The organism is Methylobacterium sp. J-077 (assembly GCF_022829365.1).
Lineage (GTDB): Bacteria > Pseudomonadota > Alphaproteobacteria > Rhizobiales > Beijerinckiaceae > Methylobacterium.
The window spans coordinates 57,672-169,926 of sequence record NZ_JAKSYJ010000216.1; the positions used below are offsets into that span (position 1 = coordinate 57,672).

Annotated in this window: 103 protein-coding genes, 5 tRNA genes and 1 riboswitch (1 of these 109 running past the window's edge); of the genes, 51 read left to right on the forward strand and 57 right to left on the reverse strand. The window is 69.2% G+C overall.

The features are described from left to right. Nucleotides 1-207 carry the 3' end of a flavin monoamine oxidase family protein gene (locus MKL11_RS26550; RefSeq protein WP_243948817.1) on the forward strand. Its footprint begins 1,092 nt before the window's first position, so the window shows 207 of its 1,299 coding nt (coding positions 1,093-1,299); its start codon lies beyond the left edge, outside the window; it ends in the stop codon at nt 205-207. Here MKL11_RS26550 and MKL11_RS26555 read toward each other — a convergent pair. The 3 genes from MKL11_RS26555 to egtB are packed head-to-tail and all read right to left on the reverse strand — an operon-like array spanning nt 204 to nt 3,522. Beyond that, nucleotides 204-1,220 carry an adenylate/guanylate cyclase domain-containing protein gene (locus MKL11_RS26555; protein ID WP_243948820.1) on the reverse strand — a complete coding sequence of 339 codons (1,017 nt, stop codon included), beginning with the start codon at nt 1,218-1,220 and terminating at the stop codon, nt 204-206. The genes MKL11_RS26550 and MKL11_RS26555 overlap by 4 nt on opposite strands. Before the next feature lie 40 nt (nt 1,221-1,260). Then, nucleotides 1,261-2,235 carry an L-histidine N(alpha)-methyltransferase gene (gene egtD / locus MKL11_RS26560; protein WP_243948822.1) on the reverse strand — a complete coding sequence of 325 codons (975 nt, stop codon included), beginning with the start codon at nt 2,233-2,235 and terminating at the stop codon, nt 1,261-1,263. A gap of 18 nt (nt 2,236-2,253) precedes the next feature. Then, the gene (gene egtB, locus MKL11_RS26565) at nt 2,254-3,522 is read right to left on the reverse strand and encodes an ergothioneine biosynthesis protein EgtB (protein WP_243948825.1); all 1,269 of its coding nucleotides are present in this window, start codon (nt 3,520-3,522) and stop codon (nt 2,254-2,256) included. Between the two features lie 261 nt (nt 3,523-3,783). Here egtB and murI point away from each other — a divergent pair, with 261 nt between their 5' ends. The 3 genes from murI (at nt 3,784) to MKL11_RS26580 (ending at nt 5,790) form a co-directional block, all read left to right on the forward strand. Continuing rightward, on the forward strand, nt 3,784-4,659 hold the full coding sequence (gene murI / locus MKL11_RS26570; protein WP_243948826.1) for a glutamate racemase: 876 nt from the start codon (nt 3,784-3,786) through the stop codon (nt 4,657-4,659). A gap of 168 nt (nt 4,660-4,827) precedes the next feature. Beyond that, nucleotides 4,828-5,544, forward strand: a complete 717-nt coding sequence (locus tag MKL11_RS26575) for a cache domain-containing protein (RefSeq protein WP_243948828.1) — start codon at nt 4,828-4,830, stop codon at nt 5,542-5,544. A gap of 24 nt (nt 5,545-5,568) precedes the next feature. Next, nucleotides 5,569-5,790 carry a hypothetical protein gene (locus MKL11_RS26580; protein WP_243948830.1) on the forward strand — a complete coding sequence of 74 codons (222 nt, stop codon included), beginning with the start codon at nt 5,569-5,571 and terminating at the stop codon, nt 5,788-5,790. A gap of 420 nt (nt 5,791-6,210) precedes the next feature. Here MKL11_RS26580 and glmU read toward each other — a convergent pair whose 3' ends face one another. The 3 genes from glmU to MKL11_RS26595 all read right to left on the reverse strand — a co-directional run bounded on the left by glmU (nt 6,211) and on the right by MKL11_RS26595 (nt 10,278). After that, complete coding sequence (glmU, locus tag MKL11_RS26585; RefSeq protein WP_243948839.1) at nt 6,211-7,587, reverse strand: bifunctional UDP-N-acetylglucosamine diphosphorylase/glucosamine-1-phosphate N-acetyltransferase GlmU; 1,377 nt, start codon at nt 7,585-7,587, stop codon at nt 6,211-6,213. A 78-nt stretch (nt 7,588-7,665) separates the two neighbouring features. Beyond that, on the reverse strand, nt 7,666-9,216 hold the full coding sequence (gene rpoN, locus MKL11_RS26590; protein WP_243948848.1) for an RNA polymerase factor sigma-54: 1,551 nt from the start codon (nt 9,214-9,216) through the stop codon (nt 7,666-7,668). Nucleotides 9,217-9,567: 351 nt separating this feature from the next. Further along, the gene (locus MKL11_RS26595; RefSeq protein WP_243948850.1) at nt 9,568-10,278 is read right to left on the reverse strand and encodes a Crp/Fnr family transcriptional regulator; all 711 of its coding nucleotides are present in this window, start codon (nt 10,276-10,278) and stop codon (nt 9,568-9,570) included. A gap of 462 nt (nt 10,279-10,740) precedes the next feature. On the opposite strand from MKL11_RS26595, the gene MKL11_RS26600 reads away from it, so the two are divergent. Beyond that, nucleotides 10,741-10,911 carry a hypothetical protein gene (locus tag MKL11_RS26600; protein WP_243948852.1) on the forward strand — a complete coding sequence of 57 codons (171 nt, stop codon included), beginning with the start codon at nt 10,741-10,743 and terminating at the stop codon, nt 10,909-10,911. Between the two features lie 9 nt (nt 10,912-10,920). On the opposite strand, the gene MKL11_RS26605 is transcribed toward MKL11_RS26600, so the two are convergent. The 5 genes from MKL11_RS26605 to MKL11_RS26625 all read right to left on the reverse strand — a co-directional run bounded on the left by MKL11_RS26605 (nt 10,921) and on the right by MKL11_RS26625 (nt 14,276). Further along, complete coding sequence (locus MKL11_RS26605; protein ID WP_243948854.1) at nt 10,921-11,301, reverse strand: hypothetical protein; 381 nt, start codon at nt 11,299-11,301, stop codon at nt 10,921-10,923. Between the two features lie 4 nt (nt 11,302-11,305). Beyond that, nucleotides 11,306-11,536, reverse strand: a complete 231-nt coding sequence (locus tag MKL11_RS26610) for a hypothetical protein (protein ID WP_243948855.1) — start codon at nt 11,534-11,536, stop codon at nt 11,306-11,308. A gap of 149 nt (nt 11,537-11,685) precedes the next feature. Further along, nucleotides 11,686-13,275, reverse strand: coding sequence for a glucan biosynthesis protein (locus tag MKL11_RS26615; RefSeq protein ID WP_243948857.1), 1,590 nt, complete (start codon nt 13,273-13,275; stop codon nt 11,686-11,688). A 94-nt stretch (nt 13,276-13,369) separates the two neighbouring features. Next, a complete protein-coding gene (locus tag MKL11_RS26620) occupies nt 13,370-14,035 on the reverse strand; it encodes an SCO family protein (protein WP_243948859.1) in 666 nt (221 codons plus the stop codon). Nucleotides 14,036-14,199: 164 nt separating this feature from the next. Then, nucleotides 14,200-14,276, reverse strand: a tRNA-Pro gene (locus MKL11_RS26625). A 149-nt stretch (nt 14,277-14,425) separates the two neighbouring features. Here MKL11_RS26625 and MKL11_RS26630 point away from each other — a divergent pair. From MKL11_RS26630 to MKL11_RS26670, 9 genes are all read left to right on the forward strand, one after another. Then, nucleotides 14,426-15,706, forward strand: a complete 1,281-nt coding sequence (locus MKL11_RS26630; protein ID WP_243948862.1) for a glycosyltransferase family 4 protein — start codon at nt 14,426-14,428, stop codon at nt 15,704-15,706. 110 nt (nt 15,707-15,816) lie between these two features. Next, on the forward strand, nt 15,817-16,137 hold the full coding sequence (locus MKL11_RS26635; protein WP_243949086.1) for a rhodanese-like domain-containing protein: 321 nt from the start codon (nt 15,817-15,819) through the stop codon (nt 16,135-16,137). Between the two features lie 146 nt (nt 16,138-16,283). Next, nucleotides 16,284-17,441, forward strand: a complete 1,158-nt coding sequence (locus tag MKL11_RS26640; RefSeq protein ID WP_243948864.1) for an efflux RND transporter periplasmic adaptor subunit — start codon at nt 16,284-16,286, stop codon at nt 17,439-17,441. A 107-nt stretch (nt 17,442-17,548) separates the two neighbouring features. Next, entirely contained in the window at nt 17,549-20,746 is a 3,198-nt protein-coding gene (locus MKL11_RS26645) for an efflux RND transporter permease subunit (protein WP_243948866.1), read from the forward strand. A gap of 115 nt (nt 20,747-20,861) precedes the next feature. After that, nucleotides 20,862-21,371 (forward strand): hypothetical protein, encoded by a 510-nt coding sequence (locus MKL11_RS26650; RefSeq protein WP_243948868.1) that lies wholly within the window; start codon nt 20,862-20,864, stop codon nt 21,369-21,371. Between the two features lie 84 nt (nt 21,372-21,455). After that, on the forward strand, nt 21,456-22,235 hold the full coding sequence (locus tag MKL11_RS26655; protein ID WP_243948871.1) for a lysophospholipid acyltransferase family protein: 780 nt from the start codon (nt 21,456-21,458) through the stop codon (nt 22,233-22,235). Between the two features lie 153 nt (nt 22,236-22,388). Beyond that, entirely contained in the window at nt 22,389-22,835 is a 447-nt protein-coding gene (locus MKL11_RS26660; RefSeq protein ID WP_243948872.1) for a hypothetical protein, read from the forward strand. A gap of 153 nt (nt 22,836-22,988) precedes the next feature. Next, complete coding sequence (locus MKL11_RS26665; RefSeq protein ID WP_243948874.1) at nt 22,989-24,098, forward strand: DUF2125 domain-containing protein; 1,110 nt, start codon at nt 22,989-22,991, stop codon at nt 24,096-24,098. A 17-nt stretch (nt 24,099-24,115) separates the two neighbouring features. Then, nucleotides 24,116-24,775, forward strand: coding sequence for a phosphoribosylanthranilate isomerase (locus MKL11_RS26670; RefSeq protein WP_243948876.1), 660 nt, complete (start codon nt 24,116-24,118; stop codon nt 24,773-24,775). 10 nt (nt 24,776-24,785) lie between these two features. On the opposite strand, the gene MKL11_RS26675 is transcribed toward MKL11_RS26670, so the two are convergent. From MKL11_RS26675 to MKL11_RS26705, 7 genes are all read right to left on the reverse strand, one after another. Next, nucleotides 24,786-25,157: a LapA family protein gene (locus MKL11_RS26675; RefSeq protein WP_243948883.1), complete on the reverse strand. Its 372-nt coding sequence runs from the start codon at nt 25,155-25,157 to the stop codon at nt 24,786-24,788. A 19-nt stretch (nt 25,158-25,176) separates the two neighbouring features. Beyond that, nucleotides 25,177-25,488 (reverse strand): integration host factor subunit beta, encoded by a 312-nt coding sequence (locus MKL11_RS26680; RefSeq protein WP_007559930.1) that lies wholly within the window; start codon nt 25,486-25,488, stop codon nt 25,177-25,179. A gap of 49 nt (nt 25,489-25,537) precedes the next feature. Further along, nucleotides 25,538-26,500 carry a signal peptide peptidase SppA gene (gene sppA / locus MKL11_RS26685; protein ID WP_243948885.1) on the reverse strand — a complete coding sequence of 321 codons (963 nt, stop codon included), beginning with the start codon at nt 26,498-26,500 and terminating at the stop codon, nt 25,538-25,540. Nucleotides 26,501-26,788: 288 nt separating this feature from the next. Continuing rightward, a complete protein-coding gene (locus MKL11_RS26690; RefSeq protein ID WP_243948887.1) occupies nt 26,789-27,214 on the reverse strand; it encodes a type II toxin-antitoxin system VapC family toxin in 426 nt (141 codons plus the stop codon). Next, entirely contained in the window at nt 27,211-27,465 is a 255-nt protein-coding gene (locus MKL11_RS26695) for a FitA-like ribbon-helix-helix domain-containing protein (protein WP_243948890.1), read from the reverse strand. Before MKL11_RS26695 ends, MKL11_RS26690 begins: the two co-directional genes overlap by 4 nt. 314 nt (nt 27,466-27,779) lie before the next feature. Then, nucleotides 27,780-29,492 (reverse strand): 30S ribosomal protein S1, encoded by a 1,713-nt coding sequence (gene rpsA, locus MKL11_RS26700; RefSeq protein WP_243948892.1) that lies wholly within the window; start codon nt 29,490-29,492, stop codon nt 27,780-27,782. 900 nt (nt 29,493-30,392) lie between these two features. After that, nucleotides 30,393-31,241: a transglutaminase-like domain-containing protein gene (locus MKL11_RS26705; protein ID WP_243948895.1), complete on the reverse strand. Its 849-nt coding sequence runs from the start codon at nt 31,239-31,241 to the stop codon at nt 30,393-30,395. 323 nt (nt 31,242-31,564) lie between these two features. On the opposite strand from MKL11_RS26705, the gene serA reads away from it, so the two are divergent. The 3 genes from serA (at nt 31,565) to MKL11_RS26720 (ending at nt 34,195) form a co-directional block, all read left to right on the forward strand. After that, nucleotides 31,565-32,815, forward strand: a complete 1,251-nt coding sequence (gene serA, locus MKL11_RS26710; protein ID WP_243948897.1) for a phosphoglycerate dehydrogenase — start codon at nt 31,565-31,567, stop codon at nt 32,813-32,815. 137 nt (nt 32,816-32,952) lie between these two features. Then, on the forward strand, nt 32,953-33,429 hold the full coding sequence (locus MKL11_RS26715) for a hypothetical protein (RefSeq protein WP_243948899.1): 477 nt from the start codon (nt 32,953-32,955) through the stop codon (nt 33,427-33,429). Between the two features lie 550 nt (nt 33,430-33,979). Further along, the gene (locus tag MKL11_RS26720) at nt 33,980-34,195 is read left to right on the forward strand and encodes a hypothetical protein (protein WP_243948901.1); all 216 of its coding nucleotides are present in this window, start codon (nt 33,980-33,982) and stop codon (nt 34,193-34,195) included. Between the two features lie 105 nt (nt 34,196-34,300). On the opposite strand, the gene MKL11_RS26725 is transcribed toward MKL11_RS26720, so the two are convergent. The 3 genes from MKL11_RS26725 to MKL11_RS26735 form a co-directional block, all read right to left on the reverse strand. Beyond that, on the reverse strand, nt 34,301-34,633 hold the full coding sequence (locus MKL11_RS26725; protein WP_243948906.1) for a hypothetical protein: 333 nt from the start codon (nt 34,631-34,633) through the stop codon (nt 34,301-34,303). A gap of 425 nt (nt 34,634-35,058) precedes the next feature. Beyond that, a complete protein-coding gene (locus MKL11_RS26730) occupies nt 35,059-35,637 on the reverse strand; it encodes an NADPH-dependent FMN reductase (RefSeq protein WP_243948908.1) in 579 nt (192 codons plus the stop codon). Between the two features lie 21 nt (nt 35,638-35,658). Continuing rightward, nucleotides 35,659-36,270: a cell wall anchor protein gene (locus tag MKL11_RS26735; RefSeq protein ID WP_243948910.1), complete on the reverse strand. Its 612-nt coding sequence runs from the start codon at nt 36,268-36,270 to the stop codon at nt 35,659-35,661. 385 nt (nt 36,271-36,655) lie between these two features. Between MKL11_RS26735 and MKL11_RS26740 the strand changes: the two genes are divergently transcribed. From MKL11_RS26740 to MKL11_RS26770, 7 genes are all read left to right on the forward strand, one after another. Beyond that, on the forward strand, nt 36,656-36,745 hold the full coding sequence (locus tag MKL11_RS26740) for a K(+)-transporting ATPase subunit F (protein ID WP_017484418.1): 90 nt from the start codon (nt 36,656-36,658) through the stop codon (nt 36,743-36,745). A gap of 13 nt (nt 36,746-36,758) precedes the next feature. Continuing rightward, a complete protein-coding gene (gene kdpA / locus MKL11_RS26745) occupies nt 36,759-38,474 on the forward strand; it encodes a potassium-transporting ATPase subunit KdpA (protein WP_243948912.1) in 1,716 nt (571 codons plus the stop codon). 1 nt (nt 38,475) lies between these two features. Then, a complete protein-coding gene (locus tag MKL11_RS26750; RefSeq protein WP_243948914.1) occupies nt 38,476-38,685 on the forward strand; it encodes a hypothetical protein in 210 nt (69 codons plus the stop codon). 62 nt (nt 38,686-38,747) lie between these two features. Continuing rightward, the gene (kdpB, locus tag MKL11_RS26755; RefSeq protein ID WP_243948916.1) at nt 38,748-40,838 is read left to right on the forward strand and encodes a potassium-transporting ATPase subunit KdpB; all 2,091 of its coding nucleotides are present in this window, start codon (nt 38,748-38,750) and stop codon (nt 40,836-40,838) included. A gap of 17 nt (nt 40,839-40,855) precedes the next feature. Beyond that, a complete protein-coding gene (locus MKL11_RS26760; RefSeq protein WP_243948918.1) occupies nt 40,856-41,461 on the forward strand; it encodes a K(+)-transporting ATPase subunit C in 606 nt (201 codons plus the stop codon). Between the two features lie 9 nt (nt 41,462-41,470). Further along, nucleotides 41,471-44,188 carry a sensor histidine kinase gene (locus tag MKL11_RS26765; protein WP_243948920.1) on the forward strand — a complete coding sequence of 906 codons (2,718 nt, stop codon included), beginning with the start codon at nt 41,471-41,473 and terminating at the stop codon, nt 44,186-44,188. Next, a complete protein-coding gene (locus tag MKL11_RS26770; RefSeq protein ID WP_243948922.1) occupies nt 44,185-44,907 on the forward strand; it encodes a response regulator in 723 nt (240 codons plus the stop codon). Before MKL11_RS26765 ends, MKL11_RS26770 begins: the two co-directional genes overlap by 4 nt. Nucleotides 44,908-44,925: 18 nt before the next feature. Here the strand turns inward: MKL11_RS26770 and MKL11_RS26775 are convergent, their stop codons facing one another. After that, a complete protein-coding gene (locus MKL11_RS26775; RefSeq protein ID WP_243948925.1) occupies nt 44,926-45,144 on the reverse strand; it encodes a hypothetical protein in 219 nt (72 codons plus the stop codon). Nucleotides 45,145-46,264: 1,120 nt separating this feature from the next. Then, nucleotides 46,265-46,340: transfer RNA gene (locus MKL11_RS26780), tRNA-Asn, on the reverse strand. 700 nt (nt 46,341-47,040) lie between these two features. Between MKL11_RS26780 and MKL11_RS26785 the strand changes: the two genes are divergently transcribed. Next, entirely contained in the window at nt 47,041-48,720 is a 1,680-nt protein-coding gene (locus MKL11_RS26785; protein ID WP_243948927.1) for a methyl-accepting chemotaxis protein, read from the forward strand. A 372-nt stretch (nt 48,721-49,092) separates the two neighbouring features. Here MKL11_RS26785 and MKL11_RS26790 read toward each other — a convergent pair. The 3 genes from MKL11_RS26790 to rocF all read right to left on the reverse strand — a co-directional run bounded on the left by MKL11_RS26790 (nt 49,093) and on the right by rocF (nt 51,157). Next, nucleotides 49,093-49,166 (reverse strand) — tRNA-Cys (locus MKL11_RS26790). 165 nt (nt 49,167-49,331) lie between these two features. Beyond that, nucleotides 49,332-50,189 (reverse strand): urease accessory protein UreD, encoded by an 858-nt coding sequence (locus MKL11_RS26795; protein WP_243948929.1) that lies wholly within the window; start codon nt 50,187-50,189, stop codon nt 49,332-49,334. Further along, nucleotides 50,189-51,157, reverse strand: coding sequence for an arginase (gene rocF / locus MKL11_RS26800; protein WP_243948931.1), 969 nt, complete (start codon nt 51,155-51,157; stop codon nt 50,189-50,191). Before rocF ends, MKL11_RS26795 begins: the two co-directional genes overlap by 1 nt. A 61-nt stretch (nt 51,158-51,218) precedes the next feature. Here rocF and MKL11_RS26805 point away from each other — a divergent pair, with 61 nt between their 5' ends. Next, a complete protein-coding gene (locus tag MKL11_RS26805) occupies nt 51,219-51,512 on the forward strand; it encodes a hypothetical protein (protein ID WP_243948933.1) in 294 nt (97 codons plus the stop codon). Between the two features lie 92 nt (nt 51,513-51,604). Beyond that, a complete protein-coding gene (locus MKL11_RS26810) occupies nt 51,605-53,752 on the forward strand; it encodes a methyl-accepting chemotaxis protein (protein WP_243948935.1) in 2,148 nt (715 codons plus the stop codon). Between the two features lie 31 nt (nt 53,753-53,783). On the opposite strand, the gene MKL11_RS26815 is transcribed toward MKL11_RS26810, so the two are convergent. Then, nucleotides 53,784-55,190 carry an ATP-binding protein gene (locus tag MKL11_RS26815; RefSeq protein WP_243948937.1) on the reverse strand — a complete coding sequence of 469 codons (1,407 nt, stop codon included), beginning with the start codon at nt 55,188-55,190 and terminating at the stop codon, nt 53,784-53,786. After that, the gene (locus MKL11_RS26820) at nt 55,187-55,942 is read right to left on the reverse strand and encodes a response regulator (RefSeq protein ID WP_243948939.1); all 756 of its coding nucleotides are present in this window, start codon (nt 55,940-55,942) and stop codon (nt 55,187-55,189) included. The genes MKL11_RS26815 and MKL11_RS26820 overlap by 4 nt, the downstream gene beginning before the upstream one ends. A 116-nt stretch (nt 55,943-56,058) precedes the next feature. Here MKL11_RS26820 and MKL11_RS26825 point away from each other — a divergent pair, with 116 nt between their 5' ends. After that, nucleotides 56,059-57,303 (forward strand): acyl-CoA dehydrogenase family protein, encoded by a 1,245-nt coding sequence (locus tag MKL11_RS26825; RefSeq protein WP_243948949.1) that lies wholly within the window; start codon nt 56,059-56,061, stop codon nt 57,301-57,303. 118 nt (nt 57,304-57,421) lie between these two features. Then, nucleotides 57,422-59,278, forward strand: a complete 1,857-nt coding sequence (locus MKL11_RS26830; protein ID WP_243948951.1) for a glycoside hydrolase family 15 protein — start codon at nt 57,422-57,424, stop codon at nt 59,276-59,278. A gap of 21 nt (nt 59,279-59,299) precedes the next feature. Here MKL11_RS26830 and MKL11_RS26835 read toward each other — a convergent pair whose 3' ends face one another. From MKL11_RS26835 to MKL11_RS26850, 4 genes are all read right to left on the reverse strand, one after another. After that, nucleotides 59,300-60,832, reverse strand: coding sequence for a DUF2336 domain-containing protein (locus tag MKL11_RS26835; protein ID WP_243948953.1), 1,533 nt, complete (start codon nt 60,830-60,832; stop codon nt 59,300-59,302). Then, nucleotides 60,829-61,920 (reverse strand): lytic transglycosylase domain-containing protein, encoded by a 1,092-nt coding sequence (locus tag MKL11_RS26840; protein ID WP_243949095.1) that lies wholly within the window; start codon nt 61,918-61,920, stop codon nt 60,829-60,831. Before MKL11_RS26840 ends, MKL11_RS26835 begins: the two co-directional genes overlap by 4 nt. 90 nt (nt 61,921-62,010) lie before the next feature. Continuing rightward, nucleotides 62,011-62,640 carry a flavin reductase family protein gene (locus MKL11_RS26845; protein WP_243948955.1) on the reverse strand — a complete coding sequence of 210 codons (630 nt, stop codon included), beginning with the start codon at nt 62,638-62,640 and terminating at the stop codon, nt 62,011-62,013. 27 nt (nt 62,641-62,667) lie between these two features. Continuing rightward, nucleotides 62,668-63,231, reverse strand: a complete 564-nt coding sequence (locus MKL11_RS26850) for a nitroreductase (protein ID WP_243948956.1) — start codon at nt 63,229-63,231, stop codon at nt 62,668-62,670. 135 nt (nt 63,232-63,366) lie between these two features. On the opposite strand from MKL11_RS26850, the gene MKL11_RS26855 reads away from it, so the two are divergent. Continuing rightward, entirely contained in the window at nt 63,367-64,293 is a 927-nt protein-coding gene (locus tag MKL11_RS26855) for a hypothetical protein (protein ID WP_409565919.1), read from the forward strand. Between the two features lie 9 nt (nt 64,294-64,302). Here MKL11_RS26855 and MKL11_RS26860 read toward each other — a convergent pair whose 3' ends face one another. After that, the gene (locus MKL11_RS26860; RefSeq protein WP_409565921.1) at nt 64,303-65,199 is read right to left on the reverse strand and encodes a DMT family transporter; all 897 of its coding nucleotides are present in this window, start codon (nt 65,197-65,199) and stop codon (nt 64,303-64,305) included. Nucleotides 65,200-65,488: 289 nt separating this feature from the next. Between MKL11_RS26860 and MKL11_RS26865 the strand changes: the two genes are divergently transcribed. Next, nucleotides 65,489-65,887, forward strand: a complete 399-nt coding sequence (locus MKL11_RS26865; protein WP_243948958.1) for a PRC-barrel domain-containing protein — start codon at nt 65,489-65,491, stop codon at nt 65,885-65,887. A gap of 228 nt (nt 65,888-66,115) precedes the next feature. On the opposite strand, the gene MKL11_RS26870 is transcribed toward MKL11_RS26865, so the two are convergent. Continuing rightward, a complete protein-coding gene (locus tag MKL11_RS26870) occupies nt 66,116-66,367 on the reverse strand; it encodes a hypothetical protein (protein ID WP_243948960.1) in 252 nt (83 codons plus the stop codon). A gap of 285 nt (nt 66,368-66,652) precedes the next feature. Here MKL11_RS26870 and MKL11_RS26875 point away from each other — a divergent pair, with 285 nt between their 5' ends. Together MKL11_RS26875 and MKL11_RS26880 are read left to right on the forward strand one after the other, a co-directional pair. Continuing rightward, on the forward strand, nt 66,653-67,129 hold the full coding sequence (locus MKL11_RS26875; RefSeq protein ID WP_313900786.1) for a DUF2231 domain-containing protein: 477 nt from the start codon (nt 66,653-66,655) through the stop codon (nt 67,127-67,129). Continuing rightward, nucleotides 67,126-68,466, forward strand: coding sequence for a PQQ-dependent sugar dehydrogenase (locus MKL11_RS26880; RefSeq protein ID WP_243948962.1), 1,341 nt, complete (start codon nt 67,126-67,128; stop codon nt 68,464-68,466). The genes MKL11_RS26875 and MKL11_RS26880 overlap by 4 nt, the downstream gene beginning before the upstream one ends. A 331-nt stretch (nt 68,467-68,797) precedes the next feature. Here the strand turns inward: MKL11_RS26880 and MKL11_RS26885 are convergent, their stop codons facing one another. The 5 genes from MKL11_RS26885 to MKL11_RS26905 form a co-directional block, all read right to left on the reverse strand. After that, on the reverse strand, nt 68,798-68,947 hold the full coding sequence (locus tag MKL11_RS26885; protein WP_243948964.1) for a hypothetical protein: 150 nt from the start codon (nt 68,945-68,947) through the stop codon (nt 68,798-68,800). Between the two features lie 443 nt (nt 68,948-69,390). Beyond that, the gene (locus MKL11_RS26890) at nt 69,391-70,350 is read right to left on the reverse strand and encodes a helix-turn-helix domain-containing protein (RefSeq protein WP_279600734.1); all 960 of its coding nucleotides are present in this window, start codon (nt 70,348-70,350) and stop codon (nt 69,391-69,393) included. A 411-nt stretch (nt 70,351-70,761) separates the two neighbouring features. After that, nucleotides 70,762-71,397 carry a hypothetical protein gene (locus MKL11_RS26895; protein WP_243948968.1) on the reverse strand — a complete coding sequence of 212 codons (636 nt, stop codon included), beginning with the start codon at nt 71,395-71,397 and terminating at the stop codon, nt 70,762-70,764. 262 nt (nt 71,398-71,659) lie between these two features. Then, nucleotides 71,660-71,735: transfer RNA gene (locus MKL11_RS26900), tRNA-Lys, on the reverse strand. Between the two features lie 103 nt (nt 71,736-71,838). Beyond that, nucleotides 71,839-73,404 carry a 2-isopropylmalate synthase gene (locus MKL11_RS26905; protein ID WP_243948970.1) on the reverse strand — a complete coding sequence of 522 codons (1,566 nt, stop codon included), beginning with the start codon at nt 73,402-73,404 and terminating at the stop codon, nt 71,839-71,841. Nucleotides 73,405-73,814: 410 nt separating this feature from the next. On the opposite strand from MKL11_RS26905, the gene leuB reads away from it, so the two are divergent. From leuB to ubiB, 3 genes are all read left to right on the forward strand, one after another. After that, a complete protein-coding gene (gene leuB / locus MKL11_RS26910) occupies nt 73,815-74,924 on the forward strand; it encodes a 3-isopropylmalate dehydrogenase (protein WP_243948972.1) in 1,110 nt (369 codons plus the stop codon). Between the two features lie 86 nt (nt 74,925-75,010). Continuing rightward, entirely contained in the window at nt 75,011-75,793 is a 783-nt protein-coding gene (gene ubiE, locus MKL11_RS26915) for a bifunctional demethylmenaquinone methyltransferase/2-methoxy-6-polyprenyl-1,4-benzoquinol methylase UbiE (RefSeq protein WP_243948981.1), read from the forward strand. Nucleotides 75,794-75,857: 64 nt separating this feature from the next. After that, nucleotides 75,858-77,420 (forward strand): 2-polyprenylphenol 6-hydroxylase, encoded by a 1,563-nt coding sequence (ubiB, locus tag MKL11_RS26920; protein ID WP_243948983.1) that lies wholly within the window; start codon nt 75,858-75,860, stop codon nt 77,418-77,420. A 25-nt stretch (nt 77,421-77,445) separates the two neighbouring features. Here ubiB and MKL11_RS26925 read toward each other — a convergent pair whose 3' ends face one another. Both MKL11_RS26925 and zapE read right to left on the reverse strand, forming a co-directional pair. After that, the gene (locus tag MKL11_RS26925) at nt 77,446-80,403 is read right to left on the reverse strand and encodes a response regulator (protein ID WP_243948985.1); all 2,958 of its coding nucleotides are present in this window, start codon (nt 80,401-80,403) and stop codon (nt 77,446-77,448) included. Then, entirely contained in the window at nt 80,400-81,632 is a 1,233-nt protein-coding gene (zapE, locus tag MKL11_RS26930; protein WP_243949103.1) for a cell division protein ZapE, read from the reverse strand. The genes MKL11_RS26925 and zapE overlap by 4 nt, the downstream gene beginning before the upstream one ends. 297 nt (nt 81,633-81,929) lie before the next feature. Between zapE and MKL11_RS26935 the strand changes: the two genes are divergently transcribed. Further along, the gene (locus tag MKL11_RS26935) at nt 81,930-82,523 is read left to right on the forward strand and encodes a GNAT family N-acetyltransferase (RefSeq protein ID WP_243948987.1); all 594 of its coding nucleotides are present in this window, start codon (nt 81,930-81,932) and stop codon (nt 82,521-82,523) included. 6 nt (nt 82,524-82,529) lie between these two features. On the opposite strand, the gene MKL11_RS26940 is transcribed toward MKL11_RS26935, so the two are convergent. Both MKL11_RS26940 and MKL11_RS26945 read right to left on the reverse strand, forming a co-directional pair. Beyond that, entirely contained in the window at nt 82,530-83,291 is a 762-nt protein-coding gene (locus MKL11_RS26940) for a ComF family protein (RefSeq protein WP_243948989.1), read from the reverse strand. 18 nt (nt 83,292-83,309) lie between these two features. After that, the gene (locus tag MKL11_RS26945) at nt 83,310-83,555 is read right to left on the reverse strand and encodes a hypothetical protein (RefSeq protein ID WP_243948991.1); all 246 of its coding nucleotides are present in this window, start codon (nt 83,553-83,555) and stop codon (nt 83,310-83,312) included. A 183-nt stretch (nt 83,556-83,738) separates the two neighbouring features. On the opposite strand from MKL11_RS26945, the gene MKL11_RS26950 reads away from it, so the two are divergent. Both MKL11_RS26950 and MKL11_RS26955 read left to right on the forward strand, forming a co-directional pair. Then, a complete protein-coding gene (locus MKL11_RS26950; RefSeq protein ID WP_243948993.1) occupies nt 83,739-84,629 on the forward strand; it encodes a methyltransferase domain-containing protein in 891 nt (296 codons plus the stop codon). After that, nucleotides 84,626-84,994 carry a DUF427 domain-containing protein gene (locus MKL11_RS26955; protein ID WP_243948995.1) on the forward strand — a complete coding sequence of 123 codons (369 nt, stop codon included), beginning with the start codon at nt 84,626-84,628 and terminating at the stop codon, nt 84,992-84,994. The genes MKL11_RS26950 and MKL11_RS26955 overlap by 4 nt, the downstream gene beginning before the upstream one ends. A 23-nt stretch (nt 84,995-85,017) precedes the next feature. On the opposite strand, the gene MKL11_RS26960 is transcribed toward MKL11_RS26955, so the two are convergent. Together MKL11_RS26960 and MKL11_RS26965 are read right to left on the reverse strand one after the other, a co-directional pair. Beyond that, nucleotides 85,018-86,544: a DUF6880 family protein gene (locus MKL11_RS26960; protein ID WP_243948997.1), complete on the reverse strand. Its 1,527-nt coding sequence runs from the start codon at nt 86,542-86,544 to the stop codon at nt 85,018-85,020. 29 nt (nt 86,545-86,573) lie between these two features. Then, nucleotides 86,574-86,813, reverse strand: coding sequence for a hypothetical protein (locus tag MKL11_RS26965; protein WP_243949007.1), 240 nt, complete (start codon nt 86,811-86,813; stop codon nt 86,574-86,576). A gap of 139 nt (nt 86,814-86,952) precedes the next feature. On the opposite strand from MKL11_RS26965, the gene MKL11_RS26970 reads away from it, so the two are divergent. Further along, the gene (locus MKL11_RS26970; RefSeq protein ID WP_243949009.1) at nt 86,953-87,198 is read left to right on the forward strand and encodes a hypothetical protein; all 246 of its coding nucleotides are present in this window, start codon (nt 86,953-86,955) and stop codon (nt 87,196-87,198) included. A 22-nt stretch (nt 87,199-87,220) separates the two neighbouring features. On the opposite strand, the gene MKL11_RS26975 is transcribed toward MKL11_RS26970, so the two are convergent. The 3 genes from MKL11_RS26975 to MKL11_RS26985 form a co-directional block, all read right to left on the reverse strand. After that, nucleotides 87,221-87,307: transfer RNA gene (locus MKL11_RS26975), tRNA-Leu, on the reverse strand. Nucleotides 87,308-87,341: 34 nt separating this feature from the next. Continuing rightward, nucleotides 87,342-88,538: an FAD-dependent monooxygenase gene (locus MKL11_RS26980; protein ID WP_243949011.1), complete on the reverse strand. Its 1,197-nt coding sequence runs from the start codon at nt 88,536-88,538 to the stop codon at nt 87,342-87,344. A gap of 11 nt (nt 88,539-88,549) precedes the next feature. Beyond that, complete coding sequence (locus tag MKL11_RS26985; RefSeq protein ID WP_243949013.1) at nt 88,550-88,807, reverse strand: zinc-finger domain-containing protein; 258 nt, start codon at nt 88,805-88,807, stop codon at nt 88,550-88,552. 215 nt (nt 88,808-89,022) lie between these two features. On the opposite strand from MKL11_RS26985, the gene map reads away from it, so the two are divergent. The 7 genes from map (at nt 89,023) to MKL11_RS27020 (ending at nt 96,371) form a co-directional block, all read left to right on the forward strand. After that, nucleotides 89,023-89,850, forward strand: coding sequence for a type I methionyl aminopeptidase (gene map, locus MKL11_RS26990; RefSeq protein ID WP_243949015.1), 828 nt, complete (start codon nt 89,023-89,025; stop codon nt 89,848-89,850). A gap of 6 nt (nt 89,851-89,856) precedes the next feature. Continuing rightward, nucleotides 89,857-90,591 carry a RadC family protein gene (radC, locus tag MKL11_RS26995; protein WP_243949017.1) on the forward strand — a complete coding sequence of 245 codons (735 nt, stop codon included), beginning with the start codon at nt 89,857-89,859 and terminating at the stop codon, nt 90,589-90,591. Between the two features lie 95 nt (nt 90,592-90,686). After that, entirely contained in the window at nt 90,687-92,126 is a 1,440-nt protein-coding gene (locus MKL11_RS27000) for a circularly permuted type 2 ATP-grasp protein (RefSeq protein ID WP_243949020.1), read from the forward strand. Nucleotides 92,127-92,187: 61 nt separating this feature from the next. After that, complete coding sequence (locus MKL11_RS27005; protein ID WP_243949022.1) at nt 92,188-93,135, forward strand: alpha-E domain-containing protein; 948 nt, start codon at nt 92,188-92,190, stop codon at nt 93,133-93,135. Between the two features lie 80 nt (nt 93,136-93,215). After that, the gene (locus MKL11_RS27010) at nt 93,216-94,043 is read left to right on the forward strand and encodes a transglutaminase family protein (RefSeq protein ID WP_243949024.1); all 828 of its coding nucleotides are present in this window, start codon (nt 93,216-93,218) and stop codon (nt 94,041-94,043) included. A gap of 64 nt (nt 94,044-94,107) precedes the next feature. Continuing rightward, the gene (locus MKL11_RS27015) at nt 94,108-94,863 is read left to right on the forward strand and encodes a peptidase (RefSeq protein WP_243949026.1); all 756 of its coding nucleotides are present in this window, start codon (nt 94,108-94,110) and stop codon (nt 94,861-94,863) included. Between the two features lie 152 nt (nt 94,864-95,015). Then, on the forward strand, nt 95,016-96,371 hold the full coding sequence (locus MKL11_RS27020) for an esterase-like activity of phytase family protein (protein ID WP_409565922.1): 1,356 nt from the start codon (nt 95,016-95,018) through the stop codon (nt 96,369-96,371). 7 nt (nt 96,372-96,378) lie between these two features. On the opposite strand, the gene MKL11_RS27025 is transcribed toward MKL11_RS27020, so the two are convergent. The 7 genes from MKL11_RS27025 to dnaG form a co-directional block, all read right to left on the reverse strand. Continuing rightward, nucleotides 96,379-97,005, reverse strand: a complete 627-nt coding sequence (locus tag MKL11_RS27025; protein ID WP_243949029.1) for a thiamine phosphate synthase — start codon at nt 97,003-97,005, stop codon at nt 96,379-96,381. Beyond that, nucleotides 97,002-97,805: a thiazole synthase gene (locus tag MKL11_RS27030; protein WP_243949031.1), complete on the reverse strand. Its 804-nt coding sequence runs from the start codon at nt 97,803-97,805 to the stop codon at nt 97,002-97,004. The genes MKL11_RS27025 and MKL11_RS27030 overlap by 4 nt, the downstream gene beginning before the upstream one ends. A 2-nt stretch (nt 97,806-97,807) precedes the next feature. Continuing rightward, nucleotides 97,808-98,020: a sulfur carrier protein ThiS gene (gene thiS, locus MKL11_RS27035; protein WP_243949033.1), complete on the reverse strand. Its 213-nt coding sequence runs from the start codon at nt 98,018-98,020 to the stop codon at nt 97,808-97,810. After that, complete coding sequence (gene thiO / locus MKL11_RS27040; RefSeq protein WP_243949035.1) at nt 98,017-99,240, reverse strand: glycine oxidase ThiO; 1,224 nt, start codon at nt 99,238-99,240, stop codon at nt 98,017-98,019. The genes thiS and thiO overlap by 4 nt, the downstream gene beginning before the upstream one ends. A gap of 64 nt (nt 99,241-99,304) precedes the next feature. Beyond that, nucleotides 99,305-99,433: riboswitch (TPP riboswitch) on the reverse strand. A gap of 118 nt (nt 99,434-99,551) precedes the next feature. Then, a complete protein-coding gene (locus MKL11_RS27045; RefSeq protein WP_243949037.1) occupies nt 99,552-100,811 on the reverse strand; it encodes an adenylate/guanylate cyclase domain-containing protein in 1,260 nt (419 codons plus the stop codon). A gap of 77 nt (nt 100,812-100,888) precedes the next feature. Continuing rightward, complete coding sequence (gene rpoD / locus MKL11_RS27050) at nt 100,889-102,889, reverse strand: RNA polymerase sigma factor RpoD (RefSeq protein ID WP_243949039.1); 2,001 nt, start codon at nt 102,887-102,889, stop codon at nt 100,889-100,891. Between the two features lie 201 nt (nt 102,890-103,090). Then, on the reverse strand, nt 103,091-104,983 hold the full coding sequence (gene dnaG / locus MKL11_RS27055) for a DNA primase (RefSeq protein ID WP_243949041.1): 1,893 nt from the start codon (nt 104,981-104,983) through the stop codon (nt 103,091-103,093). A 169-nt stretch (nt 104,984-105,152) separates the two neighbouring features. On the opposite strand from dnaG, the gene MKL11_RS27060 reads away from it, so the two are divergent. Continuing rightward, nucleotides 105,153-105,467 (forward strand): BrnA antitoxin family protein, encoded by a 315-nt coding sequence (locus MKL11_RS27060; RefSeq protein WP_243949043.1) that lies wholly within the window; start codon nt 105,153-105,155, stop codon nt 105,465-105,467. Nucleotides 105,468-105,470: 3 nt separating this feature from the next. Here MKL11_RS27060 and MKL11_RS27065 read toward each other — a convergent pair whose 3' ends face one another. Continuing rightward, the gene (locus MKL11_RS27065) at nt 105,471-105,932 is read right to left on the reverse strand and encodes a GatB/YqeY domain-containing protein (protein WP_243949055.1); all 462 of its coding nucleotides are present in this window, start codon (nt 105,930-105,932) and stop codon (nt 105,471-105,473) included. Nucleotides 105,933-106,124: 192 nt separating this feature from the next. On the opposite strand from MKL11_RS27065, the gene carA reads away from it, so the two are divergent. Together carA and MKL11_RS27075 are read left to right on the forward strand one after the other, a co-directional pair. Next, entirely contained in the window at nt 106,125-107,357 is a 1,233-nt protein-coding gene (carA, locus tag MKL11_RS27070) for a glutamine-hydrolyzing carbamoyl-phosphate synthase small subunit (protein WP_243949057.1), read from the forward strand. 225 nt (nt 107,358-107,582) lie between these two features. Beyond that, a complete protein-coding gene (locus tag MKL11_RS27075; RefSeq protein WP_243949064.1) occupies nt 107,583-107,960 on the forward strand; it encodes a hypothetical protein in 378 nt (125 codons plus the stop codon). A 32-nt stretch (nt 107,961-107,992) separates the two neighbouring features. Here MKL11_RS27075 and MKL11_RS27080 read toward each other — a convergent pair whose 3' ends face one another. Continuing rightward, nucleotides 107,993-108,427 (reverse strand): pseudoazurin, encoded by a 435-nt coding sequence (locus MKL11_RS27080; RefSeq protein WP_243949066.1) that lies wholly within the window; start codon nt 108,425-108,427, stop codon nt 107,993-107,995. A 305-nt stretch (nt 108,428-108,732) separates the two neighbouring features. Between MKL11_RS27080 and carB the strand changes: the two genes are divergently transcribed. After that, the gene (gene carB, locus MKL11_RS27085; RefSeq protein ID WP_243949075.1) at nt 108,733-112,206 is read left to right on the forward strand and encodes a carbamoyl-phosphate synthase large subunit; all 3,474 of its coding nucleotides are present in this window, start codon (nt 108,733-108,735) and stop codon (nt 112,204-112,206) included. The last annotated feature ends 49 nt before the right edge of the window (nt 112,207-112,255 follow it).

Below are 112,255 nucleotides of genomic sequence, written 5' to 3' on the forward strand. Positions count from 1 at the left end.
TGGTGGACCGATCCCCATGCCTGCGGCTCGTACTCCATCGTCGGCCCAGGCCACGCGGAAGCCCGCGAGCGTCTGCGCGATCCGGTGGGCGAGCGCATCTTCTTCGCCGGCGAAGCCTTGGCCGGCGGCGGCGCCATGACCGTGGGCGGCGCCACCCTCGACGGCGAGCGCGCCGCTCGCGAGGTCTTGAAGATTCTCGGCGCTTAGGCCTGCTGGCGGATCGCCGCCACGGCCAGCGGCGCCTCGCGGCCTCGCAGGGCATGAGCGCCGAGATTCTCGGCCGTGAGGTCGAGCGGCAGCGGGCCGATCTGGTCTAGAAGGTCGGCCGACACCAGCACGTGGACGCCGAGGCTCTTGTACAGGCTCTCCAGCCGGGCGGTGGTGTTCACAACGTCGCCGAAATACGCGATCTTGTGCCGTTCGAGCCCGACCTCGGCCGTCACCACCGGGCCGCAATGCAGGGCCGCGCGGAATTCCGGGACCTGCCCGAACCGCTGCGTCCAGGCTTCGGACTCCTCCGCGAGCCGCGCGGCGAAATCGAAGACGCAGCGCAGGCAGGCCGCGTCCCGGGTCCCCCGCTCGATGGTCCAAGTGACCAGGGCCATGTCGCCGATATAGTCGTCGATCGAGCCCCGCGCGCGCGAGACCGGCAGCGCCAGGGCGTTGAACACCTGCCCGAGATAGGCCTGTGCGGCGCGGTCGCCGTACCGGTCGGCGAAGCGGGTCGAGCCGGTCACGTCGAGGAACAGGAAGATCCGCTCCTCGCTGATCGGGCGATGGTAGCGGCCGATCAGCAGGTTGGCGAATACGCCCGGGCCGATCAGGTCCCGCACCCGGAACACGAACACCGTGAGCGCCGAGATCCCGAGGGCGTAGAGCAGGCCGGATTCGGTCATCAGCATCGCGTTCCGCTCGCTGTACATGAAGCGGAACAGGCGGTTCAGCACCGTGCTGGCGAGCGCGTTGCCCGCGACGATTGTGAAACTGTAGAGCGCCACGGTGGCGAGCAGGAACAGCGGCGTCGCCATCTGGCGCACCCGCTCGCGCATCCGCGGCAGCAGGAGCCGGCGCTCGTAGAGCAGGATCGGCGTGCCGATGATCGCGCCGCGGATCGCCGAGCCGAGCAGCGGACCGACCGCGAACAGCGATCCGTAGAGCAGGCCGGCCAGGGCGCCGAGCCCGGGGGCAACAAGGTAGAACCAGCGGGGGCTGAAACGCATCCGGGCGCCCTCACCCCCGCGCCGGTCCGCGGCGCCGCGCTCAGTCCTGCCGGAGGGCGTGGACGGAGAACAGGTCTTCCGGATCGGTCCAGACCTGGATCCAGGTCCAGCCAGCTCGTTCCACCAGAGCCCGGAAGGTCTCGACCGTGTACTTGTAGCTGCTCTCGGTGTGGATCGTCTCACCATCCGCGAAGGCGACGGTGTCAGAGCCGATGCCGACGTCCTGCGCGCCCTCCGAGACGAGATGCATCTCGATCCGCGAGGCTTGCGGGTTGAACACGGCCCGATGAGAGAAAGCGCCGAGGTCGAAGCGGCCGGCGAGCTCCCGGTTGATCCGGGTCAGCAGGTTGAGATTGAACGCCGCCGTGACGCCGGCGGCGTCGTCGTAGGCCCGCTCCAGGGTGGCGGCATCCTTCACGAGGTCGACGCCCACGATCATGTGGGCGCCCGCCCCCAGGATCCGCCCGAACCGCCGAAGCAGGTCCTCGGCCTCGCTCGGCTCGAAATTGCCGATGGTCGAGCCCGGAAAGAAGCCGGCCCGGGGCATGCCGGAGAGGCTCTCGGGTAGGTCGAAATCGCGGGTGAAGTCGGCGACCACCGGCTCGACCCGCAGATGCGGGAAGTCGCCGCTCAGCGCCTCCGCCTGCGCGCGCAGGAATTCGCCGGACACATCGACCGGCACGTAGGCGGCGAGCTTGTCGAGGTGGCGCAGCAGGCGGCGCAGCTTGTTGGTCGAGCCGCTGCCGAATTCGACCAGCGCGGCCCGGGCCGGCAACAGCGTGGCCATCTCCGGCCCGCTGCGGTCGAGGATGCCAACCTCCGTGCGGGTCGGGTAATATTCCGGCAGACGCGTGATCGCCTCGAACAGGTCGGAGCCGGCAGAATCGTAAAAATATTTCGGCGAGAGCGCCTTCTGCGGCCGGGACAGGCCATCCCGCACGTCAGCCAGGAAGGCCAGTTCGGGAGTGTCGAGGGCGACCGGGGTCGCGTCGGGGAAGGTGGGCTTGACGGTCAAGGGAGGCTCCGGGGCGCGTCAGGCGGCGTCGGCGAGGCGCAGGCCGGTGAATTGCCAGCGCTGGTGCGGATAGAAGAAGTTGCGGTACGGCAGCCGGGCATGGCCCTCGGGCGTGGCGACGGACGAGCCGCGCAGCACGAACTGGCTCACCATGAACTTGCCGTTGTACTCGCCCAGGGCCCCCGGCAACGGCCGGTAGCCGGGATAGGCGACGTAGGCGCTGCGGGTCCATTGCCAGACGAGGCCGAACGCGTCCGGCAGGGCGCCGTCCCGGGCCGCGACCTCCCACTCGAACTCGGTCGGCAGGCTGCGGCCGGCCCAGCGGGCATAGGCGTCGGCCTCGTAGTAGCTGATATGGGTGACGGGCGCGTCGAGTTCGACCGGGCGGACGCCGCCGAGCGTCATCGTCGCCCAGCCCTCCCCGTCCCGGCGCCAGTAGCCCGGCGCCTCCCAACTCTCGGCCTGACCGGTATACCAGCCGTCCGAGAGCCACAGCTCGGGCTTGGCGTAGCCCCCCGCCTCCATGAAGCCGAGCCAGTCGCGGTTGGTGACCAGCGCCTTGTCGATCCGGCCCGGCAGGATCAGCGCCTCGTGGCGGGGCGACTCGTTGTCGAACGAGAAGCCGGCGCCCTCGTGCCCGATCCATGCGATGCCGCGGGCGAGCTGGGCCTGGCCACCCTGCCCTGAGGCCGCCGGAAAGCGCCAGCTGGAATCGTAGACCGGCCCCAGCGGGTTCTGCGCGAAGGCATGCAGGATGTCGGTGAGCAGCAGCTCCTGGTGCTGCTGCTCATGATAGAGCCCGATCTCCAGGATCGGCAGCACGGCCTCCAGGGCACTCTCTGAGGCTTGGCCGAGGAGGGCCTCCACCGCCCGGTCGATATGCGCCCGGTAGGCCGTCACCTCGTCCATGGTCGGGCGGGTGATCATGCCGCGCTGGATGCGCGGCTGCCGCGGGCCGGCGGCGACGTAATACGAATTGAACAGGTAGTGCAGGCGCTCGTCGTGGATGGCGTAGCCCGGCAGGTGCTCACGCAGCAGGAACTGCTCGAAGAACCACGTCACATGCGCCCGGTGCCACTTGGTCGGACTGGCATCGGCCATTGACTGGACCTGCTGGTCCTCAGCGGAGAGCGGCGCCGCCCGGCGCTCGGTCTCGCTGCGGACGAAGCGGAAGGCCGCGATCCAGGCGGCGCGGTCGATTGGCCGGGCCGACACCGGCGGCGGCGGGAAAGCCGCCGCCAACTGCGCGCGCGTGTCGCCGGAGCGGAGTGCCGCCGTGGCTGCCATGCGGATCGTCCCTTATTCGCATCTCTCCTGGGATCGTCTTGTCGACGCCCAGCTTGGTCGCAGAAGATATGTCCCCGTCTTGGTCAGACAACCTCCGCTAGTGATTCTGCCGCCACCCAGTCCGATCCGCTCATACGCCGGTGCGGCCGACGTGGTTAATGGGGAGAACTGAAATTGGCGGGGCTTTCTTGCGGCGCAGTGAGGAGGCTTTAACCCTCGGCAACGAAGTTCGAGGCGCGAGATGCGGAGTCCAGAATTTCAATGCGGATCGATCTGATGGCCGGGGCCAGCTTGTCCGCCCCGACCTTCCGTGTGTCGCCTGAGCCGACCATCCTGGTGTTCGATTCCGGCCTGGGCGGACTCACTGTCCTCGACGCGGTTCGCCGGGCGCGCCCCGATGGGCGCTACGTGTATGCCGGCGACGATGCAGCCTTTCCGTATGGCCGGCTCGGCGAAGCAGCCCTCGTCGCCCGGGTGCTCGCGGTGATGGAGCAACTCATCGCGACGCACCGGCCCGATCTGGTCGTCATCGCCTGCAACACCGCCTCGACCCTCGTCCTCCCGGCCCTGCGCCAGCGCTTCGCGACTCCGTTCGTCGGCGTGGTCCCGCCGATCAAGCCGGCCGCTGCGGCGACGCGCTCGGGCCGGATTACTCTGCTGGCGACTCCCGGAACGGTGGCTCGCTCCTACACGCATGACCTGATCGCGACCTATGCCGGGTCCTGCGCGGTGACACTGGTCGGCTCGCCGAACCTTGCCGGCTTCGCCGAGGTCGAACTCGCCGGCACACCCATCGACGATGCGGCCCTGGCCGCCGAGATCGCGCCCTGCTTCGTCACCGATCCAGACGGACGGCGCACCGACGTGGTCTGCCTCGCCTGCACCCATTACCCGCTGCTGCTGCCGCGCCTCGAAGCGCTCGCGCCCTGGCCAGTGGCCTGGATCGATCCGGCCCCGGCCATCGCCCGGCGCGTGATCCAGCTGATCGGCCCGGCCCGCCGGGATGCGGACCATGACGGCACTGTTCACGGCGCCTTCACGGCCGGGACGTGCCTGACCGCGCCGCTGCGCGCCTCGCTCGCCGCCCGCGGGATCGGCGAGATCGCCATCGAGGCGATGCCGCTCACGATGCAGTAAGCGGCCCGGACCCAGTCGCGAGTCCGATGCTCCATTCGACGCGCCTCTTCCAGCGCTGCATCGTGTCCTGGACGACAGGCGCCAACAATCATGCGCGCTTGCATAATCAATCGATCCGGTTTTCAATCCCCCTTATCGAAGTGACTATATTGATTTCGGGGGCATCGCATGGCTCTGCGAGCAGCGCTGCTGGCAGCATCACTGATGTGCGCCGTGCAGCCGGGTACGGTCGCCCTGGCCTGCGGCGACGGTGAGGCGCCCACCTCCTGCGACGATCCGAGCCCGAATGGTTTCGCCTCCTGGATGCTCGGGCGCGTCGGCCGGGCTCTTCAGGCCGATCCCGCTAAGGCGCTGACCGAATTTACCGCGGGGACGAACGGCTTCCGCACCGCCGACACCTACGTGTTCTGCGTCGGACCGGACGGCGTCATGAGCGCCCATCCCAACCCGATCCTGAAGGGGCACGATGTCCGCGACCTGCATGACAAGACCGGCAACCACTTCATCCAGACGATGCTGGAGACGGCCAAACCCGGGCAGATCGCGGTGATCCACTACCTGTTCCCCAAGCCCGGCAGCACGACCGAGGAACCCAAGACCACCTACTACACGAGGGCCGGCGACCAGATGTGCGCGGTGGGCGTCTACGATACCGATGCCTCGGCTCCAGCCGCCGCGACGCCGGACGGACGGGTCGCTCAGCTTCGCCAGAAGCTCGACGGGGTGATCCCGAGCCAGGCGCGGGAGGACTGGATCGCATTCCTGGAAGCGCTCAACGCACAGGGCGACGCGAAGGCGGCGGCCATCGCGCAGGCCCGCCACGACGTGCAGGCGGCTGCGGCCGCTCTGGATACGGCCGGATCGAGATCGGCGGGAGCCGAGTAGGGGGCGCCCTCCGGGCTGCCCGGCATGGGACTGGTGCAGATCCTTCCGCTCACGGAGGCAGCGACGTTCACCGCCGGATGTGCCGTGCTGCGATCGGTACGGATCGATCCTGAGCGCGTCGCGATCGTCCTGATAATCGGCGTTGCCGTTCTGGCCGCCGCCCTGCTGATCGCGCTGACGCCGCCGGACATCGGCGGCGATTCCTTGTCCCTGGACCCGACGAGCCTTTGGCCTCGACTTCCCTGACTGGCCCGGCAGGGCCGGGCTACCGGATCGTCGCGACGGCACAGGTGGGCTCACCGGAGGCTTCGGCCTCGGTCGGCACGGTCTGGTGGACGAATAGCATCCCGGCGGCGACAAACGGCGCGAGGGCCAAGTGGGATTGCCCGGTTTCTTTGGACGGCTGCACAGCTCGACTCTCGCCTGAAGCGGCAGAGCACCGCACCCAGGCTCGCCGCCGGGGCACGATCACGGCGCATCCTGACGCCGCAGCGTCTCGCCCCGGGACAAAGCGGTCTCCAGATGCCCGCGTCCGCCGTGGAGGACCGTCCAACTCACAGCCCGTCAGGATGCAGTACAAGACACGAGGAGGTTTAGGTCAGAGGGGCGTCGATCAGGATCGCACGAATCCTGTCGTGTACGGTGGTGTCGAAGGCTGCAGCGCATTCACGTCTTGCCGCGCCGGGCCTTCTCGGCCAGCAAAGCCGCCCGCTTCTCTGCTGCCCAGCCGGGCTTCACTGCCTGCCGGCCCCGTGCGATCGCCATGGCGCCGTCGGGCACCGCGTCTGTGATCACCGAGCCCGAAGCCACGTAGGCGCCCTCCCCGATCGTGACCGGGGCAACGAGCGCCGAGTTCGAGCCGATGAAGGCGCCGGCACCGATCGTGGTCCGGTGCTTGAGCACGCCGTCGTAATTGCAGGTGATCGTGCCGGCCCCGATATTGGCCCTCGCGCCGATCTCGGCATCGCCGAGATAGGTGAGGTGCGCGGCCTTGGCGCCGGCGCCCATCCGGGCGTTCTTCAGTTCGACGAAGTTGCCGAGTTCCGCACCCGTCTCCAGCACGGCATGGCCGCGCAGGCGCACGAACGGCCCGATGCGCACACTGGCCTCCAGACTGGTCTCGGTGAGGTGGGCGAAGGCCCGCACCGTGCAGCCGTCCGCGACCCGTACGCCGGGCCCGAACACAACGTGCGGTTCCACCACCACATCGCGCCCGAGGATCGTGTCGTGGCTCAGGAACACGGTCTCAGGGGCGATCAGCGTGGCACCACCCAGCATGGCGCTGCGGCGCAGCCGAGCCTGGATCGCGGCCTCGGCGATGCTGAGCTGCACCCGGTCGTTGACGCCCTGCGCCTCCGCTTCGTCCACGGGCACGACCGTGACCGAGAGCCCCTCGGCGACGGCGAGGGCCACCGCGTCGGGCAGGTAATATTCGCCGGCGGCGTTGTCGTTGCCGATGCGCGTCAGCAGCGCCAGGGCGTGCCGCCCCGAGAGCGCCATCAACCCGGCATTGCACAGGGTGACGGCCCGCTCGGCCGGGCTCGCATCCTTCTCCTCGCGGATCGCCAGCACGCAGTCGCCCTCGGTAAGCACCCGGCCGTAGCCGGCCGGGGCCGGGCTTTCGAACGCGAGCACGGCGACCGTCGCGCCCTCAGCGAGAGGCGCGCGAAGTCGTAAAAAAGTCTCGGCGCTGATCAACGGCGTATCGCCGAAGGCGATGACCACGTCGTCGTCGGGCGCGTCGAGCACGGCCCGGGCGGCCAGCACCGCGTGGGCGGTGCCCAGGCGCTCGGCCTGCGGAAACACCTGTGCGCCGGGCGCCTGCCGGGCGATCTCGGCGGCGACATCCTCGCGGCCGGGCTCGGCCACCACGGCGATCCGGCCGGCGCCCGCGGCCTGAACGGCCGCGAGCACGTGGCCCAGCATGGTCCGGCCGGCGATTCGGTGGAGCACCTTCGGCAGGTCCGAGCGCATCCGCGTGCCCTTCCCGGCCGCGAGCACGATGGCGGTGAGGCTGCGTGGGGGCTTGGCGGAGGGAGTCATCGCGGGTCCGGGCGTCGTGATTCGGCGCGCCCCGGATGGGCCGGACGCAGGCGCGACGCAAGACCGGCCCGGCGGATCTCAGCGCAGGGCCAGCGCCCCGTGATGGGCCGAGCCGTGCGCATAATGCTCCCGGCGGCGCTCGATCGAGCTCGGGATCCGCAGGGATTCCCGGTACTTCGCCACGGTCCGGCGGGCGATGTCGACGCCCTCGCTGCGCAGCTTCTGCACCAGCGCGTCATCCGACAGCACGTCGTCCGGGGTCTCGCCGTCGACCAGTTGCTTGATGCGGTGGCGCACGGCTTCCGAGGAATGGGCTGCCATGCCAGCCGCCCCGGGGATCGCCGCGGTGAAGAAGTACTTCATCTCCAGGGTGCCGCGACTGGTGCCGATCGCCTTGTTGGAGGTGACCCGGGACACGGTCGATTCGTGCATACCGATCGCCTCGGCGACGGTCTTGAGATTCAGCGGGCGCAGATGCGTGACGCCATGGACGAAGAAGCCGTCCTGCTGGCGCACGATCTCGGTGGCGACCTTCAGGATCGTGCGGGCGCGCTGCTCCAGGGAACGGGTCAGCCAGTTGGCGTTCTGCAGCGCCTCCGACAGGAACGCCTTGTCGCCCTCGGCGGAGGCGCCGCGGACCACGCGGGCATAGTAGCTCTGGTTGACCAGCACCCGCGGCAGGGCCTCGCCGTTGAGTTCCACCAGCCACGACCCGTCCGGGGCGGCGCGCACGAACACGTCGGGGATCAGCACCTCGACGCCGCTCGACCCGAACGCGCGGCCGGGCTTCGGGTCGAGGCGGCGAATCTCGCCCAGCATCTCGACGAGATCCTCGTCGTCCACGCCGCAAAGGCGGCGCAGGGCGCTGAAATCCCGCTTGGCCACCAAGTCGAGGCGCGAGACCAGGGCCTGCATGGCCGGGTCGAACCGGTCGCGCTCGCGCAGCTGGATTGCCAGGCACTCGGCGAGGTCGCGGGCAGCAATGCCGGGCGGGTCGAAGCTCTGGACCAGCGTCAGCACCCGGGCCACCGTGGCGGCATCGGCGCCGAGGCGCTCGGCCACGCCCTCGACCGTCTCGCGCAGGTATCCGGCCTCGTCGACCGCGTCGATCAAGAAGCCGCCAATCAGCCGATCAGTCGGATTGCGGGTCGCCAGGTCGAGCTGGCCCGCGAGGTGATCGCGCAGGGAAATCTCGGCCGTCAGGGCGGTCTCGAAATCGGGGGCGTCGGAATCGAAGCTGCCGCCGCTGCTGCCGTAGGGCGGCGGCGTCAGCGAGAGCATGTCGCCCCCGGACGCCTCCTGTACTTGCGTGGGTGCATCGTCCGGAAAGACGTTGTCGAGCCGCGTGTCGAAATCGGTCTCGATTTCACCGCGACTTGGATTGAGCTCGGCGGGCTGCCACGAATCGGGGTCGGACACCTCGTTCAACGGGCCGGCCGCCTCGGCTTCGCCGGTCGCGGGGCCCTCAGGCTCGGCGCGTTCCAGCAGCGGATTGCGCTCCAGCTCGGCCTCGACATAGGCAGCGAGATCGAGGTGCGACAATTGCAGGAGTTTGATCGCTTGCAGAAGCTGCGGCGTCATCACCAGGGACTGGCCCTGACGCACTTCCAGCCGTTGCACCAAACTCATAAGAGGCCCCGATGCCCTTTCAGCGTGATTGACCAGCCGGGCCACGTTGCTTTCGGCATGGTTATTGCTTGTCGCGCCTGATCACCTGTAAACCGATCTCTAGCTCGCGTCAAAGATCGCCGGTGCGGATCGATGTTGGCAGGTGTCCGAACGGCACCGGGCCGTGGCGCATGGGCCACATGCCATCTGGCCTTCATAGTCGCGAAGAGGCTTTAACGAAGCTCTGCAGCCGCGCCGCCGGAAGCTTGCGAAGCGAAGCGCGGCGATGCATCGCGAAACCGGCGATCCCGCACGGTTCGAGCACTTCAGGCAGCCGTTCCGCGATGGCGGTGTGGCCCGCCGACCGGCGCGTCAGCCGCGCGCGAGCAGCCGCTCGTACTCCGCCTCGGCCGGACCGTAAGCGTCCCCGGCGAGGTCCTCCAGCTTGTCGCGATCGACCACGATGATTCGCCCCCGCCGGGCCCGGATCATGCCCGAGCCCTCCAGGACATGGGTCGCCGTCGTGACGCCGGGTCGGCGAACGCCGAGCATCATCGCCAGGAACTCGTGCGTCAGGATCAGCTCGTCCTTCTGCAGCCGGTCGTGAGTCATCAAGATCCAGCGGGCGAGCCGTGCCTCGATAGTGAGATCCGTATTGGCGTAGACCGTGTGGCCGACCTGGACGATCAGGCTCTGCACGTAGCGCCCGAGCAGACTGCGCAGTGTCGGGCTCCTATCCAGAGCCGCGACGAGGACCGCGGCCGGAACCCGCAGGGCCGTGAGATCGGACTGGACGAGGGCGGTGTGGGGGGTGCGGTCCGTCCCCAGCACGAGCGGCGCGCCGCACATCCCCTCGTAGCCGACGACCCCGATCTCGATCCGGCCCTCGACCGTGTCGGCGACCAGGGAGACGACGCCCTCCTCGATGAAATGGGCGTGCAGGATCGGCGCGAGCGGCTGGATCAGCAACTCACGCAACGGCACCGAGACGACCTCCAGTACGGGAGCAAAATAGGCGAAATCATCGGGGGTCATGAGACGGAGCAGACGATTGCGGACGCCATCCTGCTTCGGTCGATCCAAGGCTCCGCTCCAAATTGAGGGCTAGAGCGCGGATGATCTTTTGGTCAACGGCGCTCAAGCTCGTCTGCTCGCGATGGCAACGAGGTAAACGGCCGCCGCTCGACCACAAGCGGAATTAAGTTGTCCTGCGCTCTACGTACGCTTTCAGACGATCGCGATGCGACGCTCTGGGTCAGTTTCAGTTAACCGTCATAAACATATTTGGTTTCAGCGCGGAACGCTGCCCCGCCGCGCTTCCGGCGTCCGGGACATTTTAGAGTCCTACGCGGCGATGGCGTAACACGCCGTCACGCAGGGTAACGACAGCACCGATCGGACACCGATAGCAACGCGTTTGCCCGCAGAGACGGTGTGCCGTACGCAATTTCACCACCGTCGGTGACGGCGCAATGCTGTCGCTGGACGACGCGGGGCTCGACGTCGGTGGTCGGCAGGAAGCGCCGAACCTCGGAGTCAGCGCTGGTGGACATCGCCACCGACACGGTTCAGGCCAAGGCGAAGTCGCTTTCGTCGCTGAATTTTGCCGATTTGAGCCTGGCGGTGCGGGTTCGAAACGAGGTGGGTGCGGTCGCTTTCCGGGCGCACCTCACTCTCGCATTGGACTGGCCGGACGGTTCGGTCAGTCGGGGCTGATCCGGCGGATCACCAGCCGCAATTGGGTAAGGGCGGTTGCGGCTGGGCCAGGGCCGCCTTCTCGATCGCCACCACCGGTCCCCAGGCGTATTTCTGCGCGTGCGGCGTGACGTTGGCGAACAGGCAACCGAGCTGGAAATGGCTGGCGCCCATCTCGCCCGAGAAACCCATGCAGTCCAGGAAAGTCCAGGTCTTGGGGGCCGGAATCATCGAGCGCCAGCGCGGCATCGCCACCGGCGCGCAGACCTTGACCGCTCCGGTACCGTCATCCGCGTTCAGGGCGTTCTCGGGTGCTTGCGCCCAGGCCGGTGCGACAGCGAGGCCGAGGAGGAGCAGGGCGGTCGGGACCGCGCCACGGATGGCGGACAGCGTCGGCTCGGGTGCGTTCATCGGGTCAGTGCATCGTCCGCCACAGGGTCGCGAGGATCGCGAAGCCGATCAGGTTGTACAGGATCGCCCAGATCCAGACACCGATCACGGCCCGACTCGGCTGGCTGGGCCGCTGGCGGCCAAGGCGCAGGCGGTTGCGGTCCTCCGGCGTTGGCCAGATCGCGGTCCTGGGCGCTTTCAGCAGCCGGGTCAGGGCCTCGGGGAGATCGAGGCCGGGCGGTCGTTCGCCGGTCATGACAGCCTCGGATGCGGCGGGGCGGCGAAGCGCGGCCCCGAGGTAACCTTGTAAGGATGGTCGCCCCGCGCCGGCAATGCGCCGGGCCGGCATTTTGCCGAGAGGATCAGGATGAGATCGAGACGGGGAAGGACCTGTCAAACGGCCGGCTAAAGCACCGTCCCGGCGGCCTCCGGATAATATTGGTAGGCCCAGGTCTCGGAGAGCGGCCGGTCGCCGTTCCTGAGTTGCAGGCGCATCTCGATCGGCTCGGGGCCGTCCGCAAAGACTTTCAGGAAGACCCGCCAGGGGCTCGGCTTGCCGTAGGGCGCCCAGGTCGCCCCGACCTCCTCGGCGCTGCCGCGCGACAGCGTCAGCGCCACCTGGGCCTTCTCGGGATCGAGGCCCGTCAGGGCCGCGCCCTCGAATTCCAGAACGAACTGGCGCACGAGGTTCGCCCGGCCCGGACGCCTGTCCGCGTCGGACAGCCAGGATGCTTTGGTCGCCCGGGTCGCGACGCAGCGGGCGAGATCGGTGGCGACCGGCTCGGCCACCGGCCAATGCAGGCGATAGGCGAAGCTGCGCTCGGCCCCGGCGGCCGGCGGATCGGCCGGCACCCACATCGCGCCGATGTTGTCGTCGGTCTCCTGATGCGTCGGAATCTCGATGAGCTGCACGCTGCCCGCCCCCCAATCGCCCAGCGGCTCGACCCAGATATCGGGGCGGTTCTCCTCGAAGCCGTCATCGATGTAGGTGGCGAAGGCCCGGTCGCGCTGGAGCAGGCCGAACCCCTTGGGCGAGCGGTCCGCGAAGGCGCTGACGCTGAGGCGCGGCGGGTTGTTGAGCGGGCGCCAGATCAGCTCGCCGGTGCCGGTCTGCATCAGCAACCCGTCGGAATCATGCACCTCCGGCCGCCAGTCGCTGGCGAGGAACCGGCTCATCCCCTCCGAGTACCAGAGCATCGAGGTCAGCGGCGCCACGCCGAACCGCTCGACGGCGTGGCGCATGTACAGCGTGCAGGCGACGTCGATCACCACGTGGGGCTCCTTCCGGGCGGTGAACCGGTAGGCGCCGGTGAGGCTTTTGCCCTCGAGCAGCGCCAGCACGGACACTGCGCCGTTCGATGCCGGCGACACGTAGAAGCGGGTGAAGACCGGGAATTCCTCGATCTTGCCCGGTCCCGGCGCGGTGTCGATGGCGATGCCCCGGGCCGAGGCGCCGTATTGCGCTCCGTCCCCGGCGGCGCGGAAATACGAGGCGCCCAGGAAGGCCAGCCAATCGCCATCGTCGCCGGGCAGGCCGGCCGGGACCTTCTGGAAGCGGACACCGGCAAAGCCTGAGCCGTCTGGCAGGTCCATGCCGGGATTGCCGGGCGGGTAGGCGAAGAGGTCGCGGGAATACAGCACCTCGCGCGCCTGACCGCCTTCGAGCGAAAAGATCTTCACCGGATGCCGGAAGAAGTTGCCGAGATGGAAGAAGGTGACCGGGTACGGGCTCTCCGGGAACAGCGCGTGCGCGGGCGGGTAGCGGATCTCCTGGAGGGGCCCGTAGGTCAGGGCGTCGAGCGCGGGAGAGGCCGACGCCTCGGGGGGCGGTGCGTAGGGCCGGTCGCGGAGCGTGCGGGCTAGGTCCTTAAGACGGTCGAAATCCATCGGCTCCGGCGGCGCCAGACGCGGCCCGCCCGATGCGGCCTGGGCGGGTCGCGCGAGAGGCGACAGAGCCAGCAGGCCTAAGGCAGTCAGGGCGCGTCGCGTGATCAAGCTAAAACCTCCGGGAATCGCCGGTCCGACGACCCGCTCCGCCCTCTAGTCACGCTGGCATGACCGCGCAATTGACCGCCGCGTCGGCAGAGGTTCAGCTTCGTGGGCCGCAGGCATTGGTGGGGCCGTCGGTCTCCCAAAGGGCGGCCCCGCCCCCGGGGGCGCATTGGCCCGGGAGTGCCAGGGTGATCAGCTTGGACAGGGTGCGGTCCTCGTCCTCGCCGTAGCCGATCTCGCCGACCATCCGGCCGGTCTTGTCGAACAGCCCGACGGTGGCAGAATGCTCCATCGTGTAATCGCCGCCGGGGACCGGCACACGCTTGTAGGCGACGTGGTAGGCGTCTGCCATGCTGGCGACCTGCTCGGGTGTGCCGACGAAGCCGCGGATCCGCGGATCGAAGGCGGTCAGGTAGTCGCGAAGGCTCTCGGGCGTGTCCCGCTCCGGGTCCAGGGTGACGAAGACCACGTTGATGCGGTCGGCGTCGCGACCCATCCGGCCGAGCGCTCCGGACAGCGTCGTGAGCGTCGTCGGGCAGACCTCCGGGCAATGGGTAAAGCCGAAGAACAGGGCCGACGGCTTGCCGAGCAGGTCGTCTTGGCTGACCGGGCGCCCATCGAGATCCGCCATGGCGAAGCTGCCGCCAACCCGGCGCGGATGGCTGAAGTGCGAGCCCTGCTGTAGGACGATCGCCCCCGTTCCGGTGGCGACCAGGGTGACGATCGCGGCGGACGCGATGAGGGCGAGCGGGCTCGGTGCCATGCTGGGACCTGCGACGGGAGCGTCGATGGATGCCATATGGGGTCGGGATTGCCTCGCGCGATCCCGCTGCGGCGAGCCGCACCAGACCAAGGTCGGGAGACGGAGCCTTTCGGTCTGCGTCGATCTGCCTTCTGGAGGCGAATACGCGCTGCTAGGCCAAAAAATGGTCGGAGTGGCCGGACTTGAACCGACGACCCCCTGTCCCCCAGACAGGTGCGCTACCGGGCTGCGCTACACTCCGATGCCACAAGGGCTCGGGGCTCTTAGCCGTCGCGCCCCGCCCGCGCAAGCCCTTCGTACCGGATCGGCGGCCCTGGCCCTCTCCGGCCGGGGCGGTTACGGGGAGCATCTGCATCGCGCCGCAACGATCGCGCCACGCCATTGAGGACCATGACGGACCGACCGATCGCCTTCGATCTCACGCGCCTGGTCACGCGGCTGCGTCACGCGAGCCCGTCGGGGATCGACCGGGTCGATCTTGCCTATGCACGCCGCTTTCTGGGGCGGCCCGGGCCGGGCGTCGGTGTGGTGTCCACGGCCTACGGGCCGCGGGTGCTCGACTGCGCGCATGCGCTGGCCATCGTCGAGGCGGTGGCGGCGGGCTGGGTCGAGGATCGGGACGCGCTCTCCGATCCAGTCTATCGCGCGCTGTCGGCGCGGCTCGGCGCCCCGGTGACAGCCGCCCCGTCCGCGCTGGCCTCCCGAGCGGGGAGTACGCAGCGCCGCCGAATCCAGGCGCGGACGGCGGCCGACATCGCCCTGCGCGGCAGCCCGCTCTCAGCCCTTCCCCGGGATGCGCTCTACCTGCACACCTCGCACCTCCGCCTCGACAATCCCAGCCGGTTCGATTGGCTCTACGACCGGCGCGACGTGCGCGCAGCGTTTTTCGTCCACGACCTCATCCCGATCACGCATCCCGAATACGGGCGCGCCGGTGAGGCCGACCGCCACTGGGTCCGGATGCGCACGATCGGGCGCCACGCCGCCGCGATCCTGGTCAATTCCGCCGATACCGCCGCGCGCACCCTGGATCATCTGGCCGCCGAGGGTTTCGGCCGGCCGCCGGTGGCGGTGGGCCATCTCGGGGTCGAGCCGGCCTTCGGGCGGGCCGGGCCGCGCTTCCAGCCGGACCGCCCGACCTTCCTGGTCTGCGGCACGATCGAATCGCGCAAGAATCACCTGCTGCTGTTCCAGCTCTGGCGCGTCCTGGCCGAGCGGCACGGAGCGGCGACGCCGCGCCTGGTGGTGGTCGGGCGCCGGGGCTGGGAGGCCGAGAGCGCTATCGATATGCTCGAGCGCTGCCCGGGCGTGCGCGCCCACACGGTCGAGGTCACGGGTCTCTCGACGCACGGTCTAGCGGCGCTGACCCGCAGTTGCACCGCCCTGCTGATGCCCTCGTTCACCGAAGGCTACGGCATCCCGATCGTCGAGGCCGCGGCCTCCGGCCTGCCTGTGGTGGCGTCCGACATCCCGGTTCACCGGGAGATCGCCGGCGGCTTCGCCCTGTTCCGCGATCCGCTGGACGGCCCGGGCTGGTTGGACGCGATCGAGACGCTCGCCCGGCCGGACGCTCCGCTTCGGGCCGAGCTCGCCGCGCGTCTCGACGGCTACGAGCCGCCGGGCTGGGACGCCCATTTCGCGAAGGTGGAGCCGACGCTCGCAGCGCTCTGACCGGGCCGGCCGTCATGCCGCGAGTTGCGCCACCTCGGCCTGATGAATAAGGGAAAGCGTCAGCCTTTATAGGGCCGGGCCCTGAACGGGGCGGAACGGAGATGCTGTCGATGCAGGTGGTCGACCTCGATCGTGAAACGGTCAAGCGCGGGTTGAGCGATGGCACGATGCTGATCATCGACGTGCGCGAGGACCACGAATACGAGGCCGGGCACATCCCCGGTGCCGTTTCGCATCCGCTCTCCACGTTCGACCCGCAGGCCGTGGCCGCGCTGATTACGGCGGATGGGCGCCGCCCGGTCCTGTCCTGCGGGTCGGGGGTCCGCTCGGTCCATGCCCTGGTGGCGGTTCAGAAGGCCGGCCTCGACATCGCCGAGCACTACAAGGGCGGCTTCAAGGATTGGTACGCCGCAGGCGAAGCAATCGAGTAGCGATCCGAAACAATCCGGCCTTTAGCGGCCGTCATGTGCGCTCTCGCACAATGGGTTATAGGGCGCGCGGGTTACGGCGCGTCTGCCCAGGACTCATCGTCAAGCTCGGTTCGACCGACGGGTCGGCCAACGGACAGCAGGACCCGATGCGCAGCCGGCTTTCCAGCCTCCTCCCCGTGCTCTCCGGTCTCGCCGCCGGCCTCCTCGTTGCGGGTCCGCTCGCCTCGATCGCTCACGCACAGGCACCCGGCGGCCCGCCGCCGAAGGTGACCGTGGCCAAGCCGGTGGTCCGCGAGATCGTCGAGCAGGACCAGTATACCGGCCGATTCGAGGCGATCGAATACGTCGAGGTCCGGGCCCGGGTCACCGGCTACCTGGAAAAAATCAACTTTACCGACGGCCAGACCGTGAAGAAGGGCGATCTGCTGTTCGTGATCGACCGGCGCCCCTACAAGGCGGCTCTGGAGCAGGCCCAGGCGGCCCTGGCCTCCGCCAAGGCGCGCCAATCCTTCTCGCAGACCGATCTCGAGCGCGCCCAGACCCTGTCGCGGAGCGGCAACATCTCCGAGCAGGTCACCGACCAGCGCCGGCAGGCCTCGCTGACCGCCCAGGCCGATGTCGACAGCGCCCAGGCGGCGCTGAACAACGCCCAGCTCAACTATGACTTCAGCGAGGTGAAGGCGCCGATCAACGGTCGGATCAGCCGGCGTCTGGTCACCGAGGGCAACATCGTCAGCGCCGACCAGACGATGCTGACCACGATCGTGTCCCTGGACCCGATCTATTTCAGCTTCACCGTCGACGAGAAGTCGTTCCTCAAGTACCAGAGCAGCCTCGGCATCGGCATGGGCCAGACCCAGCAGGGCAAGGGCGTGCCGATCCTGATCGCCCTCTCCGGCGAGGCGAAGCCGACCCGCAAGGGCACCCTCGACTTCGTCGACAACCGCGTCGACAACGCCACCGGCACGATCCTGCTGCGCGCCACGGTCCCGAATGCCGACCTGTTCATCAAGCCCGGCCTGTTCGGCATCGTCGCGATGCCGGCCACCAAGCCGTTCCAGGGCGTGATGATCCCCGACGAGGCGGTCGCCGCCAACCAGGACAAGCACATCGTCTACGTGCTCGGGCCGGACAACGTGATCCAGCAGAAGGACGTGGTGCTCGGCCCGAAGGTCGACGGCTACCGGGTGATCCGCAGCGGCCTGAAGGGCGACGAGAGCCTAGTGGTCAACGGCATCTCGCGCGTCCGTCCGGGGGCCAAGGTCACCCCGGAGACGGTCGAGCTGCCCCCGAGCAAGACGTGAGCCTGACCGGCTCAACACGACGGCATGCGCGTGCGCCGCGCCGCATGCGCCGCACCGACGACGCAGGGCCCCGACCGGGTGACCGGCGGGCCTCAGAGGTTTGACCGATGCGTTTCGCCCACTTCTTCGTCGACAGGCCGATCTTCGCGTCGGTCACGTCGATCGTCTTCCTGATCCTCGGCTTCGTGGCCTACGAGACCCTGCCGGTCTCGCAGTACCCGGAGATCGTGCCGCCGACCGTGACCGTGCGCGCCTCGTATCCGGGCGCCAACGCCGAGACCGTGGCCGCGACGATCGCGACGCCGATCGAGCAGGAGGTCAACGGCGTCGACAACATGCTGTACATGACGTCGTTGTCGACCAACGACGGCAACATGCTGCTGACCGTGACCTTCAAGGTCGGCACCAACCTCGATATCGCCAACGTACTGGTGCAGAACCGGCTCTCGGTGGCGCAGCCCCGCCTGCCGCCGGACGTGCGCAACCTCGGCGTCACGGTGCGCAAGGCCTCGCCCGACCTGATGCTGGTCGTGCACCTGCTGTCGCCGAACAAGACCTACGACCAGAATTACCTCGCCAACTACATCTACCTGAACATCCGCGACGAGCTGCTGCGCCTCGACGGCGTCGGCGACATCACGATCTTCGGCGGTAACGAATATGCCGAGCGGATCTGGGTCGATCCCAACAAGCTCGCGGCCTACGGCCTCTCGGTCACCGACGTCACCACGGCCCTGCAGGAGCAGAACGTCCAGGTCGCGGCCGGCCAGCTCAACGGGCCGCCGGCGGCACCGAGCGAGGCGTTCCAGCTCGTCGTGCAGTCGCAAGCGCGGTTCAAGACGCCGGAACAGTTCGCCGAGGTGATCATCAAGGCCCAGGACGGGCGCCTCGTCCGGGTCAAGGACATCGCCCGCGTCGAGATGGGCCAGAAGGACTACACGACCAACTCCTACCTCAACGACACGCCTGCGGTGGGCATCGGCGCGTTCCAGCGGCCCGGCACCAACGCCCTTGAGGCGGCGACCTCCGTCAAGAACGTGATGGAGACCGTCAAGAAGAACTTCCCCCCGGACGTCGAGTACCGCATCGCCTACAACCCGACCGAGTTCATCGAGGAATCGATCCAGGAGGTCTACAAGACCCTGTTCGAGGCGGTCGGCCTCGTCGTCATCGTGGTGCTGGTGTTCCTGCAAAGCTGGCGAACGGCGCTGATCCCGGTGATTGCGATCCCCGTCTCGCTGATCGGCACATTCGCGGCGATGGCGGCCTTCGGCTTTTCGCTCAACAACCTGACGCTGTTCGGTCTGGTGCTCGCCATCGGCATCGTGGTCGACGACGCCATCGTCGTGGTGGAGAACGTCGAGCGCAACATGGCCGAGGGACTCTCGGCGGGCGATGCCGCGCACAAGACCATGGACGAGGTCGGCGGCGCGGTCATCGCCATCGCCCTGGTGCTCGCCGCGGTGTTCGTGCCGACCGCGTTCATCCCGGGCATCTCGGGTCAGTTCTACAAGCAGTTCGCGCTCACGATCGCGGCCTCGACCCTGATTTCGGCGTTCAACTCGCTGACCCTGTCCCCGGCCCTGTGTAAGCTGCTGCTCGTGCCGCATCACGCGCGCAAGGAGCCGAAATTCTTTCTGGCCCGGTTCCTGAACTGGCTCGCCAACGGCTTCAACCGCGCCTTCGATGCCACCTCGAACGCCTATGGCCGGGCCATTCGCGTCCTCACGGGCGGGATCATCGGCATCGGCGTGATGCTGCTGGTCTACGCCGCGGTGATCGCCGGCACCCTGCACCTCGCGCAGACCACGCCGACGGGCTTCATCCCTGACCAGGATCAGGGATACCTGATCGGCGTCGTGCAGCTCCCCTCCGGCGCCTCCCTCGACCGCACCACGGACGTGATCCTGCGGGCCGCCAAGCAAGCCAGGACGGTGCCCGGCGTCGCCAACGCGGTGATCATCGCGGGCTTCGACGGGGCGACCTTCACCAACACGACCAATGCCGGCGTGATGTTCCTCACCCTTACGGGGGCGAAGGAACGCGCTGGTCAGGGGCGCAGCGCCGCGGTGATCACTGGCGAGGTGCTCAAGGCCACCTCGGACATCCAGGAAGCGCGGGTGATCGTGATCCCGCCCCCGCCGGTGCGCGGCCTCGGCAACGGCGGCGGCTTCAAGATGCAGATCGAGAGCCGTCAATCTTCGGAGATCGGTCCGCTGATGGCTGCGGCCGGCGAGGTGATCGCCCAGGCGAACCAGAGCGCCGACGTGCAGCGCGTGTTCACGACCTTCGACAACGCGACGCCGCAGCTCTTCCTCGACATCGACCGCACCATCGCGCGGATGCTGAACGTGCCGCTCGCCAACGTGTTCTCGTCGGTCCAGGCGGATCTCGGCGGCACCTACGTCAACGACTTCAACACGCTGGGCCGCATCTATCAGGTGCGCCTGCAGGGCGATGCCGCCTTCCGCACGTCGATCCAGGACATCTCGCAGATCAAGGTGCGCTCCTCGACCGGCGCGCTGGTTCCGATGGGCACGCTGGCCTCCGTGCGCGACGTGACCGGCCCGCAGATCGTGCAGCGGTTCAACCTGTACTACTCGGTCCCGGTACAAGGCGTGGCCAAGCCCGGCGTTTCCACCGGACAAGCCCTCGACGCCATGGAGGCGATCGCCAAGAAGGCTCTGCCCGATGGCTTCGCCTACGACTGGACCGAGATCGCCTTCCAGCAGAAGGCCGCGAGCGGCACCGCCGGCGCCGTCTTCGCCCTGGGCGTGCTGCTTGTCTTCCTTGTGCTGGCCGCGCAGTACGAATCCTGGGCTCTGCCGCTGGCGATCCTGCTGGTGGTTCCGACCGGCGTGCTCGCCGCGTTAGCCGGGGTGCAGTTCCGGGGGCAGGACAACAACATCCTGACCCAGATCGGCCTGATCGTGCTGATCGGCCTCGCGGCTAAGAACGCGATCCTGATCGTCGAGTTCGCGCACGACATCGAGCAGCGCGAGCATCGGGGCCCGGTCGAGGCGGCCGTGGAGGCCTGCCGCCTGCGCCTGCGCCCGATCCTGATGACCGCCTTCGCGTTCATCCTCGGCACCCTGCCGCTGGTGATCGCCACCGGCCCGGGCGCCGAGATGCGCCAGGCGCTCGGCACGGCGGTATTCTTCGGGATGATCGGCGCGACCTTCTTCGGCCTGTTCCTGACCCCGGTCTTCTACGTGGTGATCCGCCACTTCTCGCTCTGGCTCGGTCGCCTGCGCGGCAAGTCCTCTCACGGCGACCACGGCGGGACGGCCCCCGCCCACGGCTGAGGCGGGCTGCCCGCAAATCGAAAGACTCGCGCATGCCGGGAGCCGCCCCCGACCCTCACCGGTCGGGGGCGGCTCCTTTTGCAATGGCTTGCCTTCTCCGGTGTAAGAGCGTGCCATGCATCTCGTCGGTCGCCTGTTCCTCGGAGCCTTCGCCCTGCTGCTGGCCGTCCCGGCCGGCGGCTCGATCCTCATGCTGGCGCTTCTGGTCGATCCGACCGCCAATGCGTGGCTGACCAATGGCGCACTCGCAGGTGTCGACATGGCCCTATCCGATCTCTCGGCGGGGCTTCCGCCGGAGGGGCTGACGCTCCTGATCGCGGGCCTCGCCCAGGCGCTGTTCGTCTTGCTGTTCGTACCGCCGGCCCTGGTCGGCTTCACCGGCGAGATGTTTTCGCGCCGCGGCTTGCTCTGGTACGGTGTCGGTAGCGGTCTTCTGACCGCAGCCCTGCCCTGGCTTGCCCGCGGCGTCGCGCGTCCGGAAGCAGGCCCAGGGCTTCGCACCGCCGAGGCGCGGCTGACGCTGATCCTGTTCGTCGTCGGCGCCAGCGCCGGCCTCGTCTACTGGCTGGTCGCGGGACGCAGCGCCGGGTTCTCCCGGCCCGAGCGGCATGCCGGAGGCGCATGATCGTTTGGTCCGGTGTCGGACCGTCCGCGCTTGGCCGCGGGCGCCTCCGCGCGGTAGAGGAAAGCCGTCACGAAGCGGATCCCGATGCTCGTCCTGCGCTCCCTCGCCTTCAACGTCTGCTTCTACGCGGTGACGACGCTGCTGGCGCTCGGCGGCCTGCCCACGCTGGTCTCCCGCCGCGCGGTGCTGAGGCTGGCCCGGCTCTGGGGCCGGATCACCCTCTGGCTGCTGCGCGCGGTCGCCGGCATGCGGGTCGAGTTCCGCGGTCTCGAGAACATCCCGAAGGGGCCGCTTCTGGTGGCGGCCAAGCACCAATCGGCCCTGGAGACCCTCGCGCTCTGCACGGTGTTCCCGCAATTTGCCTACATCCTGAAGCGTGAGCTGCTGCTGATCCCGCTGATCGGTTGGTATCTGTCCCGCAGCGGCATGGTGGCGATCGACCGCTCCAAGGGCGCCCGGGCGATGAGCCTGATGAACGCAGCCGCGGCCGACGCCATCCGGGAGGGCCGCCAGCTCATCATCTTTCCCGAAGGAACCCGCCGGGCGGTTGGGGCTCCGCCGGCCTACAAACAGGGTCTGTCGCACCTCTACACGGCCTTGAAGGTGCCCTGCCTGCCCGTGGCACTGAACACCGGGCAATTCTGGGCGCGTAACAGCCTCATCCGCCGGCCTGGCACGGCCATAATCCAGTTTCTCGCACCGATCCCGCCGGGTATGGGGCGCCAGGAATTCCAGGCGCTGGCGCAAGATCGGCTGGAGGCGGCCACGAACGCCCTGCTGGAGGGCGGCCAGAAGGGTTTTGCGTCCGCGAGCGCTTCGTCATCGGCCGCGGATGCGCCTGCCGGCGCCGCACCGCGCCGCTGAATTCCATCGGGGCCGCATTGACAGATGTCCACCGGCTGTCGCATCGCCCAGCAGCCATGGCTGCTGGTTGTGGATAACCCGCGCCATCACCACATCTCTGCCTAGGAACGTTGTGCTTGACGCCTGTGGATATCGCGCAGTAGATTGGAACAAATGGCGAACAGAAGAGCCCTGTCCTGGTCGGCCGCGCTTCGCGACCTAAAGGACGATCGCACGCGGAGGCAGGATGTGCGTGAAGAACGCCTCAAGACCACGGCCGGCCTGCGCGGCACGCCGGCCTTGCCGCTCTCGGCCTGGCGCGGGCATTCGGGCCGGCGCTACGTGGTCGGGGTCCATCCGGCCGGGGCCTTCGACCTCGACGAGATGGCGGAGGCCGTGGTGATCGCCGTGCGGCGCGACGAGACCGGCATCGCCGAGATGGTCTCGGTGGCGACCTCGAAGGAGAGCCCGCGCGACCATCTCCGGCGAACCTGGCTCGACCGGGTGCGGAGCAGCGGCGCCACCGAGCTGCATGTGCATCGCCTCGCCGAGAGCGACGCCGAGCGGGCGGCGATCGCCAGCGACCTGCAGTTCGATACGATCGAGCCGGCCCAGGTCTGATCCTGGACCTGACCCGGCTGTCGGGTCTCAGGAGGCTAATCGCTCGCCGCGCGGTCGACCGATCCCGACGTTGCCCCAGTTTTGCCCCGTGCATGGCCTCAAGGCGGGGCCTGCAAGCCCCTGGATCGGGGCGGATGGTGGGGAGCGAGACGCATGACGCAGGATCGGACGCGCACAGACGGCGATGCGCAGGCTTCGCTGGCGCGGACCGCGCGGCGTCTCCGGCTCGGGCTGTTCCTGCCCTACATCGTGCTCGCGCTGATCGTGGTCGCCTGGTCGGCCGGCTGGTTCTGGATCCGGGGACGGGCGGCGACCGAGATCGACGGCTGGATGGCCCGGGAGGCGGCGGCCGGCCGCACTTGGACCTGCGCCGATCGATCACTGACCGGTTACCCGTTCCGGATCGAGCTGCGCTGCAGTGGCGTCACACTGGATCGGTCCGACGGCCGGTTCCGCCTCGGCCCGTCGACCGCGGTGGCGCAGGTCTATCAGCCGCGACTCGTCCTGTTCGAGAGCGCAGGCCCCTTCCATGTCGAGCAGGGCGCGCTGACTGGCGACGCCACGTGGAGCAAGCTCCAGGGCAGCGTCCACGGCGCTTCGGAGGGCTTCACCCGCGCCTCCCTGGTTGTGGACGGCCCGAATGTCATAGTCACCGGGGCCGATCCGGGTCCGATCGCCGTGTCGGGCCAGCATCTGGAGTTGCATGCGCGGCCGACCCCCGGCCGCTTCGAGTCCGAGGGCGCGGTCGACGTGAGCCTGCGGCTCGCGCAGGCCTCGGTACCGCAGCTCGATGCGCTCACCGGCAACCCCGCCCCCGCCGACATGTCCCTCGATGCCACCGTGACCCAGGCGACCGTCCTGCGTACCGGGCCGGTGCCGCGGGAACTCGAACGCTGGCGCCGGGCCGGCGGCAGCCTCGACCTAACGGCCTTGTCGCTGGCCAAGGGCGCCCAGCGCGTCCAGGCGAAGGGCGCGCTCGCCCTCGACGAGGCGCACCGCCCGGTCGGGCAGCTCGATCTGCGGGCAGCCGGGGTCGATGCCCTGGTCGGCAGTGTGGTCGGCCAGCGCTTCGGATCCGAGAAGGGTGCCCTGGTCGGACAGCTCGTCGGTGGCCTCCTCGGCCTGGGCCGGCGGCCCGAGCCGGAGGATGGGCCGGCGGATGCGGCACCGCTCAAACCCCTGCCGCCGTTGAAGCTCGTGAACGGGCGTGTGGTCTTTAGCGGCTTCCCGATCCCGAACGTCTACCTGCCGACCCTGTACTAGATCGGCTATAACGCCCCATGTCCGCTCCGATTCCTCCGGTCCGCGTCAAGATCTGCGGGCTCAGCACGCCGGAAACTCTCGACGCCGCGCTGAATGCCGGCACGGATTGGGTCGGGTTCGTGCACTTCCCCCGCAGTCCCCGTCACGTGGACTTCGCGGGCGCGTCGCGTTTATCGGCGCAAGCCCGCGGCCGGGCCGAACGGGTCATCCTGCTCGTTGATCCCGACGATGCGGTGGTTCGTGCGGCGGTCGAGGCGGTGGACCCGGACCTGATCCAGCTGCACGGGCGCGAGAACCCGGAGCGGGTGGCGGCGATCCGGGCGCTGGCCGGACGGCCGGTGATGAAGGCGATCGGGGTGGCGGCCCGGGCCGACCTGGAGCCGATCGCCGCCTATGCGGCGGTGGCCGACCGGATCCTGTTGGATGCCAAGCCGCCGCCCGGCGCCGCGCTCCCCGGGGGCAACGGCCATCGGTTCGACTGGGCCCTCCTGGCCGAGGCCGATCTGCCGGCAGGGACCATGCTGTCCGGCGGGCTGGATGCCGGCAATGTCCAAGAGGCGCTGACCCGCACAGGGCTCCGCGCCGTGGACGTGTCGTCTGGCGTCGAATCGGCGCCCGGACTCAAGGACCCGGACAGGATCGCGGCCTTCGTGGCCGCGGTGCGGGCGGCCCGCTGAACCTGTCCGCTCAGCGCGGTGCCGGCAACGCGGTCCGGTTGGTGTTGGGCACCGTGTAGGCGGTGCCTTGCGTCTCGCTCTCGGGCGCGTAGGCGCGCAGCCGGGTTGCCTCGCGCTCGTATCGGGTTGCCTCGCGGCGATGGTAGCGCACGTTCGCCCGGGTCTTGCCCTGGCCGAGCCAGGTGAAGATGCCGCCGACGACGATGCCAAGAGCTACGGCGCCAAACAGGATCGCGTAGAGCGGCAGGTCGACGCTGAACACCGGCGCGTCCGCGTTGAACGGATCGAAGGAGAGCGGCACCGGCGCCCGGTTGGCGACCGCCAGCAGGATCACCAGGGCGGCGATCGGCAGCAGCACGAGGCTCTTCAGGAAACGGATCATCGCGCTCTCAAACCTCTTCCTACTCGGCGGCCGACGCACTCTCGCCGATGCCGGCGGCGTTGAGGCGCTGGCGCATCTCCTTCCCGGTCTTGAACACGGGAATGGCCTTCTCGGAAACGGCAACGGCCGCGCCGGTGCGTGGGTTGCGTCCCTTCCGCGCTTCTCTGCGCTTCACCGAGAAGGCACCGAAACCGCGCAGTTCCACCCGGTCGCCCCGGGCCAGCGCGTCCGAGATGGTGTCGAGGATCGCGTTGACCAGGATCTCGACGTCACGCTGGTAGAGATGCGGGTTCTGCTCGGCGATCTTGAGGACGAGCTCCGATTTGATCATGGCGTCCGGTCTTCTCGGGGGATCGGGGCGGGCTTCGGGAGCGGGGCGCTCAGGGCTCCGGGCGCCACAGGACGAGCAGGCCGCCGCCGGCGGTCTCGGCCTGGGCACCGACGGCCCGCAGACGCCCGGCGAGCCCGTCGAGGCCCAGGAGGTCCGCGCCGATGCCGGCGGCCGACCAGAGCGAGAAATCGCTGTCCTTGCTGGGCTTCCAGTCCTTGATCGGCAGGTCCTTCGGCACGCCGCGGTTCGCCTCCAGCCAGGCCACGGCCTGGCGCTCGCCGCCGAGCTCGTCCACCAGCTTCAGGGGCACGCTCTGACGGCCGCTGAACACCCGCCCGTCCGAGACGGCGGTGAGCTGGCCGGCATCCATGCCCCGGCGCTCGGCCACGAGACCCTTGAACCAGGCATAGGTGTCGCCGACCACGGCGGCCAGGGCAGCGCGCGCCTCCGGGGTGGTGGGGGTGAAGCCCGAGGGCTCGGCCTTGAGCGGGGAGGATTTCACCGACTCGACCTTGACCCCGACCTTGTCAAGGAGGCCCGACAGGTCCGGGTACTGGAACAGCACGCCGATCGACCCGACCAGACTGGTCTCCCGGGCGACGATGTGGTCGGCCGCGATGGCGGTGATGTAGGCGCCCGATGCGGCGGTACCGTCCACGAAGGCCACGATCGGCTTCTTGGCGGCAAGCGCCCGCAGGTTGCGGAAGATCTCTTCGGACCCCGTGGTGGTGCCGCCCGGCGAGTTGATCGAGACGACCACGCCCTTCACGGCGTCAGAGTCGCCGACCCGCTGCATCAGCTTGGCGGTCGACTCGCTGCCGGCGATGAAGCCCGAGACGGAGATGCGGGCGATCTGCGGGCGCACCGCGAAGGCGCCGTCGGCGCCGGCCCGGACGCGGTAGCCCAGGGCCCCCACTGCCACGATCAGGCCGCCGATCCCGAGCACCCGCCACAGGGACAGCCTGCGGCGCAGGCGCCGCCGGTCGATCAGCAGTTCGGCGTCGGCTGCCATGCGGTCGCTTCCCTTCGCCTCCCCGGATCGGCCCCGTGACGGGGTGCGGGGGCGAGACCCCGCGCCGGGCAAGTCCTTGGTTTCCTTTGCCTCGCGCGGCCGGAGCCGCCCGAGGCCGGTGTTCTAGAGCATTTTCCGCGGGCCTGGATATGGGCCGCGCGAAGAAAATGCGGGGCCCTCGCGCAGACCATCAAGTCGGGCTGCCGTCAGGCAGGCCGCGCGCTCACAGTCGAGGCCGGTGATCCGTAGGACGCGTCGCGTTCCGGCCAGGATCCCGGGCAGCGCGCCTCACGAAGACGGATCCCAGGGGTCGATGACAGTGAGGCCGGCCGCCGCGAACGGGGCGGTATCGCGGGTGGCGACGGTCAGTCCGTTAGCGAGGGCGACCGCTGCGATGCAGGCATCGGCGGTCTCGATCCCGCTCCCTGCCTTGCGAACCCTCGCCAGCAGTTCGGCATAGGCGGTCGTGCAAGCCAAGTCGAACGGCAGGACACGCCCGACAAACATGGGTAGCACGCCCCCCTCCAGGTCCTCATGCAGTGTCGCTCGGCGTTTGCCAACCGGTAGCAAGGTTACGCCGGCGCGCAGTTCGGCGACGGTCATGGCAGACAGATAGAGTGTTTCCAGAGGTTGCCTGTCGATCCATTCGATGACGCGGGCCTCGGGCGCATGCCGGAGCGGCTCCGAAACCACGTTCGTATCGAGGAGGATCATTCAAAGCACGCCGCACGGGCCGGGGTTTTGTCGCGCACGCTCTCGAGGATGGCGAGTTCCTCGTCCGTCAGTCTGATCTTGCTGCCGATCTCGGCCAGCAGCGAACCCAGTTTGATCCGGCCTTCCGGCCTCACCGCAGATTCCAGGATATGGCGCATTTCGGCCTCGACGCTGCGACCGTGTTGAGCGGCCCTTACGCGGATCGCGCGATGCACCTCATCGGGCACATTCCGAACGGTCATGGATCGCATATGTCAAAACCTCTGCATGATGGCGACGATTGCATTTTATCAATTTGCAATCAACTTCGCCCACGGTACCGCGCGTGGCGAGATCCATCCTTCAAGACGATTTTCCCGGCTGAAGCCGCGGCCTCCACGCGGTCGAAGCCTTCGAGCGGCGTGCCGGTACCGGCGCCAGAGGTGGTTGCAGGACTCGGCGGATCCCGGCGCTTCGAAAACCCACCGCACAACGAAAAGCCCGCGCGGGACGAGTGTCCCGCGCGGGCTTCTGGATCGTTCCGTGTCCGCCGCCCGGCTTAACCAGACGGCGAAACCGTCTGGTCTCAATCGTCGTCGGAGCGCTTCTTGTTGAAGGCCGCGCCGAGGATGTCGCCGAGCGAGGCGCCGGAATCGGCGGAGCCGAACTGGGCCATCGCCTCCTTCTCCTCGGCCACTTCCAGGGCCTTGATCGAGACCTGGACGCGGTGGGCCTTGCGGTCGAACTGCACGACCCGGGCATCGAACTTCTCGCCGGCGGCGAAACGCTCGGGGCGCTGGTCGCCGCGGTCGCGGGCGAGTTCGGCGCGGCGGACGAAGGTGGTCATGTCGGTGTCGACGATCTTCACCTCGACGCCCGAATCCTTCACCTCGACGACTTCGCAGGTGACGATCTGACCCTTCTTGATCTCGCCGGCCTCGGCGAAGGGGTCACCGCCGAGCTGCTTCACGCCCAGCGAGATCCGCTCCTTCTCGACGTCGACGTCGAGAACCTGAGCGCGGACCATGTCGCCCTTCTTGAACTCCTCGATGACCTGCTCGCCGGGACGGTTCCAGTCGAGATCCGACAGGTGGACCATGCCGTCGACATCGCCCTCGAGGCCGATGAACAGGCCGAACTCGGTCTTGTTCTTGACCTCGCCCTCGACCTCGGAACCGACCGGGTGCTTCTCGGAGAAGGCCTCCCAGGGGTTCTGCAGGGTCTGCTTGAGGCCGAGCGAGATGCGGCGCTTGACCGGATCGACTTCCAGGATCTGAACCTCGACCTCCTGAGAGGTGGAGACGATCTTGCCGGGATGGACGTTCTTCTTGGTCCAGCTCATCTCGGAGACGTGGATCAGGCCCTCGATCCCCGGCTCCAGCTCCACGAAGGCGCCGTAATCGGTGATGTTGGTCACGCGGCCCTTGAGCTTGGCGCCCTCCGGGTAGCGCGCGGCGATGCCCTCCCACGGATCGGCCAGCAACTGCTTGATGCCGAGCGAGATGCGGTGCGTCTCGTGGTTGATCTTGATGATCTTGACCTTGACCGTCTGGCCGATGGTCACGACCTCGGACGGATGGTTCACGCGGCGCCACGCCATGTCGGTGACGTGCAGCAGGCCGTCGATGCCGCCGAGATCCACGAAGGCGCCGTACTCGGTGATGTTCTTGACGACGCCGTCAATGACCTGACCTTCCTCAAGGTTGGCCACCAGCTCCGAGCGTTGCTCGGCGCGGCTCTCTTCGAGCACGGTCCGGCGCGACACGACGATGTTGCCGCGGCGGCGATCCATCTTGAGGATCTGGAACGGCTGCGGGGTGCCGAGCAGCGGGGTGACGTCGCGGACCGGGCGGATATCAACCTGCGAGCGCGGCAGGAACGCCACGGCGCCGTCGAGGTCGACGGTGTAGCCGCCCTTGACCTGGTTGAAGATCGTTCCGGTGACGCGGTCGTTGTTCTCGAACGACTTCTCGAGCTTGACCCAGCTCTCCTCGCGACGGGCCTTGTCGCGCGAGATGACGGCTTCACCGAGCGCGTTCTCGATACGGTCGACGTAGACCTCGACTTCGTCGCCGACCTTCAGCTCGCCTTCGCGGCCTGGGCCGGTGAATTCCTTGAGCGCGACACGACCTTCCGTCTTGGCGCCGATGTCGATGACGGCCACGTCCTTCTCGATCGCGACGACGCGACCCTTGACGACGGAACCTTCGGTGATCTCGTGTTCGAGGAAGCTCTCCTCGAGGAGGGCGGCGAAATCGTCGCGGCTCGGGCTGCGCCCCAGAGCGGTACCAGCGGTCATTCTCTCTCCTGAACGGCCTCCGGCGGAGGCCCGTTGCGTCGGCGGCTCGCGTTGCACGCACCCCCGGTTCGCCGCGGCCGCTCCCGTAAAACTTGAGGGAGAGGCGGCCGGTCCCGCGGGATCCGGCTTGCCGACGCGTCGATACGGATGACGAGGGCGGTCCAGCCGACGACGCGGCGGCACCCCAATGAGCGCGCGCGAGCGGAATCCGGAAGGACGCGCGCTGCATACAGCATCAGCTTAACGACTTCAACCGAGGGAATTTCTCGGCGTGGGGCGTGGCTCGGAGGGGACTATTGTTGGGGCGAGCTGATTTGGCGGGCTGCCGATATGGCTTTCGCCCAGTCACCCCGTGTTGCCTTCGCCTTCTTGCAGACAGGTAGACGGATTTGCCCCTTGCCGGATGTGGCGCGGGTCCCCTCTCCCGTGCGGGCGAGCGGATTCACACATCGCTGCGGGATGGGGCTCGAGGCCAACCCAGGCGCATCTCCCTCCCTCCCCTGCGGGGGAGGGTGGCCCCTGCGTCAGCAGGGGTCGGGAGAGGGAAACTCGGGTTCAGGAAGGGCGCGACCGGCATGACGGGCTAAGCCCGATCCTGCACCGCCGCTCCCCTCTCCTGACCGCCCTCGGGGGCCACCCTCCCCCGCAGAGGGGGGCGGGAGAGCCGCTGTGTCTCCCGTGTCTACTGCCGACCCCAATGAGTGAATCTGCAAGCCCGTGCGGGAGAGGGACAGGGTGATGGCACAGGGTCTTCCGGATAGAGCGGGTCCCTCACCCGCACGGCAGAGGGCGCAGGTCTCGCCGTGCCTCAGGACGGTGCAGATTGGTAGCGCCAAGCCCCACAGGAGCACATTTGCCCGTACAAACCGAACGGCTACAAGGCCTCATTTGACTGCCCGATCAGGCGGCCCGGGCCAGGACGGCCTGCGCGCCATCGACCTCGTCGGTATGGACGTCGAACTGCACCAAGTAGGCGGTCCCGAAACTGGTGGTCAGCGCGCAATCCGTGGCGTCGCGCCCGCGGGCCATCACGATGCGGGCGATCCGTGGCCGGTTGTGCCGGGCGTCGAACGTGTACCAGCGCCCGCCCTCGGGGCCTTCCAGATAGACCTCGAACCACGCCGAAAAGTCCATCGGCGCCGGATCCTTCGGCACGCCGATATCGCCGAGATAGCCGGTTGCATAGCGGGCCGGGATGTTCATGCAGCGGCACAGGGTGATCGCCAGATGCGCGAAATCCCGGCAGACACCGACCTGCTGCGTATAGCCGTCGAAGGCCGTCCGGGTGGCGTCGGCCTGCTGGTAGTCGAACCGCAGGCGATTGTGGGCGAAGTCGACGATCGCCTGCACCCGTGCCCAACCCTCCGGCGTGGCGCCGAACAGCGACCAGGCGATTCCCGACAGCTTGTCGGTGTCGCAATAGCGCGAGCCGAGCAAGTACATCAGCACGTCGTCCGGAAGGTCCTGGACCGGGATCTGGCGCGCCTCCGGAGCCTGCGCGTCCGGCAGCCCGCTATCCGCGACGGTGAAATCGGCAGCCATGGTGATCCGGCCGCCCGGGGCGACGATGCGGGTGCAGACATTGCCGAAGACGTCGACGTGCTGGCGCGCCGCAACCGGTGGATCGAAGGTGATAACCTCCGGGGTGACGAGATCGCTCCGACGCTCGGGGCGAACGTTCAGGAGCAGGTTCATCGGCGTCGGGCCGAAGGTGTCGAATGCGATGGTGAAGCCGGTGCGGACGTGCATAGGAAGGAACCGTCGACGAAGCCAGCACGAGGCGGTGCTGTAGGATGGGCGCTAATAGTAATGGTGCCTATAATACTCAAATCGGCCAGCGGTTCCGTGCCGATAACTGTCGTCGTCCGTTAAGACTGCTCGAATATGTGGCACAGGCGCGTGCCGGTCTGGTCGAGCCGCTCCATGATGCCCACCCGCGAAGCAGCCCTGCCCTGCCCGATGTCATGTTGCATCGCACAGGGCAGCCTCGTAACGCTGCACGCCGTAGAGACCTGCGGATCGGCCCCGGCGCTGCGGCGGGCGATCGGTCCGCCGCCGGACGAACGCTGCGCATGACCCTCGACAAGCTCTCCCTGCCCAAGGACAAGATCCGCGTCCTGCTCCTCGAAGGCATCAACGATAGCGCCGTCGCGCTGATGCAGGCCGCCGGCTACACCAACCTGACCCGGCTGCCGAAGGCGCTCGACCGGGAGGCCCTGCACGCGGCACTTCAGGGCGTGCACATGGTGGGCATCCGTTCGCGCACGCAGCTCGACGCGGCCGCGTTCGAGGCGGCGGACCGGCTGCTGGCGGTGGGCTGCTTCTCGGTGGGCACCAACCAGGTCGACCTGGAGGCCGCGCGCCATCGCGGCATCCCGGTGTTCAACGCGCCGTTCTCCAACACCCGCTCGGTTGCGGAGCTGACGATCGGCGAGATCGTGATGCTGCTGCGCCGGATCGTGCCGCGCTCGGTCGGCGCCCATGCCGGCCGGTGGGACAAGTCGGCGGCGGGTTCGCTCGAGGTCCGCGGCAAGACGCTCGGCATCGTCGGCTACGGCAATATCGGCACGCAGCTCTCGACGCTCGCCGAGGCGATGGGCATGCGGGTGCTGTTCTACGACCACACCGACAAGCTGCGACACGGCAACACCGAACCGACCAAGACCCTGCACGACCTGCTTGGCCAGTGCGACGTGGTCTCGCTCCACGTCCCCGAGACGGAAGCCACCGCCAACATGATCGGCGCGGCCGAGATCCGGGCGATGCGCCCCGGTTCGTTCCTGATCAACAACGCCCGCGGCACGGTGGTCGACCTCGACGCGCTGGCGGAGGCCCTGCGCGACGGCCACCTCAAGGGCGCGGCCATCGACGTGTTCCCGGTGGAGCCGGGCTCCAACACGGAAGCCTTCGTGAGCCCGCTCCAGGGGATCGAGAACGTGATCCTCACGCCGCATATCGGCGGCTCGACGGAAGAGGCCCAGGAGCGCATCGGCGCCGAGGTCGCCCGCAAGCTCGTGGATTATTCCGATATCGGCTCGACGGTGGGCGCGGTGAATTTTCCGCAGGTGCAATTGCCGGCGCGGCCGACGGGGACGCGCTTCATCCACGTCCAGCGCAACCTGCCGGGCATGCTCGGGCGGCTGAACGACGTGTTCTCCCGCGGCCACGTCAACATCGCCGCGCAGTTCTACCAGACCGACGGCGAGGTCGGGTACGTCGTGCTGGAGACCGACGCCACCGACGCCGATGCCGAGGCGCTGCTCACCGAGATCCGCGCCATCCCGGGCACGATCCGGGCGCGCCTGCTCTACGAGCGCCGCTGAAACCCGGGCGATTTCGTCCCGACCGCATCGAACGCGGCGTCTGTTGCCGCGTTCGCCTTGCGCGGCGGCGCCGGGCGCTGTTCAAGTCACGCCCGGCCGCTTTGCTGATGGATCGGCCGATCGGCGGAGGATGTGCGGTGACGAAGCGTATTGGATGCGGATTGGCCGGCCTCGTGCTCGGTCTGGCCGGGACGGTTTCGGTCGTCTCCGATGCGTCCGCGGATTGCCTGCGCCGGATCTACAACCGCTCGACCTACGTGCTGGTCGCGCGCCAGGACGGCGGGCCGCCAGCGACCCTGCTGCCCGGGCAATCCCTACCGGTGCGACTGTCGCGGCCGGGCCAGATCGCGATCTCGGCCTATTGCGGGCTTCCCGATGCCGGAGGCAGCCCGGTCACCCAGGCGAGCTTCGATTACGAGGCCGTGCTCGACCGCTGCTTCGTCCGGTTCGGGAGCGATGAGTTCTTCGCATCGCAACTCGGCCGCGGCTTCTTCGGCACGCAGGAGACCGCACCGTTCACGGTCAACAACCCGCAGCAGGGCGACATCGTGCTCGGTCCCTCCGCCCTGCCCGCCTGCCCGGTGCCGGGCGCGGTGCTCAGCCGGCGCGGCTGAACGTCTGATTGGACCATCGTCCTATCCCGGAAGCCGGAAACCGCCTTTCGGGACGATGCGTCAGAGAAAATGCCGGAAGACGACCCGCCGGTCCTCGCCGGCGTCGGGCGGCGGAGCCGCTGCTGGCGTCAGGAACGGGCTGGCGAGCCGCAGCGCAATCAGGCTCAGAGCCGCAAGCGCCGGGGTAAGACATCGGAACGGGCGAGCGAGCATGAGCGCCTCCGTCGCGGCGTTGCCCACACAGGAGATGACCTGAGTGCAGCCCTGACGCGTGAGCAGAGCATCGCATCAAGCCGCTCGATCCGACGTGCCGAAGCGCACATGGGTCACGTTAAGCCGGCTCACCGAGGCCTGCGCGCCGCAATCCGTACGCGCATGCCGCACGCGCCCGAGGACCGGATCCTTCGCGGTAACGGTCGCCCGATTGCGTCCGCGGCATCGCTGGCGCCTCGGGCGGCACGCTCCTATGGTGCCTTCTGCGGGAGTTTCGCCGCGCACGCCGCGACTTTGCTCCCCTCGCCGAACCAACAGCGTGAACGAGGACGCGCGTATGCTGACCCAGACTGGCAACTCGATCCTGCGGGGGGATCTCGGCGTCGAGGAAACCATCGAATCCGACAACATCGTCCGGTGGGACGGCGAGCGCCTCTACGTCGAGCAGGACGTGTTCCACAACGGCCAGCTCGTTCACCGCAAGTACCGCCGCACCGTGTCCGAGCCGGTGGCCCAGGCGCTCTGGGCGATCATCAACCGCGCCAAGCAGTAAGTTTTTGCGTGTAGGCCCCGCCCAAGTCAGTGGGGGTCACGATGGGGGACGGCGGCGCTCCCGCCCTCCCCGGCAGCCTCTCGAAGCCACGTCAGGGAACCGGCGCTACGCCGCCACCGCGTTGAGGGGTTCTGCGGCCGAAAGCGGCTCGGTCTGCAAGGCGTCGAGCCGGCTATGGGCGTTGTCGAAGGCCGCCCGCACCGTCGCGCCGGCATCCTCCACCGCGACCAGCACCGCCAGCTTCTGGCTTGAGGCGCGATCCGCGATGCTGCGGGCAGCCGAGAGCAGGGACTGCTCCAGGCTTTGGAATTCGGCCGCAGCCTCCTTCCCCGCTTCGCGGGTGGCCGCCGCCAGGCGCTCCAGCGCCGCCTCGAGGGCATGACGCAGGACAAGCGTGCGCACGCGCTCCTGAAGGAGCGCCCTCTCGTCGAGTTTCATCGGAATGGGTCCGCAACCGGGAACGCGGAGACGATCTCATACTTTCGCGGACGGTGCAGCCACCTTTTTGCAACAGCGCAATACAGCTTCTGTGCCGAGCCGCCGATTTTTCCGAGACGGTATGGTTGCTCCGCGACAGGATAGTCTATCGTTTATCGATGGAATCCAAAGCTAGGATACGCGATATCGGCTGTCTAAACGGGAATGCATGACTATTCGTGGCGCGTTCAGCACTACGGATTCCAATGGAAGAAAAACTGTCATGGTGCTGTCACAACTGCATTGCGACTGTGACGCCGGGCTGAGGAAGATCGGTGCAGCCCCGTGGCGCGCAGCAGAAACCGGCGGCCTCGTTCGCACGCTCTCGTCGGGATCGACCGATGCGGAGCGAGCCGTTCGCGGGCCACGCGCCTCGTGAGGCACCCTCAATACGGGGTTCCACGCCGACGGCGCTCGCCAAGAGCTTCGGCATACCAGTCCAGCTCGTCCAGGAACCGGCCGGCCGCTTTCTCGATCCAGGCATCCGCGGGCGTGCCGTCTTCGTCGAGCACCGTCTGGAGACGGGGGATCGGCAGCAGTGATGGGATGCTGGGCATGCCCAGTTCGGCGAGCATGGCCCGGAGCGGCATCGCCGCGCGGACCCCGCCGAACTGGCCGGCCGAGTAGCAACAGATCGCCGACGGCCGCCAGGAATACTCTTCGAGGAAGTGATCGAGGGTGTTGGACAAAGCCGGCGGAACGCCGTGATTGTACTCGGCCGAGACCACCACGAAGGCGTCTGCCTCGCGATACAGAGCGGCGAGGCGTTCCAACGCCTCCGGGGCGGTGCCGGATGGGTATTCCTTGTACATCCGGTCGAGGAGCGGGAGCTTCAACTCGGCGGGATCGACCAGCGGGGCGGCGTGGCCGCGCGCCTCGAGCCGGGCGATCAGAAACAGCGCCGCCCGGATGCCGATGCGGTCGGAGCGGACGCTGCCGAGGATGACCGGGACGGTGAGAGGCATGGCGATCTCCGATCAACCTGATCAGGTCTTCGATGTGGCCGTGAGCGCGCTGGCTGCCAGGCCGGCCGGCCCGGTGGTCGCGTAGGCGGCGATCGCCTTCGTGACCTGCTGAAGCAACGATTGCAGGCCGTCGTCGGTGCCGCTGGACGCGGTCGTATCGCCGGTCGACGTGCCCGAGGTCGTCGCGGCAGCGGTGCCGCCGCTGGCCGCAGGGTCGGACGTCGTAGTGTCCGGAACCGCGGATTCGGCAGGGCGTGCGTGATGGCCGTGATGGTGATGGACCGGTGCTGAAGCGCCCGAGGCCTGGCCGTCATCCGTGCCGACGGCCGATGCCGTCCCGTCGGTGGCGCTCGAAGAGCTCGTGGCCGCCGCGAGACCGCCCTGCGCGTTGATCTGGCTGTAATCGGATTGCACCTGCAGCAGCGAGGCCATCAGGTCGCTCGACAGCGCCGGGCTGGACGACGTGCTGCTTGAGGACGTCGCGGCGCCGGTGCCGGCCGAGGCGCCGGCGTCCTGGCTCGCTGAGGCGAACGTGCTCGCGTCGGTCTGCTGCGCGGAGGCGGCCCGCGTCTGCCGCAGGGCGCTGATGAGGTCTCGTTGGAGGCTGCTGCTCGTGACCGAACCGACCGACATGATACGTCCTCGCGAAGTCTTGCGGGGGTGACCACGCACGGCGCGTTCCAGAATTTTCGCTTTGATTTCAAAGGGCAGAATGGGCGACCGGCCGGCAGGATTGGCCGCGCGGCAGAGTTTGCCGATTTGTGGCGGCCTCGCGATCCGAGCGTCCGATCCTCATGCGATCCTTATAAGATCGCCCGCCTCTCCGTCTCGAACCCTAACGTGGTTCCCGTCCACACTCCGGGTTGGCCGGGATCGGTCGCGGCAGAGCCGCGGTCGGCCCGCGCGACCGACACGGACGTCCCATGCTCGACCTCATCTTCATCGCCGCGGGGCTAACCTTCTTCGCCGTGAGCGAAGGCTACGCGCTCCTCTGCGACCGCCTCTGAGGCAGACCGCCATGACCCTCGACCTCGCCCTCGGCGCCCTCGTGACTGCCGGGCTCCTCGTCTACCTCACCTACGCCCTCGTCCGCCCCGAGCGGTTCTGAAGGACCACCTCCCATGACCCTCAACGGCTGGATCCAGATTGAGCTGTACTGCGCGGTCGTCTTGGCGCTCGTGAGGCCCCTCGGCCTCTACTTGACCCGCGTGTTCAACGGCGAGCGCACCGTCCTCTCGCCGATCCTCGCGCCGTTCGAGCGCGGGCTCTATCGCGTGTCCGGTATCGACGCCCGGCAGGAGCAGCACTGGCTCGCCTACACCGGCGCCGTAATCCTGTTCCACATCCTGGGCTTCGCGGCGCTCTACGCGATCCTGCGCCTGCAGGCCATCCTGCCGCTCAACCCGGCCGACCAAGCCGCGGTGGCGCCGGACCTCGCGTTCAACACGTCGGCCAGCTTCATCACCAACACCAACTGGCAGTCCTACGGCGGCGAGACCACGCTGTCGTACCTGACCCAGATGCTGGGCCTGACGCACCAAAACTTCCTGTCGGCGGCCACCGGCATCGCCGTCGCTGTCGCGCTGATCCGCGGGTTCGCGCGGGCTTCGACCGGCACCATCGGTTCGTTCTGGGTCGATGTCACCCGGGCGACCCTCTACGTGCTGCTGCCGATCTGCATTCCGTACACGCTGTTCCTCGTCTGGCAGGGCATGCCGCAGACGCTTGGGGCGTATGTCGACGCGACCACGCTCGAGGGCGCCAAGCAGACCATCGCGGTCGGGCCGGTGGCGAGCCAGGTGGCGATCAAGATGCTGGGCACAAACGGCGGCGGCTTCTTCAACGCCAACGCCGCGCACCCGTTCGAGAACCCCACCGCCCTGTCGAATTTCGTCCAGATGGTCTCGATCTTCGCGATCGGGGCCGCGCTCACCAACGTGTTCGGCCGCATGGTCGGGGACGAGCGCCAGGGCTGGGCGATCCTGGGCGCCATGGGCGTCCTGTTCCTGGCCGGCGTCCTCGTCACCTACTGGGCCGAGGCCCAGGGCAGCTCCGTCCTGAACAGCCTCGGCCTCGCCGCCGGCAACATGGAGGGCAAGGAGATCCGCTTCGGCATCGCCGCCTCGGCGCTGTTCGCGGTGATCACGACGGCCGCCTCCTGCGGCGCGGTCAACGCCATGCACGACAGCTTCACGGCGCTCGGCGGCATGATCCCGCTGATCAACATGCAGCTCGGCGAGATCATCATCGGCGGTGTCGGCGCCGGCCTCTACGGCATGCTGATCTTCGTGATCGTGGCGATCTTCGTGGCGGGCCTGATGGTCGGCCGCACGCCCGAATACCTCGGCAAGAAGATCGAGGCGAAGGAGGTGAAGATGGCCATGCTCGGCATCCTCTGCCTGCCGCTGATGATGCTCGGTGGAACGGCCATCGCCACGGTCGTCTCCGCCGGCCTCGCCGGCCCGGCCAATGCCGGCCCCCACGGCTTCACCGAGATCCTCTACGCCTACACCTCGGCGGCGGCCAACAACGGCTCTGCCTTCGGCGGCCTGACGGCCAACACGCCGTTCTACAACAGCACGCTGGCCATCGGCATGCTGGTGGGGCGGTTCTTCGTGAAGATCCCCGTGCTCGCCATTGCGGGCTCGCTGGCGGCCAAGAAGACGGTCCCGGCCTCGGCGGGCACGTTCCCCACTCATGGCGGCCTGTTCGTCGGGTTGCTGGTCGGCGTCATCCTGATCGTCGGCGGCCTGACCTTCTTCCCGTCGCTGGCGCTGGGCCCCGTGGTCGAGCACCTCGCGGGCACGGCGGGCCAGACCTTCGCGACGGGAGGCTGAGATGACCCGTGCCGTCCCGTCCCGACGCGTTCCGCGCCACCACCTGATGGTGCACCGGCAGCCGCCGCACCGGGACAGGCCCGCGGCCAGGCCGGGCGCCGCACCGGCCAGGCTCTCCGACCTGATCCTCGCGCTGCTCGGCGTGACCCTGCTCGGCGGTCTCGCCCTGCTGGCCGCCGCGGCCCTGATGGCGCGTGTCGCCGCGCCCTGAACCGATATTCCAACCCGGCGCGCGACGCCGGGCTCCGATCCCCTCAATCTGGACACCCGACCATGTCCCGCCCTGCGTCATCCCTGTTCAGCCCCGCTCTCGTCGGACCCGCCCTCGTCGGCTCCGTAAAAAAGCTCGACCCGCGCGCCATGATCCGCAACCCGGTCATGTTCGTCGTCGAGGTCGTGGCCGCCCTCACGACCGTGCTGTTCGTCCGCGACCTCGTGGTCGGCGCCAGCGACCTGCTGTTTTCCGGCCAGATCATCCTCTGGCTGTGGTTCACCCTGATCTTCGCCAACTTCGCCGAGGCCCTCGCCGAGGGCCGGGGCAAGGCCCAGGCCGACAGCCTGCGGCGCACCCGCACCGAGATGACGGCCAGACGCCTGACAGGCTCGGGGCGCGACTCCGAGACCGTCCCGGGCACGTCGCTCAAGGTTGGCGACGTCGTCCTGGTGGAGGCCGGTGAGCTCATCCCCTCCGACGGCGAGGTGATCGAGGGCGTGGCTTCCGTCAACGAGGCGGCGATCACCGGCGAATCCGCGCCGGTGATCCGGGAATCGGGCGGCGATCGCTCGGCTGTCACCGGCGGCACGCAGGTGCTCTCCGACGCGATCAAGGTCCGCATCACCGCCGCAGCGGGGTCGACCTTCGTCGACCGCATGATTGCCCTGGTGGAGGGGGCCTCGCGGCAGAAGACGCCGAACGAGATCGCCCTGAACATCCTGCTCGCCGGCCTCACCATCGTGTTCGTGTTCGCGGTCGCCAGCATCCCCAGCTTCGCGTCCTATGCCGGTGGGGCCATCCCGCTGATCGTCCTGGTCGCGCTGTTCGTCACCCTGATCCCGACGACGATCGGCGCGCTCCTCTCGGCCATCGGCATCGCCGGCATGGACCGGCTGGTGCGTTTCAACGTGCTCGCCATGTCGGGCCGCGCCGTCGAGGCGGCGGGTGACGTCGACACGCTGCTGCTCGACAAGACCGGCACCATCACCCTCGGCAACCGGCAGGCCACCGAGTTCCGCCCGGTTTCGGGCGTGACGGAGCAGGATCTGGCGGATGCGGCGCAGCTCGCCTCGCTGGCCGACGAGACCCCAGAGGGCCGCTCGATCGTCGTGCTCGCGAAGGAGGCCTACGGCATCCGCGCCCGCGACATGGCGGGGCTGAACGCGACCTTCGTGCCATTCACCGCCCAGTCGCGCATGAGCGGCGTCGATCTCGACGGCGTGTCCATCCGCAAGGGCGCGGTCGACTCGGTCATCGCTGCCGTGACGGCACAGCCGATGGCGACCCGCGGTTCCAACGCGGCGCTGGCCTACTACCCGGCTGCCGAGACCGAGGTCGTGGGCGAACTTCGAGCCATCGCAGAGGCGATCGCCAAGGCCGGCGGCACGCCGCTCGCGGTGGCGAGGGACGGCCGGCTACTCGGAATCGTCTACCTGAAGGACATCGTGAAGGGCGGCATCCGGGAGCGTTTCGCGGAGTTGCGGCAGATGGGCATCCGCACGGTGATGATCACCGGCGACAACCCGTTGACCGCCGCCGCCATCGCCGCGGAGGCCGGCGTCGACGACTTCCTCGCCCAGGCCACCCCGGAGGACAAGCTGGCGCTGATCCGCAAGGAACAGGCGCAGGGCAAGCTCGTCGCCATGTGCGGCGACGGCACCAACGATGCGCCGGCGCTGGCCCAGGCCGATGTCGGCGTCGCCATGAACACCGGCACGGTGGCGGCCCGCGAGGCCGGCAACATGGTCGATCTCGATTCCGATCCGACCAAGCTCATCGAGATCGTCGGCATCGGCAAGCAGTTGCTGATGACCCGGGGGGCGCTGACGACCTTTTCCATCGCCAACGACGTAGCGAAGTACTTCGCGATCATCCCCGCCATGTTCCTGACGCTCTACCCGCAATTGCAGGCGCTGAACGTCATGGGCCTGGCCTCGCCGCAGAGCGCGATCCTCTCGGCGATCATCTTCAACGCCCTGATCATCGTGGCGCTGATCCCGCTCGCCCTGCGGGGCGTGACCTACCGCGCCGTCGGCGCCCCCGCGCTGCTGCGCCGGAATCTGCTGATCTACGGGCTCGGCGGCGTCCTGGTGCCGTTTGCCGGCATCAAGGCCATCGACCTCGCCGTCACCGCCCTCCATCTCACGTAAGGTCAGGGAAGACTTCCATGATGAACCAGCTTCGGCCCGCCCTCGTCCTGCTCGTCGCCCTGACGGCGGTCACGGGCCTCGCCTACCCCCTCGCCATGACCGGCATCGCCGGGGCGATCTTCCCGGCCAAGGCCGCCGGCAGCCTGATCGAGCGCGACGGCAAAATCGTCGGCTCGAGCCTGATCGGCCAGACCTTTACGGGCGCGAACTACTTCCACGGCCGGCCGTCGGCGACGAGTGCGCCCGACCCGGCCGATGCGAGCAAGACCGTGCCGGCGCCCTACAACGCGGCCAATTCCTCCGGCTCGAACCTCGGCCCGACGAGCGCCGCGCTGGCGGAACGCGTGAAGGGCGACCTCGACGCCCTGAAGACAGAGAGTCCGGGCACGCCGGTGCCGGTCGACCTCGTCACGACGAGCGGCTCGGGCCTGGACCCGGACATCTCGCCCGAGGCCGCCCTGTTCCAGGTGCCCCGGGTCGCCAAAGCCCGCAACCTCCCCGACGACAAGCTGCGCGACCTCGTGACGAGCCAGGTCCAGGGTCGCAGCCTCGGCCTGCTCGGCGAGCCGCGCGTCAACGTGTTAGCCTTGAACCTCGCCCTCGACGATCTGGGACGCCGCTGAGGAACAATCTTGCCCGAGCCCGGCCGCGATCCGACCCGTCCCACCCCGGAGGCGCTACTCGAAGCGTCACGCCGGGAGGGGCGCACGTGCGGCAGGCTCAAGGTCTTTCTCGGCGCGGCCCCCGGCGTCGGCAAGACCTACGAGATGCTCACCATCGGCCACGCGAGGCTGAAGTCCGGCACCGACGTGGCGGTCGGCGTGGTGGAGACCCACGGCCGCGTCGAGACCGAGGCTCTGCTCGACGGGTTCGAGGTGATCCCGCGACGGGCTGTGCCGTACCACGGCACCGTCCTCGAAGAGATGGACCTCGACGCGCTGCTCGCCCGCCGGCCCGCGCTCGCCCTGGTCGACGAGCTCGCCCACACCAACGCGCCGGGCAGCCGCCATCCGAAGCGTTACCAGGACGTGGAGGAACTGCTCGACGCCGGCATCGACGTCTACACGACGCTGAACATCCAGCACGTCGAGAGCCTCAACGACGTGGTCGCGCAGATCACCCGCATACGGGTGCGCGAGACCGTGCCGGACGGCATTCTCGACCGAGCCGACGACATCGAGGTGGTCGATCTCAACCCGGACGACCTGATCGAGCGCCTCAAGGCCGGCAAGGTTTATCTCCCGACGAACGCCGAGCGCGCGCTCAAGCACTACTTTTCCCGCGGCAACCTCACCGCCTTGCGGGAGCTCGCCCTGCGCCGGACCGCCGACCGGGTCGACGACGAGCTCTTGAGCCACATGCGTGCGAATGCCATCGCCGGGCCCTGGGCGGCGGGCGAGCGGGTGCTGGTCTGCGTGAACGACGACCCCCGCTCCGCCGGCCTGGTGCGCTACGCCAAACGGCTCGCCGACCGCCTGCACGCGCCGTGGACGGCCCTCGCCATCGAGAGCCCGCGCACCGCGTCCTTGAGCGAAACCGAGCGCGACCGGATCGCGGAGGCGCTGCGGCTGGCCGACCGGCTCGGCGGCGACGCCGTGACCCTGCCGGGCGGCCGGCGCATCGCGGACGACGTCCTGGCCTATGCCCGGAGCGCCAACGTCAACCACATCGTCGTCGGCAAGGCGACGCGCTCCCGGTGGTTCGTGCTCGTCAACGGCTCGGTGGTGTACGACCTCGTCAGCCGGAGCGGCAACATCAGCGTGCATGTCGTACCCGGAGAGGCCATCCCGGTGGAGGGGTCTTCCCGCCGGTCCGTGGCCACGGCCGCGCCTGCGAGCACGGTCGACGCGTCCGGCTACCTGATGGCCCTGGTCGCGGTGTCGTTCGGCCTTGGCACCGCCATCCTCGCCCAGCCCTATGCCGGCGTGGAGAACGCCGACCTGTTCCTGCTCACCGCCGTCGTCGGCGTCGCCGTGCGGTGGGGGCTCGGGCCCTCCCTCCTGGCCGTGCTGGCGGCCTCGCTCGCCTACAATTTCTTCTTTCTGCCGCCGGTCTACACGCTCACCATCGCCGACCCAACCAACGTCGCGGCCTTCCTGCTCTTCACGATCGTGGCGGTCCTGGTCTCGAACCTCGCCGCCCGCGCCCGCCTCACCGCCATCGTCAGTCAGGGACGCGCCAAGGCGACGGAGCGGCTCTTCGGGTTCTCCCGCAAGCTGGCGGGCTGCGGCACCCTAGACGACGTGCTCTGGGCCACCTCCGCACAGGTCGCGGCGATGCTCAAGGTCCGGGTGGTCCTGCTCCTGCCCGAGGGCAAGGCGGTCACGGTCCGGGCGGGTTACCCGCCGGAGGACATGCTCGACGAGGCCGATCTCGCCGCGGCGCAGTGGGCTTTCGACAACGACCGGCCGGCCGGTCGCGGCGCCGACACGCTGCCGGGCGCCAAGCGCCTATTTATGCCGATGCGCACCGGGCGCGGCACCCTCGGCGTCATCGGCCTCGACGCCGACGGGACCGGCCCGATCCTGACGCCGGAGGACCGGCGCCTGCTCGATGCGCTCGCCGACATGGGCGCGCTCGCCATCGAGCGGGTGCGGCTCGTCGAGGATCTCGACAAGGCCGAGCGCGCCGCGGAGACAGACCGCCTGCGCCAGGCGCTGCTCACCTCGATCAGCCACGACCTGCGCACCCCGCTCGCCTCGGTGCTGGGCGCCGCGAGCACGCTGCGCGACCTCGACGCGGCGCTCCCTCCCGAAGCGAAGGCCGAGCTCCTGGCGACGATCATCGAGGAATCGGAGCGGCTGAACCGCTTCATCGTGAACCTGCTCGACATGACGCGCCTGGAGGCCGGGGCGGTGGCGCCGAATCTGGCACCCCAGGACGTCGCGGAGACCGTCGACACCGCCCTGCGGCGGACCCAGAAGATCCTGGCCGGACACCGGGTCGCGGTCGAGATCGCTCCCGACCTGCCGACGCTGCGGCTCGACCCGGTCCTGTTCGAGCAGGTTCTGGTCAACCTCCTCGACAACGCCGCCAAATACGCACCGGAGGATTCCACGGTGACCGTGCGCGCCTGGCGGGACGGCCGGTCCGTTCGCATCGAGGTGCTGGACGAGGGCAACGGCATCCCCGAGCCGGACATCGAGCGGGTGTTCGACAAATTCTACCGGGTGCGCAAGAGCGACCGAGTCCGTGCCGGGACGGGGCTCGGCCTTGCCATCTCGCGGGGCTTCGTGGAGGCGATGGGCGGCACCGTCACCGCCGGCAACCGTCGGGACCGGTTGGGTGCCGCCTTCACCGTGACGCTGCCGGCGCCGACCCGGACCGCACCGAGGGATATGGCCGCATGAGCCCGACCATCCTGGTCATCGACGACGAGCCCCCAATCCGGAAATTGCTCCGCATGGGGCTCGCCACGCAGGGCTACGCCGTTCTTGAGGCGCCGAACGCCGCCGTCGCCCTGGAGGTGCTGGGCCGCGAAGCCCCCGACCTCGTCATCCTCGATCTCGGCCTGCCCGACATGCGCGGCCACGACCTGCTCCGCGCGATCCGCGTCAGCCATCCCGGGCTGCCAGTGGTGGTGCTGTCGAGCCGGGACGACGAGGCCGGCAAGGTCGAGGCCCTCGACCTCGGGGCCGACGACTACGTCACCAAGCCGTTCGGCATGGCCGAGCTTCTCGCCCGGCTGCGCGCGGCCCTGCGGCACCAGCTCGCAGTTCAGGGCGAGCGTCCGGTCTTCCGGGTCGAACGGCTCTCGATCGACCTCATCCGGCGCATCGTGAAGGTCGATGACACCGAGGTGAAGCTCACGCCGCGGGAATACGACTTCCTGCGGGTGATGGTGCTGCATGCCGGCAAGGTGCTGACTCACGCCCAGCTGATGCAGGCGGTCTCGGTCTCCTCCGACCCGCAATATCTGCGGGTCTACATGCGCCAGCTCCGCCAGAAGCTCGAAGCCGATCCAGAGCGTCCGCGCATCCTGCTCACCGAGACCGGCGTCGGCTACCGCCTGCGCGCGCCCGACGACGAGCCGACGCTCAAACCGCCCGTCGCGGAAAGCGGGCGCTGACGCGTTCAGCCACCGGCGTCACAACCGCAGCTCGATCCGCTCCGCGGAGAGCAGCACGGCATCAGGGCGATGATTGGTCTCGCCCGCTGCGTAATTCATCGCCGCCTCCCGGCTCCGAAACAACCCACCGGCCCGCCCGTGGATCTCGATGGCGACCCAACGGCCCTTGGGATCCTGCCCGACGATGAACTGGGCGATCTCCCCTGCCGGGGCGACGATGTGGATGATGGGCGACATCGGATGTCTGGGGTTCCCGCGATCCTCCGGGAACCGCGCCCTCAAGCTGGGCCGGGACGCATAAAGGTTCGAGCGGGACACGGCACCGATCGCGTAAGTGTCCCATTAGGATCGCCCGCGAGGCGCAGGCGGCGTCCGTGACAGCCAGCGTTGCCTCGCCGGTCCGCAGGGATGACGGATCCCGCTACTGCGACGCTGAAATCGCGCGACAGTTGAATATTCTGTTGAGCGAGCGCAGAGTTTTCGCTCGCCCTATGTGATAAATGGTTGGTCGACCGTCACTCATTGATCGTCGGTTATAATTTATTTGATATAATTCAATATCGTAAGCGGATAAATCAAATGTAATCTACATTTCTTCAATTACATGTTTTTTAGATATGGATGTTTCGCAGAGACAAATCCAGATTTTTGTTCTTTTTTATATCATGCAAGCGGACTTATATCGAGAACGCCGCAGTTCATGACGCGCTTTGCATAATTTATGTCCCTAATCTTGTTGTTGATCTTGGCTTCTGTATTGATCAAAAATTATCTCGGTCATTTTTCAGCCAGATTGAATGAAAAATCAGACCTAATGAAGCATTGATCAGGTGGGGATGCTATTTGCGGCTCCGTGGCTGTGCCTTTATCGCTCGGCGCGCACAGGTGGCCGCCCACCTGTCTGCAGTGGCGTGATCCACATCTAAACGGAGTGGACCGAGCAGGAGGTCACGGTCGGGATCCTGCCGCCGCCGGCAGCGTCCATCGCAGCCGCGTCGATCGGCGAACTGACGTTCGTCGCGACTGAGAATCGGCCCCCGGTACACCAAAGAGAGCTTCGGCAACTGGCTCGGAGCCATGTGCGCTGAGAGGGAACCGCCGAGCCGCGGGCATGGCCTGCGCAAAGCCAGCGCGCGCCGGGCTGCCGAGAACGGCGCCACGGAGGCCGAGCTGAACGCGTGGTTCGGGTGGGCGGAAGGCAGCCGCGAGAGCGCAACCTACGTGCGCGGCGCCAACCGAACGAAGCTCGCAGAGCGGATCACCGACTGCTGGAACGCGGTTGCTATTCCCGCACCTCGCAACCCGGTGCGGGATCGAAAGCAAAAAGCGCAGCGATCTGGAGATGTTGGTAGGCTGATGGCTCCCCGAGCAGGACTCGAACCTGCGACAAGGCGATTAACAGTCGCCTGCTCTACCAACTGAGCTATCGGGGATCACGAGCGGGTCTCTACACACCGGGATCGCGGGACGCAAGACCCTGAATCGCGGGATCTTCGCGGTTCTCGAAGGCGCGCGCCCTGTGGTCTGCTTGGCGAGGTGGTTTGCCGGCGCTCAACCGGCCGGGGCGTTGCTTTGATGCAACATCTGCTACGCGGCCGAGGCTTGGCGGTGCCAGGCGGCCGCGGAGGAGCGGCCCGCCGGGCGAGCCTCAAGCGTCATCGCGACCCTCGGCCAGCGATGCGCAGGCATCCCGCGCAAACGGCTTCCGGTCGCGGGGCCGCCCGGTTGCGTTCGGGCCTGCCCGCCTGGTCTCCTGAATCTCGACGTTGGGGCGGGATCCCGACGGGGGCCCGGCCGCGCACGCGCCACCGGAAACGCCACAGCCGGGGGCCCGTCTTCATCAGATTGTCCCGGATCGCCGCCGTCGCGGCGGGCGTGATCCTGGCGTCCACCGGTCGAGCCGGCCGGATCGCGCGGCGAAGGTCAGGTTTCCCGCCGCCGAGCCGTCGCGACAATCCAAGATTTTCTCGTGATCTCTGTAATCGTACTCAGCCATTTGTTCAAAAGAGTACAGTCGTAATGGCGTTGTCTGAAAGTCATATCCATCGCGTTTGCCGGCTATATTTAACCCGAGCGCAAGCGTTGCTATATTAGGGCTCCCTTCTGATTCTTGCGGACACCGGTCTCCTTCTCATGCGCATCTCTCTCGGCCTCAAGCTGGCGGCGGTCGTCGGCCTGCTGGGCTTCGTGGCAATCGGCATCTCGGCCTTCGCCATCCGGCAATCGTTGTGGGAGCAGGAGCGCGCCGCCGCCACGGACAAGATCTGGAACGCCGGACTCCAGGCCGGTGCCCTGGGTCAGGCGATCGAGCACGCGGTCGTGCAGGCGACCGCCCTCTATACGGCAGAGGACACTGCGGAGGCGCGCACGCGCCTGTCCGCCCTGCAGGAGGCCCTGGCGGCGGTGGAGCAGGTCAGGGGGCCGTTCCTGGAAGCGATGGAGGATCAGCTGCCCCAGGACCGGCGCCGCCGGTTCGACCTGTTCGTGAAGGAGTTCGTCGCCTACCAGACCGACACGGCCGAGTTGGGCCTGACGATCTCGCCGAAGGCCGCCTTGATCCAGGCTACCGACGAGGCGACGGTGAAGAACCGCGAGCACATGGTCGCGGAGATCGGCCTGCTCGGCCGAGAGGTGCTGGCCCGCTTGAACGAGCGCCGTGCCGCCGACGCCGCGGATCGCCAAAAGGCCCGCCTGGCGCTGATCGCGGTGCCGGCCGTGGCGCTCGCCTTCGGGCTGCTCGCCGCGATCTGGATCATCTTCACCCAGGTCCGGCGGCCGCTCAACCGGCTGAAGGCCAGCATGACGGCCCTGGCCGCCAACGATCTCGGGCGCACGATCCCGTTCACCCAGCGTCGCGACGAGATCGGCGAGATGGCCGCCGCCATCGCGGGCTTCCAGACGGCCCTGATCGAGAAGCGGAGCCTCGACGCCGAGGCGCAGGCCCGCCGCGACCGTGACCGTGTCCGGGCCGAGCAGCTGGCCGATGCGACCCGCGCTTTCGAGGGCGAGACGCACCGCGCGGTGGCGGACCTCGCCGGATCGGCGGACTCGATGCAGGAGGCGGCCGCGACGCTCACCGGCACGGCCGGGGACATGGCCGCCCGGGCCGCCGTGGTCGCGGGAGCCTCTAGCCAGACCGCCGGCATCGTCGACAGCATCGCCAGCGCGGCCGAAGAGTTCGCGGCCTCCGCCCGGGAGATCGAGGAGCGGGTCCGGCACACGAGCGAGATCGCGGCCACGGCCCTCAGCGATACCAAGCAGCTGGAATTCACGGTCTCGAGCCTGTCGCAGGCGGCCGGGGAGATCGACGCCGTCGTGACCCTGATCCGCACGGTGGCCGAGCAGACCAACCTGCTCGCGCTCAACGCCACGATCGAGGCGGCCCGCGCCGGAGCCGCGGGGCGCGGCTTCGCCGTCGTGGCCGCGGAGGTGAAGGCGCTGGCCGGCCAGACGGCGCTCGCCACCGACCGCATCACCGGGCAGGTCGGGTCGATCCAGGGGGCGGCGGCCAACACGGTCAACGCCATCGCGTCGATCGGCGAGACCATCGCCCGGATGAGCCTGATCGCCTCCGAGGTCGCCCAGGCGGCGGATCAGCAGGGTGCCGCCAGCCAGGAGATCGCCCGCGCCATTTCGGATGCAGCGGCGGATTCGCACAAGGTCTCGGAGAGCGTCGGAGGCGTGCGCGCCGCCGCGGCCTCCAACGAGGTGCAGGCGGAGCAGGTGCGCGGCAGCGCCTCCCGGGTCAGCACCGGAACCCGGACCCTGCAGCATGCGATCGAGACCTTTCTGGGTCAGGTGCACGCCGCCTGACACGCGGCGCGACTTGCGGCATAGCGGCGGCAGACAACGCCGCTACCATGCGGTCGTACCGTGAGGATCGAAAACCGCGGATGCCAGACGAGCCTGATGATCGCCGGCGCGATCATCAGCGCGGCGCCGGATCCCGGGTCTGCAAAAAACGGCAGCTCGACGCCTCGCGGAGGCCGGTTGCGCGCAATCACTAGCGTCGCCGGCCACATGTCGCTGGCCGAGGTGATACGTTACGCCCGCGAGGCGGGCCAAGCGCGGCTTGAACGACCGTGCCAGTTCCGAGCCGCCACGGCGCCTGCTCCCAAGCCCGAGCGAAAATCAGCCCCAAGCCGGCGGCGGAACGCTATAATTCCAAGGGTCTTGAGGGAAGGATGGAGGCCTCGCCCGGAATCGAACCGGGGTGCAAGGATTTGCAGTCCTCTGCGTAACCACTCCGCCACGAGGCCCCTCGTCGCGACGCCGCGGCGTCGCCCTCGAAGCCTGACGGCCGGCTCCGGGTGGGCGTCTCTAGCAGAGGTCGGTGGCGGCAGGCAACGGCCGCGATGCGGCTTGTGCGCGGGAATATGATCTCGGTCGGGACCGTAGGGCGATCCGGTCCGGTGCCGCGCCCGTCAGCTCTGCCAGACCCGGGGCATCGGCCGATCGCGGTAGCCGGCGAGCACGCGGGCGACAAGGCTGCGCAGCGGCCCGACCGCGACCGACAAGGCCCGGACGACGAGATGCCCGTTCCAGGCGCTCGCCGCCGCCTCGATCCCGGACGCGGCGGCTTCATCCAGCAGGGCGCGGGCTTCCTCCAACCGTGCCTCGGCGCCGTCGGAGACGTCGAGCAGGGTCGCGCAGGCCCGCGCGCCGCCGCCGATCGCCGGCCGAGCGAGCAGATCGGAGATCGGCCCATCGAGAAGAAAACTGTCGGCGTAGACGAGCCGGCCGGCCCGGCGCACGCGCCACGTATCCGCGAACAGGCCGTCCGTGATGCGCTCGCCCCGGGCGGCGCGGCCGAAGGTCACGATCTCGACGGCCAGAAGCGCCGCGCCCTCCACGAGGTCGGCCTCGAAGCGCCGCCGGACCCGGGCGCGATCGAACAGGATTGTTTCCTGCGGCAGCCAGGCCAGCCGGGCCCCCTCCGCCACGGTGACGCGGTTCTCGATCTGGCTCACCGGCCCGTCCGAGCGATAGATTTTTTCGGCCGCCGTGGTGGTCAGCACGAGGTCGGCCCCCGGAGCGAGGTCCAGGGCGATCGTGAAGGCATCGCCGCACGCGACACCGCCGGCGGTGTTGACCAGGACCGCCTCCAGCGCCCCCTCCCCCCGGGGGAAGCGCAGCCGCGACGGGCCGGATTCGGCGAGATCGAGGATCCGGGTCGGGCCGGCGCCGCCGACCGGCCCGGCGCGTAGGTGGACGCGCCCATTCGACCGCTGGCGGGCCGGCGCCTCGGGTGGATCGTGAGCGTCCGCTCGGCCGCCCGGCATCAATGGCGGCCGGTCTGGTCGCTCGACACCGCTTCGATCGCGGGTGTGGGTCGATCCAGAATACGCCGACCGAAAAGGCTCGCCACCAGCTCGACCAGCACCCGGGCGCTGCGCCCGCGATCGTCGAGGAACGGGTTCAGCTCGACCACGTCGAGGGACCGGACGAGCCCGGAATCGTGCAGCATCTCCATTATCAGGTGCGCCTCGCGGAAGGTCGCACCACCCGGGACGGTGGTGCCGACGCCGGGCGCGATCGACGGGTCGAGGAAGTCGACATCGAGGCTGACATGCAGATGCGCGCCGTCCCGGGCGACCCGGTCGAGCACGCGCCGCAGGGGCGCGACGACGCCGAACTCGTCGATGGTGCGCATGTCGGTAACGCCGACCCGGCGGGCGCTGACCAGCGCGCGCTCGCCGGCATCGATCGAGCGCAGGCCGAACAGGTGGACGTTCTCCGGCGGCAGCGGCGCCGGAACCGGCTCGGCGAACAGGCTCGGGAAGCCCGGCTCGCCGCACAGCGCCGCCAGCGGCATGCCATGGACGTTGCCCGAGGGCGATGTCTCAGGCGTGTTGAAATCGGCATGAGCATCGAGCCAGAGCACGAAGAGCGGACGGCCCTCGCGGGCGCAATGGCGCATCGCCCCGTCCACCGAGCCAAGGGACAGGCTGTGGTCGCCGCCGGCGGCGAGCGGCATCGACCCCGCCCCGAGGGCGGCCTCGACCGTCCGGGACAGGGCGCGGGTCCAAGCCGCGACGGCGGGCAGGCCCCGCCCGTCGGCCGGTCCGTCCGGCACGACATCGCCGTGATCGATCACCGCGTGGCCGAGATCGGACAGAGTCCGCGCAAGACCGGCCGTGCGGAGCGCCGCCGGGCCCATGAGCGCGCCGGGTTCGCTGGTCCCGACCTCGATCGGCGCCCCGATCAGCGCGATCCGGCGGGTATCTTCTCGGCTGGTCTCGCTCGTCATCCGGTCTCCCCAGTCCAGGTGAAGGCTCAAGCGCTCGGCCGATGCTCTAGGCGGACTCGTGGTGGCGGGCCACCGATTCGCTTCTCACGCGGCCGATCGCCAGCAAGCGCCGGGCCGCGTTCGCGCCGGCGCTGGCGCGCCGAAGGTGCCGTTCATGCGACCGGCAACCCATGCCTCTGCCAATCAGACAACCCGGCATGCTGACAGTGAAGCCATTCAGCCGAAAACGGTGTTCAGCGACCGTATCCCAGATGCATTGGCGCTTTGTCTGAAAAATCCTGACTTACAGGAATTGAATATGCGCTCCAAATCTTGGACGATACAGCATCTCGATAGATTGACGGATCTTGAATAAAACTAAGGATCTCCGCTGAGATTTACGAGATTTTAGCGGTATTGCCTTAAGGTTGCGCCGGATTCTGAGTCTGAAATCCTTTTAGGACGGTCATGGTGATTCTTTCGCGTCTGAGCTCCCGCCTGCCGGCGATGACGATCGGGTTGGCTTTGCTCAGCGCCACCGCGATGGGCGGCTTCAGTTGGTACTCCGCCAAGGCCGGCCTGATCGACGCGGCGAATGAGCGGCTGCAGCTCGCCGCGGTCGCGCGCCGCGATGGGATCGAGCTGGTCGCCGACCGGATGCAGGCCGACTTCCTCGCTGCGGCGGTGCATCCGCAGATCGTCTCGAATTTCCCGGACCTGATCGAGAATCTCGACTTGGCCAAGCCGGACACGGCCGCCCTGGTCGAGGCGTTTCAGGCGCCCCAGACCGTCGAGGCACGGGTCGCGCTGGATGGCAGCGGCATGTACGGGCGCCGGCACGTCAAGGTGCAGGAGGTGGCGCGCAAGCTCGTCGCCCAGCCCGGCTATGCCGATCTGCTGTTCCTGGATGACACCGGCCGCGTCGTTTACACGACCACCAAGGGCGGCGATTTCGCCAAGTCGGTGACCGATGACGGCTTGAAGGGCACGGCGCTCGCGCATCTGATTGAGCGGCTCAGATCCTCCGATCCGAGCGCGGTCCTGTTCGAGGACTTTTCCGCCTACCCGGTGGATGGCGTTCCGGCCGCCTTCATCGGCCGCGCCATGACCAAGCGGGCCAACGTCGCCATGGGCACGGCCCAGGCGGCGGAGCGGATCGGCTTCATCGCCATGCGGGTGACGCCGACCCTGTTCGACCAGACGCTGTCCAAGCGGGCCGGTCTCGGAGAGACCGGTCAGATCCTGGCGGCTGGTGCCGATGGACGGCTGCGCAGCGACCCGCCGCTGAATGCCAACGTGAAGGCCGGCAACAGCGTCGCCCCCCTCGGCATCGCGGCGGACCGCCTGAAGGCTGGTGGCAGCTTCGAATTTCCCTCGGCGGACGGTCCGCACATGGCGGCGGCGGCGGCGGTCAGCGTGCTCGGCGCGCCCTGGACCGTGGTGGCGGAGCAGTCGCAGGCGGAGGCGATCGATGCCGTGCGGGCGCTCTCGCGCACGCTGTTCCTGATCGGTCTCTGCGTCCTGGCGGGAACCGCATTGCTCGGCCTGCTGCTGGCGCGCTCGATCGTGTCCCCGCTCAGCGCCCTGACCCGCGCCCTGAAAGCGCTCGCCGACCGCCAGACGCTCACGGAGGTGCCGGGCAGCCGGCGCAGGGACGAGATCGGCGACATTGCCCGCGCGGTGGTCACCATCCGCGACGTGTCGCTGGAAGAAGCGGCGCAGCAGCTCCATACCACGGAGGCGGCGCGGATGCGCGAGGAACAGGCTCGCCGTGCGATGCTGCAGGATCTCGCCGGCGATTTCGAGCGCTCCGTCGGCGGCATCGTCGAGGGGCTGACCAGAGGGGTTGAGTCACTGCAGGGTGCGTCCGGAACCATGCGGATCGCCGTCGCGGGCACCTCCGAGCGCTCGACCAGCGTCGCCAGCGCCGCCCGACAGACTGCCGACAATGTCGACTCGGTCGCGGCCGCGGCGGAAGAGCTCGGCGCTACCGTCCAAGAGATCGGGCGCCAAGTGGAGCAGGCCGCCGGCATGTCGGCCACGGCCGTCGACGAGGCCAAGCGAGCCGAGGGCACGATGGCCGATCTCGCCGCCGCCGCCACCCGGATCGGCGACGTGGTCGGGATGGTCTCGACCATCGCCGGCCAGACCAACCTGCTCGCTCTCAACGCCACGATTGAGGCCGCCCGCGCGGGCGAGGCCGGCCGCGGTTTCGCGGTGGTCGCGGCCGAGGTCAAGGAACTCGCGACCCAGACCAGCCGGGCAACCGACGAGATCAGCCGCCAAGTGGCATCGATTCAGGCGGTGACCGGCGGTGTCTCCGTGGCGATCCAGGGAATCGTGTCGCAGATCGAGGCGATGAACCACGTCTCGACCAGCATCTCGGCCGCCGTCGAGGAGCAGGGCGTCACCACGCAGGATATCGTCCGCAGCATGGGGCAGGCCTCGACCGGGACCAGCGGGATGACCGCCGACATCGCCGAGGTCGCCCGGGTCGCCAGCGAGGCCGGTCAGGCCGCGTCCTCGGTATCGCAGGCCTCGGACGAGCTCGCCGCGCAGTCGGAGCAGCTTCGCGCCGAGGTCTCGCAATTCCTGCGGAACATCCGGGCAGCCTGATCCGACCGGTGGATTCCCGGCCCGGACGGTCTCAGGCCGCCCGGGCCGGCAGCGGCGAAGCCGGCCGCGCCGTCCGGCCCGCATAGGCCTGCGCCGCCAGGGGCAATTCGATGGCGGCGCACAGGCCGCCCTCGCGCCGGTTTTCCAGGATCAGCCGGCCGTTATGGGCCTCGACGATCGCCAGCACGATCGACAGGCCGAGGCCGAAGCCGCTGGCCTCGTTGAGGTTGCGGGCGCGGTCGCCGCGTACGAAGGGTTGCAACATCGCATCGCGCTCCGAATCGGGGATGCCCGGCCCCTGATCGAGCACGCAGACACGGATGCCCCGCTCGGAGGCCTCCATCCGGACCTCCGCCCGTCCGCCGTATTTGACGGCGTTGTCCACCAGATTGGTGATCGCGCGCTGCAATTCCTCCGGCCGGCCCTGCACCAGGACGTGCCGGCTGCGCCCGACGCTCACCGGCGCGCCGAAGTCCGAGAAGTCGTCGCAGACCGTCTGCACCACTGAGGCAAGATCCACGAGACTGTAGCTGCCGGCATCGCGCGTCTGCCCGTCGCGCACGAAGGACAAGGCGGCCTCGACCAGGCCGTTCATCTGGTCGAGGTCGCGCAGAGTGGCCGTGCGGGTGTGCTCGTCCTCGATGAACTCGGCGCGCAGGCGCAGGCGGGTGATCGGCGTGCGCAGGTCGTGGCTGATCGCCGCCAGCATCTGGGTGCGATCGTCGATCAGGCGGCGCACGCGCGCGCGCATGCGGTCGAGCGCCCGGGAGACGGCGAGCACCTCGCGGGGGCCCGCCTCCGGCAGGGCGACGTGATCGTCCCGTGTGCCGAACGCTTCGGCGGCGCCCGCCAAGCGCGCCAGCGGCGCCGTGAGCGCTCGGGTCGCCCAGAGGCAGAGCAGCGCCAGGGTCAGCGCCAGGAACACCACGGTGAAGATCAGGGCGCCCTGGCGAGGCGGGTGCAGGGGGGCGTCCGGCAGCGTGGCCTGGAGGGTCGCCCCGTTTGGCGTGACCATTCCGATATGCAGCAATCCGTCCGAAGGCGCCCGGTCCTGATCCTTCGAGAGATCGACGACGGTCACCGGCCGACCGGCACCGACGCGCAGGCGGCGAATGACCGGCAGGTCTGGGACGGGGGCCGCATCCTGTGGCACCGCCCCGTCCCAGGCCTCGACCCGGATCAGCGGAAGGCTGCGCCCGCTCGCCAGCAGGGCCGGCCGCGCGGCCGGGTCCGCCTCGTCGAGGAGCCGCACCAGCGTGGACAGCCGGCCGGCGGCGACGCCCGGCAGCGTATCCGGGTTCTGCGGTTCATGCAGGAGCAGGAACGCCGCGGTGGCGACCATATGGGCGACCGCGATCCCGGCCACGACCAAGAGAGCGATCTGGCCCGCGATGCTCTGCGGGCGGAGCCGGTCGCGCAGCCGTCGGAACGCGCTCATGACCGAGTCACTTCGGGGGTGAACAGGTAGCCGCCCGAGCGGATCGTGCGGATGAATTCCGGGTTGCGCGTGTCGCGCTCGATCTTCTGGCGGATGCGCGAGATCAGCACGTCGATGCTGCGCTCGAACGGCCCGGCCGTGCGCCCCTGGGTGAGGTCGAGCAGCTGATCGCGCGACAGCACCCGCCCCGGCCGCAGGCACAGCGCGTGCAGGAGCTCGAACTCCGCGCCCGTCATGGCGATGCGGGCGCCCTCCGGCGACAGCACCTGCCGGAGCGACACGTCGAGCGTCCAGCCGGAGAAGTGCAGGCGCCGGCGCTCGTCCGGGTCGGGCGCCTCTGCGGCGACCCGGCGCAGGATCGCCCGGATCCGGGCCAGGAGTTCACGCGGGTTGAACGGCTTGGCGAGGTAATCGTCTGCGCCGAGTTCCAGGCCGAGGATGCGGTCGACCTCCTCGGATTTCGCGGTCAGCATCAGGATCGGGATCTGCGAGGCGCCGCGCAGACGGCGGCACAGGCTCAATCCGTCCTCGCCCGGGAGCATCAGGTCGAGCACGATCAGGTCGATGCGCGATTCCGCCAGCGCCCGGTCCATCTCGGCGCCGTCGCCCGCCAGCGTAACACGGCAATCGTTGCCGCGCAGGTAGCGGGCGACCAGGGCCGAGATTTCCCGATCGTCCTCGACCACGAGGATGTGGGGTGTGGCGGGTGCGTTCATCGCGCAGGAATCGGCGAGCGGATCGGCGAGCGTCATCACGGGATTATGCGCCGAAGCGGCGATTATTCGAAGATGCGCGACGGAACCATTTTGTAAGCGCATGTTTCCAGCACAGCCATAGCTGTGGCGGCGGCCGGACTCCGGGAAAGACGATGAGCACCAAGGCGACCAAGCCGGATCCGATCGCGCCGAAGCCGCCCGAGCTGGCCTCGCCGTGGTACGATCCGGCTCGGGCCGCACTTCAGGCCGAGGCCCGCGCCTTCGCCCGCGATACGGTGCTGCCGCTCGCCGACGAGCTCGACCCGCAGAAGGCCGAGATGCCCCGGTCGCTGATCGACGCCATGGCCGGGAAAGGCTGGTTCGGCATCACGATCCCGGAGGCGCAGGGCGGCCTCGGCCTCGGGGTGTTCGAATACTGTCTCGTCTCCGAGGAGCTGGCCCGGGCCTGGCTGTCGGTGGGCAGCATCCTGGCCCGCGGCCAAGGGCTGGGCACCCAGACCCTCGATCCGGAGCGGCGGGCCGACCTGCTGCGGCGCTCGGCCAAGGGCGCCTGGATCGGCTCGATCTCCCTGTCCGAGCCCAATGCCGGATCCGACCTCGCCGGGGTGCAGACCCGGGCGGTGCGGGACGGCGACGATTGGGTGCTCACCGGCACCAAGCGCTGGGCCGGCTTCGCCAAGGGCGCCGACTTCGTCGAGGTCCTGGCCCGCACCCGCGATCCGGAGCCCGGCGAATCGCGCTCGGCTGGCCTGGAGCCGTTCCTGGTGGTGAAGGACCGGGACAGCTTCCCGCCCGGCATGACCGGCCGGGTGATCGACAAGATCGGCTATCACGGCTTCCAGACCTTCGAGCTCGCCCTCGACGGCGTACGCGTGCCCGAGAGCGACCGGCTCACCGGGCTCTACGGCGACCAGGGGGCGGACGCCGATTCCGGCGGCTTCGCCTCGGTCCAGCGCGGGCTCAACATCGCCCGGGTCCACACGGCGGCCCGGGCGGTCGGCGTGGCGCGGGCCGCCGTGGAGGACACGCAGGCCTACCTGCAGGAGCGGGTCCAGTTCGGCCATCCGATCGGCGATTTTCAGGCGCTCCGCTTCGCACTGGCCGACATGGCCGCCGAGGTCGCCCAAGCGCGGGCGTTCTGGCAGCAGGTCGCCCATCTCCTCGACCAGGGCGAGGCGGCCGAGAGCGAATCGGCGATGGTGAAGCTCCTGGCCACCGAGATGGCGGTGCGCGTCACCAACCAGGCGATGCAGCTCCACGGCGGCAACGGCTACACCACCGAGCGGCGGGTCGAGCGCTACTGGCGCGATGCCCGCCTGACCACGATCTTCGAGGGCACGAGCGAGATCCAGCGGCGGATCATCAGCGACCGGATGCTGCCCCGACCCGGTGCCTGACGAATCGCAGACTCGTGCGACGAATCGTCAAGCCGGACTCCCCGCCCCGGCCGACCCGGCTACCTCACCGGGATCTGCGTGCGCCGCACCATCGGCGCGACCGTCATTCGGAAGCCCCGTGTCGAAGCCCATCAGCGATTACGCCCTCATTGGCGATACCCATTCCTGTGCGCTGATCGCCCGGGACGGCTCGATCGACTGGCTGTGCTGGCCGCGCCACGACTCGCCAGCCCTGTTCCTGAAGCTCCTCGACGACGACAAGGGCGGTGCGTGCAGCCTCGCCTTCGACGGGCTTGAGGGCACGACGCGCCGCTACGTGCCCGATACCAACATCCTGGAGACCACCTTCACGACCGCCACCGGGCGCGCCCGGCTGGTCGACGTCATGCCGGTCAACCCGCCGAGCCCGGAGCCCGACGAAGGCCCGGACGGCGAAGGCGAAAGCCGGCTGATCCGGCTGCTCACCTGCGAGAGCGGGCGGGTCACCGGCCGATACGTGGTGCGCCCGACCTTCGATTACGCCCGCCGCCCCTGCACACCGATCGTCGAGGGCCGGTCCGTCCTGTTCGAGGCCGGGGATTGCCGCCTGCGCGTCAACGCCTTCCCGGAGCCGAAGCTGGACGGCGACGCGGCCGAAATCCGGTTCGATCTCGCCGAAGGCGAGACCGCCTACCTGGTCCTGACCCATGGTGAGGACAACGAAGACGCCTGCATCGACGATTTTGCCGGTGCCCAAAGCCGCCTGGAATCCACGACCGAATACTGGCGTCGCTGGAGCGACCGCACTTCCTATCGCGGCGCCTATCGGGACGCGGTGATGCGCTCGGCCCTGTGCCTGAAGCTGCTGACCTATTCGCCCACGGGCGGCATCGTGGCGGCGGCGACCGCCGGGCTGCCGGAGGCGGTGCCCGGTGATCGCAACTACGATTACCGCTTCACCTGGATGCGCGACGCCGCCTTCACGGTCACCGCCTTCGTGATGCTCGGCTACGTCCGCGAGGCTTCCGAGTTCTTGCGCTTCCTGCGCGAGCGGGACGGGTCCTACGGGCAAGACACCAAGCTGATGTACGGCATCAGCGACGACATGCCGTCGGAGGAGGTGCTGGACCATCTCGAAGGCTGGCACGGCGTCGGCCCGGTGGTGATCGGCAACCTGGCCGAGGACCAGGATCAGCACGACATCTACGGCGAATTGCTGCGGGCGCTCTGCGTGTTCCTGGAGGCGGTCGATTACGACCCGCCCGAGAAGGTCAACGACCGCCTGCCCGAGGTGCTGGATCACCTCACCGCCCGGGCGATCCGCCACCGGCACGATGCCGATAACGGCATCTGGGAATTGCGGACCGGGCCGCGCCAGCAGGTCCACACCAAGGCAATGATCTGGGTGGCGCTGACCGACGCGGCCCGGATCGCCCGCAACATCGACGGCGTCCCCGCCGAAAAGATCGCCGCGTGGGAGCGGATCGCCGCCGAGGTCCGGGCGGAATATCTCGAGAGGGGCTGGAGCCCGGAGAAGCAGGCCTTCACTGGCGCCTACGAATCGCACCACCTCGACGCGGCCGTGCTGCGCGTGGCCCTGTTCGGGGCGCTCGATCCATCCGACCCGCGCACACGCTCGACTCTGGCAGCGATCGAGCGGGAACTGGGCGTCGGCGACCTGATCTACCGCTACCGCATGGATGACGGCCTGAAGGGCGACGAGGGCACGTTCACGGCCTGCGCGTTCTGGCGGGTCGGCTGCCTCGCCCTCGACGGGCGCATCCGGGAGGCAAAGGCCGTGTTCGAGCGCCTGCTCGCGCGCGGCAACGATGTTGGCCTGTTCGCCGAGGAGATCGACGCGGCCACCGGCGAGCAGCGCGGGAACATGCCCCAGGGTTTCTCGCACATGGCGCTGATCAACGCGGCCCTGCGGCTGGAGGACAGCATCGAGCGGTTCGGCCTGGTCGACCCGATCGAGCAGCGAGCGGCGGAGTAGGCCGCGTCTCAAGGTTCCCCGTCAGGCCGCGATCCGGATGGCCTCGTCAGACCCGGCATCCGCAGTGTCGCGACTGGCGCGGAACTGATCCAGCAGATCGGCGCCGAGGCCGTCGAGGACCTCCTGCATGGCGGCCTGGACTTCCGGATCCTCCTCCTTCGGCTCCGTGCGGTACCAGGCCAGGATCTGCTCGGGCAGCGCATCCAGGATCGCCCCGACCGGGTTGGCCAGCTCGGCGTCCGCCTCCGCGACGATCGCGGGCTCGACCACCACCGGATCGGGCATCTCGACCGGCGCCACCGCGACGGTTTCGAAGGCGGTCACCGGCTCGGCGAAGGCGGTGCGGCGCTGGCTTTCCAGGGCGGCCCGCCAGGCGGCATCGGCAGCTGCGGCGTCGCGGCGGGCGGCTTCCCGGGCCATGGCCTCGGCCGCGATAGCACGGGCGGCTTCGCGGGCCTCGTCGCGGGCAGCCTCGGCCTCGTAGCGGGTCAACAGGGCGACGACCGCGTGCATCTCCGGCGCCGGCAGATCGGTGCAGGCGTCGATGGCGGATTCGATCATCCGACGCGACAGGCCGGCGCCGCGCAGGCCGGTCGGCTTGTCGGCGGCCGCCTGCTGGGCTGCGAGGGCAGCCTGCATCGCCGGCAGCAGCGCCTCCGGCAGCCCGGCCTTCCGATGCAGCTCGGCGAAGGAACGGGGGTCCCGCATGGCGCGGGCGATCCCGACATGATCCTGGCCCGACAGATCGGCCAGCGCCGCCTGCACGAAGTCGGTCCGGCCGGAGAGCACGGCCCGCAGGATCAGGCCGGCGGTGAGCTGGCGGGTCGTGCGCAGATGGGCCACGAGGCGCGCCACCCCGGCGGCGCCGGATTGGTCGCAGGCTTCCAGGGCTACGCGCTCGCCCGCCTCGCGGCGCATCCGGTCGCAGCGCTCGGTGCCGATCCAGCCGCGCGCGGTAACGAACAGCGACAGCGCCTCGGCCACAGCGAGGCCGATCGCGTAGCGCACCTCCGGCGGCAGGTCGGACCGCCGGAGCAGCGCTTCGCGCAAGCCCGCTTCTTCGCCGCGGCGCTCGATCATGCGCAGCATCCGACCCGCGGTGATCTTCGCCGTGGGGTTGCCGGCCAGGACCACCAGGGTGTCGAGTTCGCTGATCTCGGCCAGTGCCCCCGAGACCGCGTGCGAGAGATGATGACGGGCCGCGATCACCGCGCGGGTGGCCTCGTCGCCCAAAGCCGCGGCATCGACCAGATCCGCGTCGGTGAGCACCGGCGAGCGGGCCAGGACCAGGCGCGCTACCTCGGGCACGTCGCAGGACAAAGCCACCACCAGGGGCCGGGGCGTCCGCGCGGAGGCCGCGCAGGTCTCGGCGAGCGCCCGGCGGACCACCGGCGATGGGTCGTCGAGCAGCGACAGCAGCGCGGTCTTGGCCTCCCAGGCCTCATCGGCGGAGAGGTCGCCGTAGAGGTACGCCCGTGCCAGCGCCGTCGTGGCCTCGGCCCGGCGGCCGGCCGAGGCGTTCTGGGTCCAGGCCAGGAACTCGCGGATGATCATGGGCCGCTCCGGGGGGCGAACAGGCTGGTCCTGATGCCGGTGGTGGATCCCGCGCCGGCGAGTTCGGCCGGGCGGCGGGGCGGCAGCGGCGGATTGACGAGGGCGTGTCCGGCCGGCGTCTGCGCCGGTTCGGCGAGGGCGCCGGTGGTCGCCGGCTCGACGGCGGCGAGGCTGGCCGAGGTTTCGGCGCCCGAGCGCGGAAAATAGGTCGGCGCGGCGTGCTGGGTCGGCGGCGCTGCGTTGCGGGTCTGCCAGAGGCGCGCGGTCGCGTCGGACGCCGCCCCGCGTGGGTCGGTCTGGAACAGGCTGCGCAGGTCGGCGGTGCCGCCGAACGCCGTGGCGGTGCTGGCATAGGCCGTGGCCGCCTGCGTCGCCGGGGCGCCGTCCTGGCGCAGGGCGGTCAGGTCCGTGGCGGCGGCACCCTGCGCGGCGGCCGACAGGCTGGCATAGAGCTCGGCGGCGCTGCGGGGCCGGCCGGCGCGGTCGTAGAACAGCGCCCGGTTAGCGGCGGCCGCCTCCGGCAGGTCGAGGGCGGCGGCCCGGGCCGGGAAGGCGCGGGCGGTGGAGATCAGCGCGGCCGCGCCCTTGGCCCCCAGGACATGGGCCGCGTAGAGGTCGCCCGCGGTCGGGTCGCGCCCGAGGGCTGCAGCCAGCGCGTCGGAATTCTGCTGGGTCAGGGCGCCGGCCAGCGTCGCGGAGATCTTGGGATCGCGCCGCAGGTCGAGGATCGCCTGGCGCTGGTCGGCGTCCGGGACCGCGTAGGTGCCGTCCGGCTGCCGGGTGATCGCGTCCGCCTGCGCCTGGAGGCCGAGCTTCGGCCCGGCATTCTTCATCACCCCGAGCCAGGTCTGCTCGATGAACTGGAACAGGCCGGTGGCCGACGAGGTCCCGGCTTTGGCCGCGGGGTCGAGGGCGGATTCCCGCCGGGCCGTGGCCAGGAGGTAATCGAAGCCGACGCCGGTCGCCATTGCGCCGTCGCGGATCGCCTGGACAACCGGTCCGGAGGCGGCCGCGCCCGTCGCCGCCCGCGGCGCTTGTGCGGGCGGGCTGCTCTCCGGTGGGCTGGACGGCGTGGTGAACAGGAACATCCGGGCGCGCACGGGGTCTGAGGACACCGTGAACCTGCGCTGCTTATGGTAAACAAGTCCTCAATCGAAGCTGCGCTGCGATATCGGGTTTCAGGATCCGGTGAACTCGGCCGCGCCCTTCGGCCGGCGCATCTGAAAGCGGGTGTCGGCCGTGGCGCGGAAATAGTCGAAATAGCCGCCGCGCAGGATCGGGTGCATCGCCGCCGTGTCGACCATGCCGTCCGATACAAACCGTTCATCGACGTAGATCGACACGACCTGCCCGATCACCAGGAAGTTCTCGGCGTCCCCCCCGCCGAGGGGAACCAGCGGGACGGTCTGCAGCCATCGGCATTCGAGGGCGGCGGGCGAGGCCGCCACCCGGGGCGGGCGCACCTTCTGCGAGGGGGCGGTCTCCAGCTTCGCGAAGGCGAATTCGCTCTCGCCCCGCGGCAGCGGCGCCGAGGAATCGTTCATCCCGTCGCGCAGGTCCCAGGTCGCCAGGCTGCAGACGAACTCCGCGCCCTCCTCCGCGAAGGTCATGGCGTCCTTCCGGCCCGAGGACGAGAACGCCACCATGTTGTCCGCCACCGCATTGAAGAACGAGTACGGTGCGAGGTTGAGCTTGCCGTCCCGGCTCATGGCGCTGATCCAGCCGATCGGCCGCGGCGCGACGATCGCCTTCAGCGGGTTGTGCGGCAGGGCGCGCGCCTCGCGCGGGGCTTCGAGATCGTAATGCACGGGTGCGCCTTCTGAGACCAGTCGCAATCAGAGATAGGTCACGATCTCGGAAAGACTCGGCCGCGGGCGGTCGGACGGCACCTCGCGCGCCCGGCCGATATGCACGAACCCGGCGAGCTTTTCGGACGGTGCGAGGCCCAACGCATCCAGCACGCGGCGGTCGTACGCGTACCATTCCGTCAGCCACGAGGTGGCGAAGCCGGAGGCATTGGCCGCGACCACGAGGTTCATCGTGGCTGCACCGACCGAGAGCAACTGCTCCCATTCAGGAATCTTGATGTGCGGGCCGGTGCGGGAGACGACCGCGACGGTGAGCGGCGCGTGCAACAGGCGGCCGCGTTCCTGGGCAAGCCGCTCGGGGGTCGCGTCGGGATTGTCGGCCAAGAATGTCGTTGCGATGGTCTCGCCGACCCGCTCCCGGGCCGCCTCAGCGATGACGATGAACCGCCAGGGCGCCAGCTTGCCGTGGTCGGGCACCCGGGAGGCGACGGTCAGGATGGTCTCGAGCTGGGCGCGGTCCGGCCCCGGGCCGTCGAGCAGCAGGGGCGGCACCGAGCGGCGCGTTGTCAGAAGGTCGAGGGTGGCGTTCATGCGTCCTGTCCCGCTGGGTGATCGGGACCCGGATGTGGCATGCAGAGCGCGGCGGTGGAAGAGCGTGCGGCCTTGCCGCCGCCATGGTCCGGAGGCACAGGCGGCCCCGGATACGGCTTGATGAGGATTCGACCGATGCGCGCGAAGCGTGCCGCGATGGCGGTGGCAATTCTCCTGCCGGCCCATCTCGTGCCGGCGAACGCGCGCGCGCAGCAGGGCGTGTTCCAGAACCGCCTCGGCGATCCCCTGCCCTCCCCGTCGATCACCAGCCCGAGCTTGCCGCCCAGCATGCCGCCCGCCGAGCCGGAGGCGCAGCTGTCGCTGTCAGCGCTCCTGTCCGGGGCGGGCGTGCCCCTGCGCCAGGGTCTCGCCTGGCGGATCTACGAGGATCGCGGCGACGGCACCCGGCCATCGATCGTCGGCCGCTCCACCGAGGCCGAGCCGAACTTCACCCTCCCCCCTGGCGCCTACGTGGCGACCGTGACCTACGGCTTCGCCAGCGCCTCGAAGCGGATCGTGATGGGCGGCCAGCCAGCCACCGACACCCTCCGGGTCGCGGCCGGCGCCTTGAAGCTCGCGGGCGCGGTCGGCGACCAGAAGATTCCGCCGGCGCAGGTCTCGTTCTCGGTGTTCGTGCCGGTGGGGACCAATTCCGAGGGCCGGCTGGTGCGCTCCGGGATCAAGGCCGGGGAGCTCCTGCGGCTTCCCGAGGGCACCTATCACGTGGTCTCCACCTACGGTGAGTCCAACGCGATCCAACGCGCGGACCTGCGCGTCGAGAACGGCAAGATCACGGAGGCGACACTCAACCACCGCGCCGCCACCGTCACGCTCAAGCTGGTGGCGGCGCCCGGGGCCGAGGCCTATGCCGGCACCGCCTTCTCGGTTTTGACGCCCGGCGGCGATACGATCCGCGAGGCGATCGGCGCCTTTCCGCAGGTAACCCTGGCCGAGGGCGACTACGTGCTGATCGCCCGCCATGACGGGCAGGTCTATACCCGAGAGTTCAAGGTCGAGAGCGGTCTCGACCGGGATATCGAGGTGGTGGCCAAGGCCGGTTGATCGCGCGCCTCAGGCGAGGCGCCGCGCCAGGGCCACGCAGGCGGCGACCAGGACGGCCGCGGCGATCATCGCGGGCTCGATCCGCTCGCCGAGCACCAGGGCGGCGACCCCGAGCCCCAGGAACGGCTGCAGCAACTGGAGCTGCCCGATAGCCGCGATGCCGCCCCGAGCCAGCGCCCGGTACCAGAACACGAAGCCGATCAGCATGCTGAACAGGGCCACGTAGCCGAGGCCGGCCCAGGCCGGGAGCGGGATCGCCGCGGGATCGGCCGGCCTCAGGATCAGCGCCAGCGGCAGGGAGAGGGGCAGCGACAGCACGGTCGCCCAGGCGATCACCTGCCAGCCGCCGAGGCGCCGCGCCAGGATCCCACCCTCCGCATAGCCCAGCCCGCAGACCAGGATCGCCGCCAGCATGAGGGCGTCGCCCGGTCCCGGCGGCCCGTCGAGACCGCGGGCGGCGAAGCCCACCGTCACGAGGGCACCGAGCACCGACAGGATCCAGAAGGCCGCGGACGGGCGCTCCCCCGAGCGCAGCGCTCCGAACAGAGCCGTCGAGAGCGGCAGCAGGCCGACGAAGACGGTCCCGTGCGCAGCACCCACGGTGCGCAGCGCCAACGCTGTCAGGACCGGGAATCCGACCACGACCCCCCCGGCCACGATCGCGAGCGCGCCGAGATCGCTTCGGCGCGGCCACGCCTCCCGCAGGACGACCAACGCGACCGCCCCGGCGAGCCCGGCGAGCGCCGCCCGGGCGGCGCTCAGGAACAGCGCGTCCATGCCGGTCAGCGCCAGGCGGGTCGCCGCCAGGGAGGCGCTGAAGATCGCCACGCCGATCAGCCCGTCGATCCAGGCGCCCGGCTTCGACGTGACGGCTCCCCGCGCCGCGCCGCCCGGCAACACCTCCACGATCTCTCCCTGTTTCACGGTCCATGCCCCCCGGTCGTCATCCGGCGGTGGCATGCGTCCAGCGGCCGCTTGCCGCCAGGGACGGTTCGGGCGCGGTCCGGCTGAACTGTCCCAGGCCTCGACCAGTACGATCGCCCCGGGTCCTCATGTCGCGCGAAGACATCGCGCTGCCCACCCGTGGGAGCCGCCCGGTTCCATGTTCCAGGCATTAACATTTCTTTGTGAGGGCGGAACGATGGGAGCGGGCCGGCACTTTCCAGGCGCCCATTCCGGGCCACTGGAGATCCCGATGCGCCGCCTCGTCCTTGCTACCCTCGCCGCCGCTGCCCTGGCCGGCCCTGCCCTCGCCGCCAACGACACGCCCCCGACGGTGGCCCCCAAGTTCGAGAGCGTGCCGCAGGACGCGGTGCTGAGCTACAACCTGATCGGCCTCAACATCACCGACGCCGCGAACAACACGGTCGGCGAGATCAAGGACCTCGCGATCGTCCACGAGAAGCTCGTCGGCTACATCGTTTCCGTCGGCGGCTTCCTCGGCATGGGCGAGCACTACGTCGCGGTCTCGCCGTCGTCCATAGCGCTCGGCTACGATGCCGATGCGAAGAAGTGGAAGGCGATCATCGGCGCCACCAAGGATCAACTGAAGTCCGCGCCCGAGTTCAAGTACGACGGCAAGTTCAAGCGCTGAGCTTCTGGCCAGGGCTGCTGGCGAGCGGCGCTCTGTCTCCGCCGCAGCCCTGATTCCTCCCGTATGGCCGGCCGTTCGATGCCGGGCGGATCGAGACCAAGCAGCCTCGCTGCTCCGGAGGCTACATCTCGCGGCGGCCGGATGCGCGTCCCGAGGCGCGACGACCCGATTCTCATATCCGGGATCATGGCCACGACCCTGTCGCAAACGCCGGTCGCAGAGCGAACTTCAGGACGATGTCCGATCCGCCTGCAGAGCCTCACGCGCGATCCGGCTGACGAGGGCGTCGCGCTTTGCTTGGCGGAGAACGATGCGGGCCGCCGCCCGGGCGTTGGCGGCGCGTGACGCGGCCTGGGGGCCGCCGTCGCGCAGCGCCCGCCAGGCCAGGGCGCGGAACCATTTGACGTTGGCGAGGGCGGATGCCCGGCGGCTGATCGGCCCACCGACATCGAGCGGCTTTTCTACTGTTGCAGCGGCCATTGTCTTAATCCTGGACTGCATTTCGCCGCTTGTCCGCGGATGAGACAAGAAGTGGCGATCCGCTTCCGACTCGGCAATAGTGATGCCGGTCGCCGGTTCTTGAAAACGACACGGCGTTCAGCGTTTGACGGTGCGGTGCCGCACGCGGCTCGGTCGCGCGCTCGCGGCTGCCGATTCGTATCGGTCGGGCGCCCCGGCGCCGGCGGCAGGCCATGTCGCAGGAACGCCCAGCGCGGAACCTTTGCGTCGGCGCGCGGTAGGATCGTCGATGAACGACGTGGTCGTATGACGAGGATCCCCGTGTCCGATACTTACCCGCGATCGACCGCCAGTATCGCCGGTCATCCCATCCATCCGATGCTTGTGCCGATCCCGATCGTCTGCTTCGTCGGGACCTTCGTCACCGACATCGCCTATTGGTCGACGGCCAACATGCAGTGGGCCAACTTCTCGGTCTGGCTCCTGAGCGTCGGGCTGATCGCCTCGGTGTTCGCAGGCATAGCCGGCGCGGTCGACTTTTTCGGGGACCGGAGCATTCGGCGGCTCAAGCCCGCCTGGATCCACGCCGGCGGCAACGCGCTGGCACTGATTCTCGCGATCCTCAACGTCTTCGTCCACAGCCGCGACGCCTACACCTCCGTCGTGCCGACGGGCCTGATTCTCTCGGCGCTGGTGGTCCTGATCCTGGCGGTGACTGGCTGGAACGGCGCGGAGCTGATCCATCGTTACCGCGTCGGCGTTCTGCCGGGAGAGCGCGCATGAGCCGGCTTCGTCACTTCCTCGCCGGGGCCGCCTTGCTGCCGCTGGCCGCCTGCGGGCCGGATCCGATCGACCCGCAGACGCAGGTCGGGCCGAACCCGCCCCTGCCGGAACTGCACCAGTACCTGCTGCCGCCGATGCACGTGTCCAAGGCGATCGGCTGGAAGGACGGCGAGACCCCGCAGGTCGCCGTCGGCCTCCAGGTGAAGGCCCTGGCCACCGGCCTCAAGAGCCCGCGCTCGCTCTTGGTCCTGCCCAACGGCGACATCCTGGTGGCGGAAAGCGGCGGCCCGACCCCACCGATCAACCGGCCCAAGGAGATCATCATGGGCTGGCTCGAGGGCCTGTCCCATCCGCCCGAGAAGCCGGGCCAGCGGATCACGCTGCTGCGCGATGCCGACGGCGACGGCGTGGCCGAGGTGCGCACCGTCCTCCTCGACAAGTTGAACGCGCCCTTCGGCATGGTGCTGGTCGGCGACGACCTCTACGTTGCCGACACCGACGCGGTGATGCGCTACCCGTACAAGGCCGGGGCGACACAGATCACCGAGCCGGGCACCAAGCTCACCGAGTTGCCGGCGGGTCGGATCAACCATCACTGGACCAAGAGCCTGACCGCCAGCCCCGACGGGACCAAGCTCTATGCGGGCGTCGGCTCCAACAGTAACATCACCGAGAACGGCATCGACGAGGAGAAGGATCGGGCGGCGATCTGGGAGATCGACCGGGCGACAGGCGCCCATCGGCTCTACGCTACCGGCCTGCGCAACCCGAACGGGCTGACCTTCGAGCCGCAGACCAAGGCGCTCTGGTGCGTGGTCAACGAGCGGGACGAGCTCGGCCCCGATCTGGTGCCGGATTATATGACCTCGGTGAAGGATGGCGGCTTCTACGGCTGGCCGTACAGCTACTGGGGCGATCACGTCGATCCGCGGGTGATGCCGCAGCGACCCGATCTGGTCGCCCAGGCCATCATCCCCGACTATTCGCTGAGTTCACACGTCGCCCCGCTCGGGATGGCGTTCGCCACCGGCACCGGCCTGCCGCAGAGCTACCGGAGCGGCGCGTTCGTGGGTGAGCACGGCAGCTGGAACCGCGATCCGCTCAACGGCTACAAGGTGGTCTACATCCCGTTCGAGAACGGCAAGGCCGCCGGCAAGGCCCAGGACGTGGTCACCGGCTTCGTCGATGCCGACAAGCGAGCGCGCGGCCGGCCGGTCGGGCTGGCGATCGACAGCCAGGGCAGCCTGCTCATCGCCGACGATGCCGGCGGCACGGTGTGGCGCGTGACCGGATCGAGCGCGCGCTCCGAGGCTGCGCCCGCATCGATCATCCGATGATCCGGATCGTGTCGTCCCGAAAACCATGTTCCGACGCCCGGGGTCTGGACTGATTTAGCACCGGGAGGGCTGCGCGGTACGTGTTCGACCCGTTCGCCCAGTGCGATCAGCGACGAGGGGCGCCATGCCCATGACCGCGGCGATCCGATCGCCGCCAATCTCTAGCCGTCGGATGCGCACCGCACCCGGGAGTGTGGCTATCGAAGTCTCGACCGAGAGGCGCTGGATCCGGCTGCCGGCCCGGCGGACGGCGAGGTCGAGAACCGATCGTCATCGGAGTCGAAATAGAGAACAGCGCCGATGGTCCGTGTCATCGTGATCGATCGGCTTGCTACCGTGCCTGGATCGCGGCGTCCTCGATCGCGTCTTCCTCGCCTCGATCAACGAGCGGGGCTGCGTGCCCAAAGCCGATCAGGGCGTCGTCGAGCAGCGTGTCGAGCGTGTCGCCGAACCATGTGGCGGCGGTGGTGACCGAAGTCATGAGCCTGTCCATAATCTGCTCCCTGACGCGGGGTTTTCGCCGTCAGCGGCGACGGGGCGTCGTGTTGCCAAGCGCTCCGTCGCCGGCACCTGCAGGCATCAGACGAAGTGGACCGGCAGGGCGAGGCTCAGGGCCTGGACATACGTGCCGGCGAGGATCGCGACCGTGGCGATCGTCGCGGCGGCGGCGAGGGTGAGGCGGGCAGCGAGGGTCATCGGAAGTCTCCATCAGGTCCGCAACTGTGTTCGCGGTGTGACCCTGATGTATGCCCAAGCTTTCAGGACGGGCGTGCTCCGGCACACCTGAGACGCGATCTATCGGATCTGCGGCGGCGTCAGCATTCGCGCCGAGGCCGGTGCGCATTTGTGCCGAGGCCCAAACCGCGCGCAGGGTAGCGAGGAAGCGGCTCGATCTTGGCAACGGCGGCCCGACCAGGACGCCGTTCAGGATTTCGGATCGGCCTGTTGCCGGAAGTCGCTCGGGACCATCCCATAGCGATCCTTGAACCGGCGGGAGAAATGGGCCTGGCTGGCGAAGCCGCAGCCATAGGCCAGGGTGCCGATGGCGAGATGCCGGCAGCCCGGGTCGGCCAGACGCTTGGCCGCCGCCTCCAGCCGGCGCTGCCAGATCCAATCGGAGATGTGCTGGCCATGCGCGCGGAAAAGCTCCTGCAGCCGGCGCAGCGACACGCCGACCGCAGCGGCGAGCCGGGGCGGATCGAGGGTCGGGTCGCTCAGATTGGCCTCGACATGCGCCTTGGCCCGCTGAACCACGACGGTGCCGTGCAGCGGTCGGGGCACTTCTTTCGCCAGGCGCTCGGCGATGCAGGCCGTGATCAGGTCCACGGCGATCCCCGACATCCGCTCAGCCGCATCGGGCGTGAATCGGTTCTCGACGCGCAGCAACGTGTCCAGGAACGTCGTCACCAGTCTGGTACTGCCGAGATCCGCGCCAATGGTGAGAGCCGAGAAGTGTCGTGCGTCTCCGAGCAGGCTCTCCAATCGATCCCTCGGAACTTCCAGGAGCAGCGATCGAGACGGTTCGGTCGTCTGGCGGATGGAGGGGCTCCGTCGATCCAGGACCACGATCTCGCCGGGCCGCGCGACGGCCTGGCGTCCGAACTGCTCGCACATCGACGTCCCGGACAGCTTGATCGTGACGGCAAGGGTGTCCCGCTTCGCGTTCCGACGGAGCGTGGCCGGTGTCGATTCCACGCGCACGGCGCTGAACGTCGAACGGGTTATCGGCAGCGATCCGAGATCGGTGCCCTCGAACAGACCGTGGAAGATACTGTCATCGACCCGATACAGTTCGGCCGGCATGAGGCGAGCGTGGGCGATATCTCGCCAGAGATTAAAATTGATATCGGATTGTCCGCCGAGGGTCGAAAATAGAGTTTTCATCGATTCGCGGATCAGGCCATCATCCACAATTTAAGATCGATGGATTGTCCGTCATCCCTAACGAAAATGGTAGCTGGCGGTCTAAAAATTTAAAGTCATAATTTTTACTATAGTTATCTAGCTAATATAATTATAACACACGTGTATGCAGTATAGATTGGTTAGAAGCCGCATTTTTGCAAAGTTTTTCCATAAGTCGATCCGCTCTTTTTGTTTGTGTAACAACGTCGCGGCGAATGATGGCCCGGCCTTTAGCGCGACCAGCGCATGAAATCGACCGAACAGCATCTTCCGGATATCGGATCCGGAACGATGCTCCGGCCGCGGGACTCGCCCGCACGTCAGCGCTCGTCCCGCCATCGGTCGCACCAAGCCCAGCGGCGGTGCATCGGCCAATCTTGAGGCGCCCGATCAATCGGCGATCGGCGGGCCGGCATCGTCGGGGGCCTCTCGCGGCGTGGGCCGGGGCTTGCGCACCGGCTTGGCGGGTTGGACGGCCCGGGCCTGCGCCGGCGCCTGGGTGACGGGCCGCTGCGGCGGCCTCGGCGGCCGCTTGATCTGGACTTGGGGCGGGGCGGCGGCGGGCGTCGCGGCCGGCGGGATCGCCACGGCCCTCCGGTTCTGCGGCATTGCGCGCGGGAGCGGCGCCGAACCCGGGGCGGACTGAGATCCTGCCGGGCTCGGCATCGCCGGCAGCGGCACGGCGGCCGATACGGGACCTGCAGCGGCATTCTGCGGGACGACCTCGCAATGCTGGCTGCAATTGCTGACGACCGCCTCCACGGCCTTGCCGTCGATCGTCGCGGAGACGATGCAGCGGGCCGGATGGTAGACCAGCTCGTACTGGAACCTGCCCTTGTCGTCCGACTCGGTGCGGAACTTGTCGTCCAGCACCACGGGCATGTTCGGGCGCTCCGTCGTCCCGACGACGTAGAGCCGGCCCGTCGTGATCGCCGCGAGGGTGATCTCCGACCCGGCCCATGCGGGTCCGTACGTCGCCAGGACGCCAATCCCGGCCGAAGCGACAATCGAGACGAAACGGACCAACCGACACATCTCCAAGTTCAGCCGTCGATATGCGACGGATAGACCATCTTCAGGCGGAGATAGTTACGACGTCTGAATTGCACAGGCGATAGCGATTGTCCTCGGCCCTATCGCGCAAGTTCTGATTTCGTCGTGCACGAAGCGGGCGCGCCGTTGCGGCAGTGTCGGGCGTCCCGTCTCCGGGATCGGCACACGAAAAGGATCCGCACGGCGGACCGTTACGGTGTCACAGACAGGTTTTCGAAGAGGTTTTTGAAGATCTTGGTGGGCGCACTAGGGTTCGAACCTAGGACCCGCTGATTAAGAGTCAGCTGCTCTACCAACTGAGCTATGCGCCCGATCGCATCTGCGATCCGCCCCGGCGGCCACCAAGTCCGTCCGGGGTGGCGGGCTGATACCAACGCATCCGGGGGCTGTCCACCCCCGGAGGCGGGTTTTTTGCTATTCCGCCGCCGCGTGCTGTGCATGAACCCGCACGGCGTGGGCCGCGAGCTTGTTCAGCGCCGAGAGATACGCCTTGGCGGAGGCCACCAGCGTGTCCGGGTCGGCGCCGCGGGCGGTGACGCTGCGCTCGCCGTCGCGCAGGCGCACCGAGACCTCGGCCTGGGCGTCCGTACCGCCGGAGACGGCCTGGACCTGGTACAGCTCCAGTTCGGCCTTGTGCGGCACCAGGGCGGTGATGGCGTTGAACACGGCGTCCACCGGCCCGTTGCCGTCCGCCTCCTCGATCCGCGTGCCGGTCTCGTCGGCGATGCGCAGGGTCGCACGCTGCGGCCCGCGGGTGCCGGCGATCACCGAGAGCGAGACCAGCCGGATGCGGTCGTGCGCCGTGGCGAGGTTCTCGTCGACCAGCGCCTCGATATCCTCGTCGTAGACGTGCTTCTTGCGGTCGGCGAGCGCCTTGAACCGCTCGAACGCGTCCTGGAACTGGTTGTCGGACAGGTGCAGGCCGAGGTCGTCGAGCTTGGAGCGGAAGGCCGCCCGGCCGGAGTGCTTGCCCATCACCAGCGAGGTCTTGGTCAGGCCGACCGAGGCCGGCGTCATGATCTCGTAGGTCTCGGCGTTCTTGAGCATGCCGTCCTGGTGGATGCCGCTCTCGTGCGCGAAGGCGTTGCGGCCGACGATCGCCTTGTTGAACTGCACCGGGAAGTTGGTGGCGTGGCTCACCAGCTTCGAGGCGCGGGTCAGCAGGGTCGATTCGATGCCGGTCTCGTAGGGCAGCACGTCAGCGCGGGTGCGCAGGGCCATGACGATTTCCTCGAGCGCGGCGTTGCCGGCCCGCTCGCCGATCCCATTGATCGTGCATTCGACCTGCCGGGCGCCGCCCTCGATGCCCGCCAGCGAGTTGGCGATCGCGAGGCCCAGATCGTTGTGGCAATGGACGGAAAAAATCGCCTGGTCAGCGTTCGGAACCCGCTCGCGCACGGACGCGAACATGTCGCGGTACTCGGCGGGCGTCGCGTAGCCCACCGTGTCGGGCAGGTTGATCGTCGTGGCGCCGGCCTTGATCGCGGCCTCGACGCAGCGGCACAGGTAATCGATCGGCGTGCGGGTCGCGTCCATGGCCGACCATTCCACGTCCTCGACGAGGTCGCGGGCCTGGGCCACGGTCTTCAGGATGATCTCCAGGACCTCGTCCTGGGTCTTGCGCATCTGATGCGCGAGATGGATCGGCGAGGTCGACACGAAGGTGTGGATCCGCCCGCGCTGGGCGTGCCGCACCGCCTCGCCGGCGCGCGCGATGTCGGCGGGGATCGCGCGGGCGAGGCCCGCGATGGTGGCGCGCTTGGTGCGCCTTGCGATCTCCGACACGGCCTCAAAATCGCCGATCGAGGCGATCGGGAAGCCGGCCTCGATGACGTCGACGCCCATCGTGTCGAGGAGCTCGGCGACCGCGAGCTTCTCGTCGTGGGTCATGGTGGCGCCGGGGCATTGCTCGCCGTCGCGCAAGGTGGTGTCGAAGATGACGATGCGTTCGCGGGCAGCGGTGCTGGTGGTCGTGGTCATGGCGTTACCCTGTCGCGGGCCGCCCGGCGGAAGGCTCGGGGCGGCGGGGTGCCCAAAAGGGGCTCGAAGTTCGCGAGTTCCGACAATCCCCTGAAGGCCCAGGCGCGCGCGCCCGGACGGCCCTCAGGGGCGGGTAAGCAGAAGCGGAAGACGAAGCCCGGTATGGCGCGCACGCGACCGCAGCGCCGGCGCAGCGGCGTGGGCGGTCTCGGTCGCTGAGCCGGCTCTGGCCAAGGCTCGTCTCTCCCGGGTGAGGCGCGAACGGCGTGACGCAGCACCCGCGCGGTGCGCGGCAGAGGTAGCGCCCGCATCGCGGAAACACAAGGGCGGTCTCGGGCCGCCGCCTTGCCAAGCGCGGCCCGCCCTCGATAAAGCCCGCGGCACGTCGAGAGAGAACCCGCGAGACCGCCATGGCCAGCTACAAGCTCCTGCTCCTGCCCGGCGACGGGATCGGCCCGGAGGTCGCGGGCGGCATGCAGGTTGTCCTGGACGCCCTGAAGGAGACCGGGCTCGCCACGTTCGAGACCGAGACCGACTTGGTCGGCGGCTGCGCCCTCGACGCTCATGGCAGCCCGCTCTCGGACGAGACCCTGGCGCGCGCCCGGGGCGCCGACGCGATCCTGCTCGGCGCGGTGGGCGGCCCGAAATGGGCCGGCGTCGCCTACGAGAACCGCCCGGAGGCCGGCTTGCTGCGCCTGCGCAAGGAACTGGAGCTGTTTGCCAACCTGCGGCCGGCGATCTGCTACCCGGCTTTGGCCGACGCCTCCGCGCTCAAGCGTGAGCTGGTCGAGGGCCTCGACATCATGATCGTCCGCGAGCTGACCGGCGGCGTCTATTTCGGCGAGCCCAAGGAGATCACCACCCTGCCGGACGGCTCGAAGCGGGCGGTGGATACCCAGGTCTATACCACCGGCGAGATCGAGCGGATCGCCCATGTCGCCTTCGATCTGGCGGGCAAGCGCTCGGGCCGGGTTGCCTCGGCCGAGAAGCACAACGTGATGAAATCCGGCGTCCTGTGGAAGGAGGTCGTCACCAAGGTCCATGCCGAGCACTACGCGAACATCGCGCTGGAGCACGTGCTCGCGGACAATTGCGCCATGCAGCTGGTTCGCCGGCCGAAGCAGTTCGACGTGCTGGTGACCGACAACCTGTTCGGCGACGTCCTGTCCGACCTCGCCGCGATGCTCACCGGTTCGCTCGGCATGCTGCCCTCGGCCTCGCTCGGCGCGGTCGATGCCAGCGGCGTGCGCCGGGCGCTCTATGAGCCCTGCCACGGCTCGGCCCCGGACATCGCCGGCCAGGACAAGGCGAACCCGATCGCCATGATCGGCTCGCTGACCATGTGCCTGCGCTACTCGTTCGGCCTCGGCGAGGCCGCGGACGCGCTCGACGGCGCCGTCATGGATGCGCTGGCCAGTGGCGCCCGCACCGCCGACATCGCCGGCGCCGGCACCAGCACGATCGGCACCCGCGCCATGGCGAACGCGGTGGCCGACGCCCTGCGTGCCCGCGTCGGCTGAGGATCCGGCACCGCCCGCGTGTTAGACGCATGGCGGACGGGCGCGGCCTTCGCTATGACCCGCGCACTGACAGGATCGGGAGCGTCATGAAGGCCGGGGACGGGGCGACGGAGCGCGAGAGCGCGGATTTCGGCTTCGAGCGCGTGTCGCTCGACGAGAAGCAGGGGCGCGTCGACAGCGTCTTCCACTCGGTCGCCCGCCGCTACGACGTCATGAACGACCTGATGTCGGCGGGCCTGCACCGGGCCTGGAAGGCGCAGCTGGTCTCGATGCTGCGCCCGCCGCAGGGCCGGCCGTTCGCGCATCTCGACGTGGCCGGCGGCACCGGCGACGTGGCGTTCCGAGTGCTCGCCGCCGGCGGCCCGAAGACCCGGGTCACCGTGCTCGACATCAACGAATCGATGCTGCGCGTCGGCGCCGAGCGGGCGAAGGACAAGGTCGAGGGCGCCGGCGACCGGATCGCCTTCGTGACCGGCAACGCCGAGAGCCTGCCCCTGCCGGACGCCGCCTTCGACGCCTACACGATCGCGTTCGGCATCCGGAACGTGCCGCGGATCGAGACGGCGCTCTCGGAGGCGCGCCGGGTACTGAAGCCGGGCGGCCGGTTCCTGTGCCTCGAATTCTCCGCCGTCGACATCCCGCTGCTCGACCGGATCTACGACGCCTATTCCTTCCACGTGATCCCGCGGATCGGCGCCCGGGTGGCTGGCGACGCCGAATCCTACCGCTACCTCGTCGAGTCGATCCGGAAATTCCCGACCCGGGGGGCGTTCAGCGGCATGATCGAGCGCGCCGGCTTCCGCCACGTCACCGACCGGCCGCTCTCGGGCGGGATCGTGGCGATCCATTCCGGCTGGAAGGTCTCCTGATCTTGGCCCACGCGCACCACCGCCCTCCCCCCGCTGCGGGGGGCGGGACAGCCCCGGTGCATCCATGATCGGCGCCGCGATCAACCTGTTCCGCGGCGCCCGGGTCGGCTTCGTCCTGGCCCGCGAGGGCGCGCTGGCCCTGGCCGATCCGTCGGAGCTGCCGGCCCACCTGCGCTTCGCCCTGAAGCTCGGGCGGACCCTGGAGCGGCGGGGGCTCGGCGACGGCGCTGCCGGCCTGTCCGCCGCCCTGACGCGGCTCGGGCCCTCCTACGTCAAGTTCGGCCAGTTCCTGGCGACGCGGCCCGACATCGTCGGCATGCGGGCGGCCTTCGATCTGGAGCGGCTGCAGGACCGGGTGCCGCCCTTCCCGCAGGAGACCGCCCTGAAGGTGGTCGAGACCGCGCTCGGCAAGCCGGTGCACACGCTGTTCGTGTCGTTCAGCGAGCCGATCGCCGCCGCCTCGATCGCGCAGGTCCACAAGGCGGTCGTGCAGGATGCCGACGGAACGCAGCGCGCGCTCGCCGTGAAGGTCATGCGCCCCGGCGTGCGCGAACGGTTCATGCGCGATCTCGAAGTCATGCGCTTTATGGCCCGGGTGGTGCACGCGCTCTCGCCCCAGGCCGAGCGGCTGCGCCCGCGCGAGGTGGTGGAGATCCTTGCCCGCTCCGTGATGATGGAGATGGATTTCCGCCTGGAGGCGGCAGCCGCCTCGGAGATCGCCGAGAACACCAAGGACGATCTCGATTTCCGGGTGCCCAAGCCCGAATGGGAGCTGACCGCCCGGGAGGTGCTGTCGGCCGAATGGATCGAGGGCGTACGCCTGCACAGCGCCGCCGAGCTCGCAGCCGCCGGCCACGACCCGCAGGCGATCGGGCGCACGGTGATCCAGAGCTTCCTGCGCCAGGCGATCCGCGACGGCTTCTTCCACGCCGACATGCACCAGGGGAACCTACTGGTCGACGCAGAGGGTCGGCTGGTCGCGGTCGATTTCGGCATCATGGGCCGGCTCGGCCTGAACGAGCGCCGGTTCCTCGCCGAGATCCTGCTGGGCTTCATCCTGCGCGACTATCGCCGGGTCGCGAAGGTGCATTTCGAGGCCGGCTACGTGCCGGCGCACCATTCCGTCGAGGACTTCGCGCAGGCGATCCGGGCGATCGGCGAGCCGATCCACCAGCGCCGGGCCGACGAGATTTCGATGGCCAAGGTGCTGACCCTGCTGTTCGACATCACCGCCCTGTTCGACATGAGCACGCGGACCGAGCTGGTGATGCTGCAGAAGACCATGGTGGTGGTCGAGGGCGTGGCCCGCTCCCTCGATCCGCGCCTCGACATGTGGACCACCGCCGAGCCGGTGGTGCGCAGCTGGATCACCAAGAATGCCGGCCCGCTCGGGCGCGCCCAGAGCGGATTCGAGGCCCTGCGGGTGCTGTCCGACGTGGTCGGCGACATCCCCGATCTCGCGACCCGGCTCAAGCGCGTGCTGGTCCGCCTCGACGAGGCCGGGACGGGCGACGCGCGGCGGCTGGAACACTTCGCGCGCAGCGAGGGCCGGCGCGCGATCTGGTCGACCCTCGCCCTCTGGGGCATCGCCGTCGGGGCGCTGGTGATGGCGTTCCGGGGCCTGTGATCGTCGGAACGCGACCTCGTCTCGCTCACGCCACCTCGGCATGCCCCGGCATCAGCGCCCGCAACTCGCGGGCGAGCTCGCTCAGCCCGGTCGTGCCCTTGGCGAGCACCCGGTCGGCCTGACCGGCAAGGCGGCGGCGATCCTCGGCGGTGATGTCCTTGGCGGTGAGCACCACCACGGGGATGTCCCGCCAGTCCGGCCGGGTGCGCAGAGCCCGCAGGAAGCCGAACCCGTCCATCTCCGGCATCATCCGGTCGAGCAGCACCAAGCAGGGCCGTTCCGCCTCCACGGTCTCCAGCGCCCGCAGGCCGTTCTCGGCCTCGATCACCGGGAAACCCTCGCGGCCGAGATAGGCGCAGAGATGGGCGCGCACGTCCGCCTCGTCCTCGACCACCAGGATCGGGCCCTCGGTCGAGACCGGGCGGAACCGGTCGATGACGTGGCGCAGGCTGCCCCAGTCGATCGGCTTCTGCAGATAGTCGGTGGCGCCCAGCGAGAAGGCGAGGTTCTGCTCGTCCAGCACCGTCACCATCACGATCGGCGTCGCGCCGATCTCGGGATCCGCCCGCAGGGCCCGCAGCACCGCCCACCCGTCCATCTGCGGCATGGTCACGTCGAGAAGCACCGCCCGGGGGCGCAGGGACTTGGCCAGTTCCAGCCCCCGGCGCCCGTCCTCGGCCACCGCCACGGCGAATCCCTCGCGCTCCAGGAAGCGGGCGAGGAGGTCCCGGGTCGCGGCGTCGTCATCGACCACCAGGATCGTCCGGCGGTCGCCCGGACTCTCGCCGGTCGCGTCCGGATGCGCGGCCTCCGGGCCCTGGAACTGCGCCGGCAGCGTCAGCGTGAAGGTCGTGCCCTGCCCTTCCCGGCTCTCAACCGCGATGGAGCCGCCCAGCATCTCCGAGAAGGCCCGGGTGATCGACAGGCCGAGCCCGGTGCCGCCGAAGCGGCGGGTCGTCGAGGCGTCGGCCTGGGTGAAGCGCTCGAACAGCCGCCCGACCTGCTCGGCGGTCATGCCGATGCCGGTATCCGCGACCGTGAACCGAAGCGCCTCCGCGCTCCGGACGACGCCCAGGGTGATCCGGCCGTTCTCGGTGAACTTCGCGGCGTTGCTGAGGAGGTTGATCAGGCACTGGCGCAGCTTGGTCACGTCGGTATGGGCCCGGCCGACATCCTCGGCCAGCTCCAGGGCCAGGGCGTTGCCCTTCTTGGCGATCAGGCCCTCGACGGTGGCGGCCACGTCGCGGACAACTTCGGCCACGTCGAAATCCTCCGCGTAGATCTCGACTCGGTCGGCCTCGATCTTGGAGATGTCGAGCACGTCGTTGATCAGGCCGAGCAGGTGGCGGGCGTTGGACTCGATCTTCTTCATGTCGGCGATCAGGTCGGCCTCGCCGAGATCCTCCAGCTCCTCCTGAACCATCTCGGAATAGCCGATCACCGCCGAAAGCGGCGTGCGCAGCTCGTGGCTCATATTGGCCAGGAACTGGCTCTTGGCTTCGTTGGCCGTCTCGGCCGCCGCGCGGGCCGCTTCGATGGCCGCTTCCGCCTCCTTGCGCTCGGTGATGTCGGTGTGGGTGCCGACCCATTCGCGCAAAGTGCCGTCCGCCTCGAGGATCGGGACCGCGCGCACGCTCATGTGCCGGTAGGCGCCGGAGCGGGCGCGCAGCCGGTGCTCGGTGGCGTAGGGCGTCAGGGTCGAGACCGCCCGGGACCAGTCGGCCTGCGTGTGGGCGCGGTCGTCCGGGTGGATCACGTCGAGGAAGCCGAGGCCGGCATAGGTGGCCTCGTCCTGCCCGGTGAAGCGGCTCCAGGCGGTCTGGCGCCGGTGCAGGCTGCCCTCCGGATTGGCGGTCCAGACGATCGCCGCGCTGGCCTCGATCAGCGAGCGGAAGCGCTCCTCACTGCGCCGGGTCCGCATCTCCGCGAGGTGGCGGATCGTGTCGTCAACCACAACCAGGCCGACGCCCTCCACGTCATCGCCGCTGCCGGCGGAGGTGCCCTCGCCGCGCAGGGGATAGAAACTCATCGAGAACTGGCGAACCCCACCGGGGGCGGACGGCGTCGGCACCGCCACCGGTACGTTCGGCGAGACCAGACCGGCTTCGAGGGCTGCGGCAAGCTTGGGGGCCAACGCCTCGCGCAGGGTCGGCAGCATCGCCCAGATCGGGGCGCCGAGATCGGCACCGAAGCCGCGCTCGCTCATGGTGGCGAGCGCCCGGTTCATGTGGCGGATCTTCAGGTCGCGATCGAGGAAGCCGAGGCCCACGGGGGCGTTGGCGAGCACGCCGTCGAGCAGGCGCGACATGCGCAGCGATTCCTGCCGGCGTACAAGCGCGAGGCGGGCGAGCAGCACGATCGCCCCGAGCGCCGCCGCGCCGGAGAGCAGGAACAGGATCAGCCCGCGCCAGCGCTCCCGGGTCTGCACGTCGGCGAGGTGCTGCGCCGTCATCGCTTGGCGAGCGGCGGCCTCCATGCGGATCGCGTCCATGAGACGCTTGCCTTCGCCGGTGCGCACGAGTTCGGTGGCCGCGTCGAAGCCCCGGTCCCGGCGCGCCGCGACCACCCGGGTGGCGAAGTCGCGTTTCTGCGCCACCAGCCCGGCGAGCGACGGGCCGCCGGCGCGCACCGGCTCCTGCGCGGTGCCGCCAAGCCCGGCGAGCTCGGTCTCGATCTTGCCGAGCGCGAGGGTGTAGGGCGTCAGGTAATCCTCGCTGCCGACCAGCACGAAGCCGCGCTCCCCGGTCTCCAGGTCCTTGACCTCGGAGAGCAGGCGTTCGACCCCCGCGATGGTGGTGTTGGCCTGCGCGGTGGCGGCCCGGTCAGCCTCTCCAGCGACGTAGTTGGCGGTGCCTGCGGCGAGCGCCACGACCAGCAGGACGAAGGCGGCCGGCGAGCCGAGCAGCGGCCCCAGCGGTCCGGCCCCGCGCCAGTTCGGGCGCCGCAGGCGAAAGATCGATCCGACTCCCGGGCGGCCGCTCACGTCTCCACCAGCCCGGTGCTGGCGCCCGAGGCCTCGGAATCGGCCCGTCCATGCGGCAGGGCGAGGTATTCCCGCGAGCGCATCTCGATCAGGCGGGAGACCGTCCGGTCGAACTCGAACGCCTCCCGGCCGGTCTCGGCCACGTAGAGATCCTGCGCCTCGGCGTCGGCCGAGGCCACCAGTTTCACGTGCCGGTCGTAGAGGGTGTCCACCAAGGTGATGAAGCGTTTGGCCTCGTTGCGCTCGGCCTCTCCCAGGACCGGGATCCCGTCGAGGATCACCGTGTGGAAGGCCCGCGCCAGGGCCATGTAGTCCGAGGCGCCGAGCGGCTTGCGGCACAGATCGTCGAAACCGAAACGGGCGACGCCGTTCGCCTCTTCGGGGATGTCCACGTCCCGGCCATGGACCTGCATGGTGGCCGGGCGTCCCTTGGCCTTGCCGGTGAGCCCCTTGAACGCGGCGTCCAGGGCCGCGCGGGCGGCCTCGTCCGCGGGGACATGGTAGACGGCCGCGCCGCCGAGCTTCTCCAGGCGGAAATCGGTGCGCGAATCGAGGCGTACCACCTCGACCTGCTCCTTCAAGGTTGCGACGAACGGCAGGAACAGCGCCCGGTTGAGGCCGCCTTCGTAGAGTCGGTCGGGCTCGACGTTGGACGTCGCCACCACGGTGACGCCGCGGCGGAACAGGTGGCCGAACAGGCGCCCGAGGATCATCGCGTCGGCGATGTCGGTCACCGTGAACTCGTCAAAGCACAGCAGGGTCGCCTCGTCGGCGAGCTGGTCGGCAACCGGTCCGATCGGGTCGTCGCCCTTCACGGTGCCGGCCTTCAGGGCCTGCCTGTAGGCATGGATGCGCTCGTGCGCGTCCGCGAGGAACCCGTGGAAGTGGACCCGCCGCTTCGGTCCCGGCGCGGCGTCGTGGAACAGGTCCATCAGCATGGTCTTGCCGCGCCCGACCGAGCCCCAGATGTAAAGCCCCTTGGGCGCCTCGGCCTCGTCCTTGCGCCGGAACAGCCAGCCGAGCGCGCTGGTCTTACTGGCGCGCTTGCGCCGACCGAGGTCTTGGAGCAGCCAGTCGAGGGCGCGTACCAACTGCGCCTGAGCCGGATCACGCTCGATCGCGCCGGTGGCGACCAGGGCCTCGTAGCGCTCATGGACCGGGCCGGGCGACACGGCGCCGGCCCGCGCCTCCGCCGACGGCGCGTGTTGCTTCCCGGATTGCTCGCTCACGCCGCCGGTCCCCTGCAGCTCCGCATGGCGCCGGACCGGCACCCCCCGCGCCCGGTCGACCGTTCCCGACCCGAGCCGCATCCCTGTGCCGCTCAAGATCGCCGCGAATCAAGCCCAACCCGGAACACGCCCCGGTGACTCGTTCCATGGGACGGGAGCATGGCAGCACCCCTACGGACGACCTCAGTCAAATTGCTGCATTGCACAACGCGGATCGGGATGCGAAATCAACCCTATCTTTCGGGAGGAGCGTCCGGACCAACCTGCGTGACAACGCGCAAAGACCGGAGTTCCATCATGGCCGTACGACACCTCGCCGTGTCGGCCCACACGGTCCGGCGCCTGTGGCCGGCCGACCGCAACGCCGTCCTCGACTACTTCCTCCGCCTCGATCCGGAGGCCCGGGCGAATCGCTTCATGGGCAATGTCAGCGCGGCTGGCGTGCGGGCCTATGCCGCGCAAGCCCTGACGGCCGAGGGCGTGATGTACGGCGCCTTCGTGGACGGGGAACTGCGCGGGCTGGCCGAATTGCGGCCGATGGGGCCCGGGGCGTCGCCCTATGGGCTCGGTCCGCGTGCCGAGGCGGCCTTCGCGGTCGAGCGCGCCTTCCGCCGCCACGGCATCGGCGCATCCCTGTTCACCCGGATCGCCCGCGCGGCGCGCCACCGGGGCGTGGTCGACCTGCACGTGCGCTGCCTGTCCGGCAACGGGCCGATGCTGCGGCTGGCGGCCAAGCACGGGGCGGCGCTGCAGCGCGCGGGCATCGAGACCGAGGGCGCGCTCCATCTCGCCCGGCCGACGCCGTTCTCGCTCTGGCACGAGAGCATTGCTGAGGCGTTCGATTTCACCCTGGCCGTAACGTTTCCAAACCGCGAGCGGGCAACCGCCTGAATCGCCTCACCCGGCGGCGGTATCGACCAACGCGAAGGTCAGCAGGTCGACCGACGCCGCCCCGCCGCGCAGGAGCGCCCGGGAGGCCGCATTGCCGGTGGCGCCGGTGGTCGTGACGTCGTCGATCAGCAGGACCCGCCGGCCGCGGATCTGGTGCGCCTGCGCGGCTGCCACGCGGAACGCCCCGCTAAGGTTCTCGGCTCGCGCCGCCCGCCTCAGGCCGACCTGCGAGCGGGTCGCCCGGACCCGGACCAGTGCAGAGGGCTCGAACGGCAACCCGGCGCCCCGGGCGATCTCTCGGCCGAGCAAAGCGGCCTGGTTGAAGCGGCGGCGCCAGAGCCGCCAGCGGTGCAGCGGGACCGGGACGACGCAGTCCGCCTCGGCAATCAGCCCCCGGCCGCTCGCCGCCATCATCCGGCCCATCGCCCCCGACAGGTCGAGGCGATCCTCGTATTTCAGCCGGTGGACCAGGCGACGGGCGACCTCATCGTAGAGGGCGACGGCCCGGGCGCGTCCGAAGACCGGCGGCTCGGCGATGGCGCGGGGCGAGAGCAGCGGCCCGACGCCGAGATCGACCGCGAACGGTGTGCCGAACCGCTGGCACAGGGGTTCCTCGATCAGGCGCAGGCCGGTCCAGCAGGATGGGCACAGGGCGCCGGGATCGGCAGTCGCACCGCCGCAGCCGGAGCAGGTCGGCGGGTAGATCAACGAAACGACCCCACGCGGCAAGCCGCGCAGGGTCGATGCGACGGCCTCGAACGCCGTCATACGGAAGAGAGTCCGGTTTTAGCGGGTCGAGACCGGGCCGGCGCCCTGCTGAACCGCCTGCTGGTCCATCTCCCGCGCCTTGGCATTCGCCCGGTGACGGCCGATCGCGCATCCGGCGGCAGCACCGACCAGACCGTGATGCCCGGCATAATGGCCGGCGATGCCGCCGACGATCGCGCCCTTGATGCAGCCCTTGGCCTCAGCGCCGCTCGCGGCAGTGAGAGCGGCGAGGGCCAATGCAGCTCCGACGAGCATGCGCTTCATGACCTGCACTCCATTGATCAATCTCGGCCTTGCGGCCAGTCGCAGCAGGAACGGCGCCAGCGCCGACTCGTTCCATGAGGTTAGCGCGCCTCACGGCTCCGTGTGCAACCGCGTTCGATGCTGTTCACAGGCATGCGGACAGGATGCTGGCGGGACGCCGCCGCAAGCGCCATGTGCAGGTGCATGAACGCCCCGGCCGCCCTATTCGACACCACCCTCGCCCGCCATCGCCTCGCCCGGGCCGACCGGATCGGCTACGCTGGCTTTCTACTCGACCGGGTCGTCGAGGATCTGGACGACCGTCTGGGCGCGGTGTTGCGCGATTTTGGGACGGTGCTCGACCTCGCCACCCCCGGCGCGGGCGCGGGCGCGGCGCTCGCAGCCCGGTACCCAACGGCCTTGCGACTCCGCTTGGCGGCACTGCCTGGATCCGGCGGCAACCACATCGTCGGAGACCCGGAATTCCTCCCATTCGCGGCCGGGAGCCTCGATCTCGCAGTCTCCCTGCTGACGCTCCACGCCGTCAACGACCTGCCCGGGACGCTGATCCAGCTGCGCCGGGCGTTGCGGACAGACGGCCTGTTCCTCGGCTGCCTGCTCGGCGGCGCTACCCTGACCGAACTGCGCCAGAGCTTCGCCCAGGCCGAGAGCGAGATCGAGGGCGGGATCAGCCCGCGGGTGGCGCCCTTCGCGGCGGTGCGCGAGGCCGGGGCGCTGCTGCAGCGGGCGGGCTTCGCCCTGCCGGTGGCCGATACCGACACCCTAACGGTGCGCTACGCCGACCCGTTCGGGCTGATGCGCGACCTGCGCGCCATGGGCATGACCAACGTTCTCACCGAGCGGCGCCGCACGCCCCTGCGCCGGGCGACGCTGGTGCGCGCCGCCGAGGTCTATGCCGAGCGCTTCTCCGACCCGGACGGGCGCGTGCGCGCCACGTTCGAGGTGCTCTGGCTCTCGGGCTGGGTGCCCCACGAGAGCCAGCAGAAACCGCTGCGCCCCGGGACCGCGAAATCACGCCTCGCCGACGCCCTCGGCACCATCGAGCTCAAACCGGAGACTGGGAGAACGCCATGAAGCAGCCAGGTCCTGACCATCCGATCACCCTCACGCCGGAGCCACGCCGGATCCGCGTGCTCGTCGCCGGTGTGGCAGTGGCGGACACGCGCAAAGCCGTGCGCCTGCAGGAGGCGACCTATCCGCCGGTGTTCTACATCCCGCGGGCCGACATCCGAGCCGACCATTTCGTACCCTCGGCACGGACCAGCCACTGCCCGTACAAGGGCGATGCCCGCTACTTCGACCTTGTCGTCGACGGCACGCGGCGACCCGATGCCGTGTGGAGCTACGAGGCGCCCTTTCCGGCGGTGGCGGAGATCCAGGGCCACGTCGCCTTCTATCCTGACCGCGTCGATGCCATCGAGGTTTCGGAGACGGCGTAGCGGGCCGGCGACGATCCGCGCCTTCAATCCTTCAGCAGACCCCAGAACGCGTGCTTGCGACCGTGTGACCGCCGCAGCGCCTCGCGGTAGGCGGCCGGCGGCGGGTCGATCGCCCCCGCCGCCAGGCGGTCGGCGAGGCCGTCGAGTTCGAGCAGATAGCGGGCGCCGTGCGTGTAGGCGGCGCTGCGACCCGGATCGAGGATGCCGTCGAGCAGGCGGCGATACAGGATCGTTGCGGCGAGCGGGTGATCCTGGACGAGGGCCTCAGCGGCCGGCGCCAGCACGGCATAGTGCTCGCCTTGCCAGACCGTCCGCTTTGCGGTGACCAGCCCGGCGGCCCGCCGGAGGTCGGGCCAGCTCACCAGGAAGGCGAGCGCCCGGTGCGCGTTGGAGAAGGAGGCGGCGTGATCCAGCGCCCGCAGGAGCGCCTCCTCGTCCTCGAAGTCCGGCAGCTTGGCGAGGTAGGCGCGCAGCATCGGGGCATCGAGATTGCGCTCGAACAGCGTCCAGCGCAGAGCCTGCGCCGCGTCGCCCTGGCCCAGCGTGTCGAGGATCTCGATCTCCAGGGCCTGCCGCTCGCGCTCGGGCCCGCGCGGGTCGAAACCCGCGATCAGGTCGGCGCGCGTGACGACACGCAGGCCGGGTTCCGGCTCGCGTCGGATCCAGTCCAGGGCCTCCCCGGCCCGGCCGGCGGCGAGCAGCCGTTGCGCGATCGACAGGCGGTCCTCCCGGCCCGGCGCGATCGCGCTCTCGAGGGCGATGAAGGCATCCGCGTCGTTGCGCCTGTCCGCGATCACCTGGCGCAGGCGCAGGATCAGGCCCCTTGCGGCGTTGCGGCGATAGGCGGCCTCGTTCCGGGCCTCGCCGCCCTTCGCCATGCCGGCGGCCGCCTGCGCGAGGGCAGCGTCGATCTCCGCCAGCGCCTCGGCATCGAGGGTCGGGACCATCTCCGCCAGCAGCGTGCCGAGGGGCCCGAACGGGTCGGCCGTGAACGGGCCGACGAGGCTGGTCGCCACCCGTCCGGCTTCGGCGGGTGTCAGGCCGGCGGCAGTCTCGACGAAGGCGTCGGTGGCGCGCTCGTAGACGCCCTGCACCGCGCCGGTGCTGTCGTCGACCCGGTTCAGCACCGCGTCGGCGCCATCGAGGAACCGCCGGAGGCGTTCGAGGGCGGCGCTGGCATCCAGCGGGCGCAGCTCGTCGAGGATGACCGTCACGGTGGCGTCGAGATCGGCCGCGAAGGCCCGGCGCTTCTGCCAGTCGATATAGCCATGGGCGGATTCGAGCGCCGCCAGCCGCCGGTCGACCATCGCCGCCACCGCCTCCGGCCCCTGCAGGGCCGCGAGCGCCGCGGTCACCAGCTTCTTGAAGGTGGGATTGCGCGTGGTCTCGCCGAGAACCAGCCCGATGAGCCGCTCGGGCCCCAGAGCCGCAAGGGTCTCCGGCGACGGGGTGGTGCGGCGCGCACCCTTGGCGCGCGCGGGCTTGGGAATCGCATCCGGCTTCGAGCGGGTCCCGGCGCCCGCCCGGGTTACGGCCTTCGCACGCGCCACAATTCGCCCCGCCGATGCGCCCGGTCCGGCTACTCCTCGACCTTGGCGCGGGGGCGATCGTTACCCTGCGCGGTCTCGTCGTGCCAACTTCCGGCTTGGTCCTGGTAGCGGATGCCCTCGGTGGAACCGGGGACCTGCTGCTCGGCGGCGGCGGCCTGGGCGGCCTGCAGCGCATCCTCGCGGCTCGGGAAGGTCTCGGAGAAGACGTCGCCGACCTTGTAGGCGAAGCCGCCATCGTGCTCGACGATGCGATAGGTAACTTCGGACATTGCGACTCCTGTACGCGTTCGGATCGGTGGCAGATTAATTGAACGCGAACACATCGCCCGCCGCCGGGTTCCAACCCGGCCTCCGATCCGCCGGAAAGTCCCGTTAGCGGCGGTGGATCCCGGCAGCAGACGAACGACGATGCAGCTTCGACCGATCCTCGCTCTCGCCCTTCTCATGGCCGCGCAGCCGGCCCGCGCCGAGGAGGGATTTTTCGACTCGCTGTTCGGCGGCTCGTCGCGATCTGCGCCGCCCAACCCATTCGCTTCGAATTACCCGTCGGCCCCGCCCACCGCCGACGAAGTTCGCGCGGAGCGTCAGCGGCGCCCGGTCCGGGGCGAGCGCAGCCGGGGTCCGGTGCCGCCGGGCCGGATCCCGGAGGAGTGAAGCGGTTATCGGACGGTCGTCATGGTGCGGACGGCGGGACTCGAACCCGCACGGCCTTGCGGCCGCAAGATTTTAAGTCTCGTGCGTCTACCGGTTCCGCCACGTCCGCATGGGCCCCTCGGTAGCCGCGCCGGCGCGCGCGATCAAGCGGGGGGCGTCCAGCCGTAGAGCCAAGCGTAGCGGTCACGCATGCCGTCGGGGCCGAGGCGGGCCATGACCGTGTTGCGGGCGAAGCCCACGAGGCGGCCGGCGTGATAGGTCCGGCCGTTGGAACGGGCCGCCCATTGCACCCGCCGCACCCGTGCCGTGCGCGCGCCGGAGTAGGCCGCGAGCGCCGCGGGGACATCCGGGTTATCCGCCAGGGCGCACCTCAGCACGGCCGCATCCTCGATCGCCAGGGCCGCGCCCTGCGCCAGGTACGGCAGGACCGGGTGCGCGGCATCGCCGAGCAGCGCCACCCGGCCGGCGGCCAGGGGACGGGCCACGGCCCGGTCGGCCAGCGACCAGACCAGCCAGGAATCGGGCAGGCCGAGCAGGTCGCGCAGAGGCCCGGCACAGCCGCGCAGATGGGCGCGCAGAACCGCCGGCTCGCCCAGCCGGCCCCAATCGTCGTCGCCCACCGCCTCGGGCACCACCGCGACGACGTTCAGGAAGCGGCCGCCCCGCACCGGGTAATGTACCACGTGCCGGCCGCGGCCGAGCCACAGGCCCGTCGCCGGGCCCTGCAACGCTTCCGTCACCGCCTCGCTCGGGATCAGGGCGCGCCACGCCGCCGCCCGGCCCGGTCGCAGCGGTGCCGCGTCGAGATGGCCGCGCAGCCGCGAGCGCAGGCCGTCGGCGCCGATCACGAGATCGAACGGCAGGGCCTGAGCGCCGCCACTGCTCTCGGCGGTGAGGGTGGAGCCCGCGTCGGTCTCGGCCAGCCCGGTGACGTCGCGGCCCATCATCAGGCGGATCGCCGGGCGGCTGCGCAGGGCATCGAGCAGCAGGGTCTGCAGGTCGGCCCGGTGGATCACGTAATAGGGCGCGCCGAAGCGCTGCTGCGCCGCCGCACCGAGGGCCACGCCGCCGATCCGGCGGCCGCTCTCGAGGGCGCGCACCTCAACTCCCGGCGGCTCGCTCGCCGCCCGGCGCAGGGCCGCCGAGAGGCCGAGATCGGCCAGCACCCGGCTCGCATTCGGGGAGATCTGGATCCCGGCGCCAACTTCGCTGAAGCCGGTGCGGCGCTCGATCACCGTGACGGCGTGGCCGGCGTCCGACAGCGCGAGGGCCGCGGTCAGACCGCCGATCCCGGCCCCGACGATTCCGATGTCCAGAGAAGGTCGACTGTCCGCGGGCAATGTGGGGGGCGCTATTCCGCGGCGACCGCGGCGGCGTCGTGCCAGACGCAGGCCTGCGGATCCGCCTCGTCGGCCTTGAGGCCGGCGCGGTAGCGATACAGCGTCGAGCAGTACTGGCAGATGATCTCGGTGTCGGCGCCCATGTCGAGGAACACGTGCGGGTGGTCGAACGGCGGCAGCGCGCCGATGCACATGAATTCCTTCACCCCGACCGCGACCACCGGCACGCCGGGCTCGTTGTGGAAGTGCGGTACCGCCTTGCCTGCCATACGGCCCTCGCCTGCCCCGCACCCGTCCGCGCGGGCGAATCTGCCCGGGCGCTCCGGGGCACCTCGCGGCCGCTTATGCCGCCAGCCCCGCGGCCCGCGCAAGCCTCCACCGCCGCGCACCCGTGCACCGCCCGGCGCAGGCGGCTTGGCCTGCCGCGCCGGGCACCGTACATAGGTTCAGCACCCGATTTACGACGCCGCAAAAAGTCTCGACGATGCAACAGGAACAGGCCACCGCGCAGGGCACGCGCCGCGCGCCGGAGCCGCCGATCCACGGCCCCGAAGGCTTCGAGGGCATGCGCCGGGCCGGGCGCCTGACCGCCGAGGCCCTGGACATCCTGATGGAGGCGACCCAGCCCGGCGTCACCACCGAGGAACTCGACCGGCTCGCCTACGAGTTCGCCATGGATCACGGGGCCTACCCGGCCTCGCTGCTCTATCGCGGCTATCCGAAGTCGATCTGCACGTCGATCAACCACGTGGTCTGCCACGGCATCCCGAACGACAAGCCGTTGCGCGAGGGCGACATCGTCAACCTCGATTGCTGCCTGATCCTCGACGGCTGGCACGGCGATTCGAGCCGGATGGCCTATGTCGGCGAGGTGCCGCGCAAGGCACAGCGCCTGTGCGAGATCACCTACGAGGCGCTGATGCGCGGCGTCGCGGCGGTGAAGCCCGGCGGCTCGACCAACGATATCGGCCGGGCGATCCAGACCTATGCCGAGAGCGAGCGCTGCTCGGTTGTGCGCGATTTCTGCGGCCACGGTCTCGGGCGGATCTACCATGATGCGCCGACGATCCTGCATTACGTCGAGGCGAGCTACGACGTGCCGCTGAAGCCCGGACAGTTCTTCACCATCGAGCCGATGATCAATCTCGGCCGCCCGGCCGTGAAGGTTCTGGGCGACGGCTGGACCGCGGTGACCCGCGACCGCTCGCTCTCGGCCCAGTTCGAGCACACCGTGGCGGTGACCGAGACCGGCGTCGAGATCTTCACGGTCTCGCCCAAGGGGCTCCATCAGCCCATCAATCCGGCCGCCTGACCGGCCGTGGCGCCGGAGGACGGAGCGGCGGGGCTGTTCGCCGACAGCGCTGCTCCCGTCGCCAAGGAGGCGCCGCATTATCACGGGCATCGCGACCGCCTTCGCGAAAAGTTCTCGGCGGCCGGCGGCGACGCCCTGCCGGATTACGAGCTGCTGGAGCTGGTCCTGTTCCGGGCGATCCCCCGGCGGGACGTGAAGCCGCTCGCCAAGGCGCTGGTCGCCCGGTTCGGCAGCTTCGCCGAGGTGCTGAGCGCGGAGCCGGCGCGGCTCATGGAGGTCGAGGGCGTGAGCGCCGGGGTCGCCGCCGACCTCAAGGTGATCGAGGCCGCGGCCAGGCGGCTCACCCGGGGCGCCCTGCGCGAGCGCGATCTCCTCGATTCCTGGAGCGCACTCCAGGACTATCTGCGCACCACCATGGCGTTCGCTCCGCGCGAGGAGTTCCGCATCCTGTTCCTCGACAGGCGCAATCACCTCATCGCCGACGAGGTGCAGGGGCGCGGCACGGTCGACCATACGCCGGTCTATCCCCGGGAGGTCGCCCGCCGGGCCCTGGAGCTCTCGGCCACCGCGATCATCCTGGCCCACAACCACCCGTCGGGCGACCCCAGCCCCTCGGCGGCCGACGTGGCGATGACCCGCGAGATCGTATCCGTCCTGGCACCACTGAAAATTGTGGTCCACGACCATGTCATCCTCGGTCGAAACGGACATGCCAGCCTGAAAGGCCTCAAGCTGTTCTGATCTTCCTGCCATCTTGAGCGTTGTCGACCGCGGGTATAGCCCTGGTGGCTGGCGCGCCTCTTGCCTGAAGAGCGGGAGCGTAAGGGAGAAACGGAATGGCGTTGACGGCCTTCGACGAGATGAACGGGATCGGCAACGGCGCCGCCGATCCGGCCGCCGTCCGCGACGCCTACGGCAAGCTGAAGACCTGGCTCGAGACCACGCCGCCCGAGCACTTCAACACCCGCCGGAGCCAGGCCGAGTTGCTGTTCCGCCGGATCGGCATCACCTTCGCGGTCTACGGCGACAACGAATCGACCGAGCGGCTGATCCCCTTCGACATCATCCCACGGGTGATCACAAAGCCGGAATGGGATTTCCTGGAGCGCGGTCTCAAGCAGCGGGTGACGGCGATCAACCTGTTCCTGAAGGACGTCTACGGCGCCCAGGAATGCATCAAGGCCGGCATCATCCCCGCCGATCTGGTTTACCGGAACGCCCATTACCGCATGGAGATGCGCTCGTTCCGGGTGCCGCACGATCTCTACGTCCACGTCGCCGGCATCGACATCGTCCGCACCGGCGAGAAGGACTTCTTCGTCCTCGAGGACAATGCCCGGATTCCGTCCGGGGTCTCCTACATGCTCGAGAACCGGGAGGTGATGCTGCGCCTGTTCCCGGACCTGTTCTCCAAGCACCGGGTCGCGCCGGTGGAGAACTACCCGGACGCCCTGCTGGCCACCTTGCGCAGCCTCGCGCCGACCTCGGCCACCCGCGACCCGACCGTGGTGCTGCTGACCCCCGGCCGCTACAACTCGGCCTTCTACGAGCACTCGTTCCTGGCCGACAAGCTCGGCGTCGAGCTGGTGGAGGCCTCCGACCTCTTCACCAAGGACGATGTGGTGTACATGCGCACCACCGAGGGGCCGCGGCGGGTCGACGTGATCTACCGCCGCCTCGACGACGATTTTCTGGATCCCCTCGTCTTCCGCCCCGACTCAGTCCTCGGCGTGCCGGGCCTGATGAATGCCTACGAGCGGGGCTCCGTGACGTTGGCCAACGCCGTCGGGACCGGCATCTCGGATGACAAGGCCGTCTACAGCTACATGCCGGAAATCGTGAAATTCTTCACCGGCGAGGAGCCGATCCTGCACAACGTGCCGACCTATCGCTGCCGCGAGAAGGAGTCCTTCGCCTACGTGATGGACAACCTTTCCGAACTCGTGGTGAAGGAGGTCAACGGTTCGGGCGGCTACGGCATGCTGGTCGGGCCGCATGCGAGCAAGCGCGAGATCGAGGATTTCGCCAAGAAGCTCAAGCATGCCCCGGACGGGTTCATCGCCCAGCCGACCCTGTCGCTCTCGACCTGCCCGACCTTCGTGGCCTCCGGGGTCGCCCCGCGCCACGTCGACCTGCGGCCGTTCGTGCTCAACGGTGCCGACCAGATCCGCATCGTTCCCGGGGGGCTGACCCGGGTCGCGCTGAAGGAGGGGTCTTTGGTTGTCAATTCCAGCCAGGGCGGTGGTACGAAGGATACCTGGGTGCTCGACGCTTAAGGATACGAACGCCCCATATCCTGACGCGCCGCCTGCCGCCGAGCCGATCCGAGTCGCCAAAATGCTCTCCAGGACTGCCGACAACCTCTTCTGGCTCTCGCGCTACGTGGAGCGCGCCGATTTCGTCGCGCGCATCCTCGACGCGGCGCACCGGCTGGCCTCGCTGCCCACCAGCTACGGCGGCGGCGAGACCAACGAGTGGGAATCAGCCCTCGCCTCGGCCGGCGATCCCGAGCTGTTCAAGCCGCATTACAGCGTGGTCAACGCCGACACGGTCTGCGACTTTCTGGCGTTCAGCCCGCACAACCCGTCCTCGATCCGCTCCTGCATCGAATCGGCCCGCGAGAATGCCCGCTCGGTCCGCACGGCCCTCACCACCGAGATGTGGGACGCGATCAACGGCGCCTGGCTGGAGCTGCGCAACTACGCCGGCAAGGATCTCAGCCGCGACGAGTTCGGCCGGTTCCTCGACTGGGTGAAGACCGTCTCGCTCACCTTCGACGGCTCGGCCTTCCGGACGATGCTGCGCAACGACGCCTTCTGGTTCACCCGGCTCGGCACCGCGATCGAGCGGGCCGACAACACCGCCCGCATCCTCGACGTGAAGTACCAGATCCTGCTGCCGCAGAACGAGACGGTCGGCGGCAGCCTAGACTACTTCCAGTGGACCACGATCCTGCGCGAGGTCTCGGCCTTCAACGCCTATCACTGGGTCTATCGGGAGAGCGTCAAGCCGCTGCTGGTGGCGGATCTGCTGATGCTGAACAAGCAGATGCCGCGCTCGTTTGCCAATTGCTACGGCGTGATCGTCGAGTATCTCGACCTGATCGCCGACGCCTACGGCCGCCGCGGGCCGAGCCAGCGGCTGGCCGGGAACATGCTGGCGAAGCTCGACAGCGAGGATATCGACCGCGTGTTCAATTCGGGTCTCCACGAGTTCGTCGAGGCGTTCATCGCCGAGAACAACAGGGTGGGCGAAGCCATCGCCAAGCAGTATCTGGTCGGCTAGCGCGTTCTGACGGATATCCGGCTCGGAACGATGCGATAAGATCGTGATGACGTTTTGAGGAAGACGGACAGGCCCGGCGCATGCGCATCCGCGTGGTCCACGAGACCATCTACACCTACGAGCAACCGGCCCGCGGGCTCGTGCAGGTCATGCGCCTGACGCCGCGGGACCATGACGGCCAATATGTCCGCACCTGGCGGATCGACACCTCCATCGACGGGCGGCTCACCGCCCGCGAGGATGGGTTCGGCAACATCGTCCACTGGTTCACGCCGGACGCGCCGGCGGATGCCCTGACCATCCGGGTCACCGGCGCGGTCGATACCGAGGACACCCACGGGGTGGTCCGTGGCACCGTCGAACGCCTGCCGGACGAGTTCTACCTGCGGGACACGGATCTCTGCACGATCAGTTCGGAGCTGCAGATCTTCGCCGAGCGGGTCGCCACCGACGGCGACGGCACGCCGCTCGCCGTGCTGCACCGCCTGCGCGGCGCCGTCCCCGAAGCGGTGGTCTACGAGCCCGGGCCGGCCGCCAACGGCGTGCCCTCCGCGAAGGCGTTCGCCGCCGGCAAGGGCATCTGCCAGGATCTGACCCACGTCTTCATCGCCGCCGCTCGCCATCTCGGAATTCCGGCCCGCTACGTCGCCGGCTATCGCGCCCGCGACGACGGTGAGGCCGATGTCGAGGCGCCCCATGGCTGGGCCGAGGCCCTGGTGCCGGATCTCGGCTGGGTGGCGTTCGACCCGTGCTACGAGAACGCCCCGTCCGACGGCTCCATCCGCGTCGCTACGGGGCTGGACTACCTGGGCGCGGCGCCGATCCGCGGCAGCCGCACCGGCGGCGGGACCGAGACACTGGACGTCAAGCTCCGCGTCGAGCAAGGCAAGGACGCCGCTCAATCCTGATTCCCGAAGAGACGGGCCCCCGGCTGGACGATAGCCGGAGGCACCCCGTGAGAGCCCGAAAGCCATGACCTACTGCGTCGGTGTCCTCGTCGAGGAGGGGCTCGTGATGGTCGCCGACACCCGCACCAATGCGGGGCTCGACGACATCTCGACCTATCGCAAGCTCCACCACTTCAACGTGCCGGGCGAGCGGGTGATGATGCTGGCCTCGGCGGGCAACCTCTCGATCACCCAGTCGGTCCTGAGCCTGCTGCAGGAAGGCGTGCCTGGCGACGAGGGCGAGCCGGCCCAGAAGCTGATCGAGGCGCCGACGATGTTCCAGGCGGCGCAGCTCATCGGCCGCGCCATCCGGCGGGTGCGGGAGATCGAGAAGGCTGGGTTCGAGGCGGCCAGCATCCGGTTCTCGATCTCGCTGCTGTTCGGCGGTCAGATCGCCGGCGAGGACATGCGGCTGTTCCTGATCTACTCGGCCGGCAACTTCATCGAGTGCAGCACCGACGCGCCGTTCCTCCAGATCGGCGAGCATAAGTACGGCAAGCCGATCCTCGACCGCGCGGTGAAGTTCGAGAGTGATCTGTACGACGCCTTGAAGGTGAGCCTGGTTTCGATGGATTCGACCATGCGGTCGAATCTCGGCGTCGGCCTGCCGATCGACATCGCGGTCGCCCGCCGCGGCGCCCTCGACCTCGAAGTGAACCACCGGATCGAGGCCGGCGAGGGCTACTTTCATGATCTGCGCGAGCGCTGGTCGGCGGCGCTCCGGGCCGCCCACCGGGCGATCCCGCGGCCGCCCTACGGGCCGGCTGCGAAGCAGGGTTAGCCATTCCCCGGCGCAAAACGCGGGCGCGGCCGAGCCAGCCGAACCACGTGGCGTTGTGCGGACATCATGGATGCGGGGATCATTTTGCGGTGTCACCGACGTGACGCATGGCTCTGCCATGTGGCGGATCTTCCTCGCTGGATCGTGCCACCATGCGTTCGCCCTGCTTTTCGGCTTTGTTCGTCTCGACCTGTCTCGGCCTCATGACGGGCGCATCCGCCGAGACCCTTTATCCAGCCACCCTGGCGGGCCATGTCGTCCTGCCGGCCCTGAGCTTCGTTGCGCCGCCCGCCGATGTGCCGGCGGACCTGAAAGTCACCGGCAAGTTCACCACCGGCCGCCGGGTCGATCAGCTTGGCACGGTCGAGATCCTGGATGACGGCCGGCCCACCGGGGTGAAGCTGCCCCTGGCGGGCGTCCCGCTCCAGGGTCATTCCGGAATCAAGCGGATGCCGGACGGCACATTCTGGGTGATCACCGATAACGGCTTCGGCGCGAAGGCGAATTCGCCGGACGCCATGCTGTACCTCAACCATTATCGCATGGACTGGAAAGCCGGGACGGTGGACCGGCTCGACACCGTGTTCTTGCGCGATCCCGACAAGCGCGTGCCGTTCCGGATCGCCAACGAGGCGACCGCGACCCGGTACCTGACCGGGTCCGATTTCGACACCGAGAGTTTTCAGTTCGTCGGCGACAAGATCTGGATCGGCGACGAGTTCGGCCCCTTCCTGATTCGCGCCGACAAGACCGGACGAGTCGAGGCGGTGTTCGAGACCCAGCTCGACGGCCGGCTGCTGCGCTCGCCCGACCATCCCGCGGTGACCACGCCGGGCGCCCCCGGCGGCACGGTGGCGTTCGACATCCGCCGTTCGAAAGGCTTCGAGGGCATGGCTGCCTCGCCTGACGGGAAACACCTCTATGCGCTTCTCGAAGGGCCGGTCTGGGACTCCGACAAGAAGGCGTTCGAGCAGGATGACGAGGGCCGTGCCTATCTGCGCATCCTCGAATTCGACATCGCCGGCGAACGCTGGACCGGGCGCTCCTGGAAATACGTGCTGGAGGCCAACGGCAACGCCATCGGCGATTTCAACCTGATCGACGCGACCCACGGACTCATCATCGAGCGCGACGACAACGAGGGCACCGCCGACCGCGCATGCCCGACCGGAGAGAAGCGCCCCGACTGTTTCGCGACGCCGGCCAAGTTCAAGCGGGTGTTCAAGATCGAGATGAGCGATGCGAATGTCGGCGGCCCGGTGCGCAAGATCGGAGCGATCGACCTGCTGCACATCGCCGACCCGCAGCATCTCGCCCGCAAGCCGCTGACCGACGGCGCCCTCGCGTTTCCGTTCTTCACGATCGAGAACGTCGACCGGGTCGATGCCACGCACATCATCGTCGGCAACGACAACAACCTGCCGTTCTCGGCGAGCCGCGACCCAGCGAAGGCGGACGACAACGAGTTCGTGCTGCTCGAAGTCGGGGCCTTCCTGGCCGCTCAGTAGCCGCCGGTCACGCGGTCCAGGCGGCCAGGAAGGCACGGGCTGCGGCGGCTGGGTCGGCGGCGCGCATCAGCCCGCCCATCACGGCGACGCAAGCGGCCCCCGCGGCCCGGCAGTCCGGAATGCGCTCGACCGTGACGCCGCCGAGCGCCACCACCGGCAGGCCGGCGCGACGGGCCGCGGCGATGCCCGCGGGGCCGAGGGCCGGGCCATAGCCGGGCTTGCTGGCGGTGGGATAGATCGGGCTCAGCGTGACGTAGTCGGCGCCGGCCGTGGCAGCGATCTGTGCCTCGGCGGGTGTGTGGGCCGAGACGCCGATCAGCGCGCCGCGTCCCAGAACCTCGCGCGCCGCCGCGATCGCCTCCGGCCCGCTCCCGCCGCCGAGATGCACGCCGTCGGCGCCGAGCGCCCGGGCCAACGCGACATCGCCGCCGACCGTGAGGAACGCGCCGGCCGCGCGGGTTCGGGCAGCGATCTCGGTGCCGAGCCGCAGCCGCACTTCCGGCTCCAAGTCGCGGTCGCGGAACCAGACCCAGCGAGCGCCGCCGCCGAGAACCGCCTGAACGGTGTCGGCCAGGAGTCGGGACTGCCCGTGCCGGTCCGTCACAGCCAGCAGGCGCGACGGCAGCGGCCTCACGAGCCGACGAGACCGAGCTGCGGGCTCGACGGATCCGCCCGGCCGCGGCGGGGAATGCGGCCGGCTACATAGGCGTCGCGGCCCGCCTCGACGGCGCGGCCCATGGCGCGCGCCATCCGCACCGGGTCGTCGGCCTTGGCGATGGCGGTGTTGATCAGGCAGGCGGCTGCGCCCAGCTCCATGGCGATGACCGCGTCGGAGGCCGTGCCGATGCCGGCATCGACGATCACCGGCACCCTGGCCCGACGGCAGATCAGCTCGATATTGGCGGGGTTGGCGACGCCCATGCCCGAGCCGATCAGCGAGCCCATCGGCATGATCGCGGCGCAGCCGAGATCCTCCAGGCGCTGGCACACCACCGGATCGTCGTTGCAATAGGGTAGGACCACGAAACCTTCATCCACGAGGTGGCGGCAGGCCTCGATCAGCTCGGCCACATCCGGGTAGAGGGTCTCGCGATCACCGATCACCTCGACCTTGATCCAGGTGGTATCCAGCGCCTCGCGGGCGAGTTCGGCGGTCATGATCGCGTCGCGGGCGGTCTCGCAGCCGGCGGTGTTGGGCAGGAAGCGCTTGCCCTTGAGGATCCGCACGGTGTCGGAGCCGTGGCCCTGGAGCGACACCCGGCGGATCGAGGCCGTGACCACCTCCGCCCCGGAGACCGCGACGGCGTCGCGCATGATCGCCTGGGTCGGGTAGCCGGCGGTGCCGATGAAGAGCCGCGATGACAGCTCCACCCCGGCGACGGTGAAGCGATCCGCCTCGGCCTCGGGGCGCAGCGGCGTGACGATCTGGTCCATGGTCAACCTCCCTGCATGGCGCGGACGATCTCGACGCGGTCGCCCTCGGCGACCGGCGTCGCATCCCAGTCGTTACGGCGCAGCACGCGGCCGTTCAGCGCGATGGCGACGCCCTGCGGGCTCTCGATGCCCGTCTCCTCGGCCTCGACCAAGAACAGGGCCGCGATGGTTTCGACCGCGTGCTCGCGCGGCTCGCCGTTCACCAGGAGCTTCATGCCGAGGCCCTCCGGGGTTCGGGTCGGTCGAAGCGCGCCCGGGTGAACGGCTTGGCGATCTCGGGCAGCGCACCGTGCATCACTAGCGCGGCGACCGCGTCGGCGGTGACGGGGGCGAGCAGGTAGCCGTTGCGGTGATGGCCGGTGGCGACGACGAGGTTCGGCGCGATCGTGTCGATGATCGGTGCGTCGTCGTCCGAAGTGGGTCGGTAGCCGCTCCACACGGCCTCGACTTCCATCTCCTCGATGCCCGGCAGCACCCGGCGGGCGCCCTCCAGCAGCGCGTAGAGGCCGCCGGCGGTGACGCCCGGACGGAAGCCGCAATCCTCCACGGTGGCGCCGACGATCAGCTGGCCGTCGCTCTTCGGCGCCATGTGAACCTGCTCGGTCCAGATCATCCGGCTTAGCGTGCCGGTGCGGGCATTGGTGCGCAGGGCCAGCGACTGACCCTTGAGCGGGCGCACGGGCAGGGCGAGCGCCTCGGGCAGCAGGCCCCCCTCCCCGCTCCAGGCTCCCGAGGCCAGCACGACGGTGCCGGCCGCGACGGCGTGATCTCCAGCCCGGAGGCCGGTGACCGTCTCCCCCGACCAGTCGAGCCCAGTGACGGCCGTGTGCTCCACCAGGGTCACGCCGGCGCGCCGGCAAGCCTCGGCCAGCGCTGCCATCACGAGGCGCGGATCGACTTGATGATCCAGCGGGCAAAGGATTCCGGCGGTGACGGAGGGGCGCAGGCCCGGCTCCAGGCGGCGCACCTCGGTGCCCGGCAGCCACGCGGCGTCGAGGCCGGAGCGGCGCTGCAGGTCGTAGCGGAAACGCAGGCGCTCGACCTCGTCCCGGCCGATGGCGACCACCACGGTCCCGTCCGGCCGATAATCGATCGGCAGGCCGGTCTCGGCCTCGAGCGCGGCGCGAAAGCCCGGCCAGAGCCGGAGGGATTCGAGGGCGAGCGGCAGGAGCGGGTCCGAGCCGGGCTCGTGCTCGGCGGCCGGGGCGAGCATGCCGGTGGCGGCCAGGCTCGCTCCCGCGCCGATCGTGTCGCGCTCGACGACGACGACCGAGCGGCCGGCGCGGGCCAGCCGCCACGCGATCGACAGGCCGATCAGCCCGCCGCCGACGATGGCGATATCGGTGCGCGCGGGTAGCGACGCCGACACGGCGAGACCGGCCGGTAGCCGGCGGCGTCGGATCGGGGAAACGGGGCGGTCAAAGGCCAAGATCATCTCCGCGGGATTCCGTCGCGAAGATCGGGCCGTCTGCTTCTGTGCGAAGCGTGAGCCTGCCTTTTGGGCGGCCGCGGTCCAATCCCTACGCCGGTATGAGCCGGATCAGGTTCGAAGGATTTCCGCGCCGCAGGTCCGGAAGGACGTGCCAGCGGTTTCTCAGCCCCTTGCCGGGGATCTCCCTGGAACAGCCACAGATCTGGTCCCGCGGGCGGCGCCGGTCAACCCCAGGTCCGGTCGCTCCGATCTGGAGGGTGAACAAACGGCCGGTCGCAGTCACTGCCTGGACAAGACGGTGAGAGATGCGCGCGTCAGCTCGGCTTTCGCGGCCGCAGGAATTTCGGACGGAACACTGCCATCGGCTCTCGGAACCCGTCGAGGACGTGCTCGCCCAGCGGGATCGGATCGCCCCAGAGGAAATCGACGAACGGCTTCGACATCAGCAGCGGCTCGCCGAGCTGCCGGTTCAGCCGTGAGAGGCGGCTGGCGAGGTTCACGTCACGGCCAATAACCGTGAAATCGAGCCGGGAGCCCGAGCCGACATTGCCGTAGGCGGCTTCGCCGTGGTGGAGCGCGATCCCGGCCGCCACCGGCACCGCGAACTGATGCAGGGCGTTGGCCTCGTCGAGGGCCGCCAGCGCGTGCTGCGCCGCCGTGAGCGCCCCCTTGGCGGCACCGCCGAGATCGTCGCCGGACTCGCGAAAGATCGCCAGCAATCCATCGCCCAGATATTTCAGGACCTCGCCGCCCTCGCGCTCGATCGGCGGCACCAAGCAGTCGAAGAACACGTTGAGCAGGCCGACCGCCTCCTCCGGCGTCATGTCGGCGGAGGTGCGGGTGTAATCGCGCATGTCGGCGAACAGGATCGCCGAGCGGATCCGCGTCACCTGCCCCCGGCGGATGTCGCCCGCCAGGATCGCCCGGTGCGGCTCGTCGCCGACATAGAGGCGCAGCACGTGGTCGAGCTGCTTGTTGAGAACGCGCATCTCCATCACGGCGGCCAAAGCCGGCATGACGAAGCGCAGGATCGCGATGTCCTCGTCGCGGAATCCCTCCGGCGCCCATGTGGCGAAGGTGATCCCGTTCTTGGTGCCGTTAGTGAAGAACAGCGGCGCCACGACATAGTGGGTGTAGCCGCCGGCCTTCAGGTCCGGGATGATCGCGTAGGCGTCGTCCGGCGTCTCGGCAATGTCCAGGATCAGCCATTCGCCGGTCTCGTGGACCGTGTGGAACGGGCTGCTGAGATAAGCCTCCTGCGAGCGGCTCCCGTGCGGGAACAGGCGCACGCTGGTGCCGCCGTCCCGGGTCCAGACCCGGCCGACCCCGGCATATTCCGAATGCAGGGTGTCGATCGCCGTGGAGGCCCGATCGACCGGCACGCCGACCGAAATCAGCCGCTCGGCGAGGCCCGAGAGCATGTCCTCGGCCTTCTCCAGCCGGGCGCCCTCGCCCAGCAGCCAGTCCCGCAGGCCCACCGAGGGCTGAAGCGCGCCGAAGGGCACGTCGTCGGCTTCGGAGCCATCCGCGAAGGCCGTCGGCAATCCGGGCGTTGGCGGGCGGCGTTCGAGCATGGCGCCAAAATGGGGGCCGCGCAGCCCGGTGGCAACGCGGTCGAAGGAGAGGCGCCGCGAATTCCGCGACGGGGGGCTCAGTTGTCCAGGAAGCTCCGGAGCTTCCGGCTGCGCGACGGGTGCTTCAGCTTGCGCAGGGCCTTGGCCTCGATCTGCCGGATGCGCTCGCGGGTCACCGAGAATTGCTGGCCGACCTCTTCGAGGGTGTGGTCCGTGTTCATGCCGATGCCGAAGCGCATGCGCAGCACCCGCTCTTCGCGCGGGGTCAGCGAGGCGAGGACCCGCGTCGTCGTCTCGCGCAGGTTCGACTGGATCGCCGCGTCGATCGGCAGGACGACGTTCTTGTCCTCGATGAAGTCGCCGAGGTGGCTGTCCTCCTCGTCGCCGATCGGCGTCTCGAGGGAGATGGGCTCCTTGGCGATCTTCAGGACCTTTCGCACCTTCTCCAAGGGCATCGCCAATTTCTCGGCCAATTCCTCAGGCGTCGGCTCGCGGCCGATCTCGTGCAGCATCTGGCGCGAGGTCCGGACGATCTTGTTGATCGTCTCGATCATGTGCACCGGGATGCGGATGGTGCGGGCCTGGTCGGCGATCGAGCGGGTGATCGCCTGCCGGATCCACCACGTGGCGTAGGTCGAGAACTTGTAGCCGCGGCGGTACTCGAACTTGTCCACCGCCTTCATCAGGCCGATGTTGCCCTCCTGGATCAGGTCCAGGAACTGCAGGCCGCGGTTCGTGTACTTCTTGGCGATCGAGATCACGAGGCGCAGGTTGGCCTCGATCATCTCCTTCTTGGCCTGCCGGGCCTCGCGCTCTCCCTTCTGGACCATGTTGACGATGCGGCGGTACTCGCCGATCTCCAGGCCGGTCTCGGAGGCGAGGTCGAGGATCTGGGCGCGCAGGTCGGTGACCTGCTTCGAGCCGCGCTCGACCAGGTTCTTCCAGCCCTTGCCTCCCAGCGTGCCGACGCGCTCCATCCAGTTCGGATCGAGCTCGTAGCCCTGGTAGTGGCGCAGGAACTCGTCACGGGCCACGCCGTGGCTCTCGGCGTAGCGCATCAGCCGGCCCTCGTGGCCGATCAGCTGCTTGTTGATCGAGTAGAGCTGGCCGACCAGAGCCTCGATGCGGTTGTTGTTGAGCGACAGCGACTTCACGTCGGCGACGACGCTGTCCTTCAGCTCGATCTGCTTCTGGTTCTGGGCCGGGCTGTTCTTATCGCCGGCGGCCTTGCGCTCGGCGCCCTCGGTCTGGAACTTGCGCAGCTTGCGGTAATTCGCGGCGATCGCGTCGAAGGTCTCGAGCACCCGCGGCTTGATCTCGGCTTCCATCGCGGCGAGCGAGACGTTGTTCTCGAGGTCGTCCTCGTCGTCGCCGCCCTCCGGGGGCGCCGGCGGCTCGGCATCCTCGGCCCCCTCCTCGCTCTCGCCCTCGGCGATCTGCGGGGCGTTCTTGCCGTCGGGGCCGGCATAGGTCGCTTCGAGATCGATGATGTCGCGCAGGAGAACCTTGCCCTCCACGAGCTCGTCCCGCCAGATGATGATCGCCTGGAAGGTCAGCGGGCTCTCGCACAGGCCCGCGATCATCGCCTCGCGGCCAGCCTCGATGCGCTTGGCGATGGCGATCTCGCCCTCGCGGGACAGAAGCTCAACCGAGCCCATCTCGCGCAGGTACATCCGCACCGGATCGTCTGTGCGGTCGGTCGGCTCCTTGGTGGTCGTGGTGACCGCCACCGCACGCGTCGGCGCGACCTCGGCCACCTCGCCGCCCTCGGATTCCTCCTCCTCGGCGTCGGCGCCGTTGGCAGTCTTCTCCGTGGCGGCGGCCTCGTCGGTCTCCTCGGCCTCGACCACGTTGATGCCCATCTCGGACAGCTGCGACAGCACGTCCTCGAGCTGGTCGGGATCGGACTGGCCCTCGGGCAGAACCTCGTTGACCTCTTCGTAGGTCACGTAGCCGCGCTTCTTGGCGAGCTTGACCATCCGCTTGACCGAAGCATCCGTCAGGTCGAGGAGCGGCCCGTCGGTCTGCTGCTCGGGGGCAGCGTCCGTCTCGTCCCGTTCCGTTGCCTTCGTCGCCATGATCAGCCTATTGTTTCGGATGCGGCGCGCTGCGGAGGCCTAGAAGAAGGCCGCTCCACGCCGTCGGCGCCGCGATACTTGCGAGTGGCTCCGGATTGCTCCGGACGCCTTGGGTCGTCGGGTTCCGTATGCAAGCCCGAGGCTTGACCGATTGTTAACTATGGCGCGGTTCTGCCCGGCGCCACCGCCATCGCAAAGCCGTCACGCGGCGGTCGAGTCGTTCGACACCGGCTTGTCGGCTTCAGCCTCGGCGGCAAGGACGGTCTCCAGCCTCGCCTTGACTTCGCAGAGCCATGCCCACCCGGCATCGGTCGGATCGTCTTCAAACGCCTGCCGTGCTTCGCGAAGTTCGCTATGTAGCGCTCCTGCCTGCCGGTGCAAGATCATCGCCTGTCTGAGAGCGTCCGCGCGCTGCTGCGGATCGGCGTGCGGGGACAGCGTAATCCGGTCGCGCGAGCGGGCGAGCGCGAGAATCCGCTCCGCCGCCTCTGCGAGACCGGACCGTGTGATGCGGCTTTGCAACAGGTCGGCATTCGTTTGTCCGTCCTCTGCGGCACAAGCAAGCAGGACCGACAGAAGTGACCGGGCATCGGGATCCTCGAAGTCGAGCTCCGAGACTGCGTCGCCGAACTCGGCCAGCATTTCGGGGTGGACCAACAGCGTGCCGGCGATCACCGCCTCGCGCACCGGCGCAGCGCCGGAGAAGCCCGCGGAGGCGGTCATCGAGGCGCTGGGGCTTCCGGTGATGCGCGGCGAGACCGGCTCGCCCGGCCGGACGAAGCGGCGCCCCTGCCCCTTCGGCCCGGGTCCGGCGGAGCGCGCGCTCCGGGGCGACAGGCTGCGCAGCCGCTCCTCGATGTCGTCGCGGTAGTAGCGCTTGACCGTCTCGTCGCGGATCGTGGCGACGGTGGCGCGCAGCGTCTGGGTCAGTCCGGCCCGCCGCTCGGGCGTATCCGCCGGCCCGGATTCGAGGGCGCGGCGCCACAGTAGCTCCGACAGGGGCAACGCGGCCTGCAAGACCTGATCGATCGCGCCGGGACCGCTCGAGCGCAACAGATCGTCCGGATCCTGCCCGCCGGGCAACAGGGCGATCCGCAGCGACCGGCCCGGTTCGAGGGCCGGCAGCGCGATGTCGAGCGCCCGGAAGGCCGCCCGTTGGCCGGCCTTGTCGCCGTCGAAGCACAGGATGGGCTCGTCGGCGTGGCGCCAGAGCAGCGCCAATTGCTCCTCGGTCAGCGCGGTGCCCAGCGGCGCCACCGTTTCGGGATGGCCGGCCAGCGTCATGGCGATGACGTCGACATAGCCCTCGACCGCGATGATCGAGCCGCGCTCGTGCGACGCCTTGCGGGCGCCGTGGAGGTTGTAGAGCGTCCGGCCCTTGTGGAAGAGCGGCGTCTCGGGCGAGTTGAGGTACTTGGCGCGCACCTCCTTGGAGAGCGCCCGCCCCCCGAAGGCGACGACCCGGCCGCGGGTGTCGGTGATCGGGAACATCACCCGGTCGCGGAAATAATCGTAGGGGACCGAGACATCCTCGCCGCCGGCGAGCAGCCCGAGTTCGACCATCAACGCCTTGTCGACGCCCTGCCCGGCGAGGTGGTCGCGGAGCGCATAGCGCTCGTTCGGCGCGTAGCCAAGCCGGAAGGCCCGCTGCGTCTCCTCCCTGAGGGCCCGGCGCTCGAGATAGGCCCGGGCCTCGCTCCCCTGCCCGGCCCGCAGGCGGTCCTCGAACCACCGGGCGGCCATCTCCATGACCTCGATCGCCCCGGCGCGCTTCTGCTCGCTGGCGCGGTTGTCCTCCGTGGGCGCCGGCAGGCTGACGCCGGCCTCGCTCGCCAGCCGCTCCACCGCCTCGGGGAAGCTCAGGCCCTCGGTCTCCATCAGGAAGGTGAAGATGTCGCCGTGCTTCGACGAGGAGAAGCAGTGATAGAACTGCTTCTGGTCGTTCACGTAGAAGGACGGCGTCTTCTCGGCGTTGAACGGCGACAGGCCGCGCCATTCGCGGCCGGCCTTCTTGAGCTGCACCCGCCGCCCGACCACGGCGGAGGCCGGCAGCCGGGCGCGGATCTCTTCCAGGATATGGGGCGGATAGCGCACGGGGCCTGCGGGTCGATTGCCTGACCGCCGGATATAGCGCGACGGGGCGGGTCGAGTCTCACGCAGTCATCCGCTTGTTGGGCTGGGCGGGGATTGCGGGGAGAAACGCCCTCGATATCTTCGACGGCCCGCGCCTGTCGGATCATCTCCGCGAACTCTGCAAGGCGACATGAGAGACAAGCCTACCCGGCGCGCTTCGGCAACTGACCGCGCGGTCGGCCAGACGGACTGGGAGCGGATCGCAGCCCTCGGCGATGCCGAGGTCGCCGAGGGCGTGGCAGAAGATCCGGATGCGGCGCCCCTCGACATCGATTGGTCTAGCGCGGAGGCCATGATGCCGCCGCGCAAGGTTCCGGTCTCGATCCGGCTCGACACCGACGTGCTCGATTTCTTCAAGCACGAGGGTTCCGGCTATCAGAGCCGTATCAACGCGGTGCTGCGCAGCTACATGGCCGCGCGGATCGCCCGAGGGAGCGGCGACTGAGCCTCAGCCCTTCGCTGCCAGCGCGGCCTTCACCAGCCCGCTCGCCCTGCCGAAATCCATGCGGCCGGCGTAGCTGCCCTTCAGGGCGGCGATGACCCGGCCCATGTCTTTCTGGCCGGCGGCGCCGGTCTCCTGGATCGCGGCCTCGACCGCGGCCTTCATCTCGGCCTCGTCCATCTGCTTGGGCAGGAACGCCTCGATGATCGCGATCTCGGCGCGCTCGTTGGCGGCGAGCTCCGGGCGGCCGCCCTGCTCGTAGACCGAAGCGGATTCCGTGCGCTGCTTGATCATCTTCTGGAGCAGCGACAGGATCTCCTCGTCGGAGGCCGGCTCCTTGCCGAGGCCGCGGGCCTCGATATCCTTGTCCTTGAGGGCGGCCTGGATCATCCGCACGGTGGCGAGCTTGTCCTTGTCGCCGGCCTTCATGGCCTCCTTCATCTCGGTGGTGAGGCGGGCGCGCAGCATCTCGATAAACCTTTCAGCGGGGGAAACGGGGGGCTGGCCTGCACTTTGCGGGTGTTGAGCCGCTCCGGCCACCGGGCCACATTGACCCCATCGCGGGCCGCTCGCTAAGAGCGCCGCACACGATCATGCCGCCAGCCGAGCGTGCCGCAACGCGGTGCCTGCCTTCGGCCGGACATAAGCGAGACCGACCCGATGCTGCAAGACGCCGCCGCGCAGGCCTCCAAACCCGCCGCCCCCGAACCCTGGGCCGAGCCCGTCGCGACGGCCCTGCTGGTTCTGGCGGACGGGACCATCCTGGAGGGCTTCGGCATCGGCCGGACGGGAATCGCTGACGGCGAGGTCTGCTTCAACACGGCGATGACCGGATACCAGGAGATCCTGACCGACCCGTCCTATGCCGGGCAGATCGTCACCTTCACCTTCCCGCATATCGGCAATGTCGGCACCAACGACGAGGATCTGGAAAGCCTCGAAGCGGCTCCGGCTTCCGGCGTGCGCGGCACCGTGATCGCCTCGGCGGTCACGAAGCCGTCGAGCTGGCGGTCTTCGTCGCATCTCGACGGCTGGCTCGAGGCCCGCGGGATCGTCGGCATCACCGGCGTGGACACGCGCGCGCTGACCGCCCGCATCCGTGATCACGGCATGCCGAACGCCGTGATCGCCAACGATCCCGAAGGCCGGTTCGACCGCGAGGCGCTGAAGGCCCGGGCCGCCGCTCTGGCGCCGATGGAAGGCCTCGACCTGGTGCCGCCGGTGACCAGCCGCGCGACCTCGGAATGGTCGGAGACCATCTGGGCGCTGGGTGACGGCTACGGCAAGCGCGGCAACCGCGACGGCCTGAAGGTCGTGGCGATCGATTACGGCGTGAAGCGCAACATCCTGCGGCTGCTGGCCCAGGCCGGCTGCGACGTCACCGTGGTGCCGGCCACCACCAGCGCGGAGGAGATCCTGGCGCTGAAGCCCGACGGGGTGTTCCTGTCCAACGGCCCCGGCGATCCCGCGGCCACCGGCACCTACGCCGTGCCGGTGATCCGCAAGCTCCTGGACGAGAAGGTGCCGACCTTCGGCATCTGCCTCGGGCACCAGCTCATGGGTCTCGCGCTGGGCGGCCGGACCGTAAAGATGGGCCAGGGCCATCACGGCGCGAATCACCCGGTGAAGGACAAGACCACCGGCAAGGTCGAGATCGTGTCGATGAACCACGGCTTCGCGGTGGATCCCGCCAGCCTGCCGGCGAGCGCGGTCGAGACCCATGTCTCGCTGTTCGACGGCTCGAATTGCGGCCTCACCCTGACCGACCGGCCGGCCTTCTCGGTTCAGCACCACCCGGAGGCTTCGCCCGGCCCGCGCGACAGCCACTACCTGTTCGAGCGCTTCGTCACGCTCATGCGCTCCGGCGAGCCGGAGAAGACGGCCGACGCCTGATCGGCGAGGGCCTATAGCATCGTCCCGAAAGGGGGTCTCCGGCTTTCGGAAAAAGACGATGCGAAGCAAAGACCTAGCGCATCGGGCCAGTTCCGACGCCCGGCGCGATGCGCTAGGTACGGTCCCATTCAGGCCGCGCCGGGGTCATAAAATCCGCGAATTCCGGAGGTCTAAGGAACCCATCGACGGACCGCGCATGACGGTTTCGTCCGAAGGGAATTGCGGATGACCATCGACGAGGCACGCGACGACTTCTCCCGCCTGCACCGCACGTTCATGGTCCATCTCGGGATCGCCGCCGGGCTCGCCTGGGCGACCGCCCTCTACGCCGCCCTCTACGCCCCCTGGGTGCGCAACATCCGCGCCCTGATCGATCCGGCGGCCGGCCTGGACCGGGTCGAGAGCACGGTCTCCTACCTGTTCGCCATGCCGGCCGTGCTCGCTCTCGCCTGGGTGTCCCTGTATTTCGGCCGCGAGATGCTGCGCCGGGCGCAGACGCTCTCGAACGTGGCGCTCGAATTCGCCGCCGCCGCCCTGGTTGCCTTCGGGATTTTTTACCTGTCCATCGATCGGGCGCTGGCTGCGCTCTACGCCGGGTTCTGATCGGGGGCGGCGGCCCGCCCCCACCGGGCCCCCTACTGCACCCTCTCGAACAGCGGCTCGAAGCGCTTGGCGGCCAGCTTGCCGTGCTGGACCGCCTTGGCGGCCTCTAGGTTCTCCGGCTTGTCGCCGACCTCGATCAGGCCGACCATCCCCATGATGTAGTGCGGCGCGCACTTGAAGCCGTAGAGGCCGGGCTTGTCGAAGGTCACGGTCTCCTCCTTGCCGACCACGGTCTTGAAGGTCGGCGCGCCCTCGGGTGCCATGCCCTTGATCAGCTCGGCGTTGTGGCCTTTGTCGGCCGGCACGAACCGCACCGTGTCCCCGGGCTGAATCTTCACGAAGGCCGGATCGAAGACCATCATCCCGCTCGGGCCGCTGTTGAGCGTCTTGATGGAGACTTCCGTGGCCTGCGCGCCCATCATCGCGCCGAGCAGAAGCATCGCCGCGCCGAATGTTTCCCTGATCATCGTCAAACTCGAATGATTATGGTTTCAATCGGCGGATCCGCCGATCGGTCGAGCTTTATGGCCCGGCCCAAGACTCGGCAATGCCGTTCATCACCACAAAAATAATTCAGAATTGTTTGAAGCTGGCCTGAGGCCCGCCGGACCTTCCGCGACGCCCCGCGCAACCGCCGGTCGGGCACGGCCTTCCAAAGCGCGGATCGCCCGTGTAAACGCGGCGTTCAACGACAATCCCGCCACGCGCGTCCGGGAGCAGGGCCGATCCGAGCCGTGCCCGACCGGGCGCGCTTGGCCTGAAAAGGCCGCCAATGCCCAAGCGCACCGACATCTCCTCGATCCTCATCGTCGGTGCGGGGCCGATCATCATCGGGCAGGCCTGCGAGTTCGATTATTCCGGGACCCAGGCCTGCAAGGCACTCCGCGAGGAGGGCTACCGGATCGTCCTGGTGAATTCGAACCCCGCGACGATCATGACCGACCCGGACATGGCGGACGCGACCTATGTCGAGCCGATCACCCCGGAGATCGTCGCCAAGATCATCGAGAAGGAGCGTCCGGACGCGATCCTGCCGACCATGGGCGGCCAGACGGCGCTGAACTGCGCCCTGTCGCTGCAGAAGATGGGCGTGCTCGCCAAGTACGGCGTGCAGATGATCGGCGCCACGGCCGAGGCCATCGACAAGGCCGAGGACCGGAGCCTGTTCCGGGACGCCATGACCAAGATCGGGCTCGACACCCCGAAATCGGCGCTCGCCAACGCCTCCGCGGCCAAGAAGGCCGACCGGGAAAAATACCTCGCCGAGATCGCCAAGATCGAGGCCGCCAACCCCGAGCCGCAGGCGCGTGCCGCGGCGGTCGCCGCCTTCGAGCGCAAGTGGCAGTCCGGGGAATCCGAGCGGCGCAAGCGCTACGGCGAGCACGCCCTCGGGCAGGCCCTGATCGCGCTCGCCGAAGTCGGCCTGCCGGCGATCATCCGCCCGTCGTTCACCATGGGCGGCACCGGCGGCGGCATCGCCTACAACCGCGAGGAGTTCCTCGACATCGTCGAGCGCGGCATCGACGCCTCGCCGACCAACGAGGTCCTGATCGAGGAGAGCGTGCTCGGCTGGAAGGAATACGAGATGGAGGTCGTCCGCGATAAGGCGGACAATTGCATCATCGTCTGCTCCATCGAGAACATCGACCCGATGGGCGTGCATACCGGCGACTCGATCACCGTCGCCCCGGCCCTGACGCTCACCGACAAGGAATACCAGGTGATGCGCGACGCATCGCTGGCGGTGCTCCGCGAGATCGGCGTCGAGACCGGCGGCTCCAACGTGCAGTTCGCGATCAACCCCGAGAACGGGCGGATGATCGTGATCGAGATGAACCCGCGCGTCTCGCGCTCCTCGGCGCTCGCCTCGAAGGCCACCGGCTTCCCGATCGCCAAGGTCGCGGCCAAGCTCGCGGTCGGCTACACCCTGGACGAGATCGCCAACGACATCACCGGCGGCGCGACCCCGGCCTCGTTCGAGCCGACGATCGACTACGTCGTCACCAAAATCCCGCGCTTCGCCTTCGAGAAATTCCCCGGCGCCGAGCCGACGCTGACCACCGCGATGAAGTCGGTGGGCGAGGCGATGGCGATCGGCCGCTGCTTTGCGGAATCGCTGCAGAAGGCCCTGCGCTCGCTGGAGACCGGGCTCACCGGCCTCGACGAGATCGAGATCGAGGGCCTGGGCCGCGGCGACGACCACAACGCCATCAAGGCGGCGCTCGGCGTGCCGACGCCGGACCGGCTGCTCAAGATCGCCCAGGCCCTGCGCCTCGGCGTCAGCCACGCGGAGGTCCACGCGTCCTGCAAGGTCGATCCGTGGTTCCTGGAGCAGATCCAGGCGATCGTGGACCTGGAGAACCGGGTGAAGGCGCATGGCCTGCCCCGCACCCCCGGGGCGTTCCGGCAGCTCAAGGCCGCGGGTTTCTCCGATGCGCGCCTGGCCGTGCTGGCGAAGACCGAGGAGGCGGACGTGCGCGCCCTGCGCCGCTCGCTCGACGTGCGCCCCGTGTTCAAGCGCATCGACACCTGCGCGGCCGAGTTCAAGGCGCCGACCGCCTACATGTACTCGACCTACGTGGCCCCGTTCGCCGGCACCGTCGTCGACGAGGCGCGGCCGACGGACGCCAGGAAGATCATCATCCTGGGCGGCGGCCCGAACCGGATCGGCCAGGGCATCGAGTTCGACTATTGCTGTTGCCACGCCTGCTACGCGCTGTCGGAGGCCGGCTACGAGACCATCATGGTCAATTGCAACCCGGAGACGGTCTCGACCGACTACGACACCTCGGACCGGCTCTATTTCGAGCCGCTGACCGCCGAGGACGTGCTGGAGATCATCGAGACCGAGCGGCAGGCCGGCACCCTGCACGGGGTCATCGTCCAATTCGGCGGACAGACGCCGCTGAAGCTCGCCCGCGCCCTGGAAGCGGCCGGCGTGCCGATCCTCGGAACCTCCCCGGACGCGATCGACCTTGCCGAGGATCGCGACCAGTTCAAGCGGCTCCTCGACAAGCTCGGGATGAAGCAGCCGAAGAACGGCATCGCTTATTCGGTGGAGCAGAGCCGGCTGATCGCCTCCGAACTCGGCCTGCCCTTCGTGGTGCGCCCGAGCTACGTGCTGGGCGGCCGCGCCATGGCGATCATCCGCGACGAGAGCCAGTTCGCCGACTACCTGCTCGGCACCCTGCCGAGCCTGATCCCGTCCGACGTCGTCGCCCGCTACCCGAACGACAAGACCGGGCAGATCAACACGGTGCTGGGCAAGAACCCGCTGCTGTTCGACCGCTACCTGTCGGACGCGGTCGAGATCGACGTGGATGCGGTCTGCGACGGGCAGGACGTGTTCATCGCCGGCATCATGGAGCACATCGAGGAGGCCGGCATCCATTCCGGCGATTCCGCCTGCTCGCTGCCGTCGCGTTCGCTCTCGCCGGAGACGATCGCCGAGCTGGAGCGGCAGACCACCGCGATGGCGCTGGCCCTGAAGGTCGGCGGCCTGATGAACGTCCAGTACGCGATCAAGGACGGCGACATCTACGTGCTGGAGGTGAACCCGCGCGCCTCCCGCACGGTACCGTTCGTCGCCAAGGTGATCGGCGAGCCGATCGCCAAGATCGCCGCCCGGATCATGGCCGGCGAGAAGCTCGCGAGCTTCGGCCTGAAGCGCAAGGAGCTGGCCCATATCGCCGTCAAGGAGGCGGTGTTCCCGTTCGCCCGCTTCCCCGGCGTCGACGTCCTGCTCGGGCCGGAAATGCGCTCCACCGGCGAGGTGATCGGGCTCGATGCCAGCTTCGGCGTGGCCTTCGCCAAGAGCCAGCTCGGCTCGGGCACGCAGGTCCCGCGCTCCGGCACCGTGTTCGTCTCGGTGCGCGACGCCGACAAGGCCCGGATCCTGCCCAGCGTGAAGCTGCTGTCGGACCTCGGCTTCTCGATCCTGGCGACCGGCGGCACGCAGAGGTTTCTGGTCGAGAGCGGCGTGCCGGCCGAGCGCGTGAACAAGGTTTTGGAAGGCCGGCCGCACGTGGTCGATTCGATCAAGAACGGCGACATCCAGTTGGTGCTCAACACCACCGAGGGGGCCGGCGCTCTGTCGGACTCGCGCTCGCTCCGGCGCGCGGCCCTCTTGCATAAGGTGCCGTATTACACCACTCTAGCCGGCGCGATGGCGGCGGCCGAAGGGATCAAGGCCTATCTAGAAGGCGATCTCCAGGTTCGCGCCTTGCAAGAATACTTCGCGGCCTGAGCTTCAGGGTCCCGCTGACTTACCTTCGTGGCCCGGGGAGAGTGCTCCA

What these genes read in the sequence shown, in the direction of transcription:
- MKL11_RS26555 (WP_243948820.1), bottom strand. Translation starts at nt 1,220, where the DNA reads ATGCGTTTCAGCCCCCGCTGGTTCTACCTTGTTGCCCCCGGGCTCGGC.
- egtB (WP_243948825.1), bottom strand. Translation starts at nt 3,522, where the DNA reads ATGGCAGCCACGGCGGCACTCCGCTCCGGCGACACGCGCGCGCAGTTG.
- murI (WP_243948826.1), top strand. Translation starts at nt 3,784, where the DNA reads ATGCGGATCGATCTGATGGCCGGGGCCAGCTTGTCCGCCCCGACCTTC.
- MKL11_RS26575 (WP_243948828.1), top strand. Translation starts at nt 4,828, where the DNA reads ATGGCTCTGCGAGCAGCGCTGCTGGCAGCATCACTGATGTGCGCCGTG.
- MKL11_RS26580 (WP_243948830.1), top strand. Translation starts at nt 5,569, where the DNA reads ATGGGACTGGTGCAGATCCTTCCGCTCACGGAGGCAGCGACGTTCACC.
- glmU (WP_243948839.1), bottom strand. Translation starts at nt 7,587, where the DNA reads ATGACTCCCTCCGCCAAGCCCCCACGCAGCCTCACCGCCATCGTGCTC.
- rpoN (WP_243948848.1), bottom strand. Translation starts at nt 9,216, where the DNA reads ATGAGTTTGGTGCAACGGCTGGAAGTGCGTCAGGGCCAGTCCCTGGTG.
- MKL11_RS26605 (WP_243948854.1), bottom strand. Translation starts at nt 11,301, where the DNA reads ATGAACGCACCCGAGCCGACGCTGTCCGCCATCCGTGGCGCGGTCCCG.
- MKL11_RS26610 (WP_243948855.1), bottom strand. Translation starts at nt 11,536, where the DNA reads ATGACCGGCGAACGACCGCCCGGCCTCGATCTCCCCGAGGCCCTGACC.
- MKL11_RS26620 (WP_243948859.1), bottom strand. Translation starts at nt 14,035, where the DNA reads ATGGCACCGAGCCCGCTCGCCCTCATCGCGTCCGCCGCGATCGTCACC.
- MKL11_RS26630 (WP_243948862.1), top strand. Translation starts at nt 14,426, where the DNA reads ATGACGGACCGACCGATCGCCTTCGATCTCACGCGCCTGGTCACGCGG.
- MKL11_RS26635 (WP_243949086.1), top strand. Translation starts at nt 15,817, where the DNA reads ATGCAGGTGGTCGACCTCGATCGTGAAACGGTCAAGCGCGGGTTGAGC.
- MKL11_RS26640 (WP_243948864.1), top strand. Translation starts at nt 16,284, where the DNA reads ATGCGCAGCCGGCTTTCCAGCCTCCTCCCCGTGCTCTCCGGTCTCGCC.
- MKL11_RS26645 (WP_243948866.1), top strand. Translation starts at nt 17,549, where the DNA reads ATGCGTTTCGCCCACTTCTTCGTCGACAGGCCGATCTTCGCGTCGGTC.
- MKL11_RS26650 (WP_243948868.1), top strand. Translation starts at nt 20,862, where the DNA reads ATGCATCTCGTCGGTCGCCTGTTCCTCGGAGCCTTCGCCCTGCTGCTG.
- MKL11_RS26655 (WP_243948871.1), top strand. Translation starts at nt 21,456, where the DNA reads ATGCTCGTCCTGCGCTCCCTCGCCTTCAACGTCTGCTTCTACGCGGTG.
- MKL11_RS26660 (WP_243948872.1), top strand. Translation starts at nt 22,389, where the DNA reads ATGGCGAACAGAAGAGCCCTGTCCTGGTCGGCCGCGCTTCGCGACCTA.
- MKL11_RS26665 (WP_243948874.1), top strand. Translation starts at nt 22,989, where the DNA reads ATGACGCAGGATCGGACGCGCACAGACGGCGATGCGCAGGCTTCGCTG.
- MKL11_RS26670 (WP_243948876.1), top strand. Translation starts at nt 24,116, where the DNA reads ATGTCCGCTCCGATTCCTCCGGTCCGCGTCAAGATCTGCGGGCTCAGC.
- MKL11_RS26675 (WP_243948883.1), bottom strand. Translation starts at nt 25,157, where the DNA reads ATGATCCGTTTCCTGAAGAGCCTCGTGCTGCTGCCGATCGCCGCCCTG.
- MKL11_RS26680 (WP_007559930.1), bottom strand. Translation starts at nt 25,488, where the DNA reads ATGATCAAATCGGAGCTCGTCCTCAAGATCGCCGAGCAGAACCCGCAT.
- sppA (WP_243948885.1), bottom strand. Translation starts at nt 26,500, where the DNA reads ATGGCAGCCGACGCCGAACTGCTGATCGACCGGCGGCGCCTGCGCCGC.
- MKL11_RS26690 (WP_243948887.1), bottom strand. Translation starts at nt 27,214, where the DNA reads ATGATCCTCCTCGATACGAACGTGGTTTCGGAGCCGCTCCGGCATGCG.
- MKL11_RS26695 (WP_243948890.1), bottom strand. Translation starts at nt 27,465, where the DNA reads ATGCGATCCATGACCGTTCGGAATGTGCCCGATGAGGTGCATCGCGCG.
- rpsA (WP_243948892.1), bottom strand. Translation starts at nt 29,492, where the DNA reads ATGACCGCTGGTACCGCTCTGGGGCGCAGCCCGAGCCGCGACGATTTC.
- MKL11_RS26705 (WP_243948895.1), bottom strand. Translation starts at nt 31,241, where the DNA reads ATGCACGTCCGCACCGGCTTCACCATCGCATTCGACACCTTCGGCCCG.
- serA (WP_243948897.1), top strand. Translation starts at nt 31,565, where the DNA reads ATGACCCTCGACAAGCTCTCCCTGCCCAAGGACAAGATCCGCGTCCTG.
- MKL11_RS26720 (WP_243948901.1), top strand. Translation starts at nt 33,980, where the DNA reads ATGCTGACCCAGACTGGCAACTCGATCCTGCGGGGGGATCTCGGCGTC.
- MKL11_RS26725 (WP_243948906.1), bottom strand. Translation starts at nt 34,633, where the DNA reads ATGAAACTCGACGAGAGGGCGCTCCTTCAGGAGCGCGTGCGCACGCTT.
- MKL11_RS26730 (WP_243948908.1), bottom strand. Translation starts at nt 35,637, where the DNA reads ATGCCTCTCACCGTCCCGGTCATCCTCGGCAGCGTCCGCTCCGACCGC.
- MKL11_RS26735 (WP_243948910.1), bottom strand. Translation starts at nt 36,270, where the DNA reads ATGTCGGTCGGTTCGGTCACGAGCAGCAGCCTCCAACGAGACCTCATC.
- MKL11_RS26740 (WP_017484418.1), top strand. Translation starts at nt 36,656, where the DNA reads ATGACCCTCGACCTCGCCCTCGGCGCCCTCGTGACTGCCGGGCTCCTC.
- kdpA (WP_243948912.1), top strand. Translation starts at nt 36,759, where the DNA reads ATGACCCTCAACGGCTGGATCCAGATTGAGCTGTACTGCGCGGTCGTC.
- MKL11_RS26750 (WP_243948914.1), top strand. Translation starts at nt 38,476, where the DNA reads ATGACCCGTGCCGTCCCGTCCCGACGCGTTCCGCGCCACCACCTGATG.
- kdpB (WP_243948916.1), top strand. Translation starts at nt 38,748, where the DNA reads ATGTCCCGCCCTGCGTCATCCCTGTTCAGCCCCGCTCTCGTCGGACCC.
- MKL11_RS26760 (WP_243948918.1), top strand. Translation starts at nt 40,856, where the DNA reads ATGATGAACCAGCTTCGGCCCGCCCTCGTCCTGCTCGTCGCCCTGACG.
- MKL11_RS26770 (WP_243948922.1), top strand. Translation starts at nt 44,185, where the DNA reads ATGAGCCCGACCATCCTGGTCATCGACGACGAGCCCCCAATCCGGAAA.
- MKL11_RS26775 (WP_243948925.1), bottom strand. Translation starts at nt 45,144, where the DNA reads ATGTCGCCCATCATCCACATCGTCGCCCCGGCAGGGGAGATCGCCCAG.
- MKL11_RS26785 (WP_243948927.1), top strand. Translation starts at nt 47,041, where the DNA reads ATGCGCATCTCTCTCGGCCTCAAGCTGGCGGCGGTCGTCGGCCTGCTG.
- MKL11_RS26795 (WP_243948929.1), bottom strand. Translation starts at nt 50,189, where the DNA reads ATGCCGGGCGGCCGAGCGGACGCTCACGATCCACCCGAGGCGCCGGCC.
- rocF (WP_243948931.1), bottom strand. Translation starts at nt 51,157, where the DNA reads ATGACGAGCGAGACCAGCCGAGAAGATACCCGCCGGATCGCGCTGATC.
- MKL11_RS26810 (WP_243948935.1), top strand. Translation starts at nt 51,605, where the DNA reads ATGGTGATTCTTTCGCGTCTGAGCTCCCGCCTGCCGGCGATGACGATC.
- MKL11_RS26815 (WP_243948937.1), bottom strand. Translation starts at nt 55,190, where the DNA reads ATGAGCGCGTTCCGACGGCTGCGCGACCGGCTCCGCCCGCAGAGCATC.
- MKL11_RS26820 (WP_243948939.1), bottom strand. Translation starts at nt 55,942, where the DNA reads ATGACGCTCGCCGATCCGCTCGCCGATTCCTGCGCGATGAACGCACCC.
- MKL11_RS26825 (WP_243948949.1), top strand. Translation starts at nt 56,059, where the DNA reads ATGAGCACCAAGGCGACCAAGCCGGATCCGATCGCGCCGAAGCCGCCC.
- MKL11_RS26835 (WP_243948953.1), bottom strand. Translation starts at nt 60,832, where the DNA reads ATGATCATCCGCGAGTTCCTGGCCTGGACCCAGAACGCCTCGGCCGGC.
- MKL11_RS26840 (WP_243949095.1), bottom strand. Translation starts at nt 61,920, where the DNA reads ATGTTCCTGTTCACCACGCCGTCCAGCCCACCGGAGAGCAGCCCGCCC.
- MKL11_RS26850 (WP_243948956.1), bottom strand. Translation starts at nt 63,231, where the DNA reads ATGAACGCCACCCTCGACCTTCTGACAACGCGCCGCTCGGTGCCGCCC.
- MKL11_RS26855 (WP_409565919.1), top strand. Translation starts at nt 63,367, where the DNA reads ATGCGCGCGAAGCGTGCCGCGATGGCGGTGGCAATTCTCCTGCCGGCC.
- MKL11_RS26865 (WP_243948958.1), top strand. Translation starts at nt 65,489, where the DNA reads ATGCGCCGCCTCGTCCTTGCTACCCTCGCCGCCGCTGCCCTGGCCGGC.
- MKL11_RS26870 (WP_243948960.1), bottom strand. Translation starts at nt 66,367, where the DNA reads ATGGCCGCTGCAACAGTAGAAAAGCCGCTCGATGTCGGTGGGCCGATC.
- MKL11_RS26875 (WP_313900786.1), top strand. Translation starts at nt 66,653, where the DNA reads ATGACGAGGATCCCCGTGTCCGATACTTACCCGCGATCGACCGCCAGT.
- MKL11_RS26880 (WP_243948962.1), top strand. Translation starts at nt 67,126, where the DNA reads ATGAGCCGGCTTCGTCACTTCCTCGCCGGGGCCGCCTTGCTGCCGCTG.
- MKL11_RS26885 (WP_243948964.1), bottom strand. Translation starts at nt 68,947, where the DNA reads ATGACTTCGGTCACCACCGCCGCCACATGGTTCGGCGACACGCTCGAC.
- MKL11_RS26890 (WP_279600734.1), bottom strand. Translation starts at nt 70,350, where the DNA reads ATGAAAACTCTATTTTCGACCCTCGGCGGACAATCCGATATCAATTTT.
- MKL11_RS26905 (WP_243948970.1), bottom strand. Translation starts at nt 73,404, where the DNA reads ATGACCACGACCACCAGCACCGCTGCCCGCGAACGCATCGTCATCTTC.
- leuB (WP_243948972.1), top strand. Translation starts at nt 73,815, where the DNA reads ATGGCCAGCTACAAGCTCCTGCTCCTGCCCGGCGACGGGATCGGCCCG.
- ubiE (WP_243948981.1), top strand. Translation starts at nt 75,011, where the DNA reads ATGAAGGCCGGGGACGGGGCGACGGAGCGCGAGAGCGCGGATTTCGGC.
- ubiB (WP_243948983.1), top strand. Translation starts at nt 75,858, where the DNA reads ATGATCGGCGCCGCGATCAACCTGTTCCGCGGCGCCCGGGTCGGCTTC.
- MKL11_RS26935 (WP_243948987.1), top strand. Translation starts at nt 81,930, where the DNA reads ATGGCCGTACGACACCTCGCCGTGTCGGCCCACACGGTCCGGCGCCTG.
- MKL11_RS26940 (WP_243948989.1), bottom strand. Translation starts at nt 83,291, where the DNA reads ATGACGGCGTTCGAGGCCGTCGCATCGACCCTGCGCGGCTTGCCGCGT.
- MKL11_RS26945 (WP_243948991.1), bottom strand. Translation starts at nt 83,555, where the DNA reads ATGAAGCGCATGCTCGTCGGAGCTGCATTGGCCCTCGCCGCTCTCACT.
- MKL11_RS26950 (WP_243948993.1), top strand. Translation starts at nt 83,739, where the DNA reads ATGAACGCCCCGGCCGCCCTATTCGACACCACCCTCGCCCGCCATCGC.
- MKL11_RS26955 (WP_243948995.1), top strand. Translation starts at nt 84,626, where the DNA reads ATGAAGCAGCCAGGTCCTGACCATCCGATCACCCTCACGCCGGAGCCA.
- MKL11_RS26965 (WP_243949007.1), bottom strand. Translation starts at nt 86,813, where the DNA reads ATGTCCGAAGTTACCTATCGCATCGTCGAGCACGATGGCGGCTTCGCC.
- MKL11_RS26970 (WP_243949009.1), top strand. Translation starts at nt 86,953, where the DNA reads ATGCAGCTTCGACCGATCCTCGCTCTCGCCCTTCTCATGGCCGCGCAG.
- MKL11_RS26985 (WP_243949013.1), bottom strand. Translation starts at nt 88,807, where the DNA reads ATGGCAGGCAAGGCGGTACCGCACTTCCACAACGAGCCCGGCGTGCCG.
- map (WP_243949015.1), top strand. Translation starts at nt 89,023, where the DNA reads ATGCAACAGGAACAGGCCACCGCGCAGGGCACGCGCCGCGCGCCGGAG.
- MKL11_RS27000 (WP_243949020.1), top strand. Translation starts at nt 90,687, where the DNA reads ATGGCGTTGACGGCCTTCGACGAGATGAACGGGATCGGCAACGGCGCC.
- MKL11_RS27005 (WP_243949022.1), top strand. Translation starts at nt 92,188, where the DNA reads ATGCTCTCCAGGACTGCCGACAACCTCTTCTGGCTCTCGCGCTACGTG.
- MKL11_RS27010 (WP_243949024.1), top strand. Translation starts at nt 93,216, where the DNA reads ATGCGCATCCGCGTGGTCCACGAGACCATCTACACCTACGAGCAACCG.
- MKL11_RS27015 (WP_243949026.1), top strand. Translation starts at nt 94,108, where the DNA reads ATGACCTACTGCGTCGGTGTCCTCGTCGAGGAGGGGCTCGTGATGGTC.
- MKL11_RS27020 (WP_409565922.1), top strand. Translation starts at nt 95,016, where the DNA reads ATGCGTTCGCCCTGCTTTTCGGCTTTGTTCGTCTCGACCTGTCTCGGC.
- MKL11_RS27030 (WP_243949031.1), bottom strand. Translation starts at nt 97,805, where the DNA reads ATGGACCAGATCGTCACGCCGCTGCGCCCCGAGGCCGAGGCGGATCGC.
- thiS (WP_243949033.1), bottom strand. Translation starts at nt 98,020, where the DNA reads ATGAAGCTCCTGGTGAACGGCGAGCCGCGCGAGCACGCGGTCGAAACC.
- thiO (WP_243949035.1), bottom strand. Translation starts at nt 99,240, where the DNA reads ATGATCTTGGCCTTTGACCGCCCCGTTTCCCCGATCCGACGCCGCCGG.
- MKL11_RS27045 (WP_243949037.1), bottom strand. Translation starts at nt 100,811, where the DNA reads ATGCTCGAACGCCGCCCGCCAACGCCCGGATTGCCGACGGCCTTCGCG.
- rpoD (WP_243949039.1), bottom strand. Translation starts at nt 102,889, where the DNA reads ATGGCGACGAAGGCAACGGAACGGGACGAGACGGACGCTGCCCCCGAG.
- MKL11_RS27060 (WP_243949043.1), top strand. Translation starts at nt 105,153, where the DNA reads ATGAGAGACAAGCCTACCCGGCGCGCTTCGGCAACTGACCGCGCGGTC.
- MKL11_RS27065 (WP_243949055.1), bottom strand. Translation starts at nt 105,932, where the DNA reads ATGCTGCGCGCCCGCCTCACCACCGAGATGAAGGAGGCCATGAAGGCC.
- carA (WP_243949057.1), top strand. Translation starts at nt 106,125, where the DNA reads ATGCTGCAAGACGCCGCCGCGCAGGCCTCCAAACCCGCCGCCCCCGAA.
- MKL11_RS27075 (WP_243949064.1), top strand. Translation starts at nt 107,583, where the DNA reads ATGACCATCGACGAGGCACGCGACGACTTCTCCCGCCTGCACCGCACG.
- MKL11_RS27080 (WP_243949066.1), bottom strand. Translation starts at nt 108,427, where the DNA reads ATGATCAGGGAAACATTCGGCGCGGCGATGCTTCTGCTCGGCGCGATG.
- carB (WP_243949075.1), top strand. Translation starts at nt 108,733, where the DNA reads ATGCCCAAGCGCACCGACATCTCCTCGATCCTCATCGTCGGTGCGGGG.